Source organism: Halorubrum lacusprofundi ATCC 49239, from assembly GCF_000022205.1.
Classification (GTDB): domain Archaea; phylum Halobacteriota; class Halobacteria; order Halobacteriales; family Haloferacaceae; genus Halorubrum; species Halorubrum lacusprofundi.
On record NC_012029.1, the window covers coordinates 1410744 to 1524324 of the forward strand.

The window sequence follows — 113581 nt, forward strand, 5'->3', positions numbered from 1 at the left end:
CGCGATGAACAGGTGCACCGTCTTGTGGATGGTGTTGCCGTTCGCCTCAAACACGTAGTCGTACTCCTTGCGGAAGCCGTCGATCAGCCGGAAATCTTCGATTCCGGCCTCCTCCGACACCTCCCTGATCGCCGTCTGCTGGAGCTCCTCGTCCCCCTCGATCCCGCCCTTGGGGAACTCCCAGTCCCCCGGTCGGCTCTTCAGGAGCAAGTACTCCCGTTCGCCGCGGGTGTCGCGGAAGAGGATGGCTCCGGCACTGGTCGCTTCGACCGTCATTAGCGTCAGGTAAGCGACCACCCCTAAAGAGGGTGTCGGAGTCGCAAACACATCGGCCGTTGCAGCCTTCTTCGACCGATCTGCGCGCCGTTAGTCGCCCGCTGCCGGTGTTTTATACGTGCAGATCGACATCGGATTTTACGTCCCGTTCGCGGTAGATGCGTTTTTACTCCTTGGGCCACCATCAACGAACAAGCCCCAGCCATGACCTTCGTCACGAAACTCTCTTTCGCGTCCGGCGACCACGACGTGCTCGCCGAGACCGTCCAAGACCTCAAATCGACGCTCGAACGGAAAGGCGCGGAGTGTAAGGGTCCACACGCCACGCCCGCCGAGACCGTCCGCGTTCCACTTTACAAACAGCTCCGCGCCGGCGACGAGTTCTCGCCGTGGAACTACGACGTGTACAAGCGCTCGATGGAGATCCACGGCGCGGACGACATCGCCCGCGAAGTCGTCGGTCGCGACTTCCCCGACTCGATCCACGTCGAGGTCGAGGTCGACCAGAAGAAGCCGCTCGGACACCGTCGGGACTGATTTTTAAAGGCCGCGAGACCTCGCGCGACTCAGTCGTCGTCGCCGGTCGCGACGATCCGCTCGCCGGAGACGAACCATCCGTCGTCGTTCGCGCGCTCCGCGATCTTCGGCTGGAACACCCACGCCACGAGCCCCAAGATCGGTATCATCGACGCGCCGACGATCGCGTAGCCGACGTGGAGGTTCGGGAGGAACGCGGCGGAGAACGCGAGCGGGTAGACGACGCCTCCGACCGTTCCGATCCCGCCGACGATCCCCGCCACCGATCCGGAGTTGTCCGGGAACATCGCGGGCACTTGCGCGAAGATCGCGCCCTCGGAGAACGCGCAGCCGGTGCCGACGAGGAAGCCGGCGACCACGGCGACGTAGATGTTCCCCGTCAGCCCGGCGAGCGTCATGCCGAACATCGACAGTACGACGAACGAGAGCGCGGCGAACGTCCACTGGTTGCGGTACTCACCCTCGAAGACGGGGAGGATGTCCCGCTCGTTGCGCGCGACCACGTCGCTGACGTACCCGCCGATCGGCCGGAGGAGCCCGGCGGCGACCGAGAACGTCGCCGCGAACGACGCGGCGATCACGATGTCGCCCTGGCCGAACGCCTCGCGGTAGTAGGTCCCGAGCCAGCCGTTCATCGCGAGTTCGAGGCCGAACGACATCACGTACGCGACGGAGAGGACGACCGCGCCGTAGCGGGTCGCGATGAACCGCCACTGCTCCCAGCTCACGCCCGCCTTCGTCGCCTCCCGCTTCGCCTCGCTCTTCGCGGCGGCCCCGAAGACGTAGTAGACGACACCGAGCAGCACCGCGAGCGCGCCGGTGTAGAAGAACGCCGCCCGCCAGTTCGACGAGGTGGCGAGGAACGCCGAGCCGAATATCGGGTCGACGTATCCCTCACCGAAGATCCGCGGCAGGGTGAAGTACGCGCCCAGCCCGGCCCCGGCGTTGCCGATTCCGGCGAAGATCCCTTCCGCGGTCCCGAGGTTCTCCTCCTCGAACCACTCGGCGACGTGCTGGATGCCGATGACGAACGTGATCCCCGAGAGCGACGCGACGATCCGTGAGGCGGTGAACACCTCGTACGTCTGTGAGAACGCGCTGATGATCGCGAACGTCCCGACGACGACGAGCGTGACGCCGCCCGTGACGTTCGCCCCGAACCGATCCGTCAGCGGCCCGATGACGATGCGACCGAGGGGGACGGCGACGATGGCCGCGCTCGCGACGACCCCGAGCTGTTGGACTGAGAGCCCGAACTCCTCGGCGATACCGCCGGTGAACGGCGCGAACGAGAACCAGATTACGAATCCGAGGTTGAACATGGCCGTCGCGAGAATGAGGTTCCGGTACTTGCCGTAGAGCAGGTCGGTCGGCTTCACCGCGAGTCACCTCCCGCGGAACGGTCGAGAACGTCTGCAGTTTCGTGGCTCTCGAACGACCGATCGACGACGTTCTCACGGTGGAGTGGACGGCTCGGTGAAGATCCGGCGGGATCGGAATCCGAATCGCACACCACTTGTGGTTCAAATTGTTTGAACATGGTCTTTCTCACGTTACAACGACACATACTGGCTATTAATAAACAAATCGGTTGACAATACTAACATTCTAGTGGGATATAGTAAGATATTCTCAACAACTACTCGCACGGCGGATTATTCGGCCATATTTGAAAGAAATTAAAAATTAAGAACTTTATTGAGGTATTCTCGAAAGAACGGCTTCTGTCGAACTGTTCGCTGATCTGTTTTAGTTGTTTAATCACGATCATATGACTAGATGGCACACGGTGTGGATCGGTAGCCGTCGACCGCCGTGCGGCCGGAGGTCCGGGATCGACGTCGAACGCCGTCAGGTCTCGACTCCCGGCGGCGGCGAAGCTGATCCCTCGGTAGAACGGCTGAAAGCGCAACCGGCGGCTTGGAACCGCCTAGGAGTGGGATCCGGTCCCGTTCAGTTGTCCCGAACTGCCGGTGATATCGGTGGTGGTCCGGTCCGGGGCACGCAACGCGACCGCGCACTGCTTGAGGTTCGGCTCGGCCGACTCCGGGTCCGCGGCGGACAGCGTGAGTCGGTTCGCCGCCGGGTTGTGGACCGGGAGCCAGACGAGCCCCGGCGGCACGTGGGCGTCGGGCGCGACCCCGACCGTCACCGCGGAGCGACGGGACTCGATCACCGTCTCTCCCCGGTCGAACGCCCGCAGGTTGTCGGCGATCGTCTCGGGGTGCATCCGCGCGGCCGTCGCGCTCCCGTCGTCGTCAGCGTCAGGCCGAGTCCGGACCCCGGTGTTGTACGCGTCCGGACGACGGCCGGTGGTGAGCGTGAGGGGGTACGCCTCGTCGATCGGCTCCGGCACGCCCCGGTGAGACGCGTTCGAGAACCGCGCTCGGCCCGAGTCGGTCGGGAACGACCATCGGCCGTCCGCGTCGTCGGGGGTTGCGTCCCTGGCGTCTTCGGCGTCCGCGCCGTCCCCGTCGTAGTACCGGTACCCGCCCTCGCCGGTCTCGTCCGGGGCGGGCCACCGGACGGCCAGCTCCTCGGACAGCCGCTCGTAAGAGATCCCCGAGAGGTCGGCCGTCGTGCCGCGCGTCAGGGCGCTGACCTCGTCGAACAGCGCTTCGGGGTCGAGCCGCGTCGAATCGAACAGATCCGAAACGACACGGTCGGCGACCGCGCCGATGATGTCCACGTCCTGCCGAACGTCGGCCGGCGGCTCGCGCGCCGCCGAGACTCGTGAGACACGCCGCTCCATGTTCATCACCGTCCCCTCGGACTCGCCCCACGTCGCCGCCGGCAACACCACGTCCGCCAGCTCGACGGTGTCGGAGCGGAACGCGTCTTGGACGATCAGGAACGTGTCTTCGAGGGCGCTCTCGACGTGGTTCGCGTCGGGCATCCCCGCGACCGGGTTCGTCGCCACCGTCCAGCAGACGTCGACGTTGTCCCGCGCCAGCTCGTCGATGATCCGGACGAACCCCGGCCCGGACGAGTCGGGAAGCCGGCTCAGCGGAACGCCCCACGCGTTGGCGATAGCCTTGCGGTGAGCCGTGTCGTCGAACGGTCTGTATCCCGGCCACGACGACTTCGAGGCGCAGACGCGGTTCCCCATCGAGTTCGCCTGTCCGGTCAACGAGAAGGGGCCGCTGCCCGGTCCCAGGTTGCCGGTGGCCAGACAGAGGTCGATCAACGAGCGGGCGGTTCCGGTCCCCTGAACGCTCTGGTTGACCCCCATTCCCCAGTACACGAGGGTCCGAGCGTCGAACGCCGCGGCCAGCTCGGAGACGCGCTCGACCGGGACACCGGCGGTCTCGGCCGCGACGTCGACGTCTGGCAGCGATCCGACCATGGCCTCGAACCCCTCGGTGTGGTGTTCGATGAACTCGCGGTCGACGAGGCCGTCGTCGACGACCTGCGCGAGCACGGCTCGCGCCAGCGCCAGATCCGTCCCCGGCTCCGGGCTGACGTGCAGATCGGCGTCGGCCGCCGTCTCGCTTTCGACGGGGTCGACGACGATCAGTTCGCCGTCGTCCCCGCCCGCGCTGTCGGCGATCCTGCGATACAGCACGGGATGGGCGATCTTCGGATTCGCGCCCCAGATCACGTGGGTCTCGGCGTCGGGGATGTCGTCGTACGTCGGCGGCGGCGCGTCGCTCCCGAACGCCTGCACGTACGCCTGCACCGCCGAGGCCATACAGAGAGTGGTGTTGGCGTCGTAGTACCGGGTGCCGAAGCCGCCGCGCGCGAGCTTTCCCAGCGCGTACGCCGCCTCGTTCGTCTGCTGGCCGCTTCCCAGCACCGCGACGTTGTCGTTCCCGTTCCTGAGCGCCTCGATAATCCGCACCGAAACGGTCCCGAGAACGGTGTCCCAGTCGGTCGGCCGGAGCGTCCCGCCCCGGCGGATCAGCGGTTCGGTCACCCGCTCGCCGCTCGGGTCGATCGTCTCGCGGACCCCCCGACTGCAGGTCTTGCCCCCGTTCGTGGGGTGGTCGTCGTCGCCTCGAACGTCGAGGAACTCCCCGTCGTCGCCGGCGCGCTGTTGGTAGCCACAACCGACCGCGCACCGCATACAGGTTGTTGGCTCCCGATCAGTCATTAGCGATTACAGTTCGATATTGTTCCAATACGAGTCATTTTTATATTCATTCGTGTGCTGTTCTCGGCTCAACTTGGCTCTCCGTTTTCTCTCATCCGGCATAATTCTTTTTTCGCATGAATAACCATGGAGTATACTGCGGTCGAGCCGGTCGTCGCTCTCCGAGTCCCGCGAGACGGCGGCGGCAGGCCATCAGTCGTCCGTCGGTGCGGGCTCGCCGTCCACGGTGGGCTGGCCCTCGTGGACCAACGGGTTCGACGGCTGCGGCGCCCGGACGTCGACCGCGCACTGCTTGAGGTTCGGCTCGTCTGACTCGGGATCGACGACGGGGAGCGTGAGGGCGTTCACGGCCGGGTGGTGGATCGGCAGCCACACCATCCCCTTCGGCACGCCGTCGTCCGGGTTGACCGCAATCGTCACCGACCCCCGCCGCGACGAGACGACCGTCTTCCCGCGATCGAACGACTCGATGTACTCCAGCGTCGTCTCCGGGTGGATCCGCGCCATCGGGGGGTCGTCGGTCCCGGTGCCGCGACTGCGGACGCCGGTGTTGTACGCGTCGGCCTGCCGGCCGGTCGTCAAGGTCAGCGGGAACTCGTCGTCGGTCGGCTCGGCGAGGCCGTCATGGGCCCCCGTCGAGAACCGAGCGCGACCCGACGGCGTGGGGAACGACCAGCCGTCGTTGTCGACGTAGCGGTAGCCGCCCTCCGCTTCCGGTGACGGAGCCGGCCACCGGACCGCGCGCTCCGCCTCCAGCCGGTCGTACGAGATCCCCGACAGATCCGCTGGCGTCCCCGCGGTCAGCGCGCGCAGCTCGTCGAACACCGACTCCGGCGAGAGCGCGGGTCGGGGGAACAGCTCCCCGTCGATCGCGGCGCCGATCGCGACGATGATGTCGAGGTCCTGTTTGATCTTCGGGGAGGTCTCCGTGGCGGCGCGGACCCGCGATATCCGGCGCTCCATGTTGGTGACGGTCCCCTCGGACTCGCCCCACGTCGCCGCCGGCAACACCACGTCCGCCAGCTCGACGGTCTCGGTCCGGAAGGCGTCCTGCGCGACGAGGAAGGCGTCGTCGAGCGCGCTTCTGACCTCGCTCGCGTCGGGCATCCCCGCGACCGGGTTCGTCGCCACCGTCCAGCACACCTCGGGCGGCCCGTCCGCGACGGCGTCGACGATCCCGACGGGTCCCGGACCCGGATCGTCCGGAAGTCGGCTTCGTGGAATCTCCCACTCGTCCGCGATGAACTGCCGCTCCTCCGGATCGGTGAACCCGCGTTGACCGGGCCACGTCCCCTTCGACGAGCAGACGCGGGTCCCCATCGAGTTCGCCTGCCCGGTCAGCGAGAACGGTCCGCTTCCCGGCCGGAGGTTCCCGGTCGCGAGACACAGGTCGATGAGCGCCCGCGAGGTCGCGGTCCCCTGCACGCTCTGGTTGACGCCCATCCCCCAGTACACGAGCGCCGAGTCCGTCATGGCCTCGGCGACGCGCTCGACCGTCTCGACCGAGACGCCGGCGGTCTCCGCCGCCTCCCGTACCGAGGGCAACGAGTCGACCGTCGCCTCGAAGCCGGTCGTCGCCTCCGCGACGAACTCGCGGTCGACGGCGTCGTCGGCGACGGTCTGCGCTAACACCGCCCGGGCGAACGCCAGATCGGTGCCGGGGTCGACCTGCGCGTGCAGGTCGGCGTCGTCGACGGTCTCGCTCTCGACGGGGTCGACGACGATCAGTTCGCTGTCGTCGTCGCTCGCGCTGTCGGCGATCCACCGGTACATCACGGGGTGCGCCACCGCGGGATTCGCGCCCCAGATCACGTGGGTCTCGGCGTCGGGGATGTCCTCGTAGGTCGGCGGCGGCGCGTCGCTCCCGAACGCCTGGTAGTAGGCGGTGACGGCCGAGGCCATACAGAGGGTGGTGTTGGCGTCGTAGTACCGGGTGCCGAAGCCGCCCCGCGCGAGCTTCCCCAGCGCGTACGCCGCCTCGTTCGTCTGCTGGCCGCTTCCCAGCACCGCGACGCCGTCCCTCGTTTCGGCCAGCGCGTCCTCGATATGCGAGACGACCGTCCCGATCGCCGTCTCCCAGCTCGTGGGGACGAGGGTGCCGTCCTCCCTGACGAGGGGCCGCGTCAGCCAGTCCCCGTCGGGGTCCGCGGTCTCGCTGACCCCGCGCTGGCAGGCGAGGCCGCGGTTGACCGGATGGGACGCGTCGCCTCGGACGGTGTCGAGTCCGTAGTTGTTGGTGTACCCCTGCTGGAGGTGACCGCACCCGACGGCACACCGCATACACGTCGTCGGCGTCCACTCGCTCATCGGCGAACCGGCTCCTCCGTGGTGGTCCCGCGCCGCGCTGGAGCGATCGATCCGCCGGCGGTTCCGATCCGTGACCGGTCCGAAATAGGTGGCCCGCACACGTAGTGTCGCATCAGTTAGTTTCTGAATACAACATACCCGATCATCGGTATAATTGTTTTGGTGTGTACAATATAACGAGATTAGAAAAATAACAGACGATTTTCTGGATTATTTCTAAATAAACACGCACACGCGATCGGCCAAGCGGGCGCCGTCGGCCAGGCACGTGCCGGCGCATACACACGCGGGAGTCCCGGCCGACCGATCTCGGACCGATCGACGCCGGATCCGACCAATTTCGGACCCGATCGCTCCCGGACCCAACCGATCCCAGACGCGATAACCGTTCCCAGACGCGATCGACGACCGCGACACGCTCGCGGGGATCGCACCTCGAGCTGACCGGGCAGTTCCGACCCACGCTCGTCCGCGACCGGCCATTTGCATTTGTGAACTTCTGGCTCGTTTCGCTACCACATATATAATTTCGTTTTTTGGAAATGGAAATATAAGTCAGTCTGGCGACCGCCCTTTCGATCGCTTCGTTATCTCCTATATTTTGTGATTTTATAAAAGCCGAACTATTTTATGCAATCCTGTAAACTTCTATCCGAGATGACCCACCATTCGGACAATATAGATGGAGAACGGTTCCACACCAACGACGAGGGTGATCGGTGATGGCCAACAAAAAGGAGGACTGGAAATCGGAGATGTACGGCGACGAGGTTCGCGAGAAGCTACTGGAGTTCGCGGAGACGGGGTTCGAGTCGATCCCGGAAGACGAGCGGGACGCGTGGTTCACCCGGTTCAAGTTCTGGGGAGTGTTCCACCAGCGCTCGGGCCAAGAGGGCTACTTCATGATGCGGCTGACGAACGCCAACGGGATCTTGGAGCCCGGTCAGCTCCGCGCGATCGCCGAGGTCGCCCGCGACTACGCGTCCGGCCCGGTGTCGAACCCCGAGTTCGGCGACAGCTGGATCGATCTGACGACCCGCCAGTCCGTCCAGCTCCACTGGATCAAACTCGAAGACGTCCCGGAGATCTGGGAGAAGCTCGAATCGGTCGGCGTGACCACCCGGTCGTCGGGCGGCGACACGATGCGGAACATCTCGGGCAGTCCGGTCGCCGGCAAGGACGCCGACGAGGTGATCGACACGCTCCCGCTGCTCGAACGGTTCCAAGAGGAGATCCGCGGCGACGACGACCTCTGTAACATGCCCCGGAAGTTCAACATCAGCATCTCCGGGACGCCCGAGGGCGGCGCGCAGGACGCGATCAACGACATCGGACTCGAACCCGCGAAAAAAGAGATCGACAGCGGGGAGACGCTCGGCTTCAACGTGCGCGTCGGCGGCGGGCTCGGCGGGCGAGAGCCCCGCGTCGCCCGCCCGCTGGACGTGTTCGTGACCCCGGACGAGGCGTACGACGTCGTCCGCGGGTTCGTCGAATTGTACCACGACCACGGCGACCGGCAGGTCCGCGCGAAGAACCGCTCGCGCTTCTTCGTCGACGATCACGGCACCGAGTGGATCCGCGACCTGCTCGACGAGGAGTACGTCGACGCCGATCTGCGGACCGCCGGCGAGGACATCCGCGACGAGTACACGTACAACGCCGGTCGGACCACCGAGGACGGGAAGCAGGACTACACCGGCGTCCACGAGCAGAGCGACGGAAGGCGGTACGTGGGCCTCAGCGTCCCAGTCGGTCGGCTGCCGGCCGAGGAAGCGATCGAGCTCGCCGACCTCGCCGACGAGTACGGCTCCGGCGAGGTCCGGCTCACGCGCCGGCAGAACCCGATCATCGTCGACGTGAACTCCGACCGCGTGGACGAGCTGCTCGCGGAGCCGCTGCTCGCGAAACACCGGCCCGAACCGAACCGGTTCGTCCGCGGGGCGATGGCCTGTACCGGCACCGAGTTCTGCTCGATAGCGCTCGTCGAGACCAAGACCCGAATGGCGACGATGCTCCGCTGGCTCCGCGAGAACGTCGACCTGCCGGACGACGTCGACCAGCTCAAGATCCACTTCTCCGGCTGCACCGCCGACTGCGGACAGGCCAACACGGCGGACATCGGCCTGCTCGGCATGCGAGCGCGGAAGGACGGCGAGATGGTCGAGGCGGTCGACATCGGCGTCGGCGGCGGGATGGGCGAGGAGCCGTCCTTCGTCGACTACGTCCAACAGCGGGTGCCGGCCGACGAGGCCCCCGGAGCGATCCGGAACCTGATCGAGGCGTTCGCGGAGCGCCGGGCGCCGGGCCAGACGTTCCGCGAGTGGGCGGACGCGACCGACACCGAGACGCTCGCGGCGCTGTGCGAGCCCGAGGAGACGGACTACGTCGACCCGTCGCTCACCGACGCGAAGCAGTCGTGGTACCCGTTCGCCGAGGAGGGGACGACGGCGGCGAATCCGGAGGTGGCCTCCTCGGATGACTGATCGGATGAGCGGTCCGGCAGCGGACGACGCCGCGACCGCAGCCGAGGAGCCGGCGACCGTTACTGAGGACCCCACGGACGACCGCGCGCAACACGCGTCGGCCGACGTGGCCCCGGAGCTCTTCGGCTGGTAATCTGCGGCGGCGCGGCCGCTGAGCGACTTCCACTCCCTGTACGACGAAATTCTGTTTCCGACCGACGGCAGCGAGGCATCGAAACGGACGTTTCCGCACGCGGTGAGTCAGGCGGAGGCCTTCGACGCGCGGGTCCACGTCCTCTACGTCGTGAACACGACGTACGCCGGCGTCGGCGCCGGCGGCAGCAAGAACGTCAACTCCCTCCGCGCCGAGGGCGAGGAGGTGATCGAGGAGTTCGAACAACTGCTCCGCGACGAGGACGTTGATGTGGTCACGCGGATCGAAGAGGGAGACCCCCACACGAAGATCACGAAATACGCCGACGAGGAGACCGACATGATCGTCATGGGGACGCGAGGGCGCAGCGGGATCGAGAAGTACCTGCTCGGCAGCGTCACCGAGAAGGTCGTGCGGACCGCCGACGTGCCCGTGTTCACGGTGCGGACGCCGGAGTAGTTCGGGGCCGTCGGTTCTCACGCCGGCCGGAAGGACCATGTCGCTCCCCGCCGTCCGGCCGGGCATGAACGAGCGGATCACGTCGGTGACCGCGTACACCACGCTGGATCTCGTCGACGGGGCGGCCCTCGGCCACGACTGGACCGAGAACGGGTCGGGCGTGTTGAACGTCACCGCGTCCGACGAGAGACCCGATCGGGTCGAACTGCAGTTCGAGCTCGACGGCCTCGACGTCGAGCGCCTCCCCAACCACGCCGACCGGGTCGACCTCACGCCCGAGCAGGCCCGGACGGTCGCGGCCGCGCTGACGCGGTACGCGGACCGGATCGAAGCGGACGAGGGCGGAAACGCCGACTCCGACTGACGGCGCGGACGCGGAACGAGCGAGCCGCACCGCCACGCGATCGTTTAAGCCCGCTCGAGGCTACCGACGCCCATGAGCGCTCTCGACGACGACGGATACCGCGCGTTCCGCCGCGACCTGCACCGCAACCCGGAGCCCGCTTGGCGCGAGTTCTACACTACCGCTCGGATCGTCGAAGAGCTTCGCGAGCGCGACCTCACGGACCTCTACGTCGGCCCTGACGCGCTGGCGACCGACGACCGCATGAACGTCCCCGACGACGAGGAGTTGGCCGAGTGGGAACAACGGGCCCGCGATGCGGGTGCGGACCCGGAGATCGTCGACCATCTTTCGGGCGGATACACCGGCTGCGTCGCGGTTGCCGAGCGCGGCCCCGGCCCCGTAGTCGGACTCCGGGTCGACATCGACGCGCTCCCGGTGACCGAGTCCGAAGACGCCGACCACGTCCCCGCCGCCGAGAGGTTCCGCTCGGAGCGGGAGGGGTACATGCACGCCTGCGGCCACGACGCGCACGCGACGATGGGGCTCGGGGCCCTCGACGCGGTGCTCGACTCCGACTTTTCCGGCACCCTCAAGGTGTTCTTCCAGCCGGGCGAAGAGCAGGTCGCGGGCGGCAAGCCGATGGCGGAGTCGGGCCACCTCGACGACGTAGACTACCTCTACGCGGTCCACGTCGGCTTGGACCATCCCTCCGGTGAGGTCGTCTGCGGCGTCGACGGCTTCCTCGCCGTGCGGCACTTCCTCGCGGAGTTCACCGGTGAGCCGTCTCACGCGGGCGCGCGACCAGAGCAGGGACGAAACGCGGTGCAGGCGATGGCGGCGGCGGTCCAGAACCTCTACGCGATCCCCCGCCACGCCGACGGACCGACCCGTGTGAACGCCGGGCTCGTCGGCGGCGGCACGGCGACGAACGTCATCCCCGAGGAGTCGTATATCGAGGGCGAGCTCCGCGGCGCGACGACCGAACTGGCAGAGTACATGTCCCAGCACGCCGACCGAATACTGGAGTCGGCCGCCGAGATGCACGACTGCGAGGTGGCCGTCTCGACGAAGGGAGAGGCGCCGAGCGCGACGAGCGACGACGCACTCGCCGGGATCGTCGGCGAGGTCGCCGGCGGCGTCGCCGGCGTCACAGAAATCGTCGATCGCGCCGATCTGGGCGGCTCCGAGGACGCCACCTACCTGATGCAGTCGGTCCAGAAGCGCGGGGGACTGGCCTGCTACGTCGGCGTCGGCACCGACCACCCCGGCGGGCACCACACGAGCACGTTCGACGTGGTCGAAGGCGACATCGCGGTCGGGATCGACGTGCTCGCGGGCGCGATCCGAAAGGTCGCCGAGACGCGGCCCTGAAGCCGGGAGAGAGCAGCCAAAATCGAACGTCGGATTCTGCCGAACTCCCATTTTCAAGTTGTGAGGCGGACGGAACGGCCGATCACTGGAGACCGCGAATCCAGCAAACGACTATCGTAACCTCAGTTAGATCCGTCACCGAGGAAGCCGTTATCCGGCCCACGTCGGTATAGACGAGCATGAGTAATCGAACGCTACGGCTTCAGCGAGCCGACGAAGAGACGATAGCCTACGTCGAAACGCTACTGGACAAGAACGGCTTGCCTTCGGATGACGTGGAACCGGGCCGAAATCGGTTCTACATCGGATATGACGGTGACACCCGAGTCGGTGTCGGCGGCGTCGAGAGACACGGGACGGACGGGTTGTTACGGTCTGTCGTTATCGAGCGATCGGCACGGGGGAACCGATACGGAACGGCGCTGTGCGAGGCACTGGAATCGAAGGTCGAAGCCGACGGCGTCGAACGGTTGTACCTGCTCACGACGACTGCGGCCGAATTCTTCGGGGACTGCGGCTACGTAGAGACAGATCGGACGACCGCTCCGAACGCTATTCGTCAAACGGCCGAATTCGACGAGCTCTGTCCCGTAACGGCCACGTGTATGGTGAAATCTCTGTAGCGCCGTCGCTCCGTCGACATCCGTCCGCGGCTGAGATCAGAATACCCCCACGGAACGACGACCAGCGTCCGACTCAGTACTTCGCGTCCGCGCCGGTCGTCTCGTAGATCCGGTCCATGATCGCGTCGCGCTCGCCCGTCCAGTTCGCCATCGCGGCGGGGCTCGTGGGGTACGCGCCGTAGTGGTCGAGCAGCTCGTCCGCGAGCGACTTCGTCTGGTAGAAGTTCCGGATCGTCCCCCAGTAGCCGAAGCTCTTGACCGCCGCCTTCAGCTTCAGGCCGAAGGACATCGAGGTCGACCCCTCGTACAGCGCCTCAGCGAGCTTCTCGCCCGGCAGCGACGCGAGCAGTCCCATCAGGTCGTCGACGTCGACCGCGGTCGAGAGCACGTTGTACACGTCGAGACCGGCGTATCGCCCGCCGAAGTGGTCCATTACGCGGGTGTTGTACCGCCAGAGGTTCTCCTCGCTCACGTCGCCGTCGGAGACAGCTTTCACCGCCTGCTCGCCGGCGTACTTGCCAGCGTACGCCGCGCCGGCGATGCCGCCCCCGGTGGTCGGGTTGACGTGGCCCGCGGCGTCGCCGACCGCCATGTATCCCGGCGCGACCGCCGAGTCGTACGGGCGGCGGGTGGGGAGCGCGGCGCCGAGCTTGTCTTTGACCTCCGCGCCCTCGAACTCGGGGCGGTTCCGGAGATCGCGTTTCAGCGCCTCGACGAGCTGCATCGGCTCCTCGTTCATCTGGAAGCCGAGTCCGGCGTTGATCTCGGTGGCGGTTCGCGGGAAGTACCAGAGGTAGCCCGCGGCGCGATCGGTCGCCTTGAACACCAAGGCGTCGTCCCACTCGACCGGCTCCGGCACCTCGACGATCTCGCGGTACGCCGAGCAGAACTGCGAGTACCGGACGTTGGTGTCGAAGGTGGTCCCCTCGAAATCCGCCTTGTCCTGCAGCAGCGACAGCGACCCGGCGCCGTCGATGACGAGGTCGGCCTCGTAGGTGACCGGGGTACCCTTGCGCTTGGCGCGAAGTCCCGTGACCCGACCGCCGCCGGTCTGGATCACGTCGTTGATCACGGTGTCGTAGTGGAACTCGACCCCGGCGTCCTCCGCCCCTGCGATGATCCGTCGCCCGTACTCCCAGCGGTCGATGACGGCGAGTTCGCCGGGAACCGGAATCTCGAGGACGGTGTCCTCCTGCGGAATCTCGAAGCGCCCGTGGTCGACGCCGGTGTTCGTGAACGCCGGCTCCAGCCGATCTTTCGGGATCGCTTCCGGGAAGGTATCGGCCCCCTTCAGCGCGTCGCCGCAGGCGATGTGGCCGGCCTCCTCCGCGTCCTTCCGCTCGACGATGACGACGTCGAGCCCCTCGTTCGCGATCGTCGCGGCCGCGTAACAGCCGGCGGTCCCGGCGCCCGCCACGACGACGTCGTACTCGTCGATGCTCATACCACGTGCGTGGTCGCCCCTGTGGCAAAACTCTTTGTTCCCGATTCGGTTGTCTGTGGGACGACGCGGGAGGGAAAATCGGGCGGCGGCGCAGATCAGACGAGAGGAGAACGCAAACGGGTGGACCGGCGAGTGAGCCGCTCGGTCCTGTTCAGTCCTCCGTCTCGTAATGCTCGCCCGCGGCCTCAGGTAGGCGGGTGCGACCGACCAACGCGAGCACCAGGATGACGACCACGTACGGGATCGTCTGGACCAGCGTGTCGGGGATCGCGTAGCCGAGCTGCTGGAGCCGGATCTGGATCGCGTCGAGCCCGGCGAACAGCACGCCCGCGCCGAGCGTCCCGAGCGGGTTGTAGTTGCCGAACAGGTACGCGACGATGGCGATGAACCCCTTCCCTTGCACCATCGTGTCGCCCGAGCCGATGAACTGGCCGATCGAGAGCGCGAGCGCGGAGCCGCCGACGCCCGAGAGCACGCCCGACAGCAGCACGCCGGCGTGACGCACCTTCGAGACGGAGATACCCACTGTATCGAGCGCCTTCGGGTTCTCGCCCGCCGCTCGCAGGTGTTTCCCGAACGCGGTGCGGTTCAGCGCCCACCACGAGGCCAGCGTCGCGATCACGACCATGGTCGCTGAGTAGTGCCAGCCGATGCGCGCGCCGAGATTCGGGGTGTTGACGCCGCCGAAGAACACCGTCGACATGAACGGCGCCAGCCCTAACGCGATGAGCCAGACCGCCAGTCCGGCGATGATCTGATCGGCTTTGAACTCGATGCAGACGATCCCGAACACGCCGGAGAGTGCGGTCGATGCGGCGATCCCGGCGAGGAAGCCGACCCAGATAGCCGGCACTCCGAGGACGGCGTTGCCGATCCCGACGACCGAGGCGACGTAGACGGAGACGAACGCCGAGATGATCAGCAGTCCCTCCAGCCCGATGTTGATGACGCCGGACTTCTCGGCGAAGATACCGCCGAGCCCGGCCAGCACGATGGGCGCCGCCAGCCGCGCCGTCGACGCCGCGGTGCTCGTCGAGAAGACGATTCCGGCGAGGTCGCCGGCGATCGAGCCGGGCAACAGCAGTCCCAGCAGGCCCAGCAGACCGAGCACCGCCGTGGTGCCCACAACCAGCGACCGCACGTAGTCGGATTCGATCAGATCGTCGAGGATCGGAATCGGCACGTCCGCGAGCGGGTTATGCATCGGTCTCACCTCCCTCGACGGCGGCCGCGTCGTCGGCCGGCCCTGTGCCGCCCGATCCGCTCGTCTCCGGCCCGCTCGGGCCTCGCGAGCCCAGACCGGCGTACCGGCCGATCATCCGGAAGAACTCCGGCATGGCCACAAACAAGATGATCAGGCCGCGCAACACGCCGACGAGTTCGGTCGGCACGTCGGTGCGAAACCCGATCTCCAAGGCGCCACCTTTCAGGATTCCGAACAAGAACGCCGCCGGCAACACGCCGAGTGGGTTGTTGCCGGCGAGGATAGAGACGGTGATCCCGTCGAATCCGAGCGCAGGGACCGACGCCATCCACCGCCCCTGAGACATCAGCACCCACACCGCACCGCCGACGCCGCCGATCGCACCCGAGAGCGTCATCGCCCGGACAGTCGTCGCCTTCGCGTTCACGCCGCCGTACTCGGCGGCGGCCGCCTGCACCCCGCTGGTACGCAGGTCGTAGCCGAACGACGTGTGCTCGACGAGGTAGTAGAGCCCGGCGATGAAGCCGATCCCGACCACCAGCGCCAGCAGCGCGAAGTCGCTCGACTGCGGGAAGAGCCACGGAAGGAACTGTGCGTACTCGGGGACGTACTCGGTGGCGACGACCGAGGAGCCCTCGGCGCGGAATACCTCCAACACGAGCACGTACGCGACGTTCGCGGCGATGAAGTTGAGCATGATTGTCGTGATCACCTCGTTGGCGTCGGTGTACGCCTTCAGCGCGCCCGGAATCGCGCCCCAGAAGCCGCCGCCGACGGCACCCGCGAGGACTCCGGCGACGATCAGCGCGACGCCCGCGACCGGCCCCGCCGGGAGCAGCGGCGCCGCCGCGAGCACGGTCAGTGCGGTCGCAAGACCCCCGACGACCAGCTGGCCCTGTGTCCCGATGTTGAACAGCCCGGCGCGGAACGCGACCGCGACGGAGAGCCCGGTGAAGATCAGCAGCGTCGTTTCCGAGAGCGTCAGCCCGAGCGAGAGGTTGAACGGCGTCCAGGCTGGGTCGATGAGCCCCGGCTCACCGACCGCGAACGGGTACCCGAGCGCGCCGTTGAACAGGACGAGGTACACCTCGACCGGGTCGTAACAGAAGCCGATTCCGGTGAGGGGCATCGTCCACGCCGCGGTGCTGCACTGCGCGACGCGTCCGGAGACGAGCACGATGGCGAAACCGACAATGATCGAGAGCAGGATCGCGGCGACGCTTATCAGGAGTCGTTCGGCGACCGACCGGTCGACGAACGGCGCGATGACGCGGCGGGCGATCGACGGGATATCGTCAGAACCGGACCCGTCGTCAGACCCGGTGTTGGTGCGACTCACGCGTCCACCTCCTCGTTCTCAATGTCGTCATCTGTCTTCTCGAGGGTATCATCTGTCCCGGTGTCCGTCTCCACGCCGCCGTTGCCAACGGGGTCCGGTCCGGCGTTGTGGACCGCAGCCCCCTCGACGGAGTCGTCGTCGAGCGTCTCGCCCGCCATCAGCAGGCCGATTTCCTCTTCGGTCACCGTGGCGGGGTCGACGACTCCAGTGAACTCTCCCTCGTGGATCACGGCGAGCCGGTCGGAGAGCCCCTGTACTTCGTCTAACTTCGAGGAGACCAGAAGCACCGCCTTCCCCTCGGTCCGCAGTTCGAGCAGGCGGTCGTGGAGGAACTCCGTGGAGCCGATGTCGACCCCCCGCGTCGGGTGCATCGCCACGACCAGTTCCGGATCGCGCTCGAACTCCCGGCCGACGATGAACTTCTGCTGGTTGCCGCCAGAGAGCGATTCCGCCTCGGCGTCGGCGTTCGGGGGCCGCACATCGTACTGCTCGATCACGGACTCGGCGTGATCACGAGAGGCGCGCCAGTCGAGCCGGCCGCCCTCGGCGAACGGCGGGTCGTGCTGGCTTCCGAGGATACCGTTCTCGGTCAGGTCGTACGACATCACCAGCCCTCGCTCCTGCCGGTCTTCGGGGATGAAGGCCATCCCGCGGTCGATGTGTTCCCGACGGCTCTCGTCGGCCATCGGTTCGCCGAGGTAGGTGATCGACCCGTCGGTCGGATTGTGCATCCCCGTGATTGTCTCGACGAGTTGGGACTGACCGTTTCCGTCGACACCGGCGATGCCGAACACCTCGCCTGCACGGAGCTCGAAGGAGATCCCCGACACCGTCTCAACGCCGCGGTCGTCGTCGGCGTGGACCTCGGTCACCTCAAGGACGCGGTCGCCCGGCTTCTGCGGCGTCGTCGCGGGCTCCATCAGCACCTCGCGGCCGACCATCATCTCCGCAAGATCCTCACGGGTCACGTCTGCGGACGCGACCGTCCCGACGTTGACGCCGTCGCGGAGGACGGTGATCTCGTCGGCCGCCGACAGCGCCTCGCCGAGCTTGTGCGAGATGAAGATGATCGTCTTCCCCTGCTCGGTGAGCTCCTCGAAGACGCCGTACAGGTCCTCGACCTCTTGAGGCGTCAACACCGCGGTCGGCTCGTCGAGGATGAGCACGTCGGCGCCGCGGTACAGCGCCTTTAGGATCTCGACGCGTTGTTGGACGCCGACCGAGACGTCTTCGATCCGGGCGTCGGGGTCCACGTCGAAACCATAGCGCTCGCTCAGTTCGACGACCGCCTCGCGGGCGGCGGCCTCGTCGACGCGGAGCCCGCCCCACGTCTTCGGCTCGTTGCCCAAGACGACGTTCTCCCACACCGTCATCGGGTCGACGAGCATGAAGTGCTGGTGGATCATGCCGACGCCCGCGTCGATTGCGTCGCGCGGCGAGTCGAACGACTGCGGCTCGCCGTCGAGGAAGACGGTCCCCTCGGTCGGCTCGTAGAGCCCGTACAACACGTTCATCAGCGTGGTCTTGCCGGCCCCGTTCTCGCCGAGCAGGGCGTGGACACTCCCGCGCTCCACCGCGAGATCAACGTCGTCGTTCGCGACGACCCCGGGGAATCGCTTCGTGATACCGTCCATGTGGACCGCCGGGTTCATTCACCCGTAACTCCGCGTCGGAGCCTAAAAGAGCGCGGATTCCGGACTGACGCCTCCGAAACTGTCGTTTGATCAACCAGAGCGTTGAAAAAGTCGTGTTCTTGGTGGTCGGTTCGAACACCCCGCGATCGGGATTCGTCGCCGCCGTATCGCGCTTAGTCGCTCGTGGTCTCCGGCACGTCGATGTTTCCGGCGATGATCTCGTCGCGCGCGTCGGAGACGGCGGACACGATATCGTCGGGCACTTCGCCGCCGATCTGGTCGCCGTAGACGCACTCGACACCGTTCGACTCCAGCCCGAGCGCGAGCGTCTCACCACCCTGATGGTTGTCGTCGATGATGTTCGAGATCGACTCGTACACCGCGGTGTCGACGCGCTTCACCATCGACGCCAGGATCACGTCCGCGAACGACTCGTTGGAGATCGACTGGTCCTGGTCGACACCGAACGCGAACCGGCCTTCCGCCTGTGCGGCCTGGAACACGCCGACGCCCGTCGCGCCCGAAGCGTGATAGACGATATCCACCCCATTTTGGTACATCGACAGTGCGGCCTCCTGCCCGCCCGAAGGGTCGGCGTAGCTGCCGACGTAGCTCGTGGTAACGTCGACATTGTCGGACGCGTAGTCGACGCCGGCCTCGAAGCCGGCTTGGAACCGGCGGATGACCGGGCTGTCGACGCCGCCGACGAACCCAACGGTCGTCGAGTCGGGATCGGTCGATCCCGCGCCCGCGGAGAACTCCGTCTCGGTCAGGCGTCCGGCGAGCACGCCCATCAGGAACGAGCCCTCTTGCTCACGGAACAAGTAGTTCGCGACGTTCGGCTCGTCGACCACGGTGTCGACGATCATGAAGTCCTGATCGGGGTACTGGGGTGCAGTCTCGGTGAGCGCGTCCCCCTGGTTGAACCCGATACAGGAGACCAGATCGTATTCTGGATCCGTCGAACTCGCGTACAGCTGCTGGAACTGCCCGAACTCGCCGGCACCGTCCGGCTCCGACTCGTCGTACTCAATACCGAACTCCTCTTCGGCCTGGAGAATTCCCTGCTGGGCCGCGTCGTTGAACGAGTTGTCGCCGAGGCCGCCGTCGGAATAGACGATGCCGACCGTCGCCGGCACGTCGTCTCCGTCGGACCCGTCCTCGCCGTCCGATCCGTCGCTCCCGTCCGAGCCGTCAGACCCGTCGTCTCCGTCGGAGCTGTCGTTACCGTCGGAGCCGTCGGACCCGTCGCCGCTCGGTCCGCCACTACAGCCGGCGAGGCCGACGAGGCCCGCCGCGCTTGCTGCCTTGAGGAACCGCCGCCGATCGAAGTCGGATGCCATGTCACCTACAACGGGGCGGGTACGCGGCATAAATTCGTCGCTCTCTCCGTCTCGGTGTTGCACGTTTACGTGATACCGCGGAAAAACCGTCGCCTATTCGTCGCGATCGGTTGGGAACGTACACATGTTCATGCTGTATTAAGAACAATCAGGCGGAAATCGGGGAACGTACGGCTCGTCCTCGACAGCACCGGACGGCTACTCGCCGTCGCCGAACAGCGGCGCTACTCGGCGTCAGCGACCGCGGCCACCACGTCCTCGACGACTGCCTCGACATCCGCGATCAGCTCATCGACCTCGTCGCTTTCGGCGTATATCCGCACGTACGGCTCCGTGCCGGACGGTCGCACGAGAGTCCACGACGCGTCCGGGAACTCCAATCGGACCCCGTGGTCGGTGTCGACGGTCGCGTCGGGGAAGGCATCCGGCAGAGTCGATCCCAATCGGTCCATCACCCCGGGCTTGGCCTCGTCCGGGCAGTCGATGCTGACCTTGCGGTACGGGCGCTCCGTGATCGGCTCGCGGAGCGCGTCGAGTCCCGACTCGGCGACGAGCCGGGCGATCACGGCCGCCGATGCGACGCCGTCGATCCACTCACCGAAGCCGACGTGAATGTGCTTCCACGGCTCCGCGGCGAAGACGACGCGGGTGTCGTCGCCGGGGGCGCTCTCCGCCCGCACCGCCGCGATCCCCTCATGGAGCGCGCCGAGGCGGACGCGTTCGACCCGCCCGCCGGCCTCGCGGACGCGCTCGTCGATCCGGCCCGAGGCGTTCGGGGTCGTCACGACCACCGGGTCGGCGGCGTCGCTCTCGCGGGTGTACCGCTCGGCGAGCAGCGCGAGGACGGTGTCCTCGTGGACCACGTCGCCGTCGGCGTCGATGATCACGATACGGTCCGAGTCGCCGTCGTGGCCGATCCCGAAGGCGAACCCCTCGGCGTCGATCTCGGCGCCGGGGCGTCCGGGAGCGGCCACCCCCTCGTTGGCGTCGGCGATGAACGCCCGGAGGTCACGCAGGCTCTCGGGGGTCGGCTTGCTCCCGCGCCCGGGGAAGTGGCCGTCGATGTTCCCGTTGAGTGTAACGACCTCGGCGCCCAGCTCTCGCAGGACAGTCGGCGTCGCGGGCGCGGACATCCCGTTCCCGCAGTCGACCGCGATCCGGAGGCCGTCGAGATCGTCCCCGAACCCCTCCGCGTACGCGCGGACCGCGTCGAGGTAGCCGTCGAGGGTGTCGACGCGCTCCGTCTCGGTCCACTCGTCCCACGCCGCCGGGGGCTCCTCGCCCGCGACGCGTTCCTCGACGGCGCGCTCGGCCTCCCGGTCGAACTCGCTGCCGTCTCGGAACAGCTTGATCCCGTTGTCGGTCGGCGGGTTGTGCGAGGCCGTGAGCATCACGCCGTACCGTCCCTGCGAGGCGTGCGCGAGCGCCGGGGTCGGGAGCCGCCCGGCGCGGAGCACCCGGACGCCCCCGGACGCGAGGCCCGACTCCATCGCGGCCGCGATCGCCGGACCCGTCACGCGTCCGTCACGCGCGAGGACGACCTCGTCGGGTCTCGTCCCCTCTTCAGCCGCTCGTACTTCAGCCGCGACGGCGCGGCCGACGGCCAACGCGAGCTCCGGTGTCACTCGCGTTTCGGCGCTACCGCGGATCCCCGCGGTTCCGAACAAGTCCATATTTCCGGTGTCGGCCGGCGTTCGTTAGAAGTCGTCGGTTGCGGGTCGCCGTCGGCATCGCTCTCCTACGACGGCCCCCCGCGGTTTTTAACTCGGCGGCGGACGCAGCCACCACCGATGACCGACCGAACGCGAGCACACGTGTACGTCTCGGGACGCGTGCAGGGCGTCTACTATCGCGCGACGACCCGCGACACCGCCCGGGGGAGGGGCATCGACGGCTGGGTCCGCAACCTCGACGACGGGCGCGTCGAGGCCGTCTTCGAGGGACCGGAGGACGCGGTCCGCGAGATGGTCGCGTGGTGCGAGATGGGGAGTTCGGCGGCCGATGTCGACGGCGTTGACGCGACGTACGAGGAGCCGGAGGGACTGGACGGGTTCGAAGTGCGGTGGTAGGCTGTAGTTTATAAACGCCCGCCGCGCGACAGCGCGCTACGGCGCGACCGGATCGCCCGGCGAGTCCCGCACGCCGAGTTCCTCCAGCGCGCGCAACACCACGATCGCTTCGACCACGTCGCGCTCCTCGGTGTAGGCGTCGTCGACCGCGTCGAGGGTCGTCTCCGCCTCGGCGACCAGACGGGACTCCAGTTCCGTCTGATCCGTCTCGGCCTTCGTCGCCGACAGCAGCGCCTCGTGGTCTTCGCGGAGGTCGAGCGAGACGTGTGCCGCGTTACACCGCGAGAGCGGGTGTGTGTCCATCTCGATCGCCAGATCGCTCACGAGAGCCCAGTCGTCGGCGCAAAACCGGAGCGTCACCGCCCCGACCACGTCTCGCCACGCGATCGGCCCGCCGTTTGCCATCAGCCGGAGCGCCCGCGGCGGTACCGCGATCCGGGTGTGGGTGTCGTCGCGGCCGCACAGGCAACAGGGGGTGTTCTTCAGTCCGGCGTACACGCTGATCGATACGGGTCGGAGGGTGGTGTGCGTTTCGCCGTTGAGGCACCTACGAGTGAGGCTCGCAGACGGCGACGCAGTGTATAAGCAGGCGTGAACGGCGACGTCAATCACTTATAAATGAACAGTGCGGTGGCGCGCGCCGGTGAGCGCCCCTCGGGCGCGAACCGCGCGTGCGAGGGACGCCGCGAGCGCAGCGAGCGGCGAGGCTGGGGAGGTGTGAGGTGCGGTTGCATGCTGTGCGGGTGGGACTCAAAGGGGCAAGCCGGGAGGGCGATGGTGGCCGACGTAAGCACCGCAGGGAGCGAGCAACGCGAGCGACCGAAGCGCGCAGCAAGCCGCGCGAGTCGTCGCGGCTGGGGCTTTGGAGGTGTTCACCGCGTCGTCAACGACTTATAAACAGACGGCCACAGAGCCAAGCTTCACTTATAATCGATCGACCATCCCGTAGCTCAGTTCCTACCCGCTGCACTCGGCGAGCCACTCGTGGGCCCACTCGTCGATCTCCTCGAAGACGGGCGCGAGCGACTCGCCCTTCGGCGTGAGGCTGTAGTACGTCGCGACGGGCGAGTCTTCCTCCAGTCGGCGGTCGACGAAGTCGGTCTCTTGGAGGTCGTCGAGCACGCGCGAGAGCGTCCGGGCGTTCGCGTCGGTCTCGCGTTTCAGCTCGTTGAATCGGGACTCGCCGTTCAACAGCTCGTGGAGGACGACGAGCCGCCAGCGCGAGCCGATCTGTTCGAGCGAGTCGACCACCGGACACGGCGTCTCCGGGGTCGAAGACGTGTCCGTTTCGGGCTCTGATTCGGCCGTTTTCGCCGGTTCTGAGCCGGCGAGATCCTGCGATGACATCGAGGTTACCTGCTTACCCTATTGTCCGGGAATCGATAAATAGGTTACGTCCGTATATGTGGTTACACGATGTCAGCTGAACTCACAACGATACCGCTCCAATTCGACTCCCCCTTCGCGGGCGAACTGTTCCTGCTCGGCCGACTGCTCTTCGGCGTCACGCTCGCATTCATGGGTCTGAACCACTTCATGGACGTCGACACCATGGCCGGCTACGCCGAGTTCAAGGGGCTCCCGGCGCCGCGCTTCTCGGTGATCGCCTCCGGGCTCGTTCTGGTTCTCGGCGGGCTCGGCGTCGCAGCCGGTGCGTTCCCGGTCCTCGCGGCCGGCGCCCTCGCCGCCTTCCTGCTCATCTCGGCCGTGACGATGCACGACTTCTGGTCGATCGACGACCCGGAGGAGAGGCAGAGCGAGATGACGAGCTTCCTCAAGAACGTCTACGGTGCCGGCGCCGCGCTCGCGCTGCTGGCCGTCGGCGGCACCGCGTGGCCGTACGCGCTCGGTCTCGGGCTGTTCTGAGCCGGCCGCAATCGTTCTGAACGACGCGCGTGCGGTTTGACCGTTTTTGTAGCTGCCAGCACGACTAACTGACTCCGCGATCACCTGCCACACAATCATGACCGACGCCCCGCCCACCACCGGACTGCACCACGTGACGAACATCTGCACCGACATGGACGAGACCGTCGCGTTCTACGAGGACGCGCTCGGCTGGTACACGGTCAAGCGGACGCAGAACTACGACGATCCGGGGACGCCCCACTACTACTTCTCCTCGACGCCGACCGGCGAGCCGGGGACTACCGTCACCTACTTCGAGTACCCGGGCTCGCAGGGGGCGCCCGGCCCGGGGGCGAGCCATCACTTCGCGTTCGGCGTCGAAGACGAGGAGACGCTCCGCGAGTGGCGAGACCACCTCCGCGAGCAGGGGGTGCGCGTCTCCGAGGTGAAAGACCGCACCTACTTCAAGAGCATCTACTTCAGCGACCCCGACGGGCTCGTCTTCGAGCTGGCGACGGAGGGCCCGGGGTTCACCCGCGACGAGGAGGAGCCCGGCAGTGAGGAGATCGACCCGTTCGAGGAAGGGTACGAGAAGTAAGCGGTTTGCAGAACGAACGAGAGTCGTCAGGCGTCGGTATCGGTATTGTCGTCGGCGTCGGTATCGGTATTGTCGTCGGCGTCGGTATCGGTGAAATCGTCGATGGCGATGGCGACCGATCGCTCTCCCGACCGCTCCTCGACCAGCGCCGCGAACCGGTCGAGCGCGCGCCGACAGACGGTAACGTACCAGGCTGCGACGATCGGTACCTCGACGACAACGCGGCTACGGTCGGACTCGCCGGCGTAGCTGTCGACGCGGTGGCCGGTCGCAGGGATCCCGGCGATCCGCCAGTCCCAGCGTCGCCCGTTGCACGCGGTCACGCGGAACGGGAGCCACGCGCCGCCGACGCGGACCCGCCCCGTCGTTCCGGTCGTCACGTACCGATCGCCGCTTTCGACTGCGTCGATAGCCGGCCCCCAGTCGGGCCACGTGTGGGTGTCGCGGAGCGCCTCGGCGGCGACCGCCGGCGCGACCGCGACATCGCGACCCACGGCGAGCGTCGCTCCCTCGCGGACGACCGTCGACGCCGATTCGGCGCCACACCCTCCGATATCGAAACATGCGTCCGATTCGTCGCCGAAACGAGACCGATAAGTCACGATCCGTTCAACGGTCCCGTTGCAGTTAAGCCAACATATATTAATTCCTTATATGGTATCAGGACTCATTATCTCTTTCCACGAAGGGTTAATACGGGGATCCTCGCTACCCTGCTCCAAGATGGCAAACGATCGCGACACCATGAAAGACGTCTCACACAGGGCACCGAACGACACCTCGGCGAAAGGAGTCTGGGAACGAGGACGAGGACCCGTCGCAGAAGAGGAAGAAGAAGAGGAGTAGCGCGAATTCGATTTCTGAATACTGGCGAAGTCACTGACACCGTTTCATCGCCGAAGCGGGAGCGGAGCGTGTCCGCTTCGATCGCGGGCGTCCGGCCGACACCCTCTTTGATTTCGTTTTTGAATATGTCGTATGGTCGGAGTCACACTCGGGTTAGCCGGGATCGTAACGGTGACGGTGTTACTGGCGCTCAGCGCGTTCTTCTCGAGTTCGGAGACCGCGATCTTCTCGCTGCCGGCGGAGTGGTTCGAGCGGCAGGCCGCCACGGACGATCCCCGAGCGCAGGTCCTGAAGGAGCTCTACGACGACCCCCACCGGCTGCTGGTGACGCTGCTCGTCGGGAACAACGTCGTCAACATCGCGATATCGAGTATCGTGACCGTTCTGGTTGCCAGTTACCTCCCCTCCGGTGCCGCGGTCGCGGTGGCGACCGTGTGTACGAGCTTTCTCGTCCTCGTGTTCGGCGAGATCGTCCCCAAGGCGTTCGGCCTCGGAAACGCCGAGCGGTGGTCGCTGCGGATCGCATCCCCGATCCGACTGGTCGAGCGCGTCCTCTCGCCGCTCATCACGTTGTTCGACGGGATCACCCGTCGGATGAACGCGTACATCAGCGGCGACGCGAATATCGAGAAGCCGTACACGGATTGACGCGGACGGAACCGTCGAGATCGTTCGACCGACCGCTCGACGGTCGAACTACCGAAACCGGCGTGCGGCTCCCGGCGGTCCGAGGGGTTTTGTCCCCGTGCCGTGACCCCCGGACATGAGCGACGCAGTTCCCGACCCGAAGCCGTTCCGGTACGACGCCGAGGTCGAGCCCGGTGAGAAGCGACGGATTCGGTACGAGATCGGCGAGACGTATCTCGGCGACCCGATCGAGATACCGGTGACGATCATCAACGGCGAGGCCGGCGGGCCGACCCTGTTCCTGAGCGCCGGGATCCACGGGGACGAGCTCAACGGGGTCAAAGTCGTTCAAGAAGTCGCCGACCGGTACTCGCCCGGAGACCTCCACGGAACGCTGGTCTGTCTCCACGTGTGTAACGTCCCCGCCTACGAGGCACAGCGGCGCGACACCCCCATCTACGACCAGGACATGAACCGGTCGTTCCCGGGGAAGGAGCGCTCGAACACCACCGAGCGAATGGCCAACCGCATCTATCGACGATTCGTCGCGCAGTGCGATCTCGGCCTCGACTTCCACACGTCGACCCAGAATCGGACGACGATCTACCACGCCCGGGCCGACCTCGACAACCCCGAAGTCCGGCGACTCGCGCGGGCGTACGCGACGAACGTGGTGCTGTACGGATCCGGCGACGAGGGGTCGCTCCGGTCGACGGCGACCGCGGACGGGATCCCGACCGTCACGGTCGAGATGGGGCGCGCACACCGGTTCCAGCCGGTGCTCATCGAGAAGGCGTTGGAGGGGGTCGAGAGCGTCCTCGCCGAGTACGAGCTCACGCCCGGCGAGGCGGTCCACTGGCCGGGGTGGTTCCAGTCGACCGCCGCCGACAGCACAAAGCGGTGGCTCCGCGCCGACACCGGCGGACTCGTCGAGATGGAGTGGGGCCCCTACCCGCTCGTCTACGAGGGCGAGACGATCTGCACCATCACGAACCACTTCAAAACGGAGGAGCACGCGATCGAGGCCCCCTTCGACGGGCTGATCGTCGGGTCGCTGGAGAACCCGGTCGCCGCCCCCGGGCACCCGCTCTGTCACGTGGTCAAACTCGACGCGGAGACGCGCCGGGAGATCGAACGCGAGATCGATAACGGGGAGTTCGACGGCTATCGCGCCCACGGCGACGCCTGGGCCGACGACTAACGAGTCCGAAATACATCCCACCCGCCGCGTTCTCGCGGGTGATAGCCGCGGGCGTGGCTTTAACCCGCCCGACGGTGGAGCCGAGCGCATGATCGAAGTGGAGGGGCTGCGGAAGACGTACGGCGACTTCGCGGCCGTCGTCGACAGCACCTTCTCCGTCGCGGAAGGCGAGGTGTTCGGCATCGTCGGCCCGAACGGCGCCGGGAAGACGACGACGCTGAAGGTGCTCGCCGGGCTCGTCGACCCCAGCGACGGCGAGGTCGAGGTCGCCGGCTTCGCCTCGGACGACCCGGAGATGCGCCGGCAGTTGGGGTTTCTCCCCGAGGAGTCGCCCCTCTACGAGGAGATGACGCCGCTGTCGTATCTGCGCTTCTTCGCCGACCTGTACGACGTGCCGCGAAAGGCCGCGAACGAGCGGATCGAGGCCGCGCTCGACCGACTCGAACTGGACCACCGTGAGCGCCGCCTCGGCGACATGTCGAAGGGGATGAAACGCAAGGTCGCCATCGCCCGGTCGCTGGTCAACGACCCCGACGTGCTCGTGTACGACGAGCCGGCCTCGGGGCTCGATCCGGTGACGACGAACTCCGTGCTTGAGTTCACCCGCGAGCTGCGTTCGACCGGAAAGACCGTCGTGTTCTCCGCGCACAACCTCTATCACGTCGAATCCGTCTGCGATCGCGTCGCGGTGATGGACGAGGGCCGGATCGTCGCCCGCGGCAGCGTCGACGGGATCCGCGAGCGACACGGCGAGACGACCTACCGCGTGTTCACCGACGTGTCTCCGGCCCGAACCGACGCGCTGGCAGATATCTTCGACGACATCGACGCCGCGATCGAGGAAGTCGGCGACCGGTTCCGCACGACTGTCCCGACGATGGACGCGGTCGCGGCGGTTCGCGAAGCCGCCGCCGCGGCGGGCGGCGAGGTCGTCGACATCCGCACGCGAGAGCCGAGCTTGGAGGACGTGTTCCTCGACATCGTCGGGCGGCCGATGCCGGGGCGGTACACCGGGGGCGGTGGGGACGCAGCGTCGACTGCGGAGACAGAGACGGATCGGTTGACGGAATCGGAGGAGGCCGAGTGACCGACCGAAGCGACCGAGTTCGGCACCGTATTCGGGGCGCACAGCGTCGCCTTCGCCGGATCCTCCGCGTCGCTCGCTGGGAGACGGTTCGGGCGAGCGGCGGCGTCGACCGGCGGACCCTGCTCGCGGCGCTCGCGCTCCTACTCGTCGCCGGCGGCGTCCTCGGCGGCGGGCTCGCGGCCGGCGTCGTCGGGCTCGACGTCGACCGCGACGTGTACCGGGTCGCCGTCGACGGCGACTCCCCGTACGCGGATGCGGTCGAGGCCGAGCCGTCACTCACAGCGGTCCCTCTCGGGAGCGCCGCGCTCGGCGACACGGCCGACCTTGTCGTGTTTGACGGCAGGCAGAGTGGGTCGATCGAGACCGTTGCCGTTCGCGCCAGCGACACGCGGAAGGGCGAGGCCGCGGCCGCCGAGTTCCGGGAGGCAGTCAAGGCGCACAACGAGCGACTGATGGCGGCCGAGGAGAATCGGACCGCCGCGTTCCCGATCACCGTCACGCTCCAGTACATCGGCCGGACCAGCGGGCTCGACGACGGCTCGACGCTCGGCGGGGACGGCTCCGAGAGTGACGGCGGCTCCGGACGCGCCAGTGGCGACGATTCGGGCGACGCGAGCGGAGGTACCGACGGCGGGCTCACCGGCGGCGACACCGCGAGCGAGGGCAGCGGGGGCGACGATGGAGATAACGGCGGATTCGCCGTCCCCTCGGTTGGCGGCGCGGCGTTCGGCGCCGACACGGTCGGGTCGCCGGGGTCGATCTCGCCGCCCTTCCCGTTCGTCTCGCTCCTCCTCGCGTTCGTCTTTCTCGTGCCGATGAACTTCCTCATCCAGGCGTACGGCTCGTCGGTCCTCGACGAGCGGACGAACCGGCGCGGGGAGCCCCTGCTCGTCACGCCGCTCTCGCCGGTCGACATCGTCGCGGGGAAGACGCTCCCGTACGTCGCGGTCGCGGCGCTCGTCACGACGCTCATCGCAGTCGCCGTCGGCGGCGGGGCGCTCTCGGTGATCGCCGTGCTTCCGGTGGCGTTGACCTTCCTCGCGGCCACGTTCGTCGGCGCGATGTTCGCGCGGTCGTTCAAGGAGCTCACCTTCGTCACGGTCGGCGTGAGCGTCCTCCTCACGACGTACGCGTTCGTGCCAGCGATCTTCACGAACGTCACGCCCGTGGCGCTGGTGTCGCCGCTCACGCTGGTCGTCTTCGATCTGCAGGGCGAGGCGGTGGGAATCGGCGAAATCCTCTTCTCGACCGGCCCGATGGCGGTGGGGGCGGCGCTCCTGTTCGGGCTCGGGCTCGGGGTCTACCGCGAGGAGGACATGTTAACCCAGAAGCCGGTCGGGCGGAAGTTCCTCGATGCGCTGGCGGTGCGACTCTCGGGTATTGGGAAGCCGAACTCGGGCGGCAGGTCGCCGCGAGAACGACTCCGTGCGCTCGCGCCGATCGCGTTCCTCACGGCCTGCACGATCCCCTTCGTGTTCGTCGCGGAGCTGCTGGCCGTCGCGCTACTCTTCGCACTGCCGGTGACCGTGTCGATCCCCGTGCTCTTGGTGACAATCGCGTTCATCGAGGAACTTGCCAAGAGCATCCACCTCTACGCCGGGTTCGAGCGCGGCGCCTTCGCCCGGACCGATCGGGTCGCCGTCGCGGTCGGGACCGCCTCCGCGGTCGGCTTCTTCCTCGCGGAGAAGGCCACCGCGGTCGTGCAGGCGGTCGGGCTCACGGAGCTGTACGTCGGCCGCGCCGCGTTCGGGAGCGTGGCGGGGATGGAGGGGCTCCCGCCGATCGCCATTGTGGGGTTGTTCTTCGCGCCCCTCCTGCTTCACGGGTTCGCGACGACCGTCGCCGCAGTGGGCGCGAGCCGGAGCCGGACGTACTACGTCCTGACGCTGGCGCTGGCGACGCTGCTTCACGCGGCGTACAACTTCGGGGTGGTGCGCCTCTATGCGTAACCGGGACAGCCGGCTGACGATCGCCGGGCGAGAGCTGTCGGGGTTGCGCGCGGAGAAGACGATCCTGCTCGCGATCGCGATCCAGCTGTTCATCGCCGCGTTCTCGTCGTTCCTCGTGGTCGGGCTCGTCTCGATGTACGACCCCGGATCGCTCGGCGGTGCAGAGGTCGAGGTGGCGGGCGCCGGCGACGCCGTGACCGACCTCGAACGCGCCGCGAGCGAGGTCGGCGGGGCCTCGGTCACGCGCTACGAGGACGCCGGGGCGGCGCGGCTCGCCTTCGACCGTAACGCCGCCGACGCGGTGGTGGTCGCGAACCGGAACGACAACGGCGGGATCTCGGTGACGGTCACCGCCCCGGACGCCACGGTTGAGACCACCGTGATCGTCGTCCAGCTCCGCGATCTGCTCCAGACCTACGAGCGACAGGAGCGTGCGGACCGGGTCGCGTTCCTGAGCGAGTCGCCGCTCCCGCTGCCCGAGCGCACCGGGACCAGTCCGTACTTCACGTTCACTTACACCGTGTTGATCCCGGTACTCGTCTTCCTCCCGGTCTTCATCTCGGGGTCGCTCGTGGTCGACTCGATCACCGAGGAGATCGACGAGGGCACCTTCGAGTTGCTCCGCGTCGCCCCCGTCACGCTCGGCGAGATCGTCGACGGGAAGGCGCTGGCGGCGGTCGCGATCGCCCCCGGACAGGCGCTCCTGTGGCTCCTCCTCCTCCGCGTGAACGGGACGCCGGTCGCGAACGTCCCCTCGATCCTCGTCCTCATGACCGCCCTCACCACGCTGGTCGTCGCGCTCGCGATCGCTATCTCCGCACTCGCACCCGATCGACGCGCGGCGCAGTTCCTCTACTCGATCGGCGTGCTGGTCCTTTTCGGTGGCGCCACGGCGATGGCCGGCGGGCCCGCGAACGCGGTCGCTCGGCTCGCGATCGACAGCGCCGACGTGACGACGACCGCGCTGGTGGTCGCCTACGTCGGTATCGCCGGGGTCGCGTATGTCGGGGTTCGGACCCTCGTCGCGGAGAACGGGTTCGAGAACTGAGCGACGATCGCTTATAAATGGTGTGCGGTGGCGTGCGCCGGTGAGCGCCCGGAGGGCGCGAACCGCCCGCGCGAGGGACGCCGCGAGCGACGCGGGCGACCGAAGGGGAGCCCCGAGCGAGCGGCGAGGCTGGGGAGGTGTGAGGCTGCGGTTGCGAGGCGGTCGGGGTGGAACTCAAAGGAGCACAGCGAGTCGCGCGAGTCGCCGCGGCTGGGGCTTTGGAGGTGTGTATCGCCGATCCGACGTCAACAATTTATAAACGCTCGGCCAACTCGCCACGCATCGCGTTCCGCTTAAAAAGGCTCAACCGATCACACGCCACGTCTCAGTCGTCGTCTGCCGCCGCCCCGTCAACGTCACTCGCGTCGGTCGCCGCGTCGTCCTCGATGCTCGGCGGGTACTTGCCGCGATCGAGCTTCAGATCGGACTGCGGGCGCGCCATGCAGGTGAGTGCGTACTCCTCGGCCTCCTCGTCGGTGAGCCCGCGGGCCGCCGGCTGGGTCACCTCGCCTTCGACGATCTCCGCGGAGCAGGCGAGACACATCCCGACGCGGCAGGAGTACTCCTGAGCGATCCCCTCCTCGATGCAGGGCTGGAGGATCGTCTCTGTGTCGGCCACCTCGATCGTCTCACCGGTGCCGACGAACTCGACGGTGTACTCGGTCATAGCGCGGAGTACCGGCCGACCCGTCAAAAAGGGTTCCCCTCGATCGCGTCGCCGTCGCGGGGACGGAAGGGGGTGAGGGAGACGTAGAAAGAGGCGGAGCGAACTGCGTGGACGGCCGGCGTCGGCGCTGACATTTATAAATAAATACACGTAACTGTGTACTGTGATGTCGACGAAAACGATCTCGCTCGACGAGGAGGCCTATGAGCGGCTCAAATCGCACAAGCGGGAGGGTGAGTCGTTTTCCGACGTGGTCAAGCGGATCGCCGGCGAGCGGTCGTGGACGGAAGTCGCGGGGATCCTTTCAGAGGACGAAGCCGACGAACTCGAATCCCTCGTCGAGGAGGGGCGGTCCCGTTCCCGCGATCGGCGCGAACGCCTCGATGCGGACGTGCGGAGCGACGAATGATCGAGGACACGACGTTCATCATCGACGTTCTACACGACGATCGGGACGCGATTCAATATCTCGACCTCATTGAACGAGAGAATCGACCGGAAAAGGTCTCTTCAATAACGGTGCTCGAACTGTACGAAGCGGTCCCGCAGTTGAACGCTCCAGAGGAGCGTCGACAGGCGATCCTCGACGTACTCGACACGTGCCACGCGGTCGTCGCCGACGAGACCGTGATGCGAAAGGCCGGAAAGATTTCTGGCTCGCTTCGCGCCCGTGATGAGGAGATCGACAGGGAAGACTGCATCATCGGAGCGACCGCGTTGTTGAACGACGAGCCTGTCGTGACTCGTAATCACGACCACTTCGAGCGCATCGACGGTCTCGACGTCGAGACGTACTGAGCGTTCGACGGCAACATCGGTTTTCTCCCGCCCATCGCAACGACTAATCCCCCGCCGGACGCTTCCCGAGGTATGACCGAGAAGGCCACCGCGCGAGCCCACCCGATTCAGGGCCTCGTCAAGTACCACGGGATGCGCGACCCCGAACTCCGACTGCCGTACCACGACAGCATCAGCCTCTGTACCGCCCCGACCGCGACGACGACCACCGTCGAGTGGCAGCCCGACGCGAGCGAGGACGTATACGTCATCGGCGACGAGGAGGTCGACGGACGCGCCGCGGAACGCATCGATATGGTCGTCGAGCACGTCCGCGAACTGGCCGGCGTCGACGCCGCGGTCCGGCTGGAAAGCGAGAACTCCTTCCCGTCGAACATCGGCTTCGGCTCGTCGTCGTCCGGGTTCGCGGCCGCCGCGCTCGCGCTCACCGAGGCCGCTGGCCTCGACCTCACTTTACCGGATATCTCCACCGTCGCCCGTCGCGGCTCCTCCTCCGCGGCCCGTTCGGTGACCGGCGCGTACTCCCGGCTCGACGCCGGGCTCAACGACGAGGACTGCCGCTCGCACCGACTCGACGTGGGCGTGGGCGACGACGGCTTCGACCCGGAAGAGGACCTCCGGATCGTCGCCGCTCACGTCCCGGCTTATAAGGAGACGGAAGAGGCGCACCGCGAGGCCGCCGCGAGCCACATGATGCAGGCGCGGACCGCCCACGTGCAAGACCAGCTCGTCGAGATGACCGACGCCCTCCGAGAGGGCGACTTCGACCGGATCTGCGGGACGGCCGAGCACGATTCCCTCTCCCTGACGGCCACCACGATGACCGGCCCCGCGGGGTGGGTGTACTGGCAGCCGGAGACGATCGCCGTGTTCAACGCGGTCCGCGAACTCCGCGAGGAGGGCGTTCCCGTCTACTTCTCGACCGATACGGGCGCCTCAGTGTACGTCAACACGCTGGCCGGCCACGCCGAGGAAGTCGAAGAGCGGATCGCCGAGATCGGTATCGACACCGACATCTGGGAGGTCGGCGGTCCGGCGCACCTGCTCGACGAGAACGAGGCGCTGTTTTAAACGGGATCGGCGTCACGGAAATCGGATCTGCGCCACGAGACGCCGTCCTGCAGCGAGCGCACCACTCTGGTACCCTGTCGACCCCAAACGGCTAATACATTCGATACAAACAGTACACCCGAGATGCCCATCAGCGCCGATCGGTTCGACTCGATGCGCGATCCGGACGACGGCCCCACACCGGGAACGAACGCCCACGAGGTTCTCTCGTTCCTCGAAGACCACGCGGACGAGGCGTTCACACAGAGCGAGATCGCGGACGCGACGGGGATCGCGAAGGGGTCCGTCGGACCGACCCTCGCTCGGCTCCACGAGGGCGGGCGGGTCGACCACAAAGGGATATACTGGCGGATCAGCGACCACGTTCGGAGCCTCGATGCCACCGGAGCCCACGCAGGGGTGACCGCCGCGAGCCGCGAGGACGAGCAGCCGACGTACGACGACTGGCAGGAACACGCGGTCGACCCGCGCACCGATCGTGAGTGACCCGTATCGGAAGGGCGACGTGTTCTGGGCGCCGGATCCGTTCAAACGCGGGACGAACCCCGACTCTGGTTGATCCTCGCCGCGCAGAATCTCCCGTATCCCGGCGAGGAGTACGTCTGTGCCGCGCTCACGACGAGCGATCTCCCCGCGAACTACGAGGTCGGTGACGAGTGGGAGACGGGACAGAATCCGGACAAAACCTCGTACTGTTCGCCGTGGGTGGTCGGGACGATCAAACACCGAGCGGTGGCGAATCCGCAGGGTCGGATCTCACGGGAGTTCACCGACCGAATGGTCGAGCAGTGCCGAACGTTCTTGATCGACGGCGAGTGATCGGCGCCCGCGTCGACCACGTCAACCACGGCGATTCCTACTCGTCCGGATCCTCGCCACGCGCCCGCTTATACATCGCTAACGCCTCTTCGCGCCGCTCCGAGTGATCGACGATCGGCGCGGGGTAGTTGGGCGCCGCGTTCGCGCGCTGCGTGGGCGACAGCTCGTGCCACTCGTGGATGAGGTCGGCGTCGAGCCCCCGAAGCTCGGGAACGTATCTCTTGATGTACTCGGCGTCGGGATCGTACCGCTCTCCCTGCGTCATCGGGTTGAAGATGCGGAAGTAGGGCTGTGCGTCGGTCCCCGTCGAGGCCGCCCACTGCCACCCGCCGCTGTCGTTGGCGGTGTCGTGGTCGGCCAGTGTCTCGCGGAAGTAGTCGTAGCCGTGGCGCCAGTCGGCGAGCAGGTCCTTCGTGAGGAAGGAGGCGACGATCATCCGCACGCGGTTGTGCATGAACGCCTCCTCACGGAGCTGGCGCATCCCGGCGTCGACGATTGGGTACCCCGTCTCGCCACGCTTCCACGCCGCGATCTCGTCGGGGTCGTCGCGCCACGCGATTCCCTCCTCGTACTCCTTGTAGTTCTCGGTGACGACCTCGGGGTTGTGGTACAGCACCTGCGTGTAGAACTCCCGCCACGCGAGCTGTTTCTGATACTCCTCGACGGCGGCGACGGGCCCCTCGTCGTCGCCGTCCTCATGGTCACCGCCCTCGTCTCGCTCCCCGGTCTTTTCCTCCGCCATCGCCATCGCGTCTTTCGTCGCCTCGTACGCCTCTCGCACCCCTATCTCGCCGTACTTCAGGAACGCGGACATGCGCGAGGTCGCCTCTCGCGCCGGGTAGTCGCGCTCGGCGTCGTACGAGAACACCGCCTCCGAGAGGAAGTCGTCGAGCCGATCGCGGGCCGCCTCGGTGCCGGCGGGACCGACATCCGCTTCGGGCTCTGCGAACCCCAAATCGGCGGGCGCAGGCAGGTCGCCGACGGCGACGCGGTCGATCGCGGCACCACCGTCGGTCTCGGCGCCGCCATCGGTCCCCACTGCTGCCGTCAGATCGCCGGCGTCAACGAGATCGCCCGCATCGGGCGTCGGCGCCGGCGGATCGGCCACGCGGTCGGTCCATTTCTTCCAGTAGTACGAATACACCGAGTACGGGTCGCCGGCGTTGGTCCGGATCGACTCCGGGGTGTGTAACACCGCGTCGTGGAGTACCTCGCGGTCGATTCCGGCGTCGTTGAGCGCCGTCCGCACGCCCGCGTCGCGCTCGCGAGCGAGCCCCGAGTAGTCCCGGTTCCAGACGACGCGCTCGGCGTCGAGCGCGGCGGCCAGTTCGGGGAGGACGGTCTCGGGGGCGCCGCGGGCGACGAGGAGGTCGCTGCCGCGGTCGCGATAGTCGTCCCGCAGCGCCGCGAGTCCGTCGAGCAGGCGACGGACCCGCACATCGCTCGCGTGGTCGAGCACGTCCGGGTCGAAGACGAATACGGGCGCGGCCGGTCCCCGGCCGTCGTCGCGCGTCCCCGTCGCCGCCGCGAGCCCGACGTTGTCGGCGACTCTGAGGTCCCGTCGGTGCCAGAACAGCTCCATGGGTTCGGCACGGGTGCGAGGACCGTGAAAGCACCGGGTGTCACTCGTCCGTCGTCAGCGCCTCCAACAGCCGCACGGCCGGCGCCTTCGCCAGCGGCTCGTTGGCGTTGCCGCAGTGAGGTGACTGGACGCAGGCCGGACAGCCGCCCTCGCAGTCGCAGGTGTCGATGAGCCGGGCCGTGCGGGCCATCAGCTCCTCGATCCGCTCGTGGCCGCGGCGCGTGAGCCCGACGCCGCCGGGGTGGCCGTCGTACACGAACACCGCGGGGGCGTCGGTGTGCGGGTGGTACGGCGTCGAGATGCCCCCGATATCGGCGCGGTCACACAGCAGGTGGAAGGGGAACAGCGAGATGATACCGTGTTCGGCCGCGTGGATCCCGCCGTTGAAGGCGTGCTCACCGCCCGACAGACCTTCGCCGCCGTCGGTCACCGCCTCCGTGTCGTCGGCGTCGGCCGCCTCGTTCGTGCCGTCAGCGTCGGCGTCACGGGCCCCGAGCGCGCGCATCTCGGACTCGATGTCCCCCGGAACCGGGAAGTACAGCGCCTTCGTCCGCAGCGTCGTCTCCGGGAGATCCAGCACTGACTCCCCGAGCGACTCGCCGGTCGCCGTGTCTTTCCGGACGAACCCCGTGATCTGCTCCGTGACGGTCACGTCCGCGAATCGGACCGGCACGTCCGGGCGGGCCGACAGCTCGCGTTCGCCGAGATCCGCGTTCACGACGATGTCCTTCTCGGTGAGCGGCTGGGTGTAGTAATCGGCCCACGACGACTGCAGTTCGGCCACATCGCGGTCGAGGTCGAGATTCGTGACCTCGTAAGTTCGGCCCTGCTGGTGGTAGATCGCTCCCGGGTGCGCGTCGCGGAGCGCGTCCCCGAACCCGAGCGAGGCGACCGTCTCGTTGCGCGAGGAGTCGATCAGGTCGATCTCGCGGTCCCCGGCGGTCCGGAGGCTCACGGCCTGCTGCGGGCTCGACGACCCGGCGTGTGTCCACCGGATCCCGTCGGCGACCTCCCGCCTATCCAAAATTCCCTCGTCGGTCAGGTCCGCGACGACGCCCGGGAACGTCTCGCCGAAGAACCGCTCGTCGGCGGGCGAGAGCCAGCTCTCGTCGGCCGCACAAGCGACATGTCCTGGAAGCAGCTGCCCGTTCTCGGGGTCGCAGATCGCGTCCTCCGGCGGCGCCTCGAAGAAATCGCTCGGGTTGCGCATCAGGTACTGATCAAGCTGGTCTTCGCCGCCGACCATCACCACGAGCGCCGGGTCGTCGCCGCGGCCCGCCCGCCCCGCGCGCTGATACGCCGACATCCGCGTGCCGGGGTAGCCGTCCAAAATCACGGCGTCGAGCCCGCCCACGTCGACGCCGAGTTCGAGGGCGCTCGTCGACCAGACACCCCGGAGGTCGCCGGAATGGAGGTCCGCCTCGATCTCGCGGCGCCGATCGTCGTTCAAGGCCGCCTGATACGCGCCGACCTTCCCCGCGAGCCCGCGCTCGCCCCGCTCTCGGAGGTCGCTCGCGCTGTCGGTCGCGTACTGCTCCGCGGTCTGTCTGGCCCGCGTGAACGCCAGCGTCTGCGCGCCCGCCGTCACGAGGTCGACGAAGAGCCGTTTGCTCTCCGTGTGGCTCGACTTCCGACGGCCGCTCCCGCGCTCCTGCCAGTCGTCGTCGTACTCCGGCGGGTTCCACAGCACCCAGTCGCGCGGCCCGCGACCCGAGGTGTCCTCGTCGACGAGCGTGATCCCGGTGGGATCGCGGCCGGTCACGGTTGCGACGTGCTCGACGGGATTGTTAATCGTCGCCGAGCAGCAGACGAACTGCGGGCTCGACCCGAACCGCTCGCAGGTCCGCGCGAGCCGGCGCAGGGTCATGGCGACCTGCGAGCCGAACACCCCGCGGTAGCTGTGCACCTCGTCGATCACGACGTACTCCAGCGACGAGAAGAACCAGTCCCACAGGCGCCCGGCGTACGGCAGCAGCGCGTAGTGAAGCATGTCCGGGTTCGACAGCAACACGGTCGGCTCCCGGTCGCGCACGTCCCGCTTCTCGCCCCGCGAGAGCCGACCGGTGTACGATTCGACCGAGACGCCGCTTCCGAAGCCGAGCCCGTGAGCTAGCTCCGACAGCGACTCCTCTTGGTCCGCGATCAGCGCGTTCTGGGGGCCGACGTAGAGGGTCCGTCCCCCGTGGTCCATCGCGGCCTCGAAGGCGGGCACGGTGTACGCGAGCGACTTCCCGCTCGCGGTCTCGGTGGCGAGTACGGCGTCGTCGCCGTCGCGGACCGCCTCGATCGCCTCGACCTGGTGCCGGTAGAGGCGGTCGATCCCGTCTTTCGCGAGCGCGTCGGCCATCCGGGGGGCAAGATCGACGTCGCGGTACGCCGGCTCGCGGGCGGGCAGACGGCGGTGCTCCGCGATCTGTCCCTCGTAGAACGGTCGGTTCCGCAGCCACTCGATGGCGTCCTCCACGGCTACGGTATCGTGGGGTCCGCCGGGCGTAATCGTTGCGGTCGGGGCGGTACGTGTTCGGGAGGAGCCTCCGTGCGCCCGTAATTCGATCATTCGGCTCTGTCGAGATCCTCTCTTCAGACGTATTCTTGTCTGAAACAGCTGGTCACTGGACGATACGTATTGACCGATAGCGGGAGTGAGTGTTGCAGTTCGCCGGTGTCGACACGATATTTAAATGATTGTGAGCGACGACGACGATCGCTTATAAATGACGGTGCGGTCGGCGCGTCCCGGTGAGCGGCCTTGCGGGCCGCGAACCGACGGTGCGAGGGAGTCGCGAGCGAAGCGAGCGACGAGGCTGGGGAGGCGTGAGGCTGTGCGGTCGGGCGGGACTCAAAGGGGCAGCCGCGAGGGCGGCGCAGGCGTTCACGAGAGCGGAGCTCTCGTGAGCCAATCAGAACGCTTCGCGTTCTGATGACGATGGAAGCACCGCAGCGAGCAGCGCGAGCGAGGAGCGCACCGAGCAGCGCGAGTCGTCGCTGCTGGGGCTTTGGAGGTGTTCACCGTTCTGTCTGAGACTTATAAACACCCGACAGCAACACCACTCGATCACTTATAAACAACCGATCAACCAAACTGACACACCTACTCTCGCTATCGGTCACCAGGGTCGGCTACCGCTAGTCGTCGGCGCCGGCGACTCGCACCCCGTCGAATTCGATCGGAAGCGGCTCCCGCGGGAGCGACTCGGCCGTCCCCTCGCGGGCGAGCGGCGGCCAGCGCACCTCGGTCGCGATCGGGTCGTCGAGGTCGAGGGTCATCCGGAGGTCCCCCCTGCGGTCGGCGAGTTCGAAGCCGACCGTCCGGTAGACGCTCCGTGCGACCCGGTTCCCGCTCTCGACGTGGAGTTCGAGCCCCTCGCGGTCTCCGGCGTCGGCGTCGGCGATAACGTGTCGGCAGAGCTCCGTTCCCACGCCGCGCCCCTGCATCTCGGGGTGGACGAAGACCGCGAGTTCGGGGCGAGCCGCGTCGGTCGGCGTGTACATGGCGTGACCGAAGGGCTCGCCGTTCCGCTCGGCGACGACGTTGCTCCCGTCGGCGAGCATCGTCTCGAGCCAGTCGGCCCTGCGGCTCCGGGTCACCGGCGGGAGCCCCTGCGCGCGGTCCGCCGTCCCGAAGCCCTCGTACATCTCCGCGAGGGCCGCGGCGTCCTCGCTGACTCCGGGCCGGATCGTCCACCGAGCCCCCTGCTTGTCCACGAAGCGCGGACAGCGCGGCGGACAGTGGACCGTGCCCTCGCACTCGCTGCCGTCCCATCCGTCGCAGGCGTCGGTGGCGTCGTGGCTCATGTGCGGTCATCCGTCGCCCGCAGTGATATATCGTGATAGGTGCTCCCACGGCGTGGGAACGGCGGAGGGGAGCGACCGCGGGAGACACGGGTGGCGACCGCCAGAGGACCGGCTACTCGTCGCCGGACGGCGGCTCGGCGGCCTTCGGAAGCGAGATCGAGACGACGTTCCCGCGCGGCGTGTTCTCCTCGAAAACGAGCTCGCCGCCGAGGGATTCGACGCACCACAGTATCACCCACAGGCCGACCCCCGTACCGTGATACGTGCTGCTGGTTTCCACGTCTTGCTTGAGCACTTCGACCTCCGTGTCCGGGATCGGCGGCCCGTCGTCAGCGACGCGGACCACGCCGTGACCGTCCCTGTCGCCGCTCTCGACCGACACCGTCACCGACGGCGTCTCTCGGTCGTTGTGCTCGACCGCGTTCCGAACGGCGTGTTCGATCGCGTAGCGGATCCCCTTATCGGCGATGACCCAGACGGACTCCGGCGCGATCACCGAGAAACTCGCGTTCGGATGTGTCTCTCGTGCGTCGGCGACGAGCGAGCGAGCGACCGCCCGGAGATCGGTCTGCGAGCGCTCCGTTGCGTCGGGTTCGGCGATCTCTTCGATCTGTTTCACCGAATCGCTCAGCCCGCCCACCTCGGTCGTGATGTCGAGGACCGTCTCGATCTCCTGTTCGATCGTCTCGTCTTCTACCGCCTGCCTAACCCTGTCGGCGTACCCCATGATCACGTTCGTCTTGTTCCGCAGGTTGTGCCGAATGATCCGACTGAGCAGGCGCAGGCGGCGCTCGCGAGCGCGATACTCGGTCACGTCTTGCACCTCGGAGATGACGCACCTATCCCCGTCGATGCAGGTCGAACTGAGGTGGATGCGGACCCACCGGAGCTCCCCGTTCGACCGTTCGATCTGCCAATGGAAGGTCTGCGGCTCGCCGTCCGCGGCGCGCTGGATCAGCCGGTTCGCCTCGTCTTGTGAGAACTTCGTCGACGGCGCCGTGTAGTCCCCGACGCCCATCGTTCGAAGCACGTCCGCCGAGTACCCGTACAGCTCCTCCAAGCGAGCGTTGGCGTCGAGAATCTCGTTCGTGGTCGGGTCGTGGAGATTGATGCCGACATCGAGGTCGTCAAATATCACCGGGAGTCGGGTGCCAGCAGGCTCTCGCATGTCCGCACAGTCGAGATCTCTGGTAAATACAGTTCCGGTTCAAAACGCGTTGAATGTAGTTAAGAATGACTATTATTTAAACACATATAATACAATATCTATTCACTATTACTTGTCTGTCTCGATGTCATGCGACTTCCGTCACCGATAACGAATCGAAGAGGAAGCCCGCGGGTTCAACCGCGGGGAGAGATCACTCCCGAATGAGGACGATCCCGTCGCGGAACACCGAGTGGTTCGGCACCACGTGCTCCTCGCCGTCGGCCTCGATACGGGTGACGAACAGGTCGACCTCCTGGACGATCCCGCGCTCGCCGGCGACTCGCACCTCGTCGCCGATCCCGTACGGCTGTCGGAGGAGGAGGAACACGCCGGCGGCCGCGCTCGCGACGAGGTCCTTCGTTGCCAGCGCGGCGAACAGCACGACTGCGAGCGCGTACGCACCCAACAACACGACCAGCGCGAGCGTCTGCACGCCGACCTGCCCGAGCGCGATCAGGGCGGCGACGTACACGACGCTGTACTTGACGAGCGGCGGCAACACGCCGAGTTCGGGCAGCTTGATCCCGCGGAGGCGCTCGGCAACGAGCAGCTCCGCTTTGTCGCCGACGACGACTCCGACGATGAGGACGACGATGGCGACGAACAGCCGCGGGAGAAACGCGGCGACGCCCGACCAGAACTGTTCGAGGTAGTTGACGTCGGCAACCGTCAAGGCGACGATGACAGCGACGGCGAGGATAAAGTAACTCGACAGTTTCGCTAAGATCCGCACCGTCGACGTGTCGAACTCGTGGGCGGTTCGCTCGAAGGCGGTCCCCTCGATCACCTCCGGCACGCCCGCGCGGGTCAGCAGGCGGCGATTGATCGCGCCCACGACGTACGCCGCGAACAGCCCGAACAGCAGCACGAACAGGGCGAGCCAGATCCGGTCGGGGACAGACGCAACGAACTCGGAGAGGGGTGTCGGTACCGCGGACATCGGGATCAGTACTCCTCCGGATCGATCTCCAGGACGAGTTCTCCCGCCTTAAACGCCCGCACGAGCCCGTCCGACTCGGAGAGGACGATCGCGGTCGCGTTCGTGTCCCGGGTGATCGCGCCGCCCGCCATGTGGCGCGCGCCGAGCCCCTTCGGAATATCGACGCCCTCCGCACCCGGTTCGAGGTAGCGGTACGCGGAGACGATCTTCCCGGAGTCGGAGACGACGAACGCGCCGTCGAGCCGCGAGAACTCCTTGAGCATGACGTTGACAATAGGGTCGCCGACGTGGACGTGCGACTTCTCGAAGGGGTTGTACGACAGCGGGCGGGACTTGTTCATCACCTTTCCCGCGTCGCCGACGACGAACAGCGCGCCCACCGGCTTCCCCTTCTGTCCCTTCTGGCCGAGTTCGATGGCGACCTCGAACACGTCGCGGATCACGCTCGGCTCCGCCCGGGAGTTGACGAACAGGTCGTAGATCCCGGTGTGGACTGTCTCATCGACGGTGACGCGGATCACCGCGTCCGATCCGCCGTCGAAGACGGACGCGATACAGACCACTTCGTCGCCCTCAGAGACGAGCTCGGCGTCCATCGCCCCCTCGATGCCGAACCGGATCCGGTCTTTGACGTTGTCGAACGGGAGGGGAAGTTCGACGAACACCTCGGCGTCGACATCGTTGTCGGGGGCGACGACGACGATCTCCGTGTCGCCGTCCTCGAACCGATTAAAAAACGAGCTGGTCGGCGAGAACAGCAGCACCGCGTCCGCGCCCTCGACGAGATCGGATAGGTGGTCGGTGAGCGAGGCCATTATTTATAGGAACTCTCGGACGACGTATAGTCGTTGTGTCGGCGTCATGCGAGCGTCTGACATCGGAGCGACACGTCTCGAACCACTCGACCGGAGGGGTTCACCGACGCCGCCCCGAATCGTCGATACCGTCCCGAATGACGACTCACCGACGCCGTCCCGAATCGTCGATGCCGACCCGACCAGAGAGTTCGATCTCCGACGTGGGACCGATCGTGATTCCCTCGTTCTCGAATCGGCGCTTGATCCGACGAGCGTACTCCGACTGGACGACGAGGATGTCTTGCCGACCGGGATCTTCGATCCAGTAATGGACGCGAACGGTGACCTCGCCCCCGAGTTCGTCGACATAGACCATCGGGGCCGGGTCTGCGAGAATTGCGTCGGTTGAGGCTGCGACATCCTTGAAGTGTCCTATCGCTTCGTCGATCTCGTCTTCGTAGGCGACCCCGAACTGCTGGACTACCCGATGGTTCCCCCGGCCGAACGGACGGGATATCTCGTTGTTCGTCAGGATCGTGTTCGGGATCGTTACGAGTTCTCCGTTCTGCGTTTCGACGCGCGTGGTTCGAAGGGCGATCGACTGCACGACTCCCTCGCCGTTTGGCCACTCGATGTAGTCGCCGACGTTGAAGTCCGGGTCGAGTACTAAGGCGATACCGCTAACCAGCGAACCGATCACCTCCTGGGCTGCGACGCCGATCGCCAGCGCGATAGCGCTGATGAGGAGTGCGGAGTTGCCGAGTACGGGGCCGTACCCAGCGACGCTTGCACCGACGAGGATGGCGATAACGATGGCAACGATCTGGAAATACCTGAGCAAGGCGTTTCGAAGTGTGGGGTTGTTGTGGTTCCGCTGACGGAGTACCCGTTCGAGAACGGGCTGGATGAAGATCCGGTTGAGTAAGACGACAGCGAGGAGACCGGCGAGGAACCAGCCGAGACGGACGACCACCGGCCAGTACTCGAAGAGCTCCGTGGGACCGACCTCCGGTTCCGGCGTCGTCGCTCGGACAACCGCTGGGGCCGCTGGGAAGACGGACCATCCCCACAGGCGACACGGAGGGGTGTGAGGGAACATAATTACGGAGGAATAAAGGGACCGACCGAGACGGTTTTCCGGGCGACCGTCGCTGCCCTGAGGATATACGACACGAAAAGCGTCAGTGGGACGGTGACAACGCCGATGCCCAGACTGACAACGATGGGAACCGTTGAGGGCGGAATCGAAACGGTATTTTCCCGGTAGATGAGTGTCACTGCGATCGTCGTGACGAACGCGATCAGTCCGGTGTAGACGATCATCCGCGAGAGTTCCGCAAAGTCCTGTTGGAGGGCGATCGTCTTGTAGAACTGACGGACGATGGCGATAGATTCGAGGAGCTCGTCGATCGCCTGCAACTCCGCCTGAACAGCCTCCGAGAACGACTCGGCGTATCCGTTCTGTAGATGTTGGATCGCATTCAGATTCACGGCGTATTCAGGTCCCAGGAGGATGGTGAGCACGGAATCGACCTGGATGTTATCGTCGAGATGCGAGTCGATGTTTTCGCCGTACTCGCCGATGTCGCGAAGCGCGTTCGTCACCTCACTTGGCGGGTCCCAATCGCCGGACTCGTTCATCGCACGGAGGGTTGCGACCCGTTCACTCAGCGTCTGAGCGATGAGTGAGAGAAACGCAGACGGGTCGTTTGGACTCGACGGCTGTCCCGCGAGGGTTGCGACATCCTCATGGAGTTCCCGCGCGCCATCGAGACGATCTGTCAGCGATTTAACCGTCCCAAACACACGTGAGATGACAAGTTGATTTATCGAAAGAGAGATCGTAATTAGCGTTATGACACCGGCGGTAAGACCACTCGAAAAGAGCGAGTCGACAGCGCTGTCTGGCCCCACAGCGAGCATATCGCCCCAGATTAGCGCTCCAATGATTCCGACGATACTCACGGTGATGCCGCTCGCGACAACACGTCGATCACCCTCCATAAGCACCCACTCGACCACACGTTCCCAGGTGGTTTTCTCGTATACGGAACTCTCAGTTCGAATTTCAGGGGTCATAAGTCAGGTTACACAAGCGCGTTGAATCGGCGGTCGGCAGCCGCAAAAAGTAGTCACAGACAACCGTGTATGGTCCCTCTCGGTCAATACTATCGCCGTCGGGGTCGACGGTGCCGGTGTCGGTACGGTCATCTCGATGATCTGTCTGGCCGCCTGGCTGCTCAACGGGGACCAGCGCTGCTGTTGTTGGGTGCCCCGGCGTCGACTGGTCTCGTTCGCCGATCCGTTCCGGGTTGAGTGGAACTGTCTCCCGCTCTAGGGGTTCGATCGGAACGTCGCTCGCCGCTCACCTGGATCGACTGCGGACCGCCCGGAGCAGTTTCCGGAGGAGGTTGAGGGTGGTAATGACGCTGGACGCGTAGTACGCGAGTTTGAGTAGGCGCTTGATCATGACTCAGCGGAGAGAGGTGTTGGACGAGTATAATCAGGCGGCATGCGAGCGCAAGCCCGTGAAATCGTCTCTCCGTGTACCGGCCACAGCGGTGGGCGTCGATACAGTGCTGAATCCCTTGCCCGCGCGACGAGAGTCACGAGCTGTACGACTGAGCGAACCGCGTGGTCAGGCGGCACACTGGGGATGAGGCAAATTTCGTTTTCGAAGCGGGCGGCCAGCTGCCTACACCGACTCCTCCTCGCTGTCCTCCTCGGCTTCCGTTCTGCCGCCGCGGTCCGAGTAGTTCTTCCGGCCGATCGCGTCGTCACTGACCATCCCGATGATGCTCTGGTGTACGTCGTGGGCGGACTCGTAGGTGGCATCTCCCTGGGATTCTAACACCGTTTGGAGCGTCGCTGTGTCGTCTCCGAGCCCCAGCTCGTGGTCGCCGTACCGCTCCAGTAAGGTCTCCAGATCCATCGGGTACTCCTCGTCTTCAAGCTCGTCTGCGAGCGGACCGAACTCGACACCCTGCTCGCGGCTATCATCGTTCTGATCGGTCATTGGTCTTGTAAAGTCGCGCCAAAGCCATTTACCCTCTGTGCCGGCGCTTGCCGGGTGGGAGCCACGTCCACGTAGGCGGCCTCAGCCAGAACGGCGGGCGCTCAGGCGCGATTCATAGAAAGATGATGCGGAAACCCACCGGGAGGGTGGGTGGACGCCGACGCTCAGGAGACACAATCACGTACGATCGCAGCTTGATGTTCTATTCTTCAGATATATTCTCGTTCGAAACAGCTGGCCGCTGGAGAGTGTTTCTTGATCGACGACGGGAGGGATGTTGCAGTTTGTCGACAGCGATACGGCATTTAAAGGTGTGATCCATAACGCCGGTCACTTATAACTGAATTCTACCCAAAAGCGAGAATTGATCTCGAACAGACGTGGAAAATCGTCGGTTCTGCGGCGGAGGTGTCAAAATCACCCGGCATCCGCAGGCAGGACGCTTTTTTTGAATTCTGACGATCCGTTCAATACCGTGTTCTACCACGACGACCAACTCCAGTTCGAGGTCGAAGTTGAGAATCCCGATCCTCACTTCGCAAAGATGCTTCAGCAGGCCATTGGCGGTGCTGAAGGGGAGATACGTGTCGCCCTACAGTACATGTTTCAGGCCTTCGCAGTCCCGGCCGAGAAACAGGAAATCAGACAGTTCCTGATGGAGACCGCAACGGAAGAGCTCGGTCACATCGAGATGCTCGCGACCGCCGTCGCAAAGAATCTCGAAGGAGCGTCCGAGGACGCTCGCGAGTCCGCCCGTGAAGACCCCATCATCGACGAGATGATGCGCACTGGCCAACCTCGACAGGCGCTCTCGGCAGGGTTGCATGCGATGCCTGTCGACAGTAACGGCGTCCCGTTCACCGGCAACTACGTGGTCGCCTCGGGGAATCTGGCTGCCGACCTGTACGCGAACGTCATGGCCGAATCCACGGGACGCGTGCTCGCCACCCGGCTGTACGAGTTCACAGACGATCCCGGTATGAAAGAGATGCTAGAGTATCTCATCGCTCGAGACACGATGCATCAAAACCAGTGGCACGCCGCGCTAGAGGACCTCGGCGAACATCGTCCCGTCCCGGCGAGTTTCGATCAGGAACAAGAGAATCAGGAGTACAACTACTCGTTCATGTCGACGACCCGTGAGGAACGAGACGACCCGAAACAGCCGTGGACGCAGGGCGAAGCACCTGACGGGAAGGGCGAATTCAGTTACACGCCTCGTCAGCCCGGTGGTGGTGCTCCCGATCTCAAAGCGGTGATTGACGAGATGTACAACGAGGTTCAGTGACCAACTCGCTCACGGGGACTGACTTCCGATATACCGGTGGGTCAGGCTCCGTCTCCCCCGCACACGCAGGCAACGGCATTAATAGACCAGCAGCAGTCCACAATCAACGATGAGTACCGTCGTAGCTGTCGAGACGCCGACAGGGATCGCTATCGCCGGAGACACCCAAGTCGTCGACGGCGAGTCGGTGTCGTCAGATCAGTTCCAACGCGTGTTCGACGTCAGGGGCGTCGGCGTTGGGGTCGTCGGCGAGTCGGGAGCGGTCCAGCAGTTCAGGCAGTGGTTCGACGTTGCGCTTCAAGATCGCGGGTTTGAAGGAGATGATACAATCGATATCGACGCCGTGGCTCGCATCGCAGCCCGGGAGACGGAGAGAGCGGGCGTCGACGCCGTGGTCGGCGCGCACGACGACGACGGGGCAGCGAGCCTTCGACAGATCGCCTCCGACGGGCGCGTACTCGACAGCGGCGTGGCCGCTCTCGGTACCGGGAGCGCCGTCGCCCTCGGGCTGCTGGAGGCACTCGACATGGACGAGGCGGCAAACGATCCCGCCACAGCGGTGCGGAACGTACTGGAGACAGTGATGGAACGGGACGTTGACACCGGTGGCGAGATCGATGTCTGGACCCTCGGGAGCGCCGACCAGGCCGAGCAGGGCGTGCGCCGCTTCGGGGAAGAGGAGGCGGAACGGTGACCGACAGCCGTTCCGCGAGTCGGGGCGGTCTCGCTCCGATACCCGTCGACGTCCCGGCGGCGTCACGCGCCACACGGCACGGGTCAGTCGCCCGGGGGTCATCGCTCGGATGGTAGACGTGACCGGCCACCTGGGTATGGCACTGCTCTGGCTCGCGCCGGCGTGGTTCCTTCTCGACTATCGGAAAACGGCGTGGACGTTCGTCGTATCAGGCGTTCTCTTCGGGATGTTGCCGGATATCGACCTCGTCCTCGAGGGGATTTTCCCGACTGTCAAGCACCACGGGGTGTTTCACACCATACTCGCGGTGACGCTCATCGCCGCGGTCATCGGCCCCGTCGTCGGGAAAGTCGTCGAGGCGATCGCCGGTGGCACGGACTGGCTGTCCCCCGAAGCGGCGGCCCGCAGCGTCCGGTTCGGCTTCCTGGCGGTCTGGATCCCCGGACTCGCCCACGTCTTCGCGGATATGCTCTCGGCGCCGGACCTCGCCGATTCCATCGAACCGCTCTGGCCGATCTACCAGGGCTCAATCGGTGTCGATCTCGTCTGGTACAACAACCCTGTAGTCAATTTGGGGCTCCTCGTCGCCGGCGTCGTCGTCAACGTTGGGTTGTACCTGTACACCGGCGATCGGTCACCCACAGAGTGAACGGGACCGACGCCGCGGTCGAATGCGACCACTCGCACGGGCGCGGCGACGGCCGCGTTCGGCCGGGCTGAACTGTTCACGGGGTGAATCCACGAAGAAGAACTTGCGGACGCAAGCCCGAATCTATTATCCGCTGATTCCGTAGCTGTACCGTGATAAAATCGAGACTCGGCCGACGGACGTTACAGAAGCTGGGAATCGTATCGACCCTGCTAGATGCCGTTTCGGCGTTCGCCCGCCGGGATGTCCGGACGGGGCTCCTCTTGCTCGGTGCGGCCATCGTATCGATATGGGTGCCGGGGTTGGGTGTGGTCGCCTCCGTCCTCACCCGACTCTACCGGAAATTCCGGCGAGGCCGCCGTCTGGCCCTCGGAGGGACCGAACTGATCGAACAGGGCGTGTTCCGCTCCGAGATGGAGGCGAAACGGTGACCCACCGTGTCTCCCGGACCGGGCGGCTACCAAGGAGGGATCGAACATGAGTAAGGATGTGGGGGCAGACCCGGATGACGAGCCCATCACTCCCGGCGAGACGGTGTACGACGAGGACGGACAGGTCCTCGGACAGGTCAGCGGGTACACCACCGACGGGTTCGAGGTCAAGATCGGAGAGGGCGGCTCAGCCAGCGGGGACGACGCAGAGACCATCCCGGGACAGGAGTTCGGCGAGGGGTACCTGATGTGGCGCTGTTCGGAGTGCGGCGAGATGGGCGACCTCGGGAGCGGGATGCCGGACACGTGTCCGGAGTGTGGTGCGCCAGAGGAGTCGATCTACGCGGTCGAAGAGGACTGACCGCAGTACAACTCCCTGGCAACGGCCCCGACGAAGAGGTGTGCAAATACCCGGACAGGGTCGCGCAACGACCGGCGCGCTGCTGGTCCCCCTGTCTGGCTGATATCGGATGGAAATATCCAGCTAATCCACGGGAAGTCTCGGGGACAACTCCCGAGGCGGTGCACTGGAACTCGTAACGCCGAGTTATTGTACCAATACCGAGATGTAACTGTGAACTATTATCTCGTTTTAATATGTAGTCCGACAAGTGATCGACCACCATGGTCACGCTACTGTCCGCTGCTCTTCCCCATGAGAAGTTCGTTCTCGCGGAGACCCTATCGTCGGTTCCGAACGCGAGCTTCGAGGTCGAAGGGGTGGTTGAGACGTGCGAGACCAGCGTGATGCCCCTTATCTGGGCGAGCGCCGCCGATCACGAGCATCTCGATACGGCTCTCTTGGATGATCCCACGACAGAGGAGGTCGAGTTGCTCTCGGATCACGCCGATCGGTGGTTGTATCGGATGAAATGGGTCAACAACGTCCAGAGCCTGCTTGAGACGCTCGTGACGAATCAGGCAACGATCCTGACGGCGATAACGAGCGACGGACGCTGGATCGTTCGGCTCATGTTCCCGACTCACGACGGCGTGAGCGAAACGATGGCCCACTGTAAGGAGCACGACATCGACCTGGAGATGATCTCGATCTGCGAGATGAACGATCAACCAGCGGGCCGGTATGGACTCACCGGTGCGCAGTTTGAGGCGTTGGCGACTGCCTGGGAGCAGGGGTTCTACACGGTTCCCCGCGAGGTCGAACTCGTCGACATCGCTGCGGATCTGGGCATCTCTCATCAGGCGCTCTCCGAACGGTTACGACGGGGTATCGACGCCCTCATTCAGGACACGCTGATGGTCGACGATGAACCAGCCGAACTCATCAGGTGACCTTCCCCCACGAGCAATATCGGGAGCTGTGAAGCGACTTCCCGCGCGACTTTTACCTGCGAGACGACTATCCGGGCGCATATGGCGACCCGCGAGGCTCTCTGGAACTACCGCGACGAGTTCGGCGACGCCTTCGGGCGCACCTACTTCCGACGGTTCGGCCCGGGCGTAGCCTCCAGTATCGGGCTCGGCACCTACCTCGGCGATCCGATTCCCGCCGTCGACGACGCCTCCCGCGAGGCGATCGATCTTGCGCTCCGTTCCGGCGTGAACCACGTCGACACCGCGGTCAACTACCGGTGCGGGCGCGCCGAACGCGTCGTCGGCGAGGCGGTTCGGAACTCCCCGATCGACCGCGACGCGGTCGTGGTAGCGACCAAGGGCGGATTCCTCCCGTTCGACGGCGAGCGCCCCGATGACCCCGCCGCGTACGTACGCGAGCGATTCATCGAGCCGGAAATCGTCGCACCCGACGACCTCGCGAACGGGGCGCACGCGATCGCGCCCGACTACCTGGAGTGGTCGCTCGACCGCTCGCTGAACCGACTCGGTCTCGATACGGTCGACTGTTACTACGTCCACAACCCGGAGACGCAGCTGGTGACGCGCTCTCGGGAGGCGGTGTACGACCAGTTAGAGACGGCCTTCGAAGCCTTGGAGCGTCGGCGCACCGCGGGCGACATCGGGGCCTACGGCGTCGCGACGTGGCACGCGTTCCGGGTCGCCGAGGACGACGAGCGATACCTCTCGCTCGCGGAGGTCCTCGCGCGGGCCGAGGCTGCCGGCGAGGCGGTCGGCCCCGACGACGACCACGGGTTCGGGGCGATACAGCTCCCCTTCAACGTCGCGATGGCGGACGCGTTCACGCGGCGGAATCAGCGCTCGCCCGGAGATGACTCGGAACCGGTCTCCACGTTAGAACTCGCTCACGAGGCCGGGCTCTCCGTGGTGACGAGCGCGAGCATCGGGCAGGGCGACCTCGCCGTCGAGGGGGCGATCCCGGCCGACATCGACGCAACCCTCGCGGGCGAGACCCCGGCGCAGCGCGCGCTCAACTTCGCACGGAGCGCGCCGGGGGTCACCTCTTCGCTCGTCGGCACGAGCGACCTCGATCACGTTCGCGAGAACGTCGCCGCCGGGACGTTCGACCCTCTCGGCGCGTCGGCGTTCGACGCGGTGTTCGAGTAGTGCGAGAGGGGAAGTGAGGGAGAGAACGGAAACACGGGAGAGAAACGCGGGGACACGATGACGTTGATTCCGGTGACGGTGCGGTCGAGTTCGGAGAACGGATCAGCGCAGCTCTTTAAAAGTGGCCCCGCACTCGGGGCAGACGCGGACGGAGAACACTTCGTCCGGATCGTTCTTCTTTTTCAGGACCTTCTCGCAGTCGGCGCAGTTCAGCCGCTCGTAGGTGTCCTTGAACAGGTCGCCGTCGCGAAGCCCCTTCCGCGTCGATTTCATGCCTCAAAGTTGATCGCGTGACGGTATAAAAACCCCGTACGACGCGAGTCGGACGACGCGGGCCGGAGACTGCGAGTCGGACGACGCGGGCCGGAGACTGCGAGTCAGACGACGCCGACGAGTGACTCCGCACCGATCGGGCGGATCGCTTTCGCAACTCTTGTCTCCCGCCGCCGACAACCCCGCCCGTGTCACGGAGCCGGCTGTTTGGATCACTGTGTGCGATCGTCTTTCTCGTCAACTTCGCGCGGGTGGTGTTCGCGCCGCTCATCGGCGAGTTCATCAGCGAGTTCGCGATCGGCGAGGGGACGGCGGGACTGATCGTCACGCTCGCGTGGCTCGGCTCGGCCGCGCCGCGGCTCCCGGCGGGCTGGGCGCTCACGCGCTTCTCCCGGCAGTACGTGGTTCTCGTCTCCGGAGCGATGCTGACAGTCGGTGCGCTCGGCGTCGCGCTGGCGCCGGGCGTCCCGACGCTGATGGCCGCCGCGTTCGCGATCGGCTTGGCGTCCGGCGTCTACTTCGTCGCCGCCAACCCGTTCATCGCGGAGCTGTTCCCGACTCGGGTCGGGCGCGTGATGGGTGTCCACGGAATGGCGAGCCAGCTCGCCGCAGTCGCCGCCGCGCCGGTCGTCACGGTCGCGCTCTGGTACGACTGGCGGCTCGCCTTCTACGGGCTCGCGCTCGCCTCGGCCGCCTCCACCGTCGTCTTCGTCGCCTTGGCCCGCCGGACGGACCTCCCGGACGCAGGCGCGGGCGACACCGATTTCCTCGCCGGCGCGCTCTCGGAGTGGAAGCTGATTCTGGCGGGCGTCGTGTTGATGGGACTCACGAGCTTCGTTTGGCAAGGACTCTTCAACTTCTACGAGCTGTACATGGTCGATAAGGGGCTCCCGCCCGCGGCGGCGCGGAACCTGCTGACGGTGATCTTCGCCGCGGGCGTCCCGGCGTTTCTCATCTCCGGCGACCTCGCCGACCGGCTCCCGCACGTCCCATACCTACTCGGGATCGTGTCTGTGTTCCTCGTCGGCGTCGTCCTCGTGGTCGTTTCCTCGGGGCTGGCCGCTGTCGTCGCCGCGAGCGTCGTCGTCGGCTTCGCCATCCACATGCTGTTTCCCGCCGGCGACACCTACCTGCTCGCGTCGCTGCCGGACGGGTCCCGAGCGTCGGCGTACGCCGTCTTCTCCGCCGGGATGATGACGACGCAGGCGGCCGGCTCGTGGGTCGTCGGCGAGGCGATAGAGGCCGGCGCCGGCTACGACGCGGTTTTTCTCTCCCTCGCCGGGGGACTCGCCCTCGTCGTCGTCGCCTACGCGGTGCTTGAGTACGCCGGGCGCGTTCCGGGCGGCGCCGCGGGCACGGAGCACGCGGCCTGACCGGCACGGGAGCACGGGTATCGCACCTATTTAGGGCGTCCCGTCCGTGGAACGAACAAATGGAGTACGTACAAGAGCGCGTGACCACGCTGCACGCGTTGACCGACCACCGGCCGGACGCCCCGACCGGCCGGGCGGCGGTCGTCGTGCCGATGACGGAACGCGAGTACGGGACGCTCGCGGCCGATCGGGTCCTGACGGCGCTGGAGTCGGTCGATCCCGCCCGCGTCGTCGTCCCCCTCCGTGCCCCCGCCGAGCGCGTCGGCCCCTTCGCCGACTGGCTCGACGGCTTCGACGTGGACGTGGAGCCCCTCTGGTGTGGCGGCCCGCGGCTCACGGAGCTGCTCGCGACTCGCGGACTCGACGGGGACCGCGGAAAGGGTCGAGACGTGTGGCTCGGGCTCGGCCGCGCCTTAGAGGAGGAGTTCGTCGTCGTCCACGACGCCGACACGAAGACGTACTCGCCCGCCTTTGTCACCCGGCTGCTGTTCCCGCTCGCGCGCGGCCACGACTTCTCGAAGGGGTACTACGCCCGCGTCGAAGACGGATCGCTGTACGGGCGGCTGTTCCGGCTGTTCTTCCGGCCGCTGGTCCGCGCGCTCGCCGACGCGACCGAGCGCCGCGAGCCCGGCATCTTGGAGTACCTCGACGCGTTCCGCTACGCGCTTGCCGGGGAGTTCGCGGCGACGACCGACCTCGTCTCCAGACTTCGCATCCAGCGCGGCTGGGGGCTGGAGGTCGGGACGCTCGGCGAGGCGTTCGCGCACGCCGGCTTCGCGGGGAGCGCGCAGGTCGATCTGGGGCGGTACGAGCACGACCACCGCTCCGTCGACGGGCCGACCGGGCTCGCCGACATGAGCCGGGCGGTCGGCGAGGCGACCCTGCGCGCGGTCGAGGGCGCCGGCGTCGAGATCGAGTACGACACGCTCGCCGACCGCTACCGCGAGGCGGCCGACGGGCTGATCCGCGGCTACGAGACGGACGCCGCGTTCAACGGCCTCGACTACGACCGCGGGGCCGAACGCGAGCAGGTGGCGACGTACGCCGACGCCCTCGGCAAGCCAGAGCCGGACACCCGCTTGCCGGCGTGGCGAGACGCGCCCGTCACGCCCGCCGAAGTCGGCGACGCGGCGCGAGCCGACCTCGCGGTGGCGCGGGATAAGGGGTCGAGGCGAACAGACCGGAACCCGGGGAAGGCCAACCGCCAGCGGCCCGCGGACCCGAGCGCCGACGCCGCGCCGGGGGAGGATTGATGACGGGCACACCCAGCGTCGCCGCCCGCGACGACCTCGCCGGCGTCGTCGACCTGTTCGAGTGGCTCACCCGCGCCGAGCTGTCGCGGGCGCTCTCGGAGCTCGCTTTTAAACAGCGCGCCGAGGTCGACGACGAGGCCATCGCCGCCGCTATCGACGTCGCGGTCGCGGAGTACGCGCTCGTTCCCGCGCCGCCCGCGGCGCTCTCGGAGGCGGGAGTGGGCGGTGACCGAGCGACGGACCCCGCCGACCCCGCCGGCGGGACCGACGGGACCGACGCCGACGCGGTCGCGCTCGCGGTCGGCCCGGCGGCGTTCCCCTCGCTGCCGGCGGACGCCGAAGACCTCCCGCACATCCTCGACGTGCCGGAGCGCGACGTGGACCGGGAGACGCTCTCGGAGGCGGTGCTGGAGCGGCTGTCCGCGGACGCGGTCGCCGCGATCGAGGCGGGCGACGCGGAGCGGCTGGAGATCCTCGCCGACGTGACCTACGACATCGAGGCGTGGGCGTCCGTCGACGCCGGGGCGATACGCGAGCGGATCGTGGCCGAACTGGACGGGTAGGCGGTTCTGCGGGCGACTCGCACACCGCCGAGTATCCCCAGCGACCGACCGAACCGGAGCCGTCTCGCTGATGATCGCCGGACCCCCCCAGAGCATATCTTTAATGGCGCGGAGAGTGTCATTGACGGTGATTATGAAGAAGCTGATCAACGATCCGGACGACGTCGTCGACGAGATGCTCGACGGGATGACCGCGGCGTACCCGGACCGGCTCCGACGGCTCCCCGACACGCAGGTCGTCGTTCGGAACGACGCACCGGTAGCGGGGAAGGTCGCGCTCGTGACGGGCGGCGGGAGCGGGCACGAGCCGACCCACGCGGGCTACATCGGCGACGGCATGCTCGACGGGGCGGCCGCGGGCGACGTGTTCTCCTCGCCGACCGCCGACGAGTTCGAGGAACTGATCGAAGCCTGCGACGCGGGCGACGGCATCCTCGCGATCATCAAGAACTACGAGGGCGACGTGATGAACTTCGAGACCGCTATCGAACTCGCCGAGATGGAGGGTGTCGAGGTCGAGAGCGTCGTGGTCGACGACGACGTGGCCGTCGAGGACTCGCTGTACACCTCCGGCCGGCGCGGCGTCTGCGGGACGATCCTCGTCCACAAGGCCGCCGGCGCGAAGGCCGCACAGGGCGCCGATCTCTCGGAGGTCAAGCGCGTCGCGGAGAAGGTAGTCGACAACGTCGGGACCATGGGCACCGCGCTCACCTCGTGTGTCACCCCCGAGAAAGGCGAGCCTACCTTCGATCTGGGCGACGACGAGATCGAACTGGGGATCGGGATCCACGGCGAGCCCGGCACCGAGCGCACGGAGATGATGAGCGCCGACGAGATCACCGACGCGCTGACCGAGGCCATCCTCGACGACCTCGATCTCGGCGCCGGACAGGAGGTGCTCACGGTCGTCAACGGGATGGGCGGGACCCCGCAGATGGAGCTGTTCGTCGTCAATCGTCGGCTCCAGGAGCTGCTGGGTGAGCGCGAGGTGGAGACCTGGGATTCGTGGGTCGGCGACTACATGACCTCGCTCGATATGGCGGGCGCGTCGATCACCGTCTGCGCCGTCGACGACGAGCTGAAGGAGCTGCTCGGCGCGCCGGCCGACACCCCCGCGCTCTCCCGGATCCAATGAGCGGGAACGAATCGGACGGAGACGGGGGCGTGTCGGACGACCACGGGGTCGCCGTCGTCGCGGCAGTCGAGGCGATCGCGGAACGCATCGAGGCGGAGCGCGACTACCTGACGGAGCTGGACTCCGCCATCGGCGACGCGGACCACGGCGGCAACATGGCGCGAGGGTGGGCCGCGGCGACCGAGGCCGCGCGCGACCTCGACGATCCGGACCCCGAGACGGTCTGTAAGACGGTCGGCAAGACGCTCATGGCCGAGGTCGGCGGGGCGTCGGGCCCCCTGTTCGGCGGGTCGCTCGTGTTCGCGAGCGCCGAGCTCGACGACGGGCTCACCGCCGAGAGCGCGGTCGCGTTCGCCGAGACCTACTTAACCAAGGTCGAGGAACGCGGCGACGCTCGGGTGGGCGATCAGACGATAGTCGACGCGCTCACGCCGACGGTCCACACGTTCAAGAAATCGATCGAGACGGACGACCTCCCGCCGCTCGAAGCGCTGGCGAAGGCGGTCGACGCGGCCGAGCGCGGCGTCGCGTTCACGGTCCCGATCCGGGCCCGGAAGGGCCGCGCCTCCTACCTCGGCTGGCGGTCGGTCGGCCACCAGGACCCCGGCGCGACGAGCGTGCTGTACATCCTCGAGGAGCTGCTCGCGACGGCCGCCGACGCCCTCGACGCTGAGATCCCCGACGTCGACGCGACCTCGCCGACGATTCCGGACGAGGCGACCGAGGACGACAGCGCGACGACGGAGGACGACTGATGGTCGGGCTCGTCGTCGTCTCCCACAGCGAGCGGGCGGCCGAGGGGATCGTCGAAGTCGCCGCCGAGATGGCCGGCACCACCCGCATCGAGCCCGTCGGCGGCGACGGACGGGGCGGGATCGGCACCGTCCCGGACGCGATCGAAGACGCGATCGACGCCGCCGACGACGGCGAGGGGGTCGTCGTCCTCGTCGATCTGGGTAGCGCCGTGATGAACGCCGACGTGGCCGTCGAGATGAGCGACGCGGAGGCCGTCATCGCCGACGCACCCGTGCTGGAAGGCGCGGTCAACGCGGCCGTCGCCGCCACCGACCCGTCCGCCACGCTCGACTCGGTCCGCGAGCAGGCCGAGGCGGCCCGTGGGATGAAGAAGCTCTGAGGCGGGAGAGCGGCGTTCGTTCACTCCCCGTCGAGGCCGAGCGCGTCTCGAACCTCGGCCCGCGTCTCGCAGGCGAGCGCCTCGTCGGCGAGAGCGCGCGCCGCGTCCGAGTCGATCTCTCGAATTCGCTGTTTCACCGCCGGTACGGTCACTGCGCTCATGCTGAGTTCGTCGAGGCCGAGCCCGACGAGCAGCTCCGTGAGCGCCGGGTCACCGGCCATCTCGCCGCACATTCCGACCCACGCGTCGGTCCCGGCCGCAGCCGACGCGGTGCGATCGATCGCACGCACCACCGCAGGATGAAGGGGGTCGTGGTACGCGGCGACGCCGTCGTTCTCGCGGTCGGCCGCCATCACGTACTGCGTGAGGTCGTTCGTCCCGATACTCAGGAAGTCGAGCCGCTCGGCGAGTCGGTCCGCGAGGAAGACCGCGGCCGGCGTCTCGACCATCGCGCCCAACTCGGGGACCGCGTGGTCGATCCCCTCGGCAGCGAGGTCGGCTGCGACCGACTCGACCGCCGAGACCGCGGCCTCGACCTCCTCGATCCGGGAGACGAGCGGGAACATCACCGCGATCCCCTCGCCGTGCTCGTGGGCCGCCGCGCGCAACAGCGCCCGGAGCTGCGTCTCGAACAGGTCGCGGTGCTCGTCAAGCGAGAGCCGGATCCCCCGCCGCCCGAGGAACGGGTTCGACTCGTCCGGCAGATCGAGGTACGGCACCTGCTTGTCGCCGCCGACATCGAGGGTCCGGACGACGACTCGCCCGTCGGGGAACGCCGACAGCGCGGCCGTCACGGCCTCGTACTGCTCCGCTTCGGTCGGAGGGGTCTCGCGGTCGTAAAAGAGGAACTCCGTCCGGAACAGCCCGATCCCGTCGGCGCCGCGCTCGGCGGCCGGAGCGATCTCCGCCTCGCTTCCGACGTTCGCCGCCACTTCAATCGGTCGGCCGTCGGCGGTCGAGACGCGCTCGGGCACCGCCGCCGCCGCATCCGCGTCGGCTCCTTCGCGGGCCGCCGCGTCGGGGTCGACGACGACTCGTCCGTCCGTTCCGTCGACGAGCAGTTCGGTGCCGTCCTCGATCTCGCGAAGCGACTCGCCGACTCCGACGACCGCCGGGATCGACAGCGACCGCGCGATGATCGCGGCGTGAGCAGTTCGGCCGCCCGCGACAGTCGCGATCCCGGCGACCCCGTCTGGATCCAGTTCCGCGGTGTCGCTCGGGGTGAGCCGCTCGGCGAGCACCACGGTCCCCGCTGGGAGGTCGCCGAGGTCGGTGGCAGCGTCGGTATTTAAAAGGATACGGAGCAGGCGGTCCCGCACGTCTCGCAGGTCGTCGGCGCGCTCGGCCATCTTCCCATCGAGCGCCTCGAACTGCTCGATCGCGGCCGCGAACCGGTCGCTTACGGCGTGTTCGGCCGGCGTCCCGCTCTCGATGGCCGCCTCGATGTCCTCGACGAGCTCCGGATCGTCGAGGAACTGCTCGTGGGCCTCGAACACCGCCGCCTCCTCCTCGCCGACGCGCTCGGCTGCTCGGTCGCGGGCACTCCGGATCGCCTCGCGGGCCGCGTCGCGAGCGTTCTCGAATCGTGCCAGCTCGGCGTCGACGTCGACGGCGGACGGATCGGGCCGGTCGGGGAGCGTCAGGCTGGCTTCGGGACGGTGCCAGTGTGCTGTGCCGACGCCCGACAAGGGCGTGCTTCCGACGCCGGTGAGCGTCCTCACGTCGGGTCACCGCCGTCGTCGGCGCTCTCGGTGTCGTCGCTCTCACTTTCTTTCCCCTCTTCGACCTCGCTCGTCAGTAGGTCACAGACCGCGTCGAGCGCGTCGGCCGCCTCCGCGCCCTCGGCGACGACGCGGACCGACTCGCCGTGGCCCACGTTCAGCCCGCTCACCGAGAGCATGCTGTCGGCGCGGACGAGCCCGTCGTCGCCGTCGTTCGCGCGACCGATCGACACGTCCGCATCGAACCGATTCGCCGTCTGCACTAGCTTCGAGGCCGGCCGCGCGTGGAGGCCCGCCTCCGGCACCACCGTTACGGTACGTTCCATGAGGTCAGATAAGCACGGCGTGGCCTTATAAGTGAGTTCGGTGGAGCAGTCAGCCTTACTCGATGACGTCCACAATCTCCCCCTCGATCATCCGCGCGAGGACGACCCGCGGCACGTCCGCGCGCTCGTGAACGACCCGAGCGATCTCTCGCGCCGCCGCCTCGTCGTCGGCGTCGTCGACCGCATTGACGAGCGGGATTGCGGTCGCGCCGCCCGGAATCCCTTTTAAACCACCCTCCTCGTGCGCGAGGACGCGACCGACCAGTTCGGGCGTGATCTCGTCGCCGACCGCCGCATCCGTAATCGCCGCGACGCGCTCGGGGCGGTGGACGGTCTCCGCCGTCAGCGGCTCTCCGACCGCGCCGGCGCTCGCCACCGGAACCACGCGGTCCGCGCTCGCCGGGATCTGCGGCTCGCGCTCGTTGGGAGCCTTGAGCAGGCGCGTCCGTGCGCCGTCGGCCTTCACGAGGACCGGCCCGTCGTGCGCGGCCCCGATCTCGTTGACAACAGCTGGGTCGTACCCCCGATACCGGTCGTCGCGCTCGCGCTCCGGGACCAGTCCGAGCGGGAACGACTCGGCGCCTCCCCTCGACTCGGCGTCTCCCGTTGGTTCGTCTCCCTCGCCCGCCGTGATCTCGTCGAGCGCGGCGACGGGAGCCTCGGTGACGCGCACCGCGGCGACCTCGCGGTCGAAGATCGGGATCCGAACCGTCGCAGTGAGTACCGCCCGGTCAAGACGGTCGGCGAGCGCGTAGAGAGTGGTCTTCTTCCCGCCGGCGCCGACGAGACAGGTCGTTCCCGCGGCCGCGTCGAGCGCGTCGACGACATCGTTCATGTCCGAACGCATGGTCGGCCGGGGGCGAAAGCCCGTCGGTCGGAGCGGGGTCAGAGCGAGGTCAGGGAGGATCCACTGGCCCCGGCGTGTGGTTTAATCCCGTTCGCCCGCGAGGTCGCTTACGATGACCGTCCCCGACCGGATGCTCCGCGTCGACCTCTCCGCGGAGCGCGTGCGCAGCGAGCCGGTCCCCGAGGAGTGGCTCGCGCGCTACGTCGGCGGGAAGGGGCTCGGGGCGCGGTACCTCTACGAGATGGAACCGGGCGTCGACCCGGCGTCGCCGGTGAACCGACTCGCGTTCCTCGTCGGCCCCCTGACCGGCTACCTCCCCGGCGAGCCGCGCTACGCGGCGGTGACCAAGTCCCCGCTCACGGGCACGTTCCTCGACTCCTACGGCGGCGGGGCGTTCGCGGCCCGGCTCGCCGGCTCGCTCGACGACCACCTCGGAGTCGTGATCGAGGGCGCAGCCGACGAGCCGGTAACCCTCTCAATAGTCAGCGGGGAGGCGACGATCGAGCCAGCGAGCGACCTCCGCGGGCTCGACGCGGCCGAGACCGACGCGCGGTTCTCGGAGGCCGCCGTCGCCTGCGTCGGTCCGGCCGGCGAGGCGGGGGTCCGGTACGCGACGATCGCCTCCGACGGCGGCGACCACCACGCGGGCCGGGGCGGCGCGGGCGCGGTGATGGGCGCGAAGAACTTGAAAGCAGTCGTCGCCCGCGATCCGCCACCGAAGATCCCACCAGCGCTCCGGGAGCTCCGCGAGCGCGCCGATGAGGCGTTCGCCGACAGCGACGCCGGCCGGTGGCTCGCCGCGGGCGACACCTTAGAGACCGTCGCGTTCGGCGACGAGACCGGGGTTCTCCCGACTCGCGGCTGGCAGGTCCGCCGCTTCGACGGTGCCGAGGGGCTCGGCGTCGACCGAGCGAGCGAGCGCGCGACCGGGCGCGAGCGCCCCGACGACCCGGTTCCGGGCGGGTTCCGGGTGTCGACGGGTGATAAAGAGCGTTCGGACGACGCCCCCGATGCCCCCGACGCCACCGATGCCCCCGACGCCACCGTCCCCCGCGGCGGGACCCCCATCGCGCTCGGCGCGGGGCTCGGGATCGACGATTTCGACGCGGTGGCGACCCTCGGCGGCGTCTGCGACCGGCTCGGGATCGACGTGATCTCCGCCGGCAACACGGTCGCGTGGGCGGTCCGCGCGAGCGACGCGGGGCTGATCGATCCCGCCGATCACGGCGTCGACCGCGGGCTCTCCTTCGGCGACGAGGCGGCCGCGAGGGCGCTGATCGAGGAGATCGCGGCTCGGTCGACCCCTCTCGGCGACGCGCTCGCGGACGGGGTGGCCGCCGCGGCGGAGCGGTTCGGCGGGACCGACCTCGTGCCGACCGTGAAGGGGATGGAACTGGCCTCCTACGACCCCCGCGGCGCGGCGACGATGGCGCTGGCGTTCGCGACGGGCGACCGCGGCGGCTGCCACCGGCGCGCCCGGCCGGTCGAGACCGAAGCGGTGGTCGATCCGGGATGGACGCCTGATGAGCGGGCCGCCGTCGTCGCGAACGAGCAGGATCGGCGGGCCGCGCTGTGGTGTCTCGTCGGCGACGACTTCCTCGCTGAGAGCTTCGGGCCGGCGGCGGCCGCCGAGTGGCTCGCCGCCCTCGGCGACGAGCGCGATCCAGAAGACCTCCGACTCCTCGGCGAGCGGGTGTGGACGCTCACGCGCCTGTTCAACCTCCGAGAGGGGTTCGGCCGCGGCGACGACGGGCTCCCGGAAGCGCTGACGCGGGGGACCGACAGGGCGGGCGAAACGGATGAAGAGCCCGACGACGGTCTCGATCCCGACGCCTTCGAAGACCTTCTCGATCGGTACTACGCGCACCGCGGCTGGGACCGCGAGGGGCGACCAACGGCCCGGTTGCTCGACCGACTGGGGCTCGCGGACCTTCCCGACGCGGCGACGCCGGTCGGGTCGGCGGCGGAGGTACCGGACTCCGGCGGCGGCGTCGACTGACTTACGGCGCGGCCTGCTTCGTCGAGATCAGTTCGATCACATCGCGGTGGGAGAGCTCGTGATCGGTGCCGACCTGCCGGCCGCTCCGACAGTCGGTGCCGTGGAGGAGCCCCTCGCCGATATCCGAGTGGATGTGGAACGCGAAGTCCTCGGTCGTCGACCCACCGGGGAGGATAAAGCAGTCGCGGAAGACCCCCTTCTCGTCTTTGCTCCCGTTCGCGGAGCCGGGGAAGACGGCGATACAGTCGAGTACGTCGAAGACGGCGGCTTCGAGCGCGCCCTGCACGCCGGTCCCGTCGTACTCGGCGACGAATTCGCCGATCTGATCGAGGCCCGCCTCCTGCTCGCCGGAGACATCACCGACGATATCGAAGTCGCTCTCGCCGGGGGTGTAGTCGACGACGCCCGCCTCGTTCGCATTTTTAAGGGCTTTTTCCGCGTGAGCGCTCGCGGGGACGAACGAGAGGTGGTCGTAGTCCGGATCCGTCGTAATCGTCTCCCAGTTCGCCTGCGCTTCGGGCGTGTCCATCTTGTTGGCGGCGACGACCATCGGCTTCGTGCGCTTGCGGATCTCGCGGGCGAGTTCGGCTTTGTCCGCGTCGTCCCACGTCTCAGGGTCGAGTTCGAGCCCCTCCGCGAGGATCACCTGTTTCATCCGGTCTTTGTCGATGCCGAACGCGGACATCTGCTCGGCGAGCTCCTTCTCGATCGCGGCGTCCGCGCCGTGGTAGCGCGTCTCGAACTTTTCGAGACCCTTCTCCAACACGTCGAGGTACCACTCGTCGAGTTCCTCCTCTAAGAAATCGATGTCCTCTCGCGGGTCGTGGCCCTCGGTAGTCTCGCCCTCGATATCGGTTTTGCCCGAGAAGTCGACGACGTGGATCAACACGTCGGTCTCGTTGAGGTCGGTGAGGAACTGATTGCCGAGTCCGCGCCCCTCGTGGGCGCCCGGGACGAGGCCGGCGACGTCGACCATCTTCACCGGGACGAAGCGGGTGCCATCGCGGCAGACGCCCACGTTCGGCGTACAGCTCTCGTCGAACTCGGGAGCGGCGCAGTCGACGCGGACGTACGCCTCGCCGACGGTCGGGTCGATCGTGGTGAACGGATACGCGCCCTCGGGCACGTCGTTCATGGTCGCGGCGTTGAAAAATGTCGACTTCCCCACGGAGGGCTTGCCGACGAGGCCGATCCGATAGCTCATTACCCTCAGTGCGCGACCCGCGGTAAAAAGCGATGCGAGACGCGCCGTGCCGTGGGGAGAGGTGACGTGCGGGCGTATCAATCGGACTCGGGCGATCCGATCAGGCGTCGCCGTCGGACTGGCCGGGCTCCCCGAGCGCTTCGATCGGCAGCACGTTCTGGAGCGCGGTGAAGGCGTCCTCGGCGCTCTCGAACCGCTCCTGATCGATGTCGGCCACGAGCTCGCCGAGGTCGGCGTCGCCGTCGGCGAACAGCACGGTCGTGCCGGCACACGAGTCGACGAGGTCCTCGTGGGCGACCGGGTAGGAGTGTTCGCGGAACTCGTCTTCGACGCGCGAGAGGTGCACTTCGGATGTCATGAATAGAAATATCGGTGCGCGGAGGCTTAAACGCACGCCTCGCTCGGACTTCGGCGGATCCGACCACGAAAGAACCGGTAAAGCGCGCAAAGAGTTATGTGCCGGTGGGGATATGACACATGTAAACGTATGTCTCTATACGATCGGATCCTCGTCCCGACCGACGGCTCCGCCGAGGGGAGGCGGGCGGTCGCACACGCCCTGGACCTCGCATCGGTCCACGACGCGGACGTGCACGCGCTGTACGTGGTCGACACGGCGAGCTACGCGGGGATGCCGATGGAGACCTCGTGGGAGGGGGTCGGCGACCTTCTGCGGGACGATGCGAACAAGGCGGTCGCGGAGGTCGAATCTCTCGCGGCCGAGACCGATCTCCACGTCGAGACGGGGGTTGCGGAGGGCTCCCCGAGCAAGGAGATCATCCGGTACGCCGAGGACAACGGCTGCGACCTGATCGTCATGGGGACGCACGGTCGGGGCGGGATCGACCGGCTCCTCCTCGGGAGCGTCGCCGAGAAGGTGGTCCGCGGGTCGAGCGTTCCCGTGTTGACGGTGCGGCTGGACGGTGAGGGCGCGGGAGGCGCGACCGTCGAGAAGGCGTCCGAAAGCGAGACCCCGGCCGAAAGCGAGACCCCAGCCGACGGAGAGACGGAAGCGGCGGGACAAAGATAGCCGGAAGCCGCCGTTTTTGCGGGCTGTTGGGGCTCGAGACGCCCGACGATCAGCCGCCGGCGTCGCGCAGGTGTTCGCAGTCACCGGCGTGGACCCGACGAGTTCCGTCGTTCGTCTCGATCACGAGCGCGCCCGGTGGCTCTACGTCGACTGCGGTTCCCGTCACCGGACCGTTCGAGGTGTCGACGCGAACCCGACGACCGATGGTGCTCGCGCGCTCGCGCCACGCCGGCAGGATCCGGTCCATCCGGTCAGGGGTCCCCGCGAGCGCCGCGAAGCGTTCGAGGAGGGTCGCGGCGAACCGGCGCCTGTCGATGGGCTCGCCGAGTACCTCCTGCAGGGAGGTCGCGTCCGCCGGGAGCAAATCGGAGTCGACGTTGGCGTTGACCCCGATCCCCGGGATGAGCCACGAGACCCGGTCGGCCTCGCCCTCCATCTCTGTGAGGATCCCCGCGACCTTGCGGCCGCCGCGTCCCTCGCTGTCAGCGTCGGTGTCGGTATCGGTTTCGTCCCCGAGACCGCCTACAAGCACGTCGTTCGGCCACTTGATGTGGGCGTTGACGCCCGCTTCCCGGCAGGCGTCGACGATCGCGACCGCGGCGGCGAGGGTGAAAAGCGGCGCGCGAGCCGGCGGCGCGTCGGGCCGGATCACGAGCGAGAGCCAGACGCCGCCGCTGGGCGCGACCCACTCGCGGTCGAGCCGTCCCCGGCTACCGGTCTGCTCGTCGGCGACGACCGCGACCCCGTCGGCTCCGTCCCCCGCCAGTTCGCGGGCGCGGTCGTTGGTCGACGAGAGTCGGTCGTAATACTCGACCGCGTAGGGCGCGTCGAGTCCGAACTCAATGCCGGCGGCGGAGTAGCCGGGGCGCTCGGGGGCGACGTACCCCTCCGGGGTCGATTCGACAGCGAACCCCTCCTCGCGGAGCGACTCGACCGCCTTCCAGACCGCCGCCCGCGACACGCCGAGGTCGTCGGCGAGCGCGGGACCAGAGACCGGGCCGTCGCCGAGGGCGTCGAGCAGCGCGCGACGCGTGTCCATGTCGACGAGGTCGACGCGGACGCGCAAAGCCGTTCCGGGTCGGCAATGGACATTGTCGCGATCCGGACCGGAGACACCGGGTTTCCGGTGAAACGGCGAGCGTTACCGAGTCGCACGGGATCCCGGCGGATCCAGCGAAAGAGCTGTGAGCCGCCTCCGGCGCAAGACACAAGGTCTCACGGGCGAACGCTCGGGTATGCAACCCTCCAAGGAACGGGAGGCGTCCGACGGCGACCCGATGGACGACCTCGACGGCCTCCTCGACGACGACCTCGCGGGCGGCGAGGAGGAACCCGACGCCGAGACGGGCGGCGCCGCAACCGTCGAATCGAGCGCGGGGAGTGCCGGGAACGCCGGCAGAATCGGCGTCTCCGGCCGGTGGTTCTCGGCGAAGGCCTTCGCGCTCGCGCTCGTCACGGTCGGTGTCGGGATGTTCGTCGGCGGCCTGATTCCCCTCATCGGTGGGACGATCGGGACCGCGGGCGGCGTGTTCCTCGCCGCGTTCCTGCTCGGTCTCGTCGTCTCGACCCGCCGGTACGTTGAGACGGGGATCGCCGGGGCCGCGGCGGGCGCGACGAGTGCGGTGACGAGCGTTCTCGGCGTCGGCTTCCTCCCAATCGGGATCGACTACCTCTCGCAGTGGGGGCTGCCGCTCGTCGCGGTCGGCGGCGGCGTGGGTCTCGTGTTAGCACTGCTCGGCCACTACTTCGGGCGGGACCTCCGGGCGGGGCTGACGGAGGATATCGACGGATGAGGCGAATCGAAAGAGGCGCCGGTCAGCGCGCCCACGCCGGTTCGTCGACGCCGACGTAGGCGGCTATCTCGTGGCGTTCGAGGACGAGGAAGCCGGCGAGGATCGCGACGAAGCCGATGATTGCCTCCGCCTCGATTAGGCTGCCGAGCAGGGCCCAGCTCCCAACCGCGGCGACGACCGGCTCCGCGTAGCCGACGAGGTGCAGCTGGGACGGGCCGACCTCGTCGAGCAGCGCGAAGTAGATCAGGAACGCGACGACACCCGACAGCAGCGTGAGGTACGAGAGCGACGCGATCGACGTCGCGTTCCAGACGATCGCCGCGGGCGACTCACCGAGCAGGGCGGCCCCGACGAGCAGCATCCCGGCGCCGGAGACCATCGCCCACCCCTGTAACGCGGCGATCGGGAGGTCGGTGCGGAGCGGGCGGAGCAGCACCGCGCCGAGCGAGAAGGCGGCCGCGCCGGCGAACGCGAGCGCGACTCCGAGCAGGGCGGAGCTGCCGAGCCCCGCCTCCATCGGGTCGGCGATCACGATCACGCCGAGGATCCCGAGCGCGAACCCGCCGATCTCGAAGGGGCCGAGCCGCTCGTTCGGGAGGAGGAGCGCCGCGAACGTGGCGGTCAACACCGGCGAGAGGCTCACGACCACGGCGGCGACCGCGCCGGTGATGTGGAGCTCGCCGACGTACAGCAGGCCGTGGTACGCGGCGATCACGAAGGCGCCGGCGACGGCGACGCCGAGCCACTCGTCGCGGCCTCGGGGGACCGTTCTGCCGGACATGACCGCGGCGAAGCCCAACACGATCGCACCGGCGATGGCGTAGCGCACGCCGGCGAACAAGAGCGGCGGGAAGTAGTGCAGGCCGGCCTCGATAGCGACGAAAGAGGTGCCCCATAGGGTCGCGAGAAGGACGAACGCGGCGACGATCGATTCGGGAGTTGAGAGGAGGGTCCGCAGATTCATTGACTACCGATTCGAAATTGGCGGAGATAGTTAAACTAATCTCTCGGACAGGCGGAGATCTAGAATGAACAATCACACATACGAATTGCTTGCGACTCGGTCCCGAAATAAGGGCAGATGTTGAATTTCGATTCAAGTATATCGGTCGTAATATATAACAGACCATCACGCGAACGGGGAGTATGGACGAGCGCGACGTGCGGCTGTTGAAGGCGATCTCGGATCTCGGCACCGGGAGCCCCGAGCGGCTTCACGAGGAGACCGGGATTCCGGTGTCGACGATCCACTACCGGCTGAACAACCTCCGGGAGGACGGCGTGATCGAGAACGATCTGTACGACCTCGACCACGAGGCGCTCGGGCTCGGCGTCACCGTGATCGTCGAGGTACTCGCGGACTACGAGGGGCCTTACGAGGAGTTCGCGGAGGAGTTGCTCGCGGTCGAGGGCGTGACGGAGGCGTTCTTCACGATGGGTGAGACCGACTTCGTCGTCCTCGCGCGGCTCTCCTCGTCGGACACCGTCGAGCGCCTCATCAGCGACTTCGAGGCGATCCCGGAGGTCGAGCGCACGAACTCGACGTTCACGATCGCCACCCTTCGCGACGAGTCGCGCGCGCCGGCGACGTACGACCTCGACACGCTGATCGAGGAGCTGACGGACTGAGGAACGGCGGGCTCGGCGGAGGCGGCGACGGCATTTTTAAGGAGAATTAGGCGGCTGCGACGATCACTTATAAATGGATGTGCGGTGGCGCGCGCCTCCGAGCGGCCGCCATCGGCGGCCACGAGGAGCGCGTGCGAGGTCGCCGGCGCTACGCGCCGGCTGCCAGAGAATCTTCGATTCTCGCTGGACGCGGTGAGCGCTCGGAGAGCGCGAACCGCGAGGCTGGGGAGGTGTGAGGTGCGGTGCTGTGCGGGGCGGGATTCGAAGGGGCAGCCGTGAGGGCGGCGCAGGCGACGTAAGCACCGCAATGAGGGAGCGATAGCGACCGAGTGAGGAGCGCAGCGAGCGTGCGCCGCCCTCACGGCTGGGGCTTTGGGAGTGTTCTCCGCAGACTCGTCAATCACGCACTGCCGAGCGGTTGGGGCTTTGGAAGTGCTCACCATACCGCCAGCAGCAACGATTTATAAACGACCGCACCACGACGCCTACGACCGCTTGCCGATCTCCTCGCGCAGCACGTCGGAGACGATCTCGCCGTCGGCCTTCCCGCGGAGCGCGCCCATCGCCTCGCCCATCAGTCCGGAAAAGGCGCCCATCCCCTCGGCTTCGATTTGGTCGGCGTTGCGCTCGACGACCTCCACCACGGCCTCCCGGACCTCCGCCTCGCTCACGCCCGACAGCCCGGCCTCCTCGACCGCCTCGGCCGCCGACAGCGACGGGTCCTCCGCGAGCGTCGTCAGCACTTTCGGGACGCCCTCCTTCGCGAGGTCGCCGTCCTCCACGAGGTCGAACAGGTCGAGGAAGTGCTCATAGCTCAGATTCTCGACGGGCGCGCCGTCGCGCCGGATCTCCGTCGTCGTCGACTCCAGTGTCGAGGCCGCGAAGGTGGGGTCGACGCCGCGGTCGACCGCGGTCTCGAACAGGGGGAACCGCTGGCCGAACGCGACCTGCTCGGCGAGGCCGGCGTCGAGCCCGAACGCCTCAGTGTACCGCTCGGCCTTCTCGTCGAGCAGCTCCGGCCGGTCCACGTCGGAGGGGTCCGGCTCGACCGGCGGCACGTCCGTCTCGGGGTACATCCGCGCCGCGCCGGGCAGCGGCCGGAGGTACCGAGTCGTCCCATCGTCGTTCGCACCGCGGGTCTCCTCGGGGATACCCTCGATGGCGGTCTCGGCGCGCTCGGCGGCGGCTTCGATCGTCAGGTCGGCGGTCTCGGGGTCGGCCGCGACGATGGCGACCGCGTCGTCCTCGTCCGCCCCGACCGCATCGCGCAGCGCGGCGACCTCCTCTTCGGTCACGCCGTACGCCGGCAGCTCGTCGGTGTGGAAGATGCCGCCCGCGCCGTGGCGCTTCGCGTGGTCGGACAATTCCGTGCCGAGCCGACGGTCCGGCTGGATCTCGCGCCCGACGAGTCCGTCGAAGCCGAACAGGGGAACCGCGGTGACCTTCCCGCCCGAGTCGAGCGCGCCGCGAATAACCCCGGACTCGGTGTCGGCGAAGGTGTCGGTCACGTCGCGCACGTCGCCGACGCTCGCGTCGCGCTCGACCAGTTCGTCGCGGATTTCGAGCAGTTCGGCCTGCCGACCGACCTCGCCGCGGACGATGTCCTCGATCCCCTGGAGGTCCTGTACGCCCTTCACTTCGACGCGGGCGCCGTCGGCGATGGAGACGTTCACGTCCTGCCGGATCGTGCCGAGTCCGCGCTTGACCGCGCCCGTCGACCGGAGCAGCATGCCGATGCGCTCGGCCGCCTCGCGCGCACCCTCGGGGCTCCGGATGTCCGGCCCCGTTCCGATCTCGACGAGGGGAACGCCGAGCCGGTCGAGCGAGTAGACGACGCCCTCTTCCGTCTCTTCGACGCGCTTTGCCGACTCCTCTTCGAGCATGAGGTCCGCGATCGACACGCGTCCCTCGCTCGTCTCGATCTCGCCCGCTTGGCCCAGCAGGATCGAGCGCTGGAACCCGGAGGTGTTCGAGCCGTCGATGACGAGCTTTCGCATGACGTGCGCCTGATCGACGACGGAGATGTCGAGCAGGTCGGCGACCTGGAGGGCCACCGAGAGGGCCTCGCCATCGATGCGGCGGGGTGGCTCGTCGTCCTCCTCGACGAGGCAGGTGGTGTCGTACGCGAGGTAGGTGAACTCGCGGTCGACACGGCTCTCCTCCATCGCGGCGTCGTCGAGTTCGCCGAGTTCGCTCTTCGTCGGGTGAAGCCGGCGGGTGATCTCGCGGTCGGAATCCTCGGGGTCGCGCTCGGTCGTCGGGGAGTCACAGAACAGCTTCGTCGCCGTGTCGAGCTGCTGGTGGATCTCCAGCCCGGCGACGAGCCCCAGCTCCTCGTGGTCGTACTCGGGGGTCGCGTCCGTACTCATTACGCTCTACTGCGGCAGGCCGGGACTAAAAGGGTGGCAGTTCGTCGGGGACAGGTAACGAGCGACGAGATGGGGCGGAACGGGTTGAGAGGTGTCGCTGAAGTCCCGACTACGCATGTAAGGATTTGTGGAACAGATACATTCGGAGGAGAGTATCGATGAGAGGAGGGGACAAGCTCTTATCTCAGTGTCACTTATGGGGAGGGTATGGGAGAGCCAGAGGAAGGTCCTGATCAACAAAATCGCGCGGCAATGGGGAGTTCCCCACCACGATTAGCGGAAGATCAGTTCTATCGGGCGCTCGCCTCATCCCACCGTCGACATTTGCTTTATTATTTACTTGAAAATGAGGAATGCACTGTAGAGGAGCTCGCGTCCGTCCTCAGTGGTTGGGAAGCCACCACAGCGGGAACGATGTACACATCAGCAAACCGTTCGGCGATCTTTCTCCAACTACTGCACAACCACTTGCCGAGACTCGCCGATGCGGGACTGATCGATTACGATTCGAACAGTGGCACTGTCCAGCTAGAATCGCTCCATCCACAGGTCACAAGCATCATTCGGCGGAGCGTCGAGGCTGAACAACCTGAACAATCGGAATGACGCTCGGCTCGCTAATCGGCGAGATTCAGGGGAGGCAGCATCAAGTCACCGTCTACAGGAGCGGCGACCGACTCGAAATCGAAACGTGGCTTGCCGGCCATGGCGTCAACGCCGAGTCGCGCTCGCTTCCGTCACCTGGTCCAAACCCGTTTATCGAAATCAAAACCGACGGCGAGGTTATCGGTATCATCGGAGTCGAGGCGATTGAGGCGCTGCTTGAACCGCCGATCCATCGACCCGGCGACCAAAACGGGATATCCGAGGGGTACCGAGTGCTCTTCGATATTCTTGAGAGGATGGTGTTTTCCGCGATGAGTCGTCGCGAGCTCCTCGCAGTTAGTCGCGAAATTGAAGATCGTGCCTTTCGCGTCGGAGAAGGAACCCTGTGGGTTGGTTTTCAGACCCTCTCGGCATTCAAGTCCCAGGTGGATGTGTATCGGACACTCAGTGACGAAACAAACCTCAATATCCATATTTATGGTGTCGAAGACTGGACCCCGCCAGAGATTTCTGAGATTAGCTACCACACCGAAGAGGCCACGAGGTTCGAGCCCTACTGGGTCCTAGCGTACGACGGCGGGCCCGACGAGAATCAGGCCTGCGGCTTAGTTGCTAAAGAGTATTCGGACGAATACACTGGCTTCTGGACAAACGATCCGACGACCGTCGAGGATATCGCAACGACGTTCAATACCGTTTGAGCCACGTTCGAAGATGATCACAGGGAGGACGACTAGTAGTTATCAACAAACATGCATGTTATCCGATGATCTGTCTGAAGAATACGGATTCGACAGTACCAGACGGAACGAACCGGGACAAGAGACGAACAGACGTGACGGACCCGCCGCTCAGTACGTAGCGGTCGAAAGGAATTATGCGTGGGTGCTGTCGTAGAGACAACACCGTGCATCGTGGGGGTGTACCCCGTGCGATGCGTGGGACCGGATTTGAACCGGCGGACCTCTACAGGACAGCGCCCTCAACGCTGCGCCGTTGGCCTGGCTTGGCTACCCACGCTCGCGGTGTTCTGTCGCATCTCCACGTACCCTTCCCCTAATTAAAAGCCCTTCCATTCGGCGGGACCGTGTCGGAGGTTGCCACCGGTCGGGAGAGCACACGCACGACGACCCGGCCCGCCGGAACCGGCACGGGTTTGGGAGTGGCGTCCGTCCGATCGGATATGTCCGAGTGGGCCCGCGAGAACGTCCCGTTGCTGACCGCCCTCCTGTCCGTCGTCGCGCTCGCGCTCGTCTTCGGCGCCGTCGGCGGCGTGATCCCGAGCAGCGTACTTCCACGCGCGAGCGACACCGTCCTCGCCGCGCTCCCGCACCTCAACGCCGCGATCTCCGCGACCGCGATCGGCACCATCCTGGTTGGCTGGCGAGCGATCTCCCGAGGGAACGTCGATCGTCACAAAGCGTTCATGCTCTCGTCGTTCGGGCTGTTCGCCGCGTTCCTCGTCAGCTATCTCTACCGGCTGATCCTCGTGGGGACCGTCGAGTTCCCCGGCCCGGAGGCCGTGTACAGCTACGTCTACCTCCCGTTTCTGGCCATCCACATTCTGCTCGCGATCGTTTGTCTCCCCTTCGTCTTCTACGCGCTGCTGCTCGCCGCCACCCGCCCGTACGAGGATCTGTACCACACCCGACACGCGCAGATCGGCTCCGTCGCTGCGGTCCTCTGGCTGATCTCTTTCACGATGGGGATCGGCGTCTACCTCATGCTGTACCACGCGTTCTGAGACCCCTGTTCCCGAGTCTGGCGACGAATGTTGAAGCCACTGTCACCCGTATAGTCTGACGTGCTGTTCCCGACCCACCTCCTCGTCGCCGTCGGAATGAGGTGGCTGGCGAGCCACTCGCGGGTCCGTCGACGCCTCCGGGCCGCCCCGACGCTCTCGGCGGGATGGCTGGTCGCCGGGGCCGCGCTCCCGGACATCGTCGACAAGCCGCTCGGTGCGTTCGGGGTCGTCGACACCTACCACTCGGCCGGCCACTCCGTGCTGCTCGTCCCCCTCGCGGTCGCCGTCGCCGTGAGGCATCGACACGGGCTCGCGATCGCGGTCGGCTGGGGATCGCACCTCGCGCTCGACGCGTTCCACGTCGTCGTAAACGGGCGAGCGAGCGACGCGCTGTTCCTCGTGTGGCCGGTCCGCACGCGGTCTGACCCGCTTGCGATTCCACCGGGCGAGTTCGTGCGATTCTACGTCGGAAGCCCGTCGTTTTACATCGAACTTGGGCTGTGGCTAGCGGCTGTCCTGATCGTGTTGCGGTCGCAGTCCGGCGCCGGTCGAGAAGACGGTCGGTGACCCCTCTACTCTTCGCTGGCCATCTTGTGGGCCGCGTAGAACAGCGGTACGAGCAGCGCCCCGGCGAAGCCGAGCGCGAGCGCGAGCGCCCCGATGTCGTTGGCGGAGAGGTCGGGGGCGCTGGGTCCGCCGTCGGATGCGTTCCCGCCGTCGGTCGTATTTCCGCCGTCGGTGGCGTTGCCGTCGCCGCCGTCATCGCCATCTCCCCCGTCGCCGCCGGGCGTCACGAGGTCGTCGTCGACCGATCCGATCGCGACAACGCCCTTCATGCCGACCGCCTCGTGGGGGACACAGAGGTAGTTGAACGTGTCGCCGTCGGACGCGTCGTCGAAGGTGTACTCGAAGGTGGCTCCCTCCTCGCTGACCGGGTCCCCGCTGTTGAATGTCTCGTCGTCGGCGACGACATTGTGGGCGCCGCCCTCACCGGTCCACTCCCAAACGACCGTCGTCCCGGGGTCGATCAGGATCGCGGCCGGCCCGAACTTGAGGCCGTCGACCGCGCCGACTGCGACCGTGACCTCGTCCTGTCCCGTGTAATCGTGGGTGCCGTCGTAGTTGTCGACGTCGTCCAGCCAGCCGTCGTACTGGGCCGCTACCCCGCCGGAGCCGGCGGCGAGGCCGGTCGCGGCGGCGGCGCCCGCTGCGCCGACCCTGAACAATCCGCGGCGACTCATCGTCGTCTCGTCGGCGTTGGATGTCATATCCCTATCTCCCATCGTGTGCGTATTTAAGCTCCCGATACACGACGCCGAGAAACGGTCGGTTCGGGGTCTCGGAGGTCAACCGCTCAATCGTCGGCCGGGCTCACGCCGGACGCGACTCCTTCGATATCGCGGTCCGTCTCCTCGCCCTCCACGTCGAACGGGTACTCGCCGGTGACACACCCGAGACAGAGGTCCGCGCGGCTCTCACCGAGCGCGTCGGCGACGGCGTCGACCGAGAGATACGATAGCGAGTCCGCGCCGACCTTCTCGCGGATCTCTTCCGTCGACGCGTCGGCGGCGATCAGCTCCTCGCGGGTCGCCATGTCGATGCCGAAGTAGCAGGGCGCGATGATCGCCGGCGCGCCGATCCGGAGGTGGACCTCCTCGGCGCCCGCCTCGCGGACCAGCTCGACGAGCTGGGTCGAGGTGGTCCCTCGAACGATCGAGTCGTCGATAATCGTGACCGATTTGCCTTCCACCGTCGATCGGATCGGATTGAGCTTCAGCCGGACCGCGCGCTCGCGCTCGTCCTGCGTCGGCATGATGAACGTCCGGCCGACGTAGCGGTTCTTCATCAGGCCCTCGGCGAACGCGATGCCGTCGTCGCCGTCCTCCCGCGGCTCCCCGTCCGCGGTCGTCTCGCCGGCGGCGTCGGCGTAGCCGGAGGCGAACGCTCGTCCGGAGTCCGGAACCGGCATCACCACGTCGGACTCGACGCCGGACTCCTCCCAGAGCTTCCGGCCGAGCGCACGGCGCACCTCGTACACGAGGTTCTCGTCGATCACGGAGTCGGGGCGCGCGAAGTAGACGTGTTCGAAAAAGCAGTGGGCGGTCGACTCGCGCTCGACCAGCTGATACGTGTCGTAACCGGTCCCGTCGGGCTCCAAAACGACAAGTTCGCCGGGGCGCACGTCGCGGATCAGCTCCCCGTCGAGGGTGTCGATGGCGGCTGACTCGCTGGCGAGCACGTAGCCGCCGTCGATCTTCCCGAGACACAGCGGGCGGTTTCCGAGAGGGTCGCGCACGCCGAGGACCGTGTCGTCGTGGGCGATCGCCAACGAGTAGGAGCCGTGAATCCGGTTCATCGTGTGTTTGACCGCCCGCACGAGGTCCTCTTCGAGGAGGTTGCGCGCGAGGTCGTGGGCGATCACCTCGGTGTCGCCGTCGGACGTGAACGCGTGGCCGGCCGCCGCGAGCTCCTCGCGCACCTCGTCGGCGTTCACGAGGTTCCCGTTGTGCGAGAGCCCGAGCGACCCGGACTTAAACGAGACCGAGAACGGCTGCGCGCAGCTCTTGTCGAGGCTGCCGGCGGTCGGATACCGGACGTGGCCGATTCCGGTGCCGCCCGACAGCGACTCCAGATCGCCCTCGTCGAACGCGTCGCCGACGAGCCCGCGCTCGACGTGGCTGTGCTGTTGGAACCCGTCGTGCGTGACGATCCCCGCGGACTCCTGTCCGCGGTGTTGGAGCGCGTACAGCGCGTAGTACAGCGGGCGCGCGGCCTCGCGGTCAGCGAGCGAGACGCCGACGACGCCGCACTTCTCTCGCGGCTCGTCAGCGGTGTGGTCCCCACCGGCTTGCATATACACGGCGGTGGGACGGGAGTCGGTAAAAACCCTCGTGTTCGTGGCACAATGGCTCGTTTAAAACCTAAATATGTGCAGTATCGTGGATCGGTGTCGGAGAGTTCGCCGACGCGACGGCGACGTCACGTCCTCGGCGACGGTCCCTCTCACTCCTCGCCGACGTACTCGTCTAACCGCTCGAAGTACTCCTCCCGCGGCACCTGATAGGCGGCCCGGTAGTCCACGTCGCCGGCGACGAACCGCTCCGCGACGTCGACGGCGGCGGCCGCGCCAGCTTCGGGGCTCTCGTACGTCTCCGCGATCGCCTCGATCTCGGGCTCTAAGAAGAGGACGACGTGCCACTCCTCGGTCGCGTACTGGCCCGATCCGGGGCGGGCGTTGCGCGCGCCGTTCGTCAGGTAGATCGTCGGGAGACACTCGGACGGGAGGTCGTCGCCGCCGAAGACGTCCGGGCGATACACGAGGATGGCCCGGCCGCTCGGCTCCTCGTTCCACACCCGCCAGCCGTCCGGCAGCGCCTCGAAGCTCATGGACGGACTCCGTCGTCGAGACTTGAAAGGATCGCGCTCTCTGCGGGGGAGACTCGGTTTCAGCCGACCTCTCAGTCCACGATGTCGGAGCCGCCCGCCGGAATGAACTCCTGCAGCTGGTCGGCGCTCGCCACCTTCCGAACGAACGATTGGTCGGCGAAGCGCCCCTTTAGCTCGCGGTACACCATCATCGCGGCGTCGTTTTGGGCGTACATCCCCGGCTCCAGCGTGACGCTCGTCGCCACGCGATCGACGATCGCCGAGGGCGGCCCGCCGATGGCCTGCGTAACGGGCTCGCACTGGACGCCGACGGCGATCCGACAGGGCACGTCCTCGAAGTAGGTGCGGTCACCGCGGATCACGAAGCTCCCCTTCTCGATGTACTCGCCGCTCTCGGGAGTCTTCGACACCTGATCGGGCTCGACCATGTACGCGTCGCCCGCGCCGCGCCCGTCCTTCCAGTCCGACGAGTAGGAGACGGCGAACTGCGCGACTTCGCGTAAGGTCTCCTCCGAGAAGTCGACCGGATCGGCCGACTCCGAGGGCCCCGCGGCCTTCAGGAGCGTCACCGGGCCCCCGTGCGCCTGCGTGTGGAAGAACCGGTCGTGTTTGCCCATGTACTTCTTGACAAGCTCCTCGTTCTGGTCGGCGTTGCGTCCGCCGATGACGAGGTAGCCCGTCGAAGTGTAGAACCACCGGAAGCGGTCGTACCAGTCGTCGGGGCTCCGGATCGGGATCGAGGAGCGGGAGAGCCAGTCGGTCTGGTACTCCTCGCCGTCCTCCTCTTCTTCCCCGTCGTCGGCTCCGTCCCCGGCGGTCTCGTCGGCAGCCGCCTCCTTCGCCTCCCACTCGGCTTTCCGCTCTTTGACGGCCTCCAACTCCGCGCGAGTCGACTTAATCGCCTCCATCGCGCCCTCTTTCTTCCCTTCGATGCGCTTGGCTTCCTGATAGAGGCGGTCGGCGTTGACCTCCACGCCCGCACTCGCGTCGAGCTCGATCCGAGTCGTCTCTCCGTCGTCGTCCTCACCGTCACCGCCGCGGAGTTCGACCGTCACCGTGCCCTCGCCGCCGTCGACATCGACCACCGTCTCCGCCGCCGGGATTCCCTGCTCCGCGCCGGCGTCGAGGGTTTCGGCGATCTCGTCCCACGGCACCTCCGCCTCGCGGGCTTCCTGTACCGTCGAGAGCACCTCGTCGACGAGGTCGTACTCGGCGTACAGCAGCTCCGCGCGCTCGCGCTCCGCTTCGGCCTGCTCTTCGAACCCCTCGATCGCCCCCTGCTGCTGTTCGACGATCCGCTCTTGTTTACCGATTTCCTCCTCGAAGTCGGGCCGAGACGGGCTAGCGTCGGCCGGGGCTTCGCCCTCCTCGCTCCCGTCGCGATCGAGCCGGTAGAAGTACTCGTCGACGGCGGCGTTGAAGGAGTCGAAGCCGACGCTCGGCAGCCCCTCGTGCTCCGAGAGGGGGAAAGGCGTGACGTCGACGACGCGGGGGTCGCGGTCCTCCGCCTCGTCGTCGGACAGTTCCTCTTCGTACACCCGTGGGTCGACATCGCCCGAGCGGAGCCGCTCGCCGATGCGTTCGAGGGCCTCGTGGAGCGCACGGAGCTGGTCGTCGGTCACGTCGTCGATCGGCGTCTCCTTCTCGACGCCTGCGCGGGTACACACCTCCTCGGCGTAGAGCCCGCCGAGGTTGAGCTGAGTCGCCAGCGTCCGCACCACGTCGCTGTCGGACTCGCGCATGTGTCGTTTGAACCCGCCGAGGCTCACGTCGAGGGGGTTGAGCCGCGAAGCGGGGTACTCGTATTGCGCGCCGGGCGCGACCGTCCGGGACTTGAGCCGGACGGTCTGGAGCGACCCGACGACCTCTCCGGTCTCGTCGAGCGCGGCGACGTTCCCCTGTCCGAACAGCTCGGCGACGAGCGTCGTGTTCTCGTCCTCGCGCTCGAACTCGAACGTGAGGATCCGGTCGAATTCGTACTGCTCGACGCCCGCGAAGTCGGCGCCGGACATCCGATTTCGCAGCATCTTCGCGAAGTTCGGCGGCCGACCGGGGGCGTCGGCGACGTTCTCGGGATCCGCGACGTGGGCGCGTTTGATGTCTCCCACCTCGATCATGAGTTCGACCCGCCCGCGGTCGAAGTCGCGGAGCTTCAGCCGGAGCAGGTCGTCGTCGTAGAGGTACGCCTTGTCGACCTTCGCGCCCTCGTACCGATTGAGCTCGGTAACGAGGGCCGCGAGGTCGATGCTCGACAGCTCCCGCTTCTGGTCCATACTCAAAGGAGACAGCCGGCCCGGAAAAAGGCGTGTCGTTGTGTGGACGGGCCGCCGAGAGAGCGACCGCGTCCGGAGTCGGCTACAGCCGCTTCGAGACGTACGGCCCGTCCTGGTGGTAGCCGAGCTTGTTTCGGTAGTACTCCCGGGCCCCGATCCCGGAGATGATCGCCAGCTTGCGGTAGCCGGCGTCGCGGGCCAGTTCCTCGGCGCGTTCGAGGAGCTTCGTCCCGTACCCCTGATGCTGCCAGTCGCCGGCGCCGCCGATGGCGACCTCGCTGCCGTACACGTGGAGTTCGCGGATCAGCGCGGCGTCCTCAAGCTCGCGGCGGATCGGGTCGTCCTCGGTGCCGGGCGCGCCGGGCTGGTCGGGCGCGAAGGAGGGGAACCGCAGGCGACAGAACCCGACGAGCAGGTCGCGGACGGGGTCTTCGAAGGAGATGAAGTGTTCCGTCCCGCCGCCGGCCTCGTAGGTGAGCACGTCGAGTTCCACGTCGTCGGGGTCCGGGTCGGCGTCGTTGTGGCCCACCTCGCGGGCACGGATATCGCGCTGGACGATCCCTTTCTCCTCGGCCCGCTGGTCGGCGAGCTGTCGGAGGTTCGACTTCCAGACGCCGCCCTCGATGAAGTCGGCCGGAATGTCGCGCTGGACGCGCTGGAGCCGGGTGTACTTCGGGATCTGGTCCATCGCGTCGGCGACCACATCGGCCGCCTCCTCGTTCGAGAGCGGCTCGAACGAGTCCTGGCGCCACCGGTCGTACACGCGGGTCCCCTCGACGACGAGGGTTGGATAGATCTTCAGGTAGTCTGGCCGCCAGTCGGGGTTCTCGAAGATCTGGCGGAAGTCCTCGACGCACATCTCTCGGGTCATCCCCGGCTGGCCCGGCATCATGTGGAACCCGACCTTGAACGCGGCGTCGCGTAGGTGGCGGTTGGCGTTGCGGGAAGCCTCATTGCCGTGCCCGCGGTGCATCTCGCGGTTGATCCGCTCGTAGGTGGTCTGGACGCCGACCTCCACCTTGGTCCCCCCCAGATCGAGCATGCGGTCGATCTGTTCCGGATCGCACCAGTCCGGCTTCGTCTCGAACGTCGTGCCGATGTTGCGGATCTCGTTGGTCTCGTTTTCGGCGATCACGTCTTCGAGGTACTCGAACTCGGTCTCTTCGGGGGCGGGCGCGAACGACTCGCCCTCGGCGGGCTCGGGCTCTTTGTCGAGGTCGTAGTCGTTCATCGCCTGTAAGGCGCGCTTCACGAACCACTCCTGGTAGTCGTGTGAGCGCGCGGTCATCGTCCCGCCCATCAGGATGAGCTCCACCTTGTCGACCGGGTGACCGATCTTGCGGAGCTGTTCGAGCCGGAGCGTGACCTGTCCGTACGGGTCGTAGTCGTTCTGCTCGCCCCGGGCCGCGGCGGGCTCGTGGCCCGTGTACGACTGCGCCGAGGAGAACTCCGAGGCCGGCCCGCCGGGACAGTACAGGCACTTCCCGTGCGGGCACAGCTTCGGCGAGGTCATGATCGCGACCGGCGAGACGCCGGAGGCGGTCCGAACCGGCTTCCGCTGGACCACCTCGATCACGTCGTCGCGCGCCTCGGTGGGGGCATGGTCCAAGATTTCGGTGTTCTTCGGGACCTTCGGCGAGGAGAATTTCGAGCAGGCGTCGAGCTTGGCGGACTCGAGGTCGTCGCGATCGATCTCGCCCGCGAGGATCCGGTCGACGAGGTACTCGCAGGCCCGGACGAACGCCTCGGGCTCGTCGCCGGTCGCCTCGCTGCCGGATCCCCCTCCGGCGTCGCCGCCCTCGCTTCCGGCGTCGCCGTCACTCGCCGCGTCGGTACTCATTACCCTCCGATCGACGGGTTTCGGAGTTAAGCGTGTCGCACCGAGAGAATCGGCCGGTTTTAGGTCGGCGATCGCGTAGCCGCGGCCGTGTTACGCAAAGACCTCCTGCGCGTCTCGCGGGCCGGCGGCGGGTACCGGCCGCGCTTTGCGACCCGCGAGCACCGTCCGCTCGCGGCGCGGGTGCTCGGGACCTTCGAGTCCCACGTCGGGGAGCGGCGCGGTGACCTCGACGACGCGCTGGCGGCGCTGGAGGCCGACGCCGCCGAGTCCGGCGGCGACTTCAAGCTCGTCCGCGGGCTCGCGGCCTTGATCGAGCGCGAGTGCGTCTTCGAGACGCGCGCGCCGGTCCCGCCCCAGCGCGTTCGGCGCGCGGCGTTCGAGGCCGCGGAGGCCGTCGGCGTCGCGAGCGAGACCGAGCGCGAAACCGCGATCGACCGCGCCGCCGACGCGCTCGGGATCGAGCCCGGGGACGTGGAGGCGTCGCTGTACGCCGACCGCGACGTCAACGAGATCCTCGTCGACGCCGACGTGCGGTGGGACCCGGACTCCCTCCTCGAACAGTACGACCTCTCGCTCGCACAGACCGCGCTGTTCGACGCCACCGAGGTCCGGATCCGATCGAACGACCCGAAACGGCTCGTCTCGGCGGTCAAGCGGCTCCGGCTGATGTACGAGGTGGAGACAACCCCCGAGGGCCGAGAACTGGTCGTCACCGGGCCGGACGCGCTGTTCTCGCGCACCCGGCGCTACGGGACCGCGTTCGCGCGACTGCTCCGGACCGTCGCGAAGTCCGCGGAGTGGGAGCTGTCGGCGACGATCGACGACCGCGGCCGCGAGCGCACCATGCGCCTCTCCGACGGCGACGTGACGGTTCCGGGCGTCGAACCGGTCGCGGAGCCGGACTTCGACAGCGGCGTCGAGGCCGACTTCGCCGGGCGGTTTCGCGGGCTCGACCTCGACTGGACCTTGGTGCGCGAGCCGGAAACCCTCGAAACCGGAAACCGGGTGATGATCCCCGACTTCGCGTTCGACTACGACCACGCCGACTTCCGGCTGTTCTTCGAGGTGATGGGGTTTTGGACCCCCGAGTACGTCGCGAAGAAACTCGGCCAACTCGCTGACGTGGAAGATGTGGATCTGCTGGTCGCCGTCGACGAGAGCCTCGGCGTCGGTGAGGAGATCGCCGCGCGGGACCACCGCGTGGTGAGCTACTCGGGGACCGTCCGCGTGAAAGCGATCGTCGACGTGCTCCGCGAGTACGAGGCCGAGTTCGTCGCCGATGCGGCCGCCGACCTCCCCGAGTCGCTCTCGCCGGACGCGGACGCGATCGGGCTCGACGAACTCGCGGACGAGCACGGCGTGAGCGTCGAGGCGATCGAGGACAAGTCGTTTCCGGACCACGAACTGGTGGGGCGGACCCTCGTGCGGCCTGCGGTACTGGAGGCGGCGGGCGAGAAGCTTGAAGCCGGAATGGCGTTCTCGGAGGTTGAGTCAATACTCGACGACTATGCGATCGACGACGCGAGCGCCGCCCTCTCGCGGCTCGGGTTCCGGGTCGAGTGGGAGGGGCTCGGCGGCGGGACGGTCCGAGAAAAAGGCGAGTAGCCGACGGCAGAGCCGTCGGTGGCGAGTACTGAACCACGGAGGGGGGGATCCAACTCTTTGGTAGGTGCCGTCCCTCCCGCTTAGTCAGCGGCCTGCCGCTCCTGAAGGAACGTCTCGGTCTGGTGCACTTCAGAGTCGCCGCGACGGCAGTTCGATGCGCTCACGATACTTCGGCGGAATGTCGCTCTCACCGAGGATGTACTGCTTGAGCACTGGCCATCCGTGGACGCCCATATACGAAAGAGATATGTGATTTGGTAACATACCAGTATCGCTTATTGAGGACACACATTCAGTAGGCGGAGATAACATGACATCGAACGAGACCGGAGCAGGGAACGGGATATTTCGTCGAACGGTATTGAAGGCCGGTACAGCCACACTAGGCGCGCTCGGACTCGGTATGATTACCCCCGTAACCGCCAGCGGCCAAGAGAGCACGCATTCAAGCGAAACCGAAGAGGTTGACAGCCCCGTCGGGTTCGGTGTCGAAGTTCTTGCAGGGCACGCAAACTTCCCAGATGAGGTGGCCGCGGAGTTTCGGACAACGTACGACGAGGGTGACAGTGAGGCCATCGTCTCGAACCTCCCCAGCGACGCGTCGAGCGTCATCGTCGCCAAAGTGACCTGGGAGCCGGAGGGGACATCCGGCTGGCACACTCACCCGGGCCCAGTTATCGTCAGCGTTGCGGAGGGAGAACTTCAACTGATAAACGAGCGCGACTGCGTCGAGCGCACCTACGGAGCGGGCGAGGCGTTTATCGATCCTGGGCAGGGAAACATCCACGTCGCCTCAAATCCCAGCACGACCGACACCGCCGTGGCCTACGCGACGTTCCTCGGCGTGCCCGACGGTGAGCCAGCGACGGTGTGGGTCGCACCAGCGGATTGCTGACAGCCCGATACTCGGATGGCGTCGCCATCCGAACAGATTTAGGATGCGATTTGTCGCTAGCGAGGACTGATCTGCCACCGATCGCTCACGGTGGGAAAGATGTCATTCGACGACCGGTAGGTCCGCACGGCTGCCCTTCGGCACCACCGAGCGAAGTTCGTCGTAGAGGTACAGCCCCACGCCGATCGGCGCCTGCTCCCCGGCGACCTCGTGGGTCGCTATCAGGTATCCCCAGTCGCCATCCCACTCGGGGAGATCCTGGTCCTCGCCGGCGGCGAAGGTGACGGCCTGCTCGGGATCGAGTTCGATCACGTTCTTCGTCGCGTGGGCGCCGAACCGAGAGACGGCCCGCCCCGTCGGCTTCCAGTGGTCCTGTCGCGTCCGGAGGAAGGTCATCCCGATCGCCTCCACCTCGCTGGGGTCGGTCGCCTCGCCGTTGAAGATCCAGACTTTCCCCGCCCCCTTCTCCCAGAAGCTGTACTCCTCGAAGACGGTCGGCTCGATCCCGAACCGTTCGTCCCACCAGTCGAGCACCTCCCGTCTGCTCGCGCGCCCGTCCACCTCGCGGTCATCAGGGGTCTCCGGGAGGCGGTCGAACTGCTGACCGTCGTTGGTGGGGGCGGCGTCGGTCACGCGGCCACCTCCTCGTCTCCGGTCTCGTCGTCCTCTCCGCCCACCCGAAGTTTCGCGCAGAAGAACCCGCCCGTGTCGTTGTGGTGCGGGTAGACGCGGTGCGCGCGCGTCACCGATTCGTCGTAGGTCTCGCCGTCCCACTCCGTCACTCCCGGAACCGTGTCGAGCGGGAGGTCGAACGCGACGATCTCGCAGTCCTCCTCGCCGAGGACGTGATCGAGCACCGCCTCGTTCTCCTCGGGCGCAAACGTGCAGGTGGAGTAGACGACGGTGCCGCCCGAGCGAGTCGCCTGCACGGCGCGGGCCAGAATTCCTTTCTGGATCCCGGCGACCGCGTGGACGTGATCGAGGGTCCACTGGTCGACGACGTCCAGGTTCTTGCGGCAGGTCCCCTCACAGGAGCAGGGGGCGTCGACGAGCGCGCGATCGAACTCGTCGAACGCGAGCGGCTTCGTCGAGAAGTTGCGCGCGTCCTGATTCGTGACGATCGCGTTCGTTATCCCGAGCCGCTCGGCGTTATGCCGGAGCGCGGAGAGCCGACCGAGGTTGTTGTCGTTGGCGACGACCGTCCCCTCGTCGTTCATCGCGTCGGCGATCTGGGTGGTCTTGCTGCCGGGAGCCGCGCAGGCGTCCCAGACGTGCTCGCCGGGCTGCGGGTCGAGCGCGAGCCCCGGAAGCACGGACACCTCCTCCTGCCCGTGAGTCCAGCCGTGGACGTACGGCCAGTTCCCGCCGGGGTTGCCGTCCGGGAGCCGAAAGAGGCCGTCGTGCCAGTCGACGGGCTCGTAGGCCACGCCCTCCTCGTCGAAGGCCTCACGGACGCGGGCCGGCGAGGCCGCCATCTCGTTCACGCGGACGACCGACGGCAGCGGCCGGTCGCAGGCCGCACGGAACGCTGCCGCGTCGTCGACGAGCGGCTCGTACCGCTCTAACGGATTCATGGCCACCCTTGCGCGCCGGGCGGTTAGTCGGTTTCGGGATGGGGCGGGCGGAGGCCCCACGCCACCGCCCCTCGCGCCCTACCTTTAGGTCGACAGCGGGAGTATGCGAACGTATGGCGCGCATATCCGTCATCGACGACGAAATCTCGCTGGACGAGCCGACGCTGGTGGAGGGGTTCCCGGGCGTCGGGCTCGTCGGCAAGATCGCGACCGACCACATGATCGAGGCCCACGAGATGGTCCACTACGCGAACGTCCACTGCGACGGGCTCCCGCGGGTGACCGTCTACCGCGAGGGCAACCGAGCGCTGACGACGCCCGTGCGGCTGTACGTCGACGAGGAGCGCGACCTCGTCGCGCTCCGCAGCGACGTGCCGGTCAATCCCGGCGCCGCGACCGAGGTCGCCGGCTGTCTGGAGAGCTGGTTCACGGAGACGGCGACGTTCCCGATCTTCCTCTCCGGGCTCGGCCGCGAGAAGGACGAGGCGCCGCCCGACCTGTACGGTGTCGCGACCGGGAGCGGCGGCGATGCGCTCTCGCGCGCCGACATCGAGGACCCGCCGGAGTCGGGACTCATCTCCGGGCCGACCGGCGCGATGCTCGCGGAGTCGCTGGAGCGCGGCCGCGACGCGGTCGGGCTCGTCGTCGAGTCGGACCCGCAGTTCCCCGACCCGGAGGCGGCGCGGGTCCTCATCCGAAAGGGGATCGACCCGATCGCCGGGACGGAGACGACAACCGAGGGGCTCGTCGATCAGGCGACCGAGATCCGGGACGCGAAGCAGGCGTTCGCGAAGCAGATGCAGGAGGCGACGGAGGAGAGCTCGCAGGCGGAGCCGCTGAAGATGTTCCAGTGAGACTCAAGCGGACCCCTTGACTCGAAACGACCCGTCAGTTCCCGTCCTCAAGCTCGTCGAGTATCGGTCTGTACTTGAGTTGGACCTCGTCCCACTCCCGGTCGGGGTCGGAGTCGGCGACCAGACCGACGCCGGCGAAGAGCGTGGCGCGACGGGGGGTCGCCACCGCGGACCGGATCGCGACCGCGAACGCGCCGTTGCCGGCGGCGTCGATCCAGCCGACCGGCGCGGCGTACCACCCGCGGTCGAACGGCTCCGTGTCGTGGATCGTTTCGAGCGCGCGGTCCGGCGGGAGCCCGCCGACCGCGGGGGTCGGGTGGAGCGCCTCGACGAGGTCGAGGACGTGGCGGTCTGCGTTCAACTCGGCCGTGATCGGGGTGTGAAGGTGTTGGACCGTGGCGAGCCGGCGGACCCGACGCTCGCCAGCGGAGATGGAGGCCGCGAACGGCTCCAGCTGCTCGCGGACGGTGTCGGCGACGAGCTCGTGTTCGTGGACGTTCTTGGCGTCGTCGAGCAGCTCGCGCGCGAGCCACTCGTCCTCGGCCGGCGTCTCCCCGCGGCCGGTCGTCCCCGCGAGCGCGTCGGTCTCGACGGTCCGGCCGCGCAGCGCGACCAGCCGCTCGGGGGTCGCGCCGAAGAAGGCGCTCCCGCCGGCGTCGGGCTCGAAGTAGTAGCGGTGGCAGTCCGGGTACTTCTCCGCGAGCCGGTCCAGCGTCGCCGCCCGCGGGAACGGCGCGGCGAGGTCGGCCTCCAGCGCCTGCGCCAGCACGACCTTCTGCAGGTCGCCGCCGCGGATCCGGTCGACCGCGGCCTCGACGCTCCGGCGCCACGCCTCGCGGCTCGTCGTCCGGCGAGTCGCCGCGATCCCGGGTCGCGGCGGGCGGTCGACCGTCGTCGCGAGCCCCGCAAGCCGGTCGCGCTCGGTGGCCAGTCGAGCCTCGACCGCGTCCGGGTCGGCGTCGTCGCCGACCGCGTTCACCGTGAGCCACGTGCCGTTGTCCGCGAACGTGACCTGCACGCGCGGAAGGACGAACCGCGCCTCCGGGAACGGCCCCCACGGGTCGCCGTCGCACCCTCCGTCGTGGAAGGCGAACCCGCCGAACAGGCGCGGGCGGGCGGCCTCGGTCCCGGCGTGGACGTCGCCGGAGTCGAACAGATCGTCGGCGCCGGCCCGGATCTCGGCGAACCGATCCGGGCCGCTGGCGGTCAGCGTCGCGGCCGCGCCGCTGGCGAGCACGAGCGCGTCGTCGGGGGCGTTCCACGTCGTTCGCGGCGCCGGGAGGGCGTCGAACGCGGCCGCAAACGCGGGCGCATCGATCCCGGTCGTGCGGCTAACGAGGGTCGACGCCGGGGACGAACGCGCCCGTTTCATTGGCTTCGGGTCAGGACCGGGGAACCTTTATGTTGACTATCGCGGGGACCGGTAGGAGAGCGGTCGGATGAGCGCTCGGAGGGTTAGCTGTAGCGCTCCTCGTTCCACGGGTTCGCGGTGTCGCTGTAGCCGCGCTTCTCCCAGTAGCCGAGTTCCTTCTCCGTGAGGAACTCGACGCCCGAGACCCATTTGGCCCCCTTATACGCGTACTTGTGCGGCGTGACGACCCGAATTGGCCCACCGTGGTCCGCTGGGAGGTCGTCGCCGTCGAATCCGTACGCGAACAGCACGCCCTTGCGGGCGCACTCCTCCAGCGAGAGGTTCGTCGTGTAGCCATCGAGCGCGTGGAACAGGACGTGCTCGGCGTCATCGTGTACGCCCGCGCGGTCGACGATCTCCTCGAACTCAACTCCGGTGAACGCGCAGTCGAACTTGCTCCAGCCGGTCACGCAGTGGAAGTCCTGCCGCTGGGTCACCGAGGGGAGATCGCGGAACGCGGACAGCGAGTACGAGAGCGGCTCCTCGATCGCGCCCCAGACCTCGAACTCGAACGTCTCGGGGTCCCACGAGGGCGTCCCGCTCTTCGAGAGCACCGGAAACCGGTCGGTCTCGCGCTGTCCCGGCGGGAGTCGCTCGTTCCCGTACTCGCGGTAGAGATCCGTGAGATCCTCGATTGCGTCGGCATCGGTGGCGCCCGTGTCCCCGCGGGCGTCGGCGTCGGATGCGCCGGCATCGGTCATGACACCCAGTACGCCCCGGCGTCACCTATGAATGTCGTTCTCGTGACGGCGACCGACGGGTACGATCTGGAGAACGATCGTAGACATATTGGAGAGTATTCACGAGTTGCAGTATATAAAAGAGTTATTTGAAACTCTGGAACTTAGCTTTCAATATTGCCCGAAATCGGTTTCTAATAGCCGTAGCATCGACGCCACATTTATATACCCATTCCCATTACTCCCGGACAGGAAATGCCACAAGTAGAGATAACCGTGCCGGAGCATCTGGAAATGCAGATCGCTCAGATGGTCGAGCAGGGGGAGTTCCTCAACCGCGAGGAGGCGGTCGAAGAGCTTCTGTCGACGGGGATAAAGGCGTTCAAGACGAGCGGTCCGCGAGACGAGGAGGACTCCGGTGGGTTCGAAGACGAGGGGATGATGGGCCACGAGGACGAGTACGTCTTCTGAGACGTCGCGTCTCGCTGACGTCATGCCGTCGCGTTCGGGCCTGATTTCGGCGGTCCGTTCCGATCCCTTCGTCGTCTCCGCGATTCCCTCCATCCCCGCGCTGTTTTCGCATCCCGGAGTCGAAATGCAATAGAAGCGTGCGTATACCCCTCAACAACGCTTAAAGGGTGTACGCCCCCTATCAAAGGGTATGCACAAAGACGAGCTCCTCGAACTCCACGAACAGATGGTGACGATCATGGAGCACTTCCGCAACCACGAGACTGTGGACGGCTCGCTTTTCGACCCCTACGACGAACTCGACGTCGACCCCTCCCACGTCCACAAATCGAAGAGCGAACACAAACACGCCGTGTTCGTCCTTGGCAACGCCCTCGCGAACGTGATGAGCGAAGATGAGTTCTCTCCCGCCGGCCGCGTCGGCAAGCGGATGAAGGAACTCGCCGACGACGCCGAAAGCAAGATCTGAGCCGACAGTAGCCGGATTGGAGACCGTCTCGCGGCCGACGCAACCGCGAGAGCCAACTGTCGACGAAATCGTGACCCGCGAACGCTTAAGCGCTCGGCTGCTCCCTCATCAACATGGTCGCGGAGGCGCTTTCGTCGAACACCGTCCACCTCGTCGCTGGCGGCGCCCTTGTTGCTGTCGCGCTTGCCGTCGTGTATCAGGCTGACCGACCGAGAGGAGCGTGGACGCGAGCGCTTCGCTCCCGCTTTCTCCTCGGCGTCCCGTGGGGGACGCTCGTCGCGATCGCCGCGGTCGTCGCGGTCTACCTGTTCGTGCAAAGCGGGCTGGAGAACCCGAACCGGCCAGTCGTGATCCCGTTCCGCTCGTGGTCGTACTTCTACCCGGAAGGAATGCTCTGGTCCGGGCTCGCGCACTCCGGGCGGAGCCACATCACCGGAAACCTCCTGTCGACGCTCGTTGCCGGCGCGCTCGCCGAGTATGCCTACGGGCACTTCCCGGACAGCCGTGAGATCGACGACGAACCCGGACCCGTGCGGTCGGCGCTGTCGTCGGCCGGTTCATCGTCTGCCACCGTCTCTCTCACGTCGCTCCCCTCCCGCGCGTCGCTCCCCTCCCGCGCATCGATCCGGAAATCGCTCGCGGTCGGGTCGGTCTCCCGCGAATCGCTCGCCACGAACCCCTACGTCCGGGCGTTCGTTGTCGTTCCGGGGGCGATGTTGTCGTTCGGCGTCCTGGCGTCGCTGTTCGCGCTCGGGCCGGTGATCGGTTTCTCGGGCGTGGTGTTCGCGCTGTGGGGGTTCGCGCTCGTCTTCTACCCGGTCACAACGATCGCCGCGCTCACGGGGGCGACGCTGGTGAACGTGACCTACGAGACGCTCCGGAACCCGGTCGTCGTCTCGGAGGCGAGCGGATCGTACGGCGCACCGAGCTGGGCGAACATCGCGATACAGGGACACGCGATCGGGCTGATCGCGGGGATCCTCGCCGCGGTGTGGCTCGTCCGGCGGAGACGCCGACGGGAGACGACCGAGTGGATCGATCCGGAATCGCGGACGAGCGCGCTCGTCGCGTTCGGCGCAATCCTGCTGTTTGGGGGGTCACGCCGGCTCTGGGCAATCTACTGGTACCTCGGGAGTGAGCGATACGAACTGTACCGCGCGATCGGGCTCGGCCTGCTCACGGTCCTCGCAGCGATCGTCGCGCTCGCGATCGCCGGGCGCGACGAGCCGATCCGGCCGGATCTGGCGGTTCCGGAGCCGGAGACGATCAGAGACGGTGTCCGGTCTGCGACGCCCGCGGCAATTGGCCTCCTGCTGCTCGTTTCGGCACTAGCGATCGTGGCCGGGCCGGGAATCGCCCCGAATCTGGTCGCCGTCGACGACGACGAACTCCCGGGCGATCCGATCGAAGTTTCGGGGTATCAGGTGACGTACGCCGAGAACGTCGAAGACCGTGTGGTGAGCGTCGTCGAGATGGAGGCGTTCGGTCGATCGACGAGCGTCAACACCTCCGGGGTGATCGTAGCGAACGCCGACCGGGAGATATGGACCACGGCGGTCTCGAAGGGGAACCTCGCCTTCTGGGGGTACCGCGCGGTCGACGTGGGCGGGACGGGCTGGCGCGAGACCGTCTGGGTCCAGCGCACCGGCTGGGTAGCGGCGAACGGTGGGCCGACCTACCGGGTCGATGCGGTGCGCAACGAGACGCGCTCGACGCTGTTCACGAGCGAGCCGGCGCGGGCCGAGCCACGGATAGACGGTCGGAACGTCACGGTCGCGGCCGTCGAGGGCGGGTTCGAACTGCGCGTCGAGGGCGACGGCGGAGAGACCGAGATCGCCCCACTCCCGGCGGTGAACGAGTCGGTGACACTTCGGGAAGTCACGTTCGTTCGGGAGAATAACGCGGTGTTCGCGGAGCGCAGGGAGACCCGGGTGCGGATCGCTCAGCGAGAGCGGTACGAGGGGCGGCAGTAAGAGGTCACGCCCACTCGATCCGGTACACTTCGGCGTCGATATCGCGGGAGGCGTCGGTGTGATGGTCGAACTGCGCCTCGATCGCGAAGTCGGCGGCGAACGCGTGGGTGACCTCACCACCGTTGTCGGCCGCGAACGCTTCGACGAACTCGCGGCTGCCGGCGTTGTGAACCGAGTAGGAGACGGCCGCAACGCGGCTCGCAGTCGCGAGGAACCCGCGATCGGCGTTCCGGTTCCCGTTCTGTGCGCCGAACGGCGGGTTCATCAGGACGGTCACGGGGTCGGGCACGTCGAGCGGGAGCCGCGTCGCATCGCCTTGAATCCAGTGGACGGACGCGCTCGCGGCGACCCGTCGCTCGTTTTCGATCGCGGTCGAGAGCGCGCCGCGATCAAGTTCGATCCCGAACACGCGCGCGGGACCACGGAGGGCGGCCGCCAGCGCGAGCATTCCCGTCCCGGTGCCGAGGTCGAGAACGGTTCGGCCGTCGATGTCGCCGTGGAGATCCGCGAGATGAACGACGTGAGCCGCCAGATCCGGCGGCGTCGGGTACTGTTCGAGCGCGGCGCTAGGGGCTTCGAAACCGGCGACCACGCCAAGCTTGGTCGCGAGCGAGCGCTTCGACGCCATTCGATCAGGCGGCAGACGACCCGTCGTCGACGCGAACGAGTTCGACGCCTTCGCGGCGCGCGCGCTCGGCGAGCGCCGACAACGCCGGCTCGGCCGCGTTCCGATCGGGGACTTCGTCGAGCCGGACCTCGATCCGACCGGCACCGAGGAAGGACGCGGCGCGGACAAGTTCCCGGAGCCGGTCGGCCTCGCGCTGAGTGGCAAGCGTGTCGCCGCCGTCGAACCGGGCCGCGACAGAGAGGGTTGCGGGCTGGTAGCCGCGGGCGGAGAACTCGGCTTTGAGGTCTCGGAGGTGTTCTGGCGCGGTGCTTTCGAGGTCGGCGGCGTCGACGACGATCGGTTCGATCTCGGCCGGGCGACAGCCGCGGAGCGCCGCTTTGATCCCATCGGACTGCGTCGTGCTCATGTTTCGCTATATGTATTAGTAATACAAAAGCTTTGTTGAATGTTTAGTAGTAATACATCAGTGGTCATATTTCGTGTTCGCCCCAAGGGGGCTCCGGGCCTCATTCTGCAGAGCAATGAAAGAACAAAAGAATGTAGACGTACCGTACAGCGCTTGAAGAGCTGTTTTGACCGCATCTAGAGGGATCACCGTGAGGAGTCGGACGGACTGATTGGTCGCGTTAAGTTTGGCGTGAATTGTGGTAGACGGCGAAGGCTTCGAGCCAATTTTGAGCTGTCTCAAGCGCGACATTGCTGAAACTATTCGCAAACGATGATGTTCGACGTTCTATTTCCCAAAAGACACGTTCGATAGCATTCCGATTTCCATGCCGAATCACTCGGAATCGATAGCCATCTTCAGCGAGGACTGGTCCAAGATAGTCTGCGTCATCGACGAGAAATTCCACGTCATTGAGCCTGTATCGCTGGTGTAGATCGGTCAGAAACCATCGCGTCGTCTGTTTCGTTGTGGTCGGATAGAGGCTCACATGAAGGATTTCGTTGGTATATGGATCAACCGCGCCGTACAGCCAGAACTGCTGGCCGTGGAGGCGGATCATCTTTTCATCAACCGCGAGTTGATCCGCAGAAACCGTCGAGATCGGTTGTAGATCGGCTTTATGAACCCAGTTGTGAATAGCGACATGACTCCGATCAACCCCAAATCTTTCGAGATGCTTACTTACCTCTCTCAGTGACATACCGGCTAAGTGACAGCGGATCCCTACTTCAATCGCCCAGCGCGGCGTTCGATCTCGCTCCACAAACGACAAGTCAATCCACGCGATACCTTCGCTGAGGCGGTCGAATTCTGCCATAGACACTCAGAACTCGTCCGCCCCATCCTCTAACTTAACGCGACCGACTGATTCGGACAAAGGTTTAAATGCGGCAATAACCAGAAACCTTATAATGGAACGTCCGAGCCGCCAACGCCAACAAGAGCGGGAGACCGAGCGAGAGTCGGACGAAGAAACGCTCTCCTGTCCGGAGTGCGATTCGACCGAGATTGTCACCGACGCCGACCAAGAACTCGTCTGCGAGGACTGCGGCCTGGTGCTGGACGAACGGAACATCGACCGCGGGCCGGAGTGGCGCGCGTTCAACCACTCGGAGCGGCAGTCGAAGTCGCGCGTCGGCGCCCCGATTACCGAGACGATGCACGACAAGGGGCTGACGACGACGATCGACTGGAAGGACAAGGACGCATACGGGCGGTCACTCTCCTCGGAGAAGCGGTCGCAGATGCACCGGCTGCGCAAGTGGCAGGAGCGCATCCGGACGAAGGACGCGGGCGAACGCAATCTCCAGTTCGCGCTCTCTGAGATCGACCGGATGGCCAGCGCGCTGGGCGTCCCGCGATCGGTACGCGAAGTCGCCTCCGTCATTTATCGACGCGCGCTGAACGAGGACCTGATCCGCGGGCGGTCGATCGAGGGCGTCTCCACCGCTGCCCTCTACGCCGCCTGCCGGCAGGAGGGGATCCCGCGGTCGCTCGACGAGGTCGCCGACGTGTCGCGTGTCCCGCAAAAGGAGATCGGGCGCACGTACCGCTATATCTCACAGGAACTCGGCTTAGAGCTGAAGCCGGTCGACCCGAAACAGTTCGTTCCGCGGTTCGCGTCGGCGCTCCAGCTCAGCGAGGAGGTCCAGTCGAAGGCGACGGAGATCATCGATGTCTCCGCCGAGCAGGGGCTTCTCTCCGGGAAGTCACCCACGGGATTCGCCGCGGCCGCCATCTACGCCGCCTCCCTCCTCTGTAACGAGAAGAAGACCCAGCGCGAGGTCGCCGACGTCGCGCAGGTCACCGAGGTCACCATCCGCAACCGGTATCAGGAGCAGATCGAAGCGATGGGATTCCGCTAGGGCCGCGATCGAGTCCGTCGATCGGAGGAACAGCGCGTCTGACGCCCCGCCGTGATCGGGTTTTTAATTGGTACCGGGCGTACCCTGCGACGAGATGTACTCCCAGATCCTCGTGCCGACCGACGGCAGTCCGGCCTCGGACGCCGCGATCGAGCACGCGATCGACCTCGCCCGGCACTACGACGCCCGCCTTCACGCCCTCTACGTCGTCGACGGCGCGGCGTACTCGACGCTCGAAGCGGGCGCCGACATCGTCGTCGAGGCGCTCGAGTCCGAAGGGAAAGAGGCCACCCGTCGCGTCGCCGACGCCGCCGCGGACGCGGGCGTCGACTCCGAGACGACGGTCGCCACGGGCACCGCCTACCGGTCAATCCGCGACTACGTCGACGAGAACGACATCGACGTGATCGTGATGGGGACGCACGGCCGGAAGGGGCTCGACCGCTACCTGCTCGGCAGCGTCACGGAGCGGGTCGTCCGGACCTCCGACGTGCCGGTACTGACGGTGCGCCAACCCGCCGATGAGTAGACGACGCTCGCGACCACGGTGACGACGATGCGCGACTGGCTGTCACACCGCGTCGTCTCCTCGCCGGACGACACCGCACTGATACGGGCCGAAGACGGGGAGGCGTGGACCTACACGGACCTCGACCGGCTCGTCTCCGAGACCGCCGACCGGCTCGTCGCGCACGGCATCGAGGCGGACGACAGGCTCGGCGTGCTCACGCCGCCGTACGTCGGCACCGTCGGGCTCGTCCACGCCGCGATGCGGATCGGGGCAACATTCGTTCCGCTAGGGCAGGAGCTCACCGAGCGGGAGCTCACCGAACGCGTCGAACGGGCCGACCTCGACGCGGTGGTGTGCGCGGAGCCGACGGAAGGGGCCGCGCTCGGCGCGGTCGAGGAGTGTGAGGGGGGCGACGAGATCCCGGTTCTCTCCGTCGACGATCCGGCCGCCGAGGCCGTCACAGCGGTACACAGCGTCGATCCCGGCCCGGTCGAGCCGCCGGAGTGGGCGACCACTGATTACCTCTGTATCCTGTTCACCTCCGGGACGACGGGCGATCCAAAACCGGTACCGCTCACCGCGGGCAACGTGTACAGCTCGGCCGTCGCCTCCGCGTTCCGACTCGGCGTCGACCACGAGGACCGGTGGCTCGTGTCGCTGTCGCTCCATCACATGGGCGGGCTCGCCCCGGTGTATCGGTCCGCGCTGTACGGGACGACCCTGGTACTTCAAGAGGGGTTCAGCCCGGGCGGCACCGCCGACGACATCGACACCTACGACGTGACCGGAATCTCGCTGGTTCCGACGATGCTACAACAGATGCTCGATCGGCGAGGAACCCTCTCGGACACGCTCCGGGTGGCGTTGCTGGGTGGAGCGCCCGCACCGGACGAGCTGATCGAGCGCTGTCGCGACTACTCGATCCCGGTGTACCCGACCTACGGGATGACCGAGTCGGCCTCACAGATCACGACCGCGACGCCCCGACAGACGAAAGGACGGCTCGGCACCGTCGGTCGACCCATCTTCGGCACCGACGTGACGGTCGTCGACGAGAACGGGACACCGGTCGAACCCGGAGAGACCGGCGAGATCGTCGTCGACGGCCCGACGATAACGCCCGGATACATCGACGGGGCGGGAGCGCAACGGGGGTCCGACAACACACGCACCGGGGGTGGCAAAAACGGCGCAGATGGATCGAACACCGCCGCGCTCGATCGATCGTCGTTCGGCTCGCACGGCCTTCACACCGGTGACGTGGGGTGCTTCGACGACGAGGGGTACCTTTACGTACTCAACCGCCTCGACGACCGGATCATCACCGGCGGAGAGAACGTCGAACCCGGTGAGGTGATCGACGTGCTCCGAGAGTTCCCGTCGGCCGAGGACGCCGCCGTGGTCGGGCTCGACGACGACGTGTGGGGCGAGCGCGTCTCCGCGCTGCTCGCGGTCGGCGACCGGCTGCGAGATACCGAGGTGACCGCGGAAGGACCGACTGGAGTCGACGGACTAGATGAGTCTGACGAGCCTGACGGAGGAGACGACGACGACAGGGAGCCAACTGATCCGGACGGAGGAGACGAGAGCCGACCGGACGAGAACGGATCGGACAAGGAGGGACCGGACGAGAGCGACGCGGCGCCGCTCGTGGACGACGAGCAGCTCGTCTCGTTCGTCCGGGACCGGCTCGCGGGGTTCAAGATCCCGAAGACCGTCGCGTACGTCGACGAACTCCCCCGAACCGTGTCGGGAACCGTCGATCGGGAAGCGGTGCGCCGAATCCTCCGCGATCGCGGATACGATCCGCGGAGGGACGCCGATCTGGAGACGGCGGGATTCGAGCCGGCCGAACCGACCGAACCGGCCGGCCCAGACGACCCAGACGATCCGGCGACAGCGCCGGCGACATCGAACGATCGGGAGGAAACAGGGGACGGTGAACGCGTCGACGACGGTGGTACCGACGACGACGATGAAACCGACGACCAAAGCGTCGGTGATGATAGTCGCGATGGCGAGGGGAGCGGTGACGATGGTAGCGGCGACGACGGTGGCGATGGCGACGAAGACGCGGCCGAACGCAGCGAAGCGATAGACGACCGTGTCGGCGGATAAACTGTCCCGAAGTTCTCCGTTGTTCCACGAACGTTTTGACCACGGGGTCCACAGACGAGACATGGATCTGCTCGACGACAGCATCGTTCCGGAGCGCGCGAGAGACGTGAAGAGGGAGGCCCGCGAGTTCGCCGACGAGTACATCGCCCCGAACGCCGAGGCGTACTACGACTCGGGCGAGTACCCGTGGGAGGTACTGGAGGCGGGGATGGACGCCGGGCTCATCGCCCAGGACATCGGCGAGGAATACGGTGGGAAGGGGTTCGACCTCGCACAGGTGCTCGCGATCGCGGAGGAGTTCTACCGCGCCGACGCCGGCATCGCGCTCACGCTCCAGTTGGCGAGCTTCGGCTGCGAGATGGTCGAGCAGTACGGCACCGACGAACAGAAGGAAGAGTACCTCCGACCGGTCGCGGAGAACGACCAGATTTCGGGGCTCGCCGTCTCTGAGCCGGAGACCGGCTCCGACCTCGCGGGGATGACGACGAAAGCCGAGAAGGTCGACGGCGGCTACGAGCTCACCGGCGAGAAGTACTGGGTCGGCAACGCGGTCGAGGCCGACTGGCTCACCGTCTACGCCAAGACCGGCGACAGCGAGGACCGCTACTCCAACTACACGCTGTTCATCGTCGAAACCGATTCGGACGGCTACGAGGCGGAGCATATCCCGGAGAAGATGGGGATGCGCGCCTCCAAACAGGGCCACATCGTCTTCGAGGACTGCTTCGTCCCCGAGGAGAACGTCGTCGGCAGCGAGGGCGGCGGCTTCTACGTCCTCGCCGACTTCTTCAATCACGGCCGCGTCATCGTCGGCGGCCACGGGCTCGGGCTCGCCGCGGCCGCCATCGAGGAGGCCGAGGAATTCGTCCACGGGCGCAACGCCTTCGGCCGCACCGTCAACGAGTTCCAGGCGGTCCAACACACCCTCTCGGACATGCGAATCGGCTTCGAGTCGGCTCGCGCGCTCAACTGGCGCGCCTGCGAGAAGGTCGCGGACAACGACAACGCGGGCTACTGGGCCGCGCTGGCGAAGACCAAGTCGACCGAGGTCGCCACCGACTGCGCCGAGAAGGGGATGAAACTCCACGGCGGGCGCTCGATCCTCACCGACCGCCGGATCGCCCGCGTCTACCGCGACGTGCGCATCCCGGTGATCTACGAGGGCGCGAACGACATCCAGCGGAACCTCATCTATCGCCAGTCGCGGTAACGACTGCGAACGTCCGAATCCCCAAGGCCGCAAGATGAGGAGGGGGGCGTAGAAATTACCCGTCTCGGGCGCGCACGAAGGGTATGAACGAAGCGCTACCGCTCATTGAGACCCTGTTCCCGCGAGGGATCGCGCAGTACCTGATCGGGGGGATCCTCATCGGGCTCGGGACAGTAATCATCTACGTCGGCACCGGAATCCACGCCGGGGCGAGCACGTTCCTCGAATCGACGCTCTCGTATGGCTCGAAGCTCCGCCACTTTCAGCAGCCGAAGTTCGTGGCGTCCCGCGATTGGCGAGTGGTGTTCACCCTGGGCATCGTCGCCGGCGCGGCCGGCTACTCGCTGGCGACCGGCGAGTTCGGCTGGACCACCGAGGTGCAGCCCTGGCGGCTGTTCGTCGGCGGGGCCCTCGTCGGCGTCGGCACGCGACTCGGGAAAGGATGTACCTCCGGACACGGCGTCTGCGGAGTCGGCTCGGGCTCGCGGACCTCGATCGTCAACGTCGCTATCTTCGTGCTCGTCGCCGTCGGCGTCGCACAGCTCGTCATGGCGCTGGGGGTGACGCCATGAGCGGCGTCGGCGTGATCGCCGACCACGAGAGCCACCCGCTGTTTCTGCCGCTCGTCTTCGTCGGCGGCGCGGTGTTCGGCGTCGGGCTCGCGGTCAGCCAGATGGCCCGTCCCGAGATCGTCTTGGAGTTCCTCCAGTTTCGGGACTTCGGGCTGGTGTTCGTGATGGGCGGCGCGAGCGCCGTTGCCGGCGTCACGTTCTGGGCGCTCTCGCGGTCGGGCCGGAGCGCGCCGCTCACCGGGAAGCGGTTCGGGCGACGGCTCAAGTCGATGGACCGAGACGTGATAGTCGGCGGCGGGATCTTCGGCGTGGGATGGGGGCTCTCGGGGATCTGCCCGGGTGCTGCGTACGCGAGTCTCGGCATCGGGAACGCCGTAATCCTCTACGGCGTCGCCGGGATGTTCCTCGGCGCCTATCTCCAGGGCTACCTGCGAGAGGCGCGGTCGGACGCCGAGTCGCCGGCGTCCGCCGACTGAGGAGCCGTCACGCATCGGGACGACCGAGTGCGAGACCGTCGGGGCGAGTGGAGCCCGTCGAGACGTCGCCGAGAGGGACGAAAACGCCAAGACGCCGGAGGGACAGTACCCCGTATGCGACTGGAGGACTACTGGGGGATCGGCCCGAAGACGAGCGAGCGGCTCACGGAGTCGCTCGGGACCGAGCGGGCGATCGAGGCGATCGAGGCGGCCGACGTCCGGGCGCTCGTCGACGCCGGGCTCCACCGCGGGCGAGCCACCCGGATCCTCCGCCGCGCGAACGGCGAGGCCGGCATGGGTGTCCTCGCGACTGGCGACGCACGCTCGGTGTACGACGACCTCCTCACGGTAGCGGCCGGCCACGCGCTGACGGACCACGCCGCCGACCGAATCCGGGTGTTGACGCCCCTCACCGAGCGGAGCGCGATTGAGTCGCGGCTCGATGAGGTGGTCGCCGCTCGCGACGCGTGGGCAGCACTCGACGACGGCGAGCGCGACCGCGTCGTCGCCGCGTTCGACGACTACGACGCGGCCGAGGGCTCCGATCTGGCGGCCGTCGAGACCGCGGTCGCGCTGCGCGATGTGGGTCTCACGGAGACGCCCTTCGAGGATATCGGGGCGCTGGATGGCGACAGCCTGCGCGACGCCGCCGACGCCCTCGCCGACGTGCGGGGTGCGATCGACCCGACGGGCGTCGACGGCGACGGCGAGATCGAGGTCGCGCGCGGTGCGGACGACGAGCTTGACCGCCTGCGTGAGCAGTTCGACGCGGCGGAGGAGCTGGCGAACTCCGCGTTCGACGTGCTTGATACGGTTCGGGACGGCTCCCTGCGCGACTTCGAGGCGCTGGAGGCAGCGACGATCGACCACGTCGCTCGCGAGACCGGCGTCGATCCGGCGACGGTGCGCTCGGTCGCGCCGGACGACGCGATCGACGCCGCCGACTTCGTCTCCGCCACGCTCCGCGATCTGGTGACGGAACTGGAGGCGGCGGTCGCGGAGCGCGAGGAGACCGTCGCGGCCGACATCCGCGAGCGGATCGGCGGGATGCGAGTTGGGGATGAGGGAGACAAAGGTGAGAAAGATGACGAAGCTGACGAAGCGGCGACCGGAACCGTCGCCGGCGCGGTCGCGGCCGTCTCCGACGCCGCGTTCCTGCTGTCGCTCGCGCGGTTCGCGGTCGCGTACGATCTGACTCGACCGACCCTCGTCGACGACGGCGTCGCGGTGCGAAACGCTCGCAACCTCTTCATCGACGGCGAGGTCCAGCCGGTGTCGTACGCGATCGGCTCACACTCGCTTGCGGGCGAACCCGGCGTCGCGAGCGTCGACGCGCCGCCGACCGGCGACCGCGTGAGCGTCCTCACGGGGGCGAACTCGGGCGGGAAAACCACCCTGTTGGAGACGCTGTGTGCGGTGGCACTGCTGGCGTCGATGGGGCTTCCGGTGCCGGCCGAGGAGGCGGAGGTCGGTGCGTTCGATCGGATCGTGTTCCACCGACGGCACGCCTCCTTCAACGCCGGTGTGTTGGAGTCGACGCTGAAGTCGGTCGTCCCGCCGCTGGTCGAGGACGGGCGGACGCTGATGCTCGTCGACGAGTTCGAGGCGATCACGGAGCCGGGCCGAGCCGCCAACCTGCTGAACGGGCTCGTGACGCTCACCGTGGACCGCGGCGCCCTCGGCGTGTACGTCACGCACCTCGCGGAGGACTTGAGCCCGCTGCCCGAGGCCGCCCGGATCGACGGTATCTTCGCCGAGGGACTCACGAACGACTTGGACCTCCGCGTCGACTACCAGCCGCGGTTCGGTACCGTCGGGAAGTCGACGCCGGAGTTCATCGTCTCGCGGCTCGTGGCGAACGCGAAAGACCGCGGCGTCCGCGCCGGGTTCGAGCACCTCGCCGGCGCGGTCGGCGAAGAGGCGGTCCAGCGCACCCTCTCGGACGTGGAGTGGTCGGAAGGCGATGACTGACGACGACTCGGCCGCGTCCGACGATCCGGGCCGGATCCGGTCGATCGCGGTCCACCGCGACGACGTGTCGACCGCGCTGGAGGCGACCCTCCGAAGCGATCGCGAGGTCGTGCTCCGCGTGACCCCGCCCTTTTCGGGGCGGATGCGCGCCCGCCTGCACAACCTCGGGCCAGGCGGATCGGGTTCGTCTCCGGAAGCAGTCACGAATGCGGACGACGAGGAAGGCTCCGACGGCGATCCAGCCCCGATACACGTCGATCCGCGAGATCTCGTTGTCGATGTCCCACCATACCCGGAGGTCGACGAGACGATGGCGAACGACCCGGACGCCGACCTAGAAGCTCGTCGGAAGCAACACACCGAAGCCGTCGAATCGTGGCGCGAGGCGGTTCGAGAGTCGGTGGTCGACGCCGTCGAACTCGACGCCGGCGACCGGTCGACCGTCGAGGTTGACGTGGTTGCGCTCGGGTGACTGCTCTCTCGGATCGTTTTAAAAGAAACCCGCTCTCAGCTACACCCGAAGCCGCTTAACAGCCGTGCCGGCACCTGAGAACTCGTCGAGGATCGCGTCGGTATCGGTCGCCTCATCGCCCGCGTCGGCCGCCGTATCGTCCGCGCCGCCGTCGGTGTTCGCGGCGGCGACGACGACCGTCTTCGCATCGAGCGCCGCGTCGAGGCGGAACTCGTACTCCCCGTCCTCGACCGTCACGAGCGCAGATTCGTCCGGCGTGTACACCGCGACCACGTCGGCGGTGGTCTCGCCGGCGACGACGAGATGGTTGTTGACGTACTCCGCGGTCGCGTCGAGGTCGGGCGTCGCCGAGCGGTCGCGCTCGACGTAGCGGTCGCGGACGACCGTCGGCGTCTCGACGGGTTCGCCGGCCTCGACCCCGTGAGCGAGCCGGATGAACCCCGCCATCGACCACGCGAGCGGGGTGGCCCCCCCGGTTCCCTCGCCGAACTCCCAGCCGTAGTTGGTCGGATGCTCACGGTCCCACACCTGCTCGGGGAGCATCCGTCCGGAGTTGCCGAACCCGGCCATCGTCTCCAAGAGAGCGTCGGGTTCGAGGGCGTCCTCGTCGGTACCGCCAAAGGCGTCTGGGCCGTCGGCGCGAGCGCGTAGTTCGTACTCGCCGCGCTCGCCGGTGAAGATCGGCCACAGCCGACCGCGGCCGTCACCGGTGCCGGCCCACGGGCCGCCCGGATCGCTGCGCGCCAGTTCGCCGTACGCGTCGCCGACGTACCGGTACCACGCGGGACCGTACGGGGTGTCGACGCGGATCGAATCGTCGACGACCGACACGGAGTTGCGGACCACGTCGTCGTCGGCGGGCTTCACGCCGAGTCGGACCAGTTCGAGGAAGCCGCCGTCAACGATCTCCCGCTCGTCGTAGGTGGGGCCGTCGTTGGCGATCGTCCGGGGGCGCCCGGACTCGGGGTCGCCGTCGGCGGTGACCCGGAGGTAGTACGGCGTCTCGGCGTGCCGCTCGGTACCTGTGGCCGTCGCGCACCATTCCTCGACGCGGGTCGTCCAGTCGTCCGCGAGCGCGAGCCACGCGAGGGCGTCGGCACGGAGTGAGTCGGAGTCAGCGTCCGGTCCGGATCCGGAACCGGCGTTTCCGGCCTCGATCCGATCGGCCTCGGCGACCGCAAGCGCGGCGCCACAACAGAGCCCCGCGATCTCGGCGGCGATGCTCGACGGCGAAAAGCCGGCCTCCTCCTCCCAGCGCTCCTGAGCCGTCTCCGGGCCGTTGGCGGCGATATAGCCGAGCGAGCGACGGACCTGATCGTAGGTGTAGTCGGTGTCGCCGGGCGAGATCCCGTGTTCGTACAGTTGCCACGCCATCACCGACGGGAACGCGATGTTGTCCATCTGCTCGCCGCCCCACCGAGTACGACCGTCGATGTAGGTGTTCTGCGGGAGGAACCCGTCGTCGTCCTGCTGGGTGTTGTACAGGTACGCGAGCGCGTCGGCACCGCGTTCGACCTCGCCAACCTCGATCAGCGCGGTGAACACCTGATAGAGGTCGCGCGACCAGACGAAGTTGTAGCCGTAGCCTCGGTCTTCGGCGGCGTACTCGGTCTCGCCCCACGGTACCGACGGGCTGGCGATCCCGGCGCCGTCGTGCCGTTTGTCCTCGACGGCCGCAAGCGTCATCAGCGCGAACCGGTACTGCGTCTCTAGGTCTGCGTCGCCGGTCACGGAAGCGGGGAACTTCCGGTCGGCGAGCCACTCGCGCCACGTCTCGACGTACGACTCGGAGATGTCCGCGAAGCCGCGGGAGATGGCGCCGCGAGCCTCTCCGAGGGCGGCGGCGGTGTCGGCGTTCTCGGCGAACCCGAGCGCGACCGCGTCCGACACCTCGGTACCGCTCCCCACGAGTCCGGCGAGTACGACGTTGCCGGTGGCCGTCTCGGTCCCCTCGCCCCGGTCGCCGTCGGCGAACAGTGCACCCGCCTTGTCGCTGCCCGCCGCGAGCACGCTCGCCCACTCGAAACCGTCGTCGCTGTCAATCGCGAGCGCGACCTCGAAGGAGTCGCCGTCGTCGTCGACGAGCTTCCCCGTGCTGCGCTCGGCGGCGTCGTTGTTGCGCGCGAGGAGGTGGTAGCCGTCCGAGTCATCGACGCGGTCGCCGCGGTCGTTCGATCCGACGTTCGTGATCGTCGTGTCGACTAAGGCGTACACGTCGTACTCGCGGCTCCCCTCGAACGCCACGTCGGCGAGGATCGCGTCGCCGTCGGTATCGACCGCGTACTCGACGGTGAGCGTCCAGCTGTGGCCGTGGCCATCGCCAGTCTCGCAGATCGTCTGCGTGTACGCGAGGGCGTCGTCGACGGTGGGCTCCGTGGTCCGCTCGACCGTCTCCGTCGCCGTCACGTGGCTCGTCTCGTCGAAGGTCCGGACCGTGTACCCCGTCTCCGGGTCGGCGACGAGGAAGTCGAACGTCCGGACGTTCATCACGTCGATCCGGGGGAACCGCGCCTCGGTGAGCGCACCCTCGGTCAGCGTGAACCAGACCGGGACCGGGTCGGCGGCCTTGTGGTCGGCCGGCGTCCCGACGCCGAACTTCCGGCCGGTCGTCCAGTGGGGTGCCTCGTCCGGCCCCCGCGGCTCGTCGTGCGGGACCGGGAGCGCCCCGTGTCTCGCGAGGGTCACCGTCGCGTCGATCCGGAGGGCGTGCGACCACGCGATCGGGGTCGCACCGTCGAGGTCGCCGTCGTCGAACGCCTGTTCGGCGATGAGCCCGGCGTCGTTGACGAACGGCCCGTCGGGCTCACACAGCGCGTAGAGGTCGCGCGCGGCGCTGAAGAGGTCGGCTGCGTCCCCGTCTCGCTCGCGGATGAGCCCGCCCAGTTCGGCGGCGGCCGTCGCTCCCCACAGCGTCGCGATCGACCACACCTTCGCGGCGCCCTGCTCCGCGGTGCGCCAGTCGTCGCCCCAGAACCGAACGAGCCCCTCCACGTCGGCCGTCTCGCGGCGTAGCTCGCCGATCGTCGTCAACACGTGCGTCGTCACACGGTCGAGGAACGCGTCGAAGTCGACGTCGGCCGCAGCCGGTGTGGTGTCGATCTCGGGAGTCGAACCGCCGTCGGCACCGATCTCGTTGCGCTCGTCGCGCAACGCGGCGTACTCGGTCGCGGCGCTCGCAAGCGCGAACGTGCTCGCGTCCGAGCGGTCATCGCGGCTCTCAGCGCTCGCCCGCTGGGGGAATCGCTCCGTGTCCGGGTTCCACCGACCGTTTAGGCCCGCAAGGGCGGCGTCGGCCGCGTCGGCGGCGTCGGCCCGCACATCATCGGGGAGCGGCGCGCGCGCCACGGCAGCGAACGCGCGGAGGTAGGTCGCGCCGGTGTGAGTAAACCGGCCGAGCGCGTTCTCCCAGCAGTTCTGACACCGGCGGGGGAGCCCGTCCGGCTCGGTCGTCTCGCGGAGGAAATCGATAGCGTCCGCGATTGTGTCGTCGACACGATCGCGCCACTCAGGGGGGAGGTCCGTGGTTCGGCGGAGTCGGGCGAGGAAGGCGACGACGGACGCGGGCTGATCCAGCTGATCGTTCGGGCCGGCGGTGGCGTTCGCACCCTCGATTCGGGCGTTCGCCCAGCCGGGCGCGACCTTGCCGGAGTCGGCCCACACCCGGTGGGGCCACGAGCCGTCCGCGTCCTGCGTGCGACAGAAGAAGGAGGCCGTCGCGAGCAGCTCCTCGTCGGCGTCCAAGCCGAGCTCGTCGCTCGCGCCGAGCAGGGCCAGCGACGTCTCCGCCTCGTCGCGGAACCACGTGTAGCCGTAGCCGCCGGACGTGGAGTAGAAGGGGTCGAACTCCGGGGCGGCGATCCGCGCACCGGACTCGGCAGTGAGTAGGTCGAGCGCGCGGAGGTCACCCGCGACCACCGACCGCCGCGGCACGTCGTCGGGGACGGTCGGACCACGACCCTCGGCGGCCTCGCGGAGGTCGTCGGCGTCGGGGTACGCGGTCGCGATCCGCGACAGCTCTTCAATGCGGCGCTGACGGTCCGGACCGTCCGAAATCGCGTCCTTGGCGTCATCGACTGTCTCTCGGGTCTCCCGCCTGTCGAGGACGGCGCGGCTCGCAAGCGTGACGCGCTCGGTCCGGCCGTCGCGCTCGAACGGCGCGCGGACGACCACGTCGGGGGTGAGCCGAGAATCCTCGCGTTGGTCGATCTCGCCGCGGTGCGGGAACCCCTCGCCGCTCTCGCCGAGCAGTTCGGAGACAGTGCGGAGCCGCTGACCGTGGGCGGCCGACAGTCCCGTAGAGGCCGTGAGAAAGTCGTGTTCGGTCCGATGGTACACCTCGACGACGCTTCCGGACTGGGGGCCGGCCTCCTCGTGGACGAGGTTACCGACGCGGCCCTCGACCATGTCCGGCGAGAACGCGCAGGCCGCGACGAGTTCCGCGTCCGCTGGCGGGGCACCGCGCAGCTCGACGTGGGTGAGGTGGGTGTCGCTCACGACCAGGTCGAACTGGTGGACGGTGTAGCGGCCGGCGTCATACTCCGTTTCGACGAGCGGCGTATCGCCGTCGTAGTGCTGGCGGGTCGTGGTCAGGTCGTCGAGCCAGCGGACCCCCCGCCCGGCCGTGATCCCCATGCGGAGTCGGTCGGCGCCACCGACCCCAGACAGGGAGTACGAACAGTCGTGGACGGTCCCGTTCGGTCCGACGTGGACCAGCCGACCGTCGTCGCCCGTGAACGCGCCGGCGGTCGTCGGGCGCTCCGCCGGGTAGCGCTCGCCGCGCCGACGTTCGTGTTCCGTGAGAGCGGTTCGCAGTCGCATGGGTTCCCTGCGATTCCCGAGGTGAAAGCCTTGACGAACGAGGCGGTCTGTGGACTACTGCGCGAAGCCGCTGAGAACGGCCCACGAGTGCGAGCGATCGGTGACCGTCCACAGAGGAGCAACAACGAAGACCCCGGGTGCCGATGGGGCAGACATGCATCATCCCGGACCCCCGCGATTCCTCGCGACCGGCGAGACCACGGAGCTTGCACCGCGAGATCCGGACCCGAACGGATCCTACGAGTGGCGCGTTGTCGACGCGCCGCCAGACAGTGAAGCGACGGTCGGAACCGACCCGGTGACCGAGTTCACCCCAGACGTACCCGGACGCTACTGGATCGGGCTCGACGCCCCCGACGGTGATCACCGGCTGACGGTCCACGCGTTCCCGTCGAGCTACGAGGGTGTCGACGTCGAGGGCGGAAGCGGGACGGAGATCCGCGACCGCACCGCTGGCAACGCCCCGGTCGACTACGCCGAGCCCCGCGGCGATGGGGGCGTGGGGCGGCCGCGAATGCGTCTGGACGCGAGCGTGGAGTTAGGGGAGACCGACGGGGACGAGGAGGGCGGTGACGAGAAGGGCAGCGACGAGAAGAGCAGCGACGAGAAGAGCAGCGACGGGACTGGCAAGCCCGAAATCGTCGTCCGAGCGACACCGACACCGAATCCCCATTCCTCGCTCGGCGCGGGCGACCTACGAGTGACGTTCATCGTCGACGACCGCGACGTCGAGAGCGCGGTCGCAGAGGGGCGGAGGAACCCACGTGACGCGCTCCGGACGAGCGACGACGGGCGGGAGCTTCGCGTGCCCGCGGCCGCGGTCGCGGATCGACTTCGGGTCCACGGGGTCGCGGTCGCGGCGGAGCCGGGGCAGGAGCCGCGGGTTAGCGTCGCCGACGCGGTCGCGGTCGATCGAAGCGACGGCGGCGTGGGCAGGCACGACGAGGGCGACAAAACGAGCGATCGGAACAACGGCGATGACGGACGCATCGGCGGCCCGACACGCCCCGCCTTCGAGACGGTTCGGCTTAACGACCCGCCGACGTGGACGCACGACGCAACCGTCTACGAGGTGTACGTCCGGACGTTCGCCGACGAGGGGAAAGGGGAGACGTTCGGCTCGATCGCCGACCGGATCCCGGCGATTGCGGAACTCGGCGTCGACACGCTGTGGCTCACGCCGGTCCTCCAGCACGACGGGAAGCCGCACGGCTACAACATCACCGACTTCTTCGACGTGGCCGAGGACCTCGGCGAGCGCGACGACTACGAGGCGCTGGTCGAGACGGCCCACGACCACGGGATGCGGGTGCTGTTCGACTTCGTCGCCAATCACACCGCGCGCGACCACGAGTGGTTCGAGGACGCCTACCAGAATCCGGACTCCCCGTACCGCGACCGCTACGAGTGGCAAGAGTCGGGCGAGCCGGGGACGTACTTCGACTGGGAGCTGATCGCGAACCTGAACCACTCGAACCTCGAGGTTCGGCGATTCCTCCTCGACGTGGTCGACGAGTGGGCCCCGCTCGTGGACGGATTCCGGTGCGACATGGCGTGGGCCGTGCCGGACTCCTTCTGGCGCGAGCTTCGCGACCGGGTGAAGGACATCGACCGGGAGTTCCTGTTGATGGACGAGACGATTCCGTACATCCCCGGCTTCCACGAGGGGATGTTCGACGTTCACTTCGACGCGACGCTGTACTTCCAGCTCCGCCAGATCGGCCGGGGCGTCGACCCCGCCATGTCGCTTTTGGACGCGATCGACCAGCGCGCCGAGATCGGCTTCCCGGACCACGCCGAGTTCCTCCAGTACATTGAGAATCACGACGAGACGCGCTACCGCGTCGAGTGCGGCGACGCCGCCGCGGCCGCGGCGGGGGCGGCGATATTCACGTTGCCCGGCGTGCCGATGATCTACGCCGGTCAGGAGATCGGCCAGCGCGGCCGGCGCGACGCGATCGCGTGGGATCACGCCCGCGAAGGAGTCCGCGACCGCTACGAGCGGCTGATCGCGGTTCGCGAGGCTCACCCGGCGCTCGGACCCGAGGGCGACCTCGACCGAGTAGGGTACCACGTCGCCAGCGGTGACGTCTCGGAGCGACCGATCGTCGCCAGCGGCGACGTTCACCCCGACGACGTGGTGGCGTTCCGTCGGAGCGACGAGGACGAAGAGCTCGTCGTCGTCCTCAACTTCGCACCCGAACCCGCGAGCGTCTCGGTCGGCGTCGACCACGCCGATCGGGACCTCGTGTCGGGCGATCCCTGCGTGGTTGTCGACGGCGATGGGACCGAACGAATTCGCGTCGACGACGTGGCGGTCGCCCGGGTCGAGGGGCGCTGAGCCGGTCGACCAGACGATCGATGACCCGTTCCTCGAGAGTTCGTGGACACAACGCTTGAGTCGCTGGGGGTTGCAGGGGGACGCATGCGACTCGATCGCTCCAGCGGCGTGTTCTGTCACGTCACCTCGCTCCCGGGGAGACACGGTATCGGCGACCTCGGCGACGGGGCGAAGGCGTTCCTCTCGTTTCTCGGCGACGCCGACATCGGCCACTGGCAGGTCTGCCCGCTCGGGCCGACAATGGGCGCCGCCGGGGAGTCCCCGTACCAATCGCCCTCCGCGTTCGCCGGCAATCCTCTCCTGATCGACCTCGACGGGCTCGTCGATGACGGCTGGCTTGACGAGTCGGACCTCGAACCGATTCCCGACTTTCCAGAGGATCGGGTCGACTACGACGCGGTCCGCGAGTACAAACAGCCGCTGTTGCGGACCGCCTTCGAGCGGTTCGATGAGGCCGAGGCCGGGAAGGCTCACTCCGAGTTCGACGCATTCCGCGAGCGCGAGCCGTGGCTCGACGACTACGCGCTGTTCCGGGCGATGTCTGGCGAGAGAGACGATGACACGTGGGTCGAGTGGCCCGACCCGCTCCGGACCCGAGAGCCCGAGGCGCTCGACGAAGCCCGCGAGCGCCACGCGACCGAGGTTCGGTTCGGAGAGTTCCTCCAGTGGATGTTCGACCGGCAGTGGCGCGACCTTCGGGCGGTCGCCGCCGACGAGGGCGTGTCGATCGTCGGCGACGTGCCCATCTACGTCGCGCTCGACTCCGCGGACGTGTGGGCGAACCCCGAGGCGTTCCGGCTCGACGAGGGGAACCGCCCCGCGGTCGTCGCGGGCGTCCCGCCGAACCCGGGCGACGACGGGCAGCGCTGGGGGAACCCCGTCTACGACTGGGATCGGCTTGCCGAGCGCGACTACGACTGGTGGATCGCCCGGTTCCGGCGACTGTTCGAACTCGCCGACGTGGCCCGACTCGACCACTTCCTCGGGTTCGTGAAGTACTGGGCGATCCCCGCCGACGCCGACGACCCGGCCGCCGGTGAGTGGTGTGAGGGGCCGGGACGCGACCTGTTTGAGACTGTAGAGCGCGAGCTGGGGCAGGCGCCCTTCATCGCCGAGGACCTCGGGTTCGAGGAGCCGGCGATGGACGAGCTGATGGTGGAGTTCGGCTTCCCCGGGATGCGCGTTCCGCAGTACGCCGACTGGTGTGCGGAGGGGAACCAGTACCAGCCGATGCACTACCCCGAGGGGGTCGTCGGCTACACGTCGACCCACGACACGGACACGTGGGTCGGCTACTTCGAGGGTCTGCCAGAGCGCCAGCGCGACTGCTTCCGGTACAACGTCGGCGCCGACGGCGACCGCCCACCGGAGTGGGAGATCATCGACGAGGTGTGGGCCTCGGAGGCGGTGCTGGCGATGACGACGGTCCAAGATCTGCTCGGGCTCGGGAGCGAATCGCGGTTCAACGAGCCGGGAACCCTCAATGGCAACTGGGAGTGGCGCGTCCGTCGCGACGCGCTCGACGACGCGATCGCCGACCGGCTGTGGGATCTCGCCGGTCGACACGTGCGGTAGGCCGGCTGGCGACGGCTTTCACCCACTCGGGTTCAGCATTTTCAAGTGAGCGGCTGCCTATCGGCGGCCGATGATGAGGTACAACACGAGCCCCAGAAGCGGTGCGAGAAAGGCGACGATCGCCCACAGAAATGCGGGCTGGTCGCTCCGCTGTTGGGCGTCGGAGTAGATCCAGACGATGATGGCGAGCTGCACGAGCAGTGTGAGGAGGCCGAACAGGAGGACGAGCGCGCCGCCTCCTCCTTGTAGTATCGGGGACATCGTCCCCGACGACTCGGCGGAAAAATAGGTGTCTTTGGTTACGGAGAATCAAGGAGAAAGCCTCGCGCTTCAGCGCGGGGATGAATCCGACATTGCAAGGATTTAATTAGCCGCTTGTTGTCTTAACGATAAACCGAGGCGGCCTGCCCGCCCAATCAATCGGACAATATCGGGATTCGACGGTTCCAAGCAGAAGGCACCCCTTCTGTGTCGGAATCGGGTGCAGTCAACAAAAGTATCTCCGAATCCCATGCCGGGATAGGAGTAACGGCTGATTGGCACAGCCAGTAGCCGCCCAATGTGGTCGCTACAAACCGTAACCATCCCAACCCAGCGGTGCGGTGCCGTGGGAATCCTCGCGCTTCAGCGCGGGGAGGATGTCAATCCGGGAGCGTCGGGCGACTTGACCGCGAACCGTTTTGAGCTGTGGCCTCTCTATCCGTACATGGACCTCTCAGTCGACGCCGACCGCCTCCGGGCGAACCTGGAGGCGAACGCCGAGTTCGGACGGATCGCGTCCGACGATCCCGAGGAGCGCGGACGGACGAACCGGACCGGGACCGAAGCGAACGGGCAGGCTCGCGATCGGCTGGTCGATCGATTCGACGACGCCGGTCTCGACGTCGCCGTTGACGCCGTGGGCAACCTCGTCGGGACGTGGACCCCCGACTCGGCCGACCCCGACGCGGCGCCCGTCGCGAGCGGCAGCCACCTTGACAGCGTCCCCGAGGGCGGGATCTTCGACGGCCCCCTGGGGGTGTACGCGGCGCTGGAAGCGGTGCGCGCGATGCAGGACGCGGGCGTCGAGCCGGCGCGCCCGGTCGCGGTCGTGAGCTTCACCGAGGAGGAGGGCGCGACGTTCGGGAACGGGCTGCTCGGGTCGAGCGTCGCGACCGGAGCGATCGACCTCGACGAGGCGCTCGCGCTCGAAAACGACGCGGGAGAGACGCTGGGCGAGGTGCTCGACCGGATCGGCTACCGCGGCGACGACGAGATCGATCCGGCGTCATGGGCGGCGTTCTACGAGATGCACATCGAGCAGGACACGGTCTTGGAGGATGTGGGCGCCGACGCCGGCGTGGTGACGACGATCACCGGGATCACCCACTGCGAGGCGACGATCGAGGGGGAGGCGAACCACGCCGGCGCGACGGCGATGGAGGACCGGACCGACGCGCTCGCGGCCGCGAGCGAGTTCGTGCTCGACGTGGAGGCGGCCGCGAACGATGTCGTCGCGACCGACAGCGACTCCGCGGTCGGGACGGTGGGATCGCTGTCCGTCTCGCCGAACGCGACCAACGTCGTCCCCGGTCGCGTCGAGGCCGGCGTCGACGTGCGAGACGTCGAGACCGAATCGATGGAGACCATTGTCGCCGCCGCGCGCGAGTCGCTCGCCCGGCTTGAACGCGAGCGCGGCGTCGAGACTGCCTTCGAGCGACCCTTCAGCGTGACGCCGACGCCGATGAGCGACAGGTTCCTCGACGCGGCGCACGCGGCGGCCGAGGCGGCGGGACTGACCGCGGTCGATCTCCACTCCGGCGCCGCCCACGACGCGATGCGGGTGGCGGCGGTTGCGGACTCCGCCCTGCTGTTCGCCCCCTCGCAGGACGGGATCTCGCACAGTCCGCGCGAGTGGACCGACTGGGCGGACTGTGCCGCGGCGACGGAGGTCCTCGCGGGCGCGCTGGCGCGGGTGGCTGACGAGTAGCCGGACCGCGCGAACGAGTGTAGCCGGGACGCGGTTCGAGCGCGTCCACGAGCGTACCGGTTCCGAACCGTCCCGTCGTCACAACCGTTTTGCCGGTCGGACGCGACCGACGACCGTGACACGACCTCTCGGACTCGGTGCCATCGTTCTCGGCGTTGCCGCCGGCGTGGCTGGAGGGGTGGTAACGACGACCAACCCACTCGGCGCCTGGCCCGACCTACTCGGCTATCCGGCGGCCCTCGTCGTCGGGCGGGCACTGCTCGTCGTCGCCGTGTTCGGAGTGTTGTACGGATCGTACTTCCTCTCCGTCCAGTTGTTAATGCGGTCCGAGAACAAGCGACGGGCGTACAACACGCGGAACGTGTTACGGCTCGCGTTCGGGTTCGTGGGGACGGTCGCGACGCTCGCGGTGCTGACGGAGAACTGGCTCGGGCTCCTCTTCTCGCTCGGAGTCATCGGGTTCGCGATCACCTTTGCACTCCAGCAGCCGCTGCTATCGCTCATCGCGTGGGTGTACATCACCGTTAAACAGCCGTACGGCGTCGGCGACCGCGTCCGGATCGACGACGCGAAAGGCGACGTGATCGGCGTCGACTTCCTCGTGACGACGCTGTGGGAGATCAACGGCGAGCTGGTGACGACGAACCAGCCGTCCGGACGGGTGGTGACGGTGCCGAACAGCGTCGTGCTCTCCTCGAACGTGGTCAACTTCGGCGGAGGTGGCTCCCCGTACGTGTGGAACGAAGTCGCCGTGCAGGTCGCTTACGAGACTGATCTCGACTTCGCCCGGTCCGTGATGGCCGAAGAAGCGACCGACCTCCTTGGCGAGGACATGGCCGCGGGGATCGCGGCGTACCGCGAGGCGCTTGCCGAGACGCCGGTGGAGCTCGAAGTGCACGACGGGCCGACGGTGAACGTGACGCAGGGCGAGTCGTGGGTGGAGCTCCGCGTCCGGTACCTCACTCATCCGCGTCGGGGGCAACGCGTCAAGAATCGGCTGTACGAGCGGATCCTCGCCCGGTTCAACGAGAACCCCGACAGGGTGGCGTTCCCGGTGAGCCGGAGCCGGTAGCCGTCCTCGTGTCGGGGATCCGTCCGAGAGCGGTGGAGTTAGGTGGCGTGCCGACGACTCGAATACGATGGAAGCGGCACTCTGGTACGTGCTGACCGGAACGCGGGGCGGAGCGAACCGCGTCCGGCTGTTGCGGGCGCTCGACGACCGCCCGCGGAACGCGAACCAGCTCGCCGAGGACCTCGATCTGGACTACAAGACGGTCCGACACCACCTCGACGTACTGATGGACAACGACGTCGCCGAGCGCAGCGGCGACGACTACGGCGCGGTCTACCTGCCGACGCCGCGAGCGCGCCAACACTGGGACACTATCGAAACGATCATGGAGCAAACAGATGACGACTGACGGACCAGAGGTTCGGAGCCGTAGCCACCGCATTGCGGGTCGTATTCGGAACGAATTTGGGAAAGTGGTTATACCCGCCCCGTCGGTAGCAGGTGTACGATGAGTTTCTGGTTCGACGTAGCGCGAATCTCGGCGGGGCTGAACGTCGTCCTGCTTCTCGCGCTCGTCTGGGTGTGGGGGCGGAACTACGCGCAGTTCCGCTCGAAGCACGCTCTCGGGTTAGCGATGTTCGGCGTGTTTCTGCTCGGAGAGAACCTGTTCGCGCTGTACATCTATCTGATCGACCCCATGCTGTCCCTGTGGTTCGCCTCCGACGTCCCCGCCATAGCGTGGCGAGGGATGATGGCGCTACACGTCCTCCAGACGCTCGGACTCCTGTTTCTCGTCTGGATCACGTGGGACTGAATCGATCGAGACCGCTTCTCACTGTACTGTTACACAATTTCTGCGAGAACCGAGGTGCTATTTGATCGATGACGGGAGTATGTGTATCGATTCGGTTGATCGGGTGTTTATAAATCAAGTTCTGGTGTTGCTGGCGGCCGTTTATACGTGATCGACGACTCTACGGTGGCGACCTCCAAAGCCCCAGCTGTGCTCGGCTCCCACAGCTCGCTGCGGTCCTCGGTCGCTCGCGATGCTCGCTCCCTGTGGTCCTTGCGTCGCTGGGGTTCGTCGAGCACGGCTGCCCCTTTGAGTCCCATCCCGACCGCACCGCAACCGCACCTCACTCCTCCCCAACCTCGTCGCTGGCGCCGTCGGCGCCAGCGACTCCCTCGCACCGTCGGTGAGCGCCCCCTTCGGGCCGCTCACCGGGGCGCGCCACCGCACAGCCGCTTATAAGCGATCGTCGGCATAGCTCGCGATTGGTTAAATATCGGATCGCCGCCAGCGATCTGTAACACCCGCTCGCACACTCTACCACTGCGGTTCCTCAAACCGACACGTTAGCGCTTGCATATCCGTTTTGGGCGGCTTTCCGAACGAATTTGGGTGAGAAGGCGGCGGGAGTTCGGGAAATCTCTTTTTATATATCCTCGGTCGACTCTCTCATGCGCAACAGCGCATTCACATTGGCGATAGCGGTCGTAGTGGTCGTGTCGGCGGTCGCCGGCGCGGCTGGTGCGGTCGCGGCACAGAGCGGTACCAACGAGGCGAGCGTGAGCTTCTCCGACGGAACGTCCGGCGGGAGCACGGTCGTCGTCGACGAAGTCCACGTTCCCGACGGCGGGTTCGTGACGATTCACGACGGATCGCTGACCGACGGGAACACCCTCGGGAGCGTCGTCGGCACGAGTGCGTACCTCGAACCGGGGACGCACGCGAACGTGACCGTCGAACTCACCGACGCGGTCGAAACGGGCACGTTCCACGCGATGGCGCACCGCGACACCGACGGTGACCGCGCGTACGCGTTCGTCTCCTCAAACGGCGGGGCAGACGGGCCGTACACGGTCGACGGCGACATCGCGATGGACGACGCGAACGTGACGGTCTCCGCGAGCGTGACCGGGACCGACCAGCCCACCGAGGGCGAGTACGTGATCGTCGACCGCGTCGAGCTGAGCGACGGCGGGTTCGTGACGGTTCACGACTCCTCGCTCGCTGACGGCGCGGTGTTCGACTCGATCCGCGGCACGAGCGCGTACCT

The 113581-nt window shown here is 67.2% G+C and carries 109 protein-coding genes and 1 tRNA gene (2 of these 110 only partly in view); 63 read left to right on the forward strand and 47 right to left on the reverse strand.

Annotated features, from left to right (window positions below; all coding sequences use genetic code 11):
* On the reverse strand, nt 1-276 hold the 5' portion of the coding sequence (locus HLAC_RS06960; RefSeq protein WP_015910132.1) for a bis(5'-nucleosyl)-tetraphosphatase. Its footprint begins 171 nt before the window's first position; only the first 276 of its 447 coding nucleotides appear in the window; its start codon is at nt 274-276; the stop codon falls past the left edge of the window.
* A gap of 204 nt (nt 277-480) precedes the next feature.
* On the opposite strand from HLAC_RS06960, the gene HLAC_RS06965 reads away from it, so the two are divergent.
* The gene (locus tag HLAC_RS06965) at nt 481-813 is read left to right on the forward strand and encodes an uS10/mL48 family ribosomal protein (protein ID WP_015910133.1); all 333 of its coding nucleotides are present in this window, start codon (nt 481-483) and stop codon (nt 811-813) included.
* Between the two features lie 29 nt (nt 814-842).
* On the opposite strand, the gene HLAC_RS06970 is transcribed toward HLAC_RS06965, so the two are convergent.
* The 3 genes from HLAC_RS06970 to nasA (HLAC_RS06980) all read right to left on the reverse strand — a co-directional run bounded on the left by HLAC_RS06970 (nt 843) and on the right by nasA (HLAC_RS06980) (nt 7213).
* Nucleotides 843-2192 carry an MFS transporter gene (locus tag HLAC_RS06970; protein WP_015910134.1) on the reverse strand — a complete coding sequence of 450 codons (1350 nt, stop codon included), beginning with the start codon at nt 2190-2192 and terminating at the stop codon, nt 843-845.
* Between the two features lie 551 nt (nt 2193-2743).
* Nucleotides 2744-4906: an assimilatory nitrate reductase NasA gene (nasA, locus tag HLAC_RS06975; protein WP_015910135.1), complete on the reverse strand. Its 2163-nt coding sequence runs from the start codon at nt 4904-4906 to the stop codon at nt 2744-2746.
* 192 nt (nt 4907-5098) lie between these two features.
* Nucleotides 5099-7213, reverse strand: coding sequence for an assimilatory nitrate reductase NasA (gene nasA / locus HLAC_RS06980; protein WP_015910136.1), 2115 nt, complete (start codon nt 7211-7213; stop codon nt 5099-5101).
* A gap of 722 nt (nt 7214-7935) precedes the next feature.
* On the opposite strand from nasA (HLAC_RS06980), the gene HLAC_RS06985 reads away from it, so the two are divergent.
* The 6 genes from HLAC_RS06985 to arsN2 all read left to right on the forward strand — a co-directional run bounded on the left by HLAC_RS06985 (nt 7936) and on the right by arsN2 (nt 12628).
* The gene (locus HLAC_RS06985) at nt 7936-9696 is read left to right on the forward strand and encodes a nitrite/sulfite reductase (RefSeq protein WP_015910137.1); all 1761 of its coding nucleotides are present in this window, start codon (nt 7936-7938) and stop codon (nt 9694-9696) included.
* On the forward strand, nt 9689-9829 hold the full coding sequence (locus HLAC_RS18745) for a hypothetical protein (protein ID WP_015910138.1): 141 nt from the start codon (nt 9689-9691) through the stop codon (nt 9827-9829). Before HLAC_RS06985 ends, HLAC_RS18745 begins: the two co-directional genes overlap by 8 nt.
* Before the next feature lie 36 nt (nt 9830-9865).
* Nucleotides 9866-10288 carry a universal stress protein gene (locus tag HLAC_RS06990; protein WP_049933384.1) on the forward strand — a complete coding sequence of 141 codons (423 nt, stop codon included), beginning with the start codon at nt 9866-9868 and terminating at the stop codon, nt 10286-10288.
* Nucleotides 10289-10352: 64 nt separating this feature from the next.
* Nucleotides 10353-10652, forward strand: a complete 300-nt coding sequence (locus HLAC_RS06995) for a DUF6360 family protein (protein WP_015910140.1) — start codon at nt 10353-10355, stop codon at nt 10650-10652.
* Nucleotides 10653-10724: 72 nt separating this feature from the next.
* The gene (locus HLAC_RS07000; RefSeq protein ID WP_015910141.1) at nt 10725-12005 is read left to right on the forward strand and encodes an amidohydrolase; all 1281 of its coding nucleotides are present in this window, start codon (nt 10725-10727) and stop codon (nt 12003-12005) included.
* Between the two features lie 179 nt (nt 12006-12184).
* Nucleotides 12185-12628, forward strand: coding sequence for an arsenic resistance N-acetyltransferase ArsN2 (gene arsN2 / locus HLAC_RS07005; RefSeq protein WP_015910142.1), 444 nt, complete (start codon nt 12185-12187; stop codon nt 12626-12628).
* A gap of 73 nt (nt 12629-12701) precedes the next feature.
* On the opposite strand, the gene HLAC_RS07010 is transcribed toward arsN2, so the two are convergent.
* From HLAC_RS07010 to HLAC_RS07035, 6 genes are all read right to left on the reverse strand, one after another.
* Complete coding sequence (locus HLAC_RS07010; RefSeq protein WP_015910143.1) at nt 12702-14072, reverse strand: geranylgeranyl reductase family protein; 1371 nt, start codon at nt 14070-14072, stop codon at nt 12702-12704.
* A 151-nt stretch (nt 14073-14223) separates the two neighbouring features.
* Complete coding sequence (locus tag HLAC_RS07015) at nt 14224-15276, reverse strand: ABC transporter permease (protein ID WP_015910144.1); 1053 nt, start codon at nt 15274-15276, stop codon at nt 14224-14226.
* Complete coding sequence (locus tag HLAC_RS07020; RefSeq protein WP_015910145.1) at nt 15269-16615, reverse strand: ABC transporter permease; 1347 nt, start codon at nt 16613-16615, stop codon at nt 15269-15271. Before HLAC_RS07020 ends, HLAC_RS07015 begins: the two co-directional genes overlap by 8 nt.
* On the reverse strand, nt 16612-18267 hold the full coding sequence (locus tag HLAC_RS07025; RefSeq protein ID WP_015910146.1) for an ABC transporter ATP-binding protein: 1656 nt from the start codon (nt 18265-18267) through the stop codon (nt 16612-16614). Before HLAC_RS07025 ends, HLAC_RS07020 begins: the two co-directional genes overlap by 4 nt.
* Nucleotides 18268-18422: 155 nt before the next feature.
* Entirely contained in the window at nt 18423-19592 is a 1170-nt protein-coding gene (locus HLAC_RS07030; protein ID WP_015910147.1) for a BMP family lipoprotein, read from the reverse strand.
* 224 nt (nt 19593-19816) lie between these two features.
* Nucleotides 19817-21265: a phosphohexomutase domain-containing protein gene (locus tag HLAC_RS07035; protein WP_015910148.1), complete on the reverse strand. Its 1449-nt coding sequence runs from the start codon at nt 21263-21265 to the stop codon at nt 19817-19819.
* A gap of 117 nt (nt 21266-21382) precedes the next feature.
* On the opposite strand from HLAC_RS07035, the gene HLAC_RS07040 reads away from it, so the two are divergent.
* Nucleotides 21383-21661 carry an acylphosphatase gene (locus HLAC_RS07040; RefSeq protein ID WP_015910149.1) on the forward strand — a complete coding sequence of 93 codons (279 nt, stop codon included), beginning with the start codon at nt 21383-21385 and terminating at the stop codon, nt 21659-21661.
* A 36-nt stretch (nt 21662-21697) separates the two neighbouring features.
* Here HLAC_RS07040 and HLAC_RS07045 read toward each other — a convergent pair whose 3' ends face one another.
* Both HLAC_RS07045 and HLAC_RS07050 read right to left on the reverse strand, forming a co-directional pair.
* Nucleotides 21698-22159, reverse strand: coding sequence for a DUF7960 family protein (locus HLAC_RS07045; RefSeq protein WP_015910150.1), 462 nt, complete (start codon nt 22157-22159; stop codon nt 21698-21700).
* Nucleotides 22160-22618: 459 nt separating this feature from the next.
* A complete protein-coding gene (locus HLAC_RS07050) occupies nt 22619-23008 on the reverse strand; it encodes a winged helix-turn-helix transcriptional regulator (RefSeq protein WP_015910151.1) in 390 nt (129 codons plus the stop codon).
* 69 nt (nt 23009-23077) lie between these two features.
* Here HLAC_RS07050 and HLAC_RS07055 point away from each other — a divergent pair, with 69 nt between their 5' ends.
* Both HLAC_RS07055 and HLAC_RS07060 read left to right on the forward strand, forming a co-directional pair.
* Nucleotides 23078-23527 (forward strand): DoxX family membrane protein, encoded by a 450-nt coding sequence (locus HLAC_RS07055; RefSeq protein WP_015910152.1) that lies wholly within the window; start codon nt 23078-23080, stop codon nt 23525-23527.
* A gap of 97 nt (nt 23528-23624) precedes the next feature.
* Nucleotides 23625-24107 (forward strand): VOC family protein, encoded by a 483-nt coding sequence (locus HLAC_RS07060; protein WP_015910153.1) that lies wholly within the window; start codon nt 23625-23627, stop codon nt 24105-24107.
* Nucleotides 24108-24133: 26 nt separating this feature from the next.
* Here the strand turns inward: HLAC_RS07060 and HLAC_RS07065 are convergent, their stop codons facing one another.
* Complete coding sequence (locus HLAC_RS07065; RefSeq protein WP_237583049.1) at nt 24134-24661, reverse strand: SRPBCC family protein; 528 nt, start codon at nt 24659-24661, stop codon at nt 24134-24136.
* A 169-nt stretch (nt 24662-24830) separates the two neighbouring features.
* Between HLAC_RS07065 and HLAC_RS19810 the strand changes: the two genes are divergently transcribed.
* The 6 genes from HLAC_RS19810 (at nt 24831) to HLAC_RS07090 (ending at nt 30865) form a co-directional block, all read left to right on the forward strand.
* Complete coding sequence (locus HLAC_RS19810; RefSeq protein WP_272931215.1) at nt 24831-24953, forward strand: DUF7989 family protein; 123 nt, start codon at nt 24831-24833, stop codon at nt 24951-24953.
* 132 nt (nt 24954-25085) lie between these two features.
* Nucleotides 25086-25601 carry a CNNM domain-containing protein gene (locus HLAC_RS07070; RefSeq protein ID WP_015910155.1) on the forward strand — a complete coding sequence of 172 codons (516 nt, stop codon included), beginning with the start codon at nt 25086-25088 and terminating at the stop codon, nt 25599-25601.
* 115 nt (nt 25602-25716) lie between these two features.
* Nucleotides 25717-26781 carry a succinylglutamate desuccinylase/aspartoacylase family protein gene (locus tag HLAC_RS07075; protein ID WP_015910156.1) on the forward strand — a complete coding sequence of 355 codons (1065 nt, stop codon included), beginning with the start codon at nt 25717-25719 and terminating at the stop codon, nt 26779-26781.
* Between the two features lie 88 nt (nt 26782-26869).
* Nucleotides 26870-27868, forward strand: a complete 999-nt coding sequence (locus HLAC_RS07080) for an ABC transporter ATP-binding protein (protein ID WP_015910157.1) — start codon at nt 26870-26872, stop codon at nt 27866-27868.
* Nucleotides 27865-29817: an ABC transporter permease family protein gene (locus HLAC_RS07085; RefSeq protein WP_015910158.1), complete on the forward strand. Its 1953-nt coding sequence runs from the start codon at nt 27865-27867 to the stop codon at nt 29815-29817. Before HLAC_RS07080 ends, HLAC_RS07085 begins: the two co-directional genes overlap by 4 nt.
* Nucleotides 29810-30865 (forward strand): ABC transporter permease, encoded by a 1056-nt coding sequence (locus HLAC_RS07090; protein ID WP_015910159.1) that lies wholly within the window; start codon nt 29810-29812, stop codon nt 30863-30865. Before HLAC_RS07085 ends, HLAC_RS07090 begins: the two co-directional genes overlap by 8 nt.
* 325 nt (nt 30866-31190) lie before the next feature.
* Here the strand turns inward: HLAC_RS07090 and HLAC_RS07095 are convergent, their stop codons facing one another.
* Nucleotides 31191-31532 carry a 2Fe-2S iron-sulfur cluster-binding protein gene (locus tag HLAC_RS07095; RefSeq protein WP_015910160.1) on the reverse strand — a complete coding sequence of 114 codons (342 nt, stop codon included), beginning with the start codon at nt 31530-31532 and terminating at the stop codon, nt 31191-31193.
* A 166-nt stretch (nt 31533-31698) separates the two neighbouring features.
* Here HLAC_RS07095 and HLAC_RS07100 point away from each other — a divergent pair, with 166 nt between their 5' ends.
* The 5 genes from HLAC_RS07100 to HLAC_RS07120 all read left to right on the forward strand — a co-directional run bounded on the left by HLAC_RS07100 (nt 31699) and on the right by HLAC_RS07120 (nt 34220).
* A complete protein-coding gene (locus tag HLAC_RS07100; protein WP_015910162.1) occupies nt 31699-31941 on the forward strand; it encodes an antitoxin VapB family protein in 243 nt (80 codons plus the stop codon).
* Entirely contained in the window at nt 31938-32330 is a 393-nt protein-coding gene (locus tag HLAC_RS07105) for a PIN domain-containing protein (protein ID WP_015910163.1), read from the forward strand. Before HLAC_RS07100 ends, HLAC_RS07105 begins: the two co-directional genes overlap by 4 nt.
* 72 nt (nt 32331-32402) lie before the next feature.
* Nucleotides 32403-33401, forward strand: a complete 999-nt coding sequence (mvaD, locus tag HLAC_RS07110) for a phosphomevalonate decarboxylase MvaD (RefSeq protein ID WP_015910164.1) — start codon at nt 32403-32405, stop codon at nt 33399-33401.
* 123 nt (nt 33402-33524) lie between these two features.
* A complete protein-coding gene (locus HLAC_RS07115) occupies nt 33525-33887 on the forward strand; it encodes a MarR family transcriptional regulator (protein WP_015910165.1) in 363 nt (120 codons plus the stop codon).
* A 69-nt stretch (nt 33888-33956) separates the two neighbouring features.
* On the forward strand, nt 33957-34220 hold the full coding sequence (locus HLAC_RS07120; protein ID WP_015910166.1) for a hypothetical protein: 264 nt from the start codon (nt 33957-33959) through the stop codon (nt 34218-34220).
* A 37-nt stretch (nt 34221-34257) separates the two neighbouring features.
* Here the strand turns inward: HLAC_RS07120 and HLAC_RS07125 are convergent, their stop codons facing one another.
* From HLAC_RS07125 to HLAC_RS07165, 9 genes are all read right to left on the reverse strand, one after another.
* Complete coding sequence (locus HLAC_RS07125; RefSeq protein WP_015910167.1) at nt 34258-35802, reverse strand: cryptochrome/photolyase family protein; 1545 nt, start codon at nt 35800-35802, stop codon at nt 34258-34260.
* A gap of 40 nt (nt 35803-35842) precedes the next feature.
* The gene (locus HLAC_RS07130) at nt 35843-38266 is read right to left on the reverse strand and encodes a DEAD/DEAH box helicase (protein ID WP_015910168.1); all 2424 of its coding nucleotides are present in this window, start codon (nt 38264-38266) and stop codon (nt 35843-35845) included.
* Nucleotides 38267-38928: 662 nt separating this feature from the next.
* A complete protein-coding gene (locus tag HLAC_RS07135) occupies nt 38929-39597 on the reverse strand; it encodes a GNAT family N-acetyltransferase (protein WP_015910169.1) in 669 nt (222 codons plus the stop codon).
* A 112-nt stretch (nt 39598-39709) separates the two neighbouring features.
* Nucleotides 39710-40765 (reverse strand): PAS domain-containing sensor histidine kinase, encoded by a 1056-nt coding sequence (locus HLAC_RS07140; RefSeq protein ID WP_015910170.1) that lies wholly within the window; start codon nt 40763-40765, stop codon nt 39710-39712.
* Between the two features lie 193 nt (nt 40766-40958).
* Nucleotides 40959-41747 carry a mechanosensitive ion channel family protein gene (locus tag HLAC_RS07145; protein ID WP_015910171.1) on the reverse strand — a complete coding sequence of 263 codons (789 nt, stop codon included), beginning with the start codon at nt 41745-41747 and terminating at the stop codon, nt 40959-40961.
* A gap of 5 nt (nt 41748-41752) precedes the next feature.
* On the reverse strand, nt 41753-42562 hold the full coding sequence (gene dacZ, locus HLAC_RS07150; RefSeq protein ID WP_015910172.1) for a diadenylate cyclase DacZ: 810 nt from the start codon (nt 42560-42562) through the stop codon (nt 41753-41755).
* Between the two features lie 145 nt (nt 42563-42707).
* A complete protein-coding gene (locus HLAC_RS07155; protein WP_015910173.1) occupies nt 42708-43643 on the reverse strand; it encodes a mechanosensitive ion channel family protein in 936 nt (311 codons plus the stop codon).
* Between the two features lie 2 nt (nt 43644-43645).
* A complete protein-coding gene (locus tag HLAC_RS07160) occupies nt 43646-44623 on the reverse strand; it encodes a DUF7972 family membrane protein (RefSeq protein WP_015910174.1) in 978 nt (325 codons plus the stop codon).
* A 616-nt stretch (nt 44624-45239) separates the two neighbouring features.
* On the reverse strand, nt 45240-45560 hold the full coding sequence (locus HLAC_RS07165) for a DUF5789 family protein (protein ID WP_015910176.1): 321 nt from the start codon (nt 45558-45560) through the stop codon (nt 45240-45242).
* A gap of 475 nt (nt 45561-46035) precedes the next feature.
* Between HLAC_RS07165 and HLAC_RS07170 the strand changes: the two genes are divergently transcribed.
* The 7 genes from HLAC_RS07170 (at nt 46036) to HLAC_RS07195 (ending at nt 51103) form a co-directional block, all read left to right on the forward strand.
* Entirely contained in the window at nt 46036-46848 is an 813-nt protein-coding gene (locus tag HLAC_RS07170) for a manganese catalase family protein (RefSeq protein WP_015910177.1), read from the forward strand.
* A gap of 109 nt (nt 46849-46957) precedes the next feature.
* On the forward strand, nt 46958-47542 hold the full coding sequence (locus tag HLAC_RS07175; RefSeq protein ID WP_015910178.1) for an Ntn hydrolase family protein: 585 nt from the start codon (nt 46958-46960) through the stop codon (nt 47540-47542).
* A 109-nt stretch (nt 47543-47651) separates the two neighbouring features.
* Nucleotides 47652-48191 (forward strand): metal-dependent hydrolase, encoded by a 540-nt coding sequence (locus HLAC_RS07180; protein ID WP_015910179.1) that lies wholly within the window; start codon nt 47652-47654, stop codon nt 48189-48191.
* A gap of 152 nt (nt 48192-48343) precedes the next feature.
* Nucleotides 48344-48622 carry a hypothetical protein gene (locus tag HLAC_RS17760; RefSeq protein ID WP_015910180.1) on the forward strand — a complete coding sequence of 93 codons (279 nt, stop codon included), beginning with the start codon at nt 48344-48346 and terminating at the stop codon, nt 48620-48622.
* A 46-nt stretch (nt 48623-48668) separates the two neighbouring features.
* The gene (locus HLAC_RS07185) at nt 48669-48983 is read left to right on the forward strand and encodes a DUF7130 family rubredoxin-like protein (protein WP_015910181.1); all 315 of its coding nucleotides are present in this window, start codon (nt 48669-48671) and stop codon (nt 48981-48983) included.
* 263 nt (nt 48984-49246) lie between these two features.
* Nucleotides 49247-49915, forward strand: coding sequence for a helix-turn-helix domain-containing protein (locus tag HLAC_RS07190; RefSeq protein WP_015910182.1), 669 nt, complete (start codon nt 49247-49249; stop codon nt 49913-49915).
* Between the two features lie 81 nt (nt 49916-49996).
* The gene (locus HLAC_RS07195; RefSeq protein ID WP_015910183.1) at nt 49997-51103 is read left to right on the forward strand and encodes an aldo/keto reductase; all 1107 of its coding nucleotides are present in this window, start codon (nt 49997-49999) and stop codon (nt 51101-51103) included.
* A gap of 102 nt (nt 51104-51205) precedes the next feature.
* Here HLAC_RS07195 and HLAC_RS19250 read toward each other — a convergent pair whose 3' ends face one another.
* Nucleotides 51206-51376 carry an HVO_0758 family zinc finger protein gene (locus tag HLAC_RS19250; protein WP_015910184.1) on the reverse strand — a complete coding sequence of 57 codons (171 nt, stop codon included), beginning with the start codon at nt 51374-51376 and terminating at the stop codon, nt 51206-51208.
* 188 nt (nt 51377-51564) lie between these two features.
* Here HLAC_RS19250 and HLAC_RS07200 point away from each other — a divergent pair, with 188 nt between their 5' ends.
* From HLAC_RS07200 to dhaM, 6 genes are all read left to right on the forward strand, one after another.
* Nucleotides 51565-52749, forward strand: a complete 1185-nt coding sequence (locus tag HLAC_RS07200; protein WP_015910185.1) for an MFS transporter — start codon at nt 51565-51567, stop codon at nt 52747-52749.
* Nucleotides 52750-52808: 59 nt separating this feature from the next.
* A complete protein-coding gene (locus HLAC_RS07205; RefSeq protein ID WP_015910186.1) occupies nt 52809-54002 on the forward strand; it encodes a glycosyltransferase family protein in 1194 nt (397 codons plus the stop codon).
* Entirely contained in the window at nt 54002-54565 is a 564-nt protein-coding gene (locus HLAC_RS07210; RefSeq protein WP_015910187.1) for a DUF7109 family protein, read from the forward strand. The genes HLAC_RS07205 and HLAC_RS07210 overlap by 1 nt, the downstream gene beginning before the upstream one ends.
* Nucleotides 54566-54698: 133 nt before the next feature.
* Nucleotides 54699-55700, forward strand: coding sequence for a dihydroxyacetone kinase subunit DhaK (gene dhaK, locus HLAC_RS07215; RefSeq protein WP_015910188.1), 1002 nt, complete (start codon nt 54699-54701; stop codon nt 55698-55700).
* Nucleotides 55697-56455, forward strand: coding sequence for a dihydroxyacetone kinase subunit DhaL (gene dhaL, locus HLAC_RS07220; RefSeq protein WP_015910189.1), 759 nt, complete (start codon nt 55697-55699; stop codon nt 56453-56455). The genes dhaK and dhaL overlap by 4 nt, the downstream gene beginning before the upstream one ends.
* Entirely contained in the window at nt 56455-56835 is a 381-nt protein-coding gene (gene dhaM / locus HLAC_RS07225; RefSeq protein WP_015910190.1) for a dihydroxyacetone kinase phosphoryl donor subunit DhaM, read from the forward strand. Before dhaL ends, dhaM begins: the two co-directional genes overlap by 1 nt.
* A 20-nt stretch (nt 56836-56855) precedes the next feature.
* On the opposite strand, the gene ptsP is transcribed toward dhaM, so the two are convergent.
* From ptsP to yqeC, 3 genes are read right to left on the reverse strand one after another with little or no spacing between them, the layout of a single operon-like run.
* Nucleotides 56856-58556, reverse strand: coding sequence for a phosphoenolpyruvate--protein phosphotransferase (gene ptsP / locus HLAC_RS07230; protein WP_015910191.1), 1701 nt, complete (start codon nt 58554-58556; stop codon nt 56856-56858).
* The gene (locus tag HLAC_RS07235; RefSeq protein WP_015910192.1) at nt 58553-58882 is read right to left on the reverse strand and encodes an HPr family phosphocarrier protein; all 330 of its coding nucleotides are present in this window, start codon (nt 58880-58882) and stop codon (nt 58553-58555) included. Before HLAC_RS07235 ends, ptsP begins: the two co-directional genes overlap by 4 nt.
* Before the next feature lie 55 nt (nt 58883-58937).
* Nucleotides 58938-59717 carry a selenium cofactor biosynthesis protein YqeC gene (yqeC, locus tag HLAC_RS07240; RefSeq protein WP_049933687.1) on the reverse strand — a complete coding sequence of 260 codons (780 nt, stop codon included), beginning with the start codon at nt 59715-59717 and terminating at the stop codon, nt 58938-58940.
* Between the two features lie 124 nt (nt 59718-59841).
* Between yqeC and HLAC_RS07245 the strand changes: the two genes are divergently transcribed.
* On the forward strand, nt 59842-61728 hold the full coding sequence (locus HLAC_RS07245; protein WP_015910194.1) for an aldehyde ferredoxin oxidoreductase family protein: 1887 nt from the start codon (nt 59842-59844) through the stop codon (nt 61726-61728).
* Between the two features lies 1 nt (nt 61729).
* Here the strand turns inward: HLAC_RS07245 and HLAC_RS07250 are convergent, their stop codons facing one another.
* Nucleotides 61730-62932 carry a redox-regulated ATPase YchF gene (locus tag HLAC_RS07250; protein ID WP_015910195.1) on the reverse strand — a complete coding sequence of 401 codons (1203 nt, stop codon included), beginning with the start codon at nt 62930-62932 and terminating at the stop codon, nt 61730-61732.
* A gap of 100 nt (nt 62933-63032) precedes the next feature.
* Nucleotides 63033-63290 carry a DUF5789 family protein gene (locus HLAC_RS07255; protein WP_015910196.1) on the reverse strand — a complete coding sequence of 86 codons (258 nt, stop codon included), beginning with the start codon at nt 63288-63290 and terminating at the stop codon, nt 63033-63035.
* A gap of 129 nt (nt 63291-63419) precedes the next feature.
* Between HLAC_RS07255 and HLAC_RS07260 the strand changes: the two genes are divergently transcribed.
* Nucleotides 63420-63962: a universal stress protein gene (locus HLAC_RS07260; RefSeq protein ID WP_015910197.1), complete on the forward strand. Its 543-nt coding sequence runs from the start codon at nt 63420-63422 to the stop codon at nt 63960-63962.
* Nucleotides 63963-64011: 49 nt separating this feature from the next.
* Here the strand turns inward: HLAC_RS07260 and HLAC_RS07265 are convergent, their stop codons facing one another.
* Entirely contained in the window at nt 64012-65001 is a 990-nt protein-coding gene (locus HLAC_RS07265) for a biotin--[acetyl-CoA-carboxylase] ligase (RefSeq protein ID WP_015910198.1), read from the reverse strand.
* Nucleotides 65002-65197: 196 nt separating this feature from the next.
* Between HLAC_RS07265 and HLAC_RS07270 the strand changes: the two genes are divergently transcribed.
* The gene (locus HLAC_RS07270; RefSeq protein WP_015910199.1) at nt 65198-65755 is read left to right on the forward strand and encodes a hypothetical protein; all 558 of its coding nucleotides are present in this window, start codon (nt 65198-65200) and stop codon (nt 65753-65755) included.
* Between the two features lie 22 nt (nt 65756-65777).
* Here HLAC_RS07270 and HLAC_RS07275 read toward each other — a convergent pair whose 3' ends face one another.
* Nucleotides 65778-66719 (reverse strand): DMT family transporter, encoded by a 942-nt coding sequence (locus HLAC_RS07275; protein ID WP_015910200.1) that lies wholly within the window; start codon nt 66717-66719, stop codon nt 65778-65780.
* 182 nt (nt 66720-66901) lie between these two features.
* On the opposite strand from HLAC_RS07275, the gene HLAC_RS07280 reads away from it, so the two are divergent.
* Nucleotides 66902-67384: an Lrp/AsnC family transcriptional regulator gene (locus HLAC_RS07280; RefSeq protein WP_015910201.1), complete on the forward strand. Its 483-nt coding sequence runs from the start codon at nt 66902-66904 to the stop codon at nt 67382-67384.
* Nucleotides 67385-67869: 485 nt separating this feature from the next.
* Here HLAC_RS07280 and gatE read toward each other — a convergent pair whose 3' ends face one another.
* Nucleotides 67870-69753 (reverse strand): Glu-tRNA(Gln) amidotransferase subunit GatE, encoded by a 1884-nt coding sequence (gene gatE, locus HLAC_RS07285; protein ID WP_015910202.1) that lies wholly within the window; start codon nt 69751-69753, stop codon nt 67870-67872.
* Between the two features lie 207 nt (nt 69754-69960).
* On the opposite strand from gatE, the gene HLAC_RS17765 reads away from it, so the two are divergent.
* Nucleotides 69961-70359, forward strand: coding sequence for a DUF7344 domain-containing protein (locus HLAC_RS17765; protein ID WP_237583048.1), 399 nt, complete (start codon nt 69961-69963; stop codon nt 70357-70359).
* The gene (locus HLAC_RS07290) at nt 70356-71060 is read left to right on the forward strand and encodes a DICT sensory domain-containing protein (RefSeq protein ID WP_015910203.1); all 705 of its coding nucleotides are present in this window, start codon (nt 70356-70358) and stop codon (nt 71058-71060) included. The genes HLAC_RS17765 and HLAC_RS07290 overlap by 4 nt, the downstream gene beginning before the upstream one ends.
* A 234-nt stretch (nt 71061-71294) precedes the next feature.
* Here HLAC_RS07290 and HLAC_RS07295 read toward each other — a convergent pair.
* A tRNA-Leu gene (locus tag HLAC_RS07295) sits at nt 71295-71379 on the reverse strand.
* A gap of 163 nt (nt 71380-71542) precedes the next feature.
* On the opposite strand from HLAC_RS07295, the gene HLAC_RS07300 reads away from it, so the two are divergent.
* Both HLAC_RS07300 and HLAC_RS07305 read left to right on the forward strand, forming a co-directional pair.
* Nucleotides 71543-72103 (forward strand): DUF420 domain-containing protein, encoded by a 561-nt coding sequence (locus HLAC_RS07300; RefSeq protein WP_015910204.1) that lies wholly within the window; start codon nt 71543-71545, stop codon nt 72101-72103.
* Between the two features lie 60 nt (nt 72104-72163).
* Complete coding sequence (locus tag HLAC_RS07305) at nt 72164-72670, forward strand: hypothetical protein (protein ID WP_015910205.1); 507 nt, start codon at nt 72164-72166, stop codon at nt 72668-72670.
* 5 nt (nt 72671-72675) lie between these two features.
* Here HLAC_RS07305 and HLAC_RS07310 read toward each other — a convergent pair whose 3' ends face one another.
* The 5 genes from HLAC_RS07310 to HLAC_RS07330 form a co-directional block, all read right to left on the reverse strand.
* Complete coding sequence (locus tag HLAC_RS07310) at nt 72676-73371, reverse strand: halocyanin domain-containing protein (RefSeq protein ID WP_015910206.1); 696 nt, start codon at nt 73369-73371, stop codon at nt 72676-72678.
* 86 nt (nt 73372-73457) lie between these two features.
* Complete coding sequence (gene purF / locus HLAC_RS07315; protein WP_015910207.1) at nt 73458-74957, reverse strand: amidophosphoribosyltransferase; 1500 nt, start codon at nt 74955-74957, stop codon at nt 73458-73460.
* Nucleotides 74958-75106: 149 nt separating this feature from the next.
* The gene (locus HLAC_RS07320; RefSeq protein ID WP_015910208.1) at nt 75107-75490 is read right to left on the reverse strand and encodes a DUF5820 family protein; all 384 of its coding nucleotides are present in this window, start codon (nt 75488-75490) and stop codon (nt 75107-75109) included.
* A 71-nt stretch (nt 75491-75561) separates the two neighbouring features.
* Nucleotides 75562-77763, reverse strand: a complete 2202-nt coding sequence (rqcH, locus tag HLAC_RS07325) for a ribosome rescue protein RqcH (RefSeq protein ID WP_015910209.1) — start codon at nt 77761-77763, stop codon at nt 75562-75564.
* Between the two features lie 82 nt (nt 77764-77845).
* The gene (locus tag HLAC_RS07330; RefSeq protein ID WP_015910210.1) at nt 77846-79603 is read right to left on the reverse strand and encodes a tRNA uridine(34) 5-carboxymethylaminomethyl modification radical SAM/GNAT enzyme Elp3; all 1758 of its coding nucleotides are present in this window, start codon (nt 79601-79603) and stop codon (nt 77846-77848) included.
* A gap of 87 nt (nt 79604-79690) precedes the next feature.
* Between HLAC_RS07330 and HLAC_RS07335 the strand changes: the two genes are divergently transcribed.
* Nucleotides 79691-81208, forward strand: coding sequence for a DUF790 family protein (locus tag HLAC_RS07335; RefSeq protein ID WP_015910211.1), 1518 nt, complete (start codon nt 79691-79693; stop codon nt 81206-81208).
* A 310-nt stretch (nt 81209-81518) separates the two neighbouring features.
* Nucleotides 81519-82103 carry a cupin domain-containing protein gene (locus HLAC_RS07340; protein WP_015910213.1) on the forward strand — a complete coding sequence of 195 codons (585 nt, stop codon included), beginning with the start codon at nt 81519-81521 and terminating at the stop codon, nt 82101-82103.
* A gap of 102 nt (nt 82104-82205) precedes the next feature.
* Here HLAC_RS07340 and HLAC_RS07345 read toward each other — a convergent pair whose 3' ends face one another.
* Both HLAC_RS07345 and HLAC_RS07350 read right to left on the reverse strand, forming a co-directional pair.
* Nucleotides 82206-82736 (reverse strand): DUF7122 family protein, encoded by a 531-nt coding sequence (locus tag HLAC_RS07345; protein WP_015910214.1) that lies wholly within the window; start codon nt 82734-82736, stop codon nt 82206-82208.
* Complete coding sequence (locus tag HLAC_RS07350) at nt 82733-83677, reverse strand: RsmB/NOP family class I SAM-dependent RNA methyltransferase (RefSeq protein ID WP_015910215.1); 945 nt, start codon at nt 83675-83677, stop codon at nt 82733-82735. Before HLAC_RS07350 ends, HLAC_RS07345 begins: the two co-directional genes overlap by 4 nt.
* A gap of 113 nt (nt 83678-83790) precedes the next feature.
* Between HLAC_RS07350 and HLAC_RS07355 the strand changes: the two genes are divergently transcribed.
* Entirely contained in the window at nt 83791-84531 is a 741-nt protein-coding gene (locus tag HLAC_RS07355; protein ID WP_015910216.1) for a proteasome assembly chaperone family protein, read from the forward strand.
* 34 nt (nt 84532-84565) lie between these two features.
* Here HLAC_RS07355 and HLAC_RS07360 read toward each other — a convergent pair whose 3' ends face one another.
* Nucleotides 84566-85903, reverse strand: a complete 1338-nt coding sequence (locus tag HLAC_RS07360; RefSeq protein WP_015910217.1) for an isochorismate synthase — start codon at nt 85901-85903, stop codon at nt 84566-84568.
* An 83-nt stretch (nt 85904-85986) separates the two neighbouring features.
* Nucleotides 85987-86643: a sulfite oxidase-like oxidoreductase gene (locus HLAC_RS07365; RefSeq protein ID WP_015910218.1), complete on the reverse strand. Its 657-nt coding sequence runs from the start codon at nt 86641-86643 to the stop codon at nt 85987-85989.
* A 234-nt stretch (nt 86644-86877) separates the two neighbouring features.
* Between HLAC_RS07365 and HLAC_RS07370 the strand changes: the two genes are divergently transcribed.
* The 3 genes from HLAC_RS07370 to HLAC_RS07380 all read left to right on the forward strand — a co-directional run bounded on the left by HLAC_RS07370 (nt 86878) and on the right by HLAC_RS07380 (nt 89535).
* The gene (locus HLAC_RS07370) at nt 86878-87093 is read left to right on the forward strand and encodes a DUF7120 family protein (protein WP_015910219.1); all 216 of its coding nucleotides are present in this window, start codon (nt 86878-86880) and stop codon (nt 87091-87093) included.
* A gap of 190 nt (nt 87094-87283) precedes the next feature.
* Nucleotides 87284-87562 carry a UPF0058 family protein gene (locus HLAC_RS07375; RefSeq protein ID WP_015910220.1) on the forward strand — a complete coding sequence of 93 codons (279 nt, stop codon included), beginning with the start codon at nt 87284-87286 and terminating at the stop codon, nt 87560-87562.
* Nucleotides 87563-87675: 113 nt separating this feature from the next.
* Nucleotides 87676-89535 (forward strand): rhomboid family protein, encoded by a 1860-nt coding sequence (locus HLAC_RS07380; RefSeq protein WP_015910221.1) that lies wholly within the window; start codon nt 87676-87678, stop codon nt 89533-89535.
* A gap of 4 nt (nt 89536-89539) precedes the next feature.
* Here the strand turns inward: HLAC_RS07380 and HLAC_RS07385 are convergent, their stop codons facing one another.
* The 3 genes from HLAC_RS07385 to HLAC_RS17770 all read right to left on the reverse strand — a co-directional run bounded on the left by HLAC_RS07385 (nt 89540) and on the right by HLAC_RS17770 (nt 91428).
* Nucleotides 89540-90163: an METTL5 family protein gene (locus HLAC_RS07385; RefSeq protein ID WP_015910222.1), complete on the reverse strand. Its 624-nt coding sequence runs from the start codon at nt 90161-90163 to the stop codon at nt 89540-89542.
* 4 nt (nt 90164-90167) lie between these two features.
* Nucleotides 90168-90569 carry a DUF7961 family protein gene (locus tag HLAC_RS07390; protein ID WP_015910223.1) on the reverse strand — a complete coding sequence of 134 codons (402 nt, stop codon included), beginning with the start codon at nt 90567-90569 and terminating at the stop codon, nt 90168-90170.
* Nucleotides 90570-90789: 220 nt separating this feature from the next.
* Complete coding sequence (locus HLAC_RS17770) at nt 90790-91428, reverse strand: IS6 family transposase (protein ID WP_012660235.1); 639 nt, start codon at nt 91426-91428, stop codon at nt 90790-90792.
* 94 nt (nt 91429-91522) lie between these two features.
* On the opposite strand from HLAC_RS17770, the gene HLAC_RS07395 reads away from it, so the two are divergent.
* The 8 genes from HLAC_RS07395 (at nt 91523) to HLAC_RS07430 (ending at nt 99806) form a co-directional block, all read left to right on the forward strand.
* A complete protein-coding gene (locus HLAC_RS07395; RefSeq protein ID WP_015910224.1) occupies nt 91523-92476 on the forward strand; it encodes a transcription initiation factor IIB in 954 nt (317 codons plus the stop codon).
* A 94-nt stretch (nt 92477-92570) separates the two neighbouring features.
* Entirely contained in the window at nt 92571-93005 is a 435-nt protein-coding gene (locus HLAC_RS07400; RefSeq protein WP_015910225.1) for a universal stress protein, read from the forward strand.
* 27 nt (nt 93006-93032) lie between these two features.
* On the forward strand, nt 93033-95105 hold the full coding sequence (locus tag HLAC_RS07405) for a class I adenylate-forming enzyme family protein (RefSeq protein WP_015910226.1): 2073 nt from the start codon (nt 93033-93035) through the stop codon (nt 95103-95105).
* Nucleotides 95106-95166: 61 nt separating this feature from the next.
* Nucleotides 95167-96315, forward strand: coding sequence for an acyl-CoA dehydrogenase family protein (locus HLAC_RS07410; RefSeq protein ID WP_015910227.1), 1149 nt, complete (start codon nt 95167-95169; stop codon nt 96313-96315).
* An 83-nt stretch (nt 96316-96398) separates the two neighbouring features.
* Nucleotides 96399-96887: a YeeE/YedE family protein gene (locus HLAC_RS07415; protein WP_015910228.1), complete on the forward strand. Its 489-nt coding sequence runs from the start codon at nt 96399-96401 to the stop codon at nt 96885-96887.
* An 11-nt stretch (nt 96888-96898) separates the two neighbouring features.
* Nucleotides 96899-97363: a DUF6691 family protein gene (locus tag HLAC_RS07420; protein WP_049933693.1), complete on the forward strand. Its 465-nt coding sequence runs from the start codon at nt 96899-96901 to the stop codon at nt 97361-97363.
* Between the two features lie 114 nt (nt 97364-97477).
* Nucleotides 97478-99334 carry a MutS-related protein gene (locus tag HLAC_RS07425; protein ID WP_015910230.1) on the forward strand — a complete coding sequence of 619 codons (1857 nt, stop codon included), beginning with the start codon at nt 97478-97480 and terminating at the stop codon, nt 99332-99334.
* Nucleotides 99327-99806, forward strand: a complete 480-nt coding sequence (locus HLAC_RS07430) for a DUF8009 family protein (RefSeq protein ID WP_015910231.1) — start codon at nt 99327-99329, stop codon at nt 99804-99806. The genes HLAC_RS07425 and HLAC_RS07430 overlap by 8 nt, the downstream gene beginning before the upstream one ends.
* 39 nt (nt 99807-99845) lie before the next feature.
* On the opposite strand, the gene HLAC_RS07435 is transcribed toward HLAC_RS07430, so the two are convergent.
* Nucleotides 99846-104624, reverse strand: a complete 4779-nt coding sequence (locus tag HLAC_RS07435; RefSeq protein WP_015910232.1) for a DUF7997 domain-containing protein — start codon at nt 104622-104624, stop codon at nt 99846-99848.
* Nucleotides 104625-104778: 154 nt separating this feature from the next.
* On the opposite strand from HLAC_RS07435, the gene malA reads away from it, so the two are divergent.
* Complete coding sequence (gene malA, locus HLAC_RS07440; protein WP_015910233.1) at nt 104779-106965, forward strand: alpha-amylase MalA; 2187 nt, start codon at nt 104779-104781, stop codon at nt 106963-106965.
* 84 nt (nt 106966-107049) lie between these two features.
* Nucleotides 107050-108540, forward strand: a complete 1491-nt coding sequence (gene malQ / locus HLAC_RS07445; RefSeq protein WP_015910234.1) for a 4-alpha-glucanotransferase — start codon at nt 107050-107052, stop codon at nt 108538-108540.
* A 57-nt stretch (nt 108541-108597) separates the two neighbouring features.
* On the opposite strand, the gene HLAC_RS07450 is transcribed toward malQ, so the two are convergent.
* On the reverse strand, nt 108598-108801 hold the full coding sequence (locus HLAC_RS07450) for a PLDc N-terminal domain-containing protein (RefSeq protein WP_015910235.1): 204 nt from the start codon (nt 108799-108801) through the stop codon (nt 108598-108600).
* A gap of 445 nt (nt 108802-109246) precedes the next feature.
* On the opposite strand from HLAC_RS07450, the gene HLAC_RS07455 reads away from it, so the two are divergent.
* From HLAC_RS07455 to HLAC_RS07475, 5 genes are all read left to right on the forward strand, one after another.
* Nucleotides 109247-110509, forward strand: coding sequence for a Zn-dependent hydrolase (locus HLAC_RS07455; RefSeq protein ID WP_049933694.1), 1263 nt, complete (start codon nt 109247-109249; stop codon nt 110507-110509).
* A 115-nt stretch (nt 110510-110624) separates the two neighbouring features.
* On the forward strand, nt 110625-111581 hold the full coding sequence (locus tag HLAC_RS07460; protein WP_049933396.1) for a mechanosensitive ion channel family protein: 957 nt from the start codon (nt 110625-110627) through the stop codon (nt 111579-111581).
* A gap of 67 nt (nt 111582-111648) precedes the next feature.
* Nucleotides 111649-111930 (forward strand): winged helix-turn-helix domain-containing protein, encoded by a 282-nt coding sequence (locus tag HLAC_RS07465; RefSeq protein WP_015910238.1) that lies wholly within the window; start codon nt 111649-111651, stop codon nt 111928-111930.
* A 99-nt stretch (nt 111931-112029) separates the two neighbouring features.
* The gene (locus HLAC_RS07470; RefSeq protein WP_015910239.1) at nt 112030-112335 is read left to right on the forward strand and encodes a DUF8036 family membrane protein; all 306 of its coding nucleotides are present in this window, start codon (nt 112030-112032) and stop codon (nt 112333-112335) included.
* A 647-nt stretch (nt 112336-112982) separates the two neighbouring features.
* Nucleotides 112983-113581 carry the beginning of a DUF7282 domain-containing protein gene (locus tag HLAC_RS07475; RefSeq protein WP_015910240.1) on the forward strand. The gene runs 1432 nt beyond the window's last position, so only the first 599 of its 2031 coding nucleotides appear in the window; its start codon is at nt 112983-112985; its stop codon lies beyond the right edge, outside the window.

Excerpts from the sequence above, each read along its gene's own strand:
- HLAC_RS06965 (WP_015910133.1), top strand. The coding sequence starts at position 481 with ATGACCTTCGTCACGAAACTCTCTTTCGCGTCCGGCGACCACGACGTG.
- nasA (WP_015910135.1), bottom strand. The coding sequence starts at position 4,906 with ATGACTGATCGGGAGCCAACAACCTGTATGCGGTGCGCGGTCGGTTGT.
- nasA (WP_015910136.1), bottom strand. The coding sequence starts at position 7,213 with ATGAGCGAGTGGACGCCGACGACGTGTATGCGGTGTGCCGTCGGGTGC.
- HLAC_RS06985 (WP_015910137.1), top strand. The coding sequence starts at position 7,936 with ATGGCCAACAAAAAGGAGGACTGGAAATCGGAGATGTACGGCGACGAG.
- HLAC_RS18745 (WP_015910138.1), top strand. The coding sequence starts at position 9,689 with ATGACTGATCGGATGAGCGGTCCGGCAGCGGACGACGCCGCGACCGCA.
- HLAC_RS06995 (WP_015910140.1), top strand. The coding sequence starts at position 10,353 with ATGAACGAGCGGATCACGTCGGTGACCGCGTACACCACGCTGGATCTC.
- HLAC_RS07000 (WP_015910141.1), top strand. The coding sequence starts at position 10,725 with ATGAGCGCTCTCGACGACGACGGATACCGCGCGTTCCGCCGCGACCTG.
- arsN2 (WP_015910142.1), top strand. The coding sequence starts at position 12,185 with ATGAGTAATCGAACGCTACGGCTTCAGCGAGCCGACGAAGAGACGATA.
- HLAC_RS07010 (WP_015910143.1), bottom strand. The coding sequence starts at position 14,072 with ATGAGCATCGACGAGTACGACGTCGTCGTGGCGGGCGCCGGGACCGCC.
- HLAC_RS07015 (WP_015910144.1), bottom strand. The coding sequence starts at position 15,276 with ATGCATAACCCGCTCGCGGACGTGCCGATTCCGATCCTCGACGATCTG.
- HLAC_RS07025 (WP_015910146.1), bottom strand. The coding sequence starts at position 18,267 with ATGAACCCGGCGGTCCACATGGACGGTATCACGAAGCGATTCCCCGGG.
- HLAC_RS07030 (WP_015910147.1), bottom strand. The coding sequence starts at position 19,592 with ATGGCATCCGACTTCGATCGGCGGCGGTTCCTCAAGGCAGCAAGCGCG.
- HLAC_RS07035 (WP_015910148.1), bottom strand. The coding sequence starts at position 21,265 with ATGGACTTGTTCGGAACCGCGGGGATCCGCGGTAGCGCCGAAACGCGA.
- HLAC_RS07040 (WP_015910149.1), top strand. The coding sequence starts at position 21,383 with ATGACCGACCGAACGCGAGCACACGTGTACGTCTCGGGACGCGTGCAG.
- HLAC_RS07050 (WP_015910151.1), bottom strand. The coding sequence starts at position 23,008 with ATGTCATCGCAGGATCTCGCCGGCTCAGAACCGGCGAAAACGGCCGAA.
- HLAC_RS07055 (WP_015910152.1), top strand. The coding sequence starts at position 23,078 with ATGTCAGCTGAACTCACAACGATACCGCTCCAATTCGACTCCCCCTTC.
- HLAC_RS07060 (WP_015910153.1), top strand. The coding sequence starts at position 23,625 with ATGACCGACGCCCCGCCCACCACCGGACTGCACCACGTGACGAACATC.
- HLAC_RS19810 (WP_272931215.1), top strand. The coding sequence starts at position 24,831 with ATGGCAAACGATCGCGACACCATGAAAGACGTCTCACACAGGGCACCG.
- HLAC_RS07070 (WP_015910155.1), top strand. The coding sequence starts at position 25,086 with ATGGTCGGAGTCACACTCGGGTTAGCCGGGATCGTAACGGTGACGGTG.
- HLAC_RS07075 (WP_015910156.1), top strand. The coding sequence starts at position 25,717 with ATGAGCGACGCAGTTCCCGACCCGAAGCCGTTCCGGTACGACGCCGAG.
- HLAC_RS07080 (WP_015910157.1), top strand. The coding sequence starts at position 26,870 with ATGATCGAAGTGGAGGGGCTGCGGAAGACGTACGGCGACTTCGCGGCC.
- HLAC_RS07090 (WP_015910159.1), top strand. The coding sequence starts at position 29,810 with ATGCGTAACCGGGACAGCCGGCTGACGATCGCCGGGCGAGAGCTGTCG.
- HLAC_RS07095 (WP_015910160.1), bottom strand. The coding sequence starts at position 31,532 with ATGACCGAGTACACCGTCGAGTTCGTCGGCACCGGTGAGACGATCGAG.
- HLAC_RS07100 (WP_015910162.1), top strand. The coding sequence starts at position 31,699 with ATGTCGACGAAAACGATCTCGCTCGACGAGGAGGCCTATGAGCGGCTC.
- HLAC_RS07105 (WP_015910163.1), top strand. The coding sequence starts at position 31,938 with ATGATCGAGGACACGACGTTCATCATCGACGTTCTACACGACGATCGG.
- mvaD (WP_015910164.1), top strand. The coding sequence starts at position 32,403 with ATGACCGAGAAGGCCACCGCGCGAGCCCACCCGATTCAGGGCCTCGTC.
- HLAC_RS07115 (WP_015910165.1), top strand. The coding sequence starts at position 33,525 with ATGCCCATCAGCGCCGATCGGTTCGACTCGATGCGCGATCCGGACGAC.
- HLAC_RS07125 (WP_015910167.1), bottom strand. The coding sequence starts at position 35,802 with ATGGAGCTGTTCTGGCACCGACGGGACCTCAGAGTCGCCGACAACGTC.
- HLAC_RS07135 (WP_015910169.1), bottom strand. The coding sequence starts at position 39,597 with ATGAGCCACGACGCCACCGACGCCTGCGACGGATGGGACGGCAGCGAG.
- HLAC_RS07140 (WP_015910170.1), bottom strand. The coding sequence starts at position 40,765 with ATGCGAGAGCCTGCTGGCACCCGACTCCCGGTGATATTTGACGACCTC.
- HLAC_RS07145 (WP_015910171.1), bottom strand. The coding sequence starts at position 41,747 with ATGTCCGCGGTACCGACACCCCTCTCCGAGTTCGTTGCGTCTGTCCCC.
- dacZ (WP_015910172.1), bottom strand. The coding sequence starts at position 42,562 with ATGGCCTCGCTCACCGACCACCTATCCGATCTCGTCGAGGGCGCGGAC.
- HLAC_RS07155 (WP_015910173.1), bottom strand. The coding sequence starts at position 43,643 with ATGTTCCCTCACACCCCTCCGTGTCGCCTGTGGGGATGGTCCGTCTTC.
- HLAC_RS07160 (WP_015910174.1), bottom strand. The coding sequence starts at position 44,623 with ATGACCCCTGAAATTCGAACTGAGAGTTCCGTATACGAGAAAACCACC.
- HLAC_RS07165 (WP_015910176.1), bottom strand. The coding sequence starts at position 45,560 with ATGACCGATCAGAACGATGATAGCCGCGAGCAGGGTGTCGAGTTCGGT.
- HLAC_RS07175 (WP_015910178.1), top strand. The coding sequence starts at position 46,958 with ATGAGTACCGTCGTAGCTGTCGAGACGCCGACAGGGATCGCTATCGCC.
- HLAC_RS07180 (WP_015910179.1), top strand. The coding sequence starts at position 47,652 with ATGGTAGACGTGACCGGCCACCTGGGTATGGCACTGCTCTGGCTCGCG.
- HLAC_RS07185 (WP_015910181.1), top strand. The coding sequence starts at position 48,669 with ATGAGTAAGGATGTGGGGGCAGACCCGGATGACGAGCCCATCACTCCC.
- HLAC_RS07190 (WP_015910182.1), top strand. The coding sequence starts at position 49,247 with ATGGTCACGCTACTGTCCGCTGCTCTTCCCCATGAGAAGTTCGTTCTC.
- HLAC_RS07195 (WP_015910183.1), top strand. The coding sequence starts at position 49,997 with ATGGCGACCCGCGAGGCTCTCTGGAACTACCGCGACGAGTTCGGCGAC.
- HLAC_RS19250 (WP_015910184.1), bottom strand. The coding sequence starts at position 51,376 with ATGAAATCGACGCGGAAGGGGCTTCGCGACGGCGACCTGTTCAAGGAC.
- HLAC_RS07205 (WP_015910186.1), top strand. The coding sequence starts at position 52,809 with ATGGAGTACGTACAAGAGCGCGTGACCACGCTGCACGCGTTGACCGAC.
- HLAC_RS07210 (WP_015910187.1), top strand. The coding sequence starts at position 54,002 with ATGACGGGCACACCCAGCGTCGCCGCCCGCGACGACCTCGCCGGCGTC.
- dhaK (WP_015910188.1), top strand. The coding sequence starts at position 54,699 with ATGAAGAAGCTGATCAACGATCCGGACGACGTCGTCGACGAGATGCTC.
- dhaL (WP_015910189.1), top strand. The coding sequence starts at position 55,697 with ATGAGCGGGAACGAATCGGACGGAGACGGGGGCGTGTCGGACGACCAC.
- dhaM (WP_015910190.1), top strand. The coding sequence starts at position 56,455 with ATGGTCGGGCTCGTCGTCGTCTCCCACAGCGAGCGGGCGGCCGAGGGG.
- HLAC_RS07235 (WP_015910192.1), bottom strand. The coding sequence starts at position 58,882 with ATGGAACGTACCGTAACGGTGGTGCCGGAGGCGGGCCTCCACGCGCGG.
- yqeC (WP_049933687.1), bottom strand. The coding sequence starts at position 59,717 with ATGAACGATGTCGTCGACGCGCTCGACGCGGCCGCGGGAACGACCTGT.
- HLAC_RS07245 (WP_015910194.1), top strand. The coding sequence starts at position 59,842 with ATGACCGTCCCCGACCGGATGCTCCGCGTCGACCTCTCCGCGGAGCGC.
- HLAC_RS07250 (WP_015910195.1), bottom strand. The coding sequence starts at position 62,932 with ATGAGCTATCGGATCGGCCTCGTCGGCAAGCCCTCCGTGGGGAAGTCG.
- HLAC_RS07255 (WP_015910196.1), bottom strand. The coding sequence starts at position 63,290 with ATGACATCCGAAGTGCACCTCTCGCGCGTCGAAGACGAGTTCCGCGAA.
- HLAC_RS07260 (WP_015910197.1), top strand. The coding sequence starts at position 63,420 with ATGTCTCTATACGATCGGATCCTCGTCCCGACCGACGGCTCCGCCGAG.
- HLAC_RS07265 (WP_015910198.1), bottom strand. The coding sequence starts at position 65,001 with ATGGACACGCGTCGCGCGCTGCTCGACGCCCTCGGCGACGGCCCGGTC.
- HLAC_RS07270 (WP_015910199.1), top strand. The coding sequence starts at position 65,198 with ATGCAACCCTCCAAGGAACGGGAGGCGTCCGACGGCGACCCGATGGAC.
- HLAC_RS07275 (WP_015910200.1), bottom strand. The coding sequence starts at position 66,719 with ATGAATCTGCGGACCCTCCTCTCAACTCCCGAATCGATCGTCGCCGCG.
- HLAC_RS07280 (WP_015910201.1), top strand. The coding sequence starts at position 66,902 with ATGGACGAGCGCGACGTGCGGCTGTTGAAGGCGATCTCGGATCTCGGC.
- gatE (WP_015910202.1), bottom strand. The coding sequence starts at position 69,753 with ATGAGTACGGACGCGACCCCCGAGTACGACCACGAGGAGCTGGGGCTC.
- HLAC_RS17765 (WP_237583048.1), top strand. The coding sequence starts at position 69,961 with ATGGGAGAGCCAGAGGAAGGTCCTGATCAACAAAATCGCGCGGCAATG.
- HLAC_RS07290 (WP_015910203.1), top strand. The coding sequence starts at position 70,356 with ATGACGCTCGGCTCGCTAATCGGCGAGATTCAGGGGAGGCAGCATCAA.
- HLAC_RS07300 (WP_015910204.1), top strand. The coding sequence starts at position 71,543 with ATGTCCGAGTGGGCCCGCGAGAACGTCCCGTTGCTGACCGCCCTCCTG.
- HLAC_RS07310 (WP_015910206.1), bottom strand. The coding sequence starts at position 73,371 with ATGACATCCAACGCCGACGAGACGACGATGAGTCGCCGCGGATTGTTC.
- purF (WP_015910207.1), bottom strand. The coding sequence starts at position 74,957 with ATGCAAGCCGGTGGGGACCACACCGCTGACGAGCCGCGAGAGAAGTGC.
- HLAC_RS07320 (WP_015910208.1), bottom strand. The coding sequence starts at position 75,490 with ATGAGCTTCGAGGCGCTGCCGGACGGCTGGCGGGTGTGGAACGAGGAG.
- rqcH (WP_015910209.1), bottom strand. The coding sequence starts at position 77,763 with ATGGACCAGAAGCGGGAGCTGTCGAGCATCGACCTCGCGGCCCTCGTT.
- HLAC_RS07330 (WP_015910210.1), bottom strand. The coding sequence starts at position 79,603 with ATGAGTACCGACGCGGCGAGTGACGGCGACGCCGGAAGCGAGGGCGGC.
- HLAC_RS07340 (WP_015910213.1), top strand. The coding sequence starts at position 81,519 with ATGACATCGAACGAGACCGGAGCAGGGAACGGGATATTTCGTCGAACG.
- HLAC_RS07350 (WP_015910215.1), bottom strand. The coding sequence starts at position 83,677 with ATGAATCCGTTAGAGCGGTACGAGCCGCTCGTCGACGACGCGGCAGCG.
- HLAC_RS07355 (WP_015910216.1), top strand. The coding sequence starts at position 83,791 with ATGGCGCGCATATCCGTCATCGACGACGAAATCTCGCTGGACGAGCCG.
- HLAC_RS07360 (WP_015910217.1), bottom strand. The coding sequence starts at position 85,903 with ATGAAACGGGCGCGTTCGTCCCCGGCGTCGACCCTCGTTAGCCGCACG.
- HLAC_RS07365 (WP_015910218.1), bottom strand. The coding sequence starts at position 86,643 with ATGACCGATGCCGGCGCATCCGACGCCGACGCCCGCGGGGACACGGGC.
- HLAC_RS07370 (WP_015910219.1), top strand. The coding sequence starts at position 86,878 with ATGCCACAAGTAGAGATAACCGTGCCGGAGCATCTGGAAATGCAGATC.
- HLAC_RS07375 (WP_015910220.1), top strand. The coding sequence starts at position 87,284 with ATGCACAAAGACGAGCTCCTCGAACTCCACGAACAGATGGTGACGATC.
- HLAC_RS07380 (WP_015910221.1), top strand. The coding sequence starts at position 87,676 with ATGGTCGCGGAGGCGCTTTCGTCGAACACCGTCCACCTCGTCGCTGGC.
- HLAC_RS07385 (WP_015910222.1), bottom strand. The coding sequence starts at position 90,163 with ATGGCGTCGAAGCGCTCGCTCGCGACCAAGCTTGGCGTGGTCGCCGGT.
- HLAC_RS07390 (WP_015910223.1), bottom strand. The coding sequence starts at position 90,569 with ATGAGCACGACGCAGTCCGATGGGATCAAAGCGGCGCTCCGCGGCTGT.
- HLAC_RS17770 (WP_012660235.1), bottom strand. The coding sequence starts at position 91,428 with ATGGCAGAATTCGACCGCCTCAGCGAAGGTATCGCGTGGATTGACTTG.
- HLAC_RS07395 (WP_015910224.1), top strand. The coding sequence starts at position 91,523 with ATGGAACGTCCGAGCCGCCAACGCCAACAAGAGCGGGAGACCGAGCGA.
- HLAC_RS07400 (WP_015910225.1), top strand. The coding sequence starts at position 92,571 with ATGTACTCCCAGATCCTCGTGCCGACCGACGGCAGTCCGGCCTCGGAC.
- HLAC_RS07405 (WP_015910226.1), top strand. The coding sequence starts at position 93,033 with ATGCGCGACTGGCTGTCACACCGCGTCGTCTCCTCGCCGGACGACACC.
- HLAC_RS07410 (WP_015910227.1), top strand. The coding sequence starts at position 95,167 with ATGGATCTGCTCGACGACAGCATCGTTCCGGAGCGCGCGAGAGACGTG.
- HLAC_RS07415 (WP_015910228.1), top strand. The coding sequence starts at position 96,399 with ATGAACGAAGCGCTACCGCTCATTGAGACCCTGTTCCCGCGAGGGATC.
- HLAC_RS07425 (WP_015910230.1), top strand. The coding sequence starts at position 97,478 with ATGCGACTGGAGGACTACTGGGGGATCGGCCCGAAGACGAGCGAGCGG.
- HLAC_RS07430 (WP_015910231.1), top strand. The coding sequence starts at position 99,327 with ATGACTGACGACGACTCGGCCGCGTCCGACGATCCGGGCCGGATCCGG.
- HLAC_RS07435 (WP_015910232.1), bottom strand. The coding sequence starts at position 104,624 with ATGCGACTGCGAACCGCTCTCACGGAACACGAACGTCGGCGCGGCGAG.
- malA (WP_015910233.1), top strand. The coding sequence starts at position 104,779 with ATGCATCATCCCGGACCCCCGCGATTCCTCGCGACCGGCGAGACCACG.
- malQ (WP_015910234.1), top strand. The coding sequence starts at position 107,050 with ATGCGACTCGATCGCTCCAGCGGCGTGTTCTGTCACGTCACCTCGCTC.
- HLAC_RS07450 (WP_015910235.1), bottom strand. The coding sequence starts at position 108,801 with ATGTCCCCGATACTACAAGGAGGAGGCGGCGCGCTCGTCCTCCTGTTC.
- HLAC_RS07455 (WP_049933694.1), top strand. The coding sequence starts at position 109,247 with ATGGACCTCTCAGTCGACGCCGACCGCCTCCGGGCGAACCTGGAGGCG.
- HLAC_RS07465 (WP_015910238.1), top strand. The coding sequence starts at position 111,649 with ATGGAAGCGGCACTCTGGTACGTGCTGACCGGAACGCGGGGCGGAGCG.
- HLAC_RS07470 (WP_015910239.1), top strand. The coding sequence starts at position 112,030 with ATGAGTTTCTGGTTCGACGTAGCGCGAATCTCGGCGGGGCTGAACGTC.